This window comes from Rhodobacter capsulatus, from assembly GCF_052363175.1.
Lineage (GTDB): Bacteria > Pseudomonadota > Alphaproteobacteria > Rhodobacterales > Rhodobacteraceae > Rhodobacter > Rhodobacter capsulatus_D.
The window spans coordinates 2428227-2536929 of record NZ_CP198946.1; the positions used below are offsets into that span (position 1 = coordinate 2428227).

The 108703-nt window shown below is 64.7% G+C and carries 120 protein-coding genes, 1 tRNA gene and 2 pseudogenes (2 of these 123 only partly in view); 77 read left to right on the top strand and 46 right to left on the bottom strand.

Going from position 1 to position 108703, the window contains the following annotated elements; genetic code table 11:
- A protein-coding gene (locus tag ACTTAI_RS12780) for a LysR family transcriptional regulator (protein ID WP_444451930.1) crosses the window boundary here: on the top strand, positions 1-747 show its 3' portion. Its footprint begins 183 nt before the window's first position; the window shows 747 of its 930 coding nt (coding positions 184-930); its start codon lies off the left edge, out of view; its stop codon occupies positions 745-747.
- 101 nt (positions 748-848) lie between these two features.
- Entirely contained in the window at positions 849-2495 is a 1647-nt protein-coding gene (locus ACTTAI_RS12785) for an FMN-binding glutamate synthase family protein (RefSeq protein ID WP_444451931.1), read from the top strand.
- Between the two features lie 324 nt (positions 2496-2819).
- On the opposite strand, the gene ACTTAI_RS12790 is transcribed toward ACTTAI_RS12785, so the two are convergent.
- From ACTTAI_RS12790 to arsJ, 10 genes are all read right to left on the bottom strand, one after another.
- A tRNA-Thr gene (locus ACTTAI_RS12790) sits at positions 2820-2896 on the bottom strand.
- A gap of 234 nt (positions 2897-3130) precedes the next feature.
- Positions 3131-4630: an aldehyde dehydrogenase gene (locus ACTTAI_RS12795; RefSeq protein ID WP_444451932.1), complete on the bottom strand. Its 1500-nt coding sequence runs from the start codon at positions 4628-4630 to the stop codon at positions 3131-3133.
- Positions 4631-4646: 16 nt separating this feature from the next.
- Positions 4647-5429 carry an ABC transporter permease gene (locus ACTTAI_RS12800; protein WP_444451933.1) on the bottom strand — a complete coding sequence of 261 codons (783 nt, stop codon included), beginning with the start codon at positions 5427-5429 and terminating at the stop codon, positions 4647-4649.
- Between the two features lie 9 nt (positions 5430-5438).
- Entirely contained in the window at positions 5439-6308 is an 870-nt protein-coding gene (locus tag ACTTAI_RS12805; protein WP_444451934.1) for an ABC transporter permease, read from the bottom strand.
- Complete coding sequence (locus tag ACTTAI_RS12810) at positions 6305-7405, bottom strand: ABC transporter ATP-binding protein (RefSeq protein WP_444451935.1); 1101 nt, start codon at positions 7403-7405, stop codon at positions 6305-6307. The genes ACTTAI_RS12805 and ACTTAI_RS12810 overlap by 4 nt, the downstream gene beginning before the upstream one ends.
- A 90-nt stretch (positions 7406-7495) precedes the next feature.
- On the bottom strand, positions 7496-8548 hold the full coding sequence (locus ACTTAI_RS12815) for an ABC transporter substrate-binding protein (protein WP_444451936.1): 1053 nt from the start codon (positions 8546-8548) through the stop codon (positions 7496-7498).
- Positions 8545-9894, bottom strand: coding sequence for a sigma 54-interacting transcriptional regulator (locus ACTTAI_RS12820; protein ID WP_444451937.1), 1350 nt, complete (start codon positions 9892-9894; stop codon positions 8545-8547). The genes ACTTAI_RS12815 and ACTTAI_RS12820 overlap by 4 nt, the downstream gene beginning before the upstream one ends.
- The gene (locus ACTTAI_RS12825) at positions 9891-11027 is read right to left on the bottom strand and encodes a hypothetical protein (RefSeq protein ID WP_444451938.1); all 1137 of its coding nucleotides are present in this window, start codon (positions 11025-11027) and stop codon (positions 9891-9893) included. Before ACTTAI_RS12825 ends, ACTTAI_RS12820 begins: the two co-directional genes overlap by 4 nt.
- 299 nt (positions 11028-11326) lie before the next feature.
- Entirely contained in the window at positions 11327-12715 is a 1389-nt protein-coding gene (locus ACTTAI_RS12830; protein WP_444451939.1) for an NAD(P)/FAD-dependent oxidoreductase, read from the bottom strand.
- 90 nt (positions 12716-12805) lie between these two features.
- Positions 12806-14005, bottom strand: a complete 1200-nt coding sequence (gene arsJ / locus ACTTAI_RS12835) for an organoarsenical effux MFS transporter ArsJ (RefSeq protein WP_444455761.1) — start codon at positions 14003-14005, stop codon at positions 12806-12808.
- 441 nt (positions 14006-14446) lie between these two features.
- Between arsJ and ACTTAI_RS12840 the strand changes: the two genes are divergently transcribed.
- Together ACTTAI_RS12840 and ACTTAI_RS12845 are read left to right on the top strand one after the other, a co-directional pair.
- Positions 14447-16117: an FAD-binding dehydrogenase gene (locus tag ACTTAI_RS12840; protein ID WP_444451940.1), complete on the top strand. Its 1671-nt coding sequence runs from the start codon at positions 14447-14449 to the stop codon at positions 16115-16117.
- Between the two features lie 86 nt (positions 16118-16203).
- Positions 16204-16629: a bleomycin resistance protein gene (locus ACTTAI_RS12845; protein WP_444451941.1), complete on the top strand. Its 426-nt coding sequence runs from the start codon at positions 16204-16206 to the stop codon at positions 16627-16629.
- A gap of 66 nt (positions 16630-16695) precedes the next feature.
- On the opposite strand, the pseudogene ACTTAI_RS12850 reads toward ACTTAI_RS12845, so the two are convergent.
- From ACTTAI_RS12850 to ACTTAI_RS12865, 4 genes and pseudogenes are all read right to left on the bottom strand, one after another.
- Positions 16696-17088, bottom strand: a pseudogene (locus ACTTAI_RS12850) (methyl-accepting chemotaxis protein); the annotation flags it as partial.
- Complete coding sequence (locus ACTTAI_RS12855; RefSeq protein WP_444451942.1) at positions 17031-18347, bottom strand: PDC sensor domain-containing protein; 1317 nt, start codon at positions 18345-18347, stop codon at positions 17031-17033. The pseudogene ACTTAI_RS12850 and the gene ACTTAI_RS12855, both read right to left, overlap by 58 nt.
- Positions 18229-18813 (bottom strand): hypothetical protein, encoded by a 585-nt coding sequence (locus tag ACTTAI_RS12860; RefSeq protein WP_444451943.1) that lies wholly within the window; start codon positions 18811-18813, stop codon positions 18229-18231. The genes ACTTAI_RS12855 and ACTTAI_RS12860 overlap by 119 nt, the downstream gene beginning before the upstream one ends.
- A gap of 90 nt (positions 18814-18903) precedes the next feature.
- A complete protein-coding gene (locus ACTTAI_RS12865; protein ID WP_444451944.1) occupies positions 18904-20154 on the bottom strand; it encodes a PAS domain-containing protein in 1251 nt (416 codons plus the stop codon).
- Positions 20155-20480: 326 nt separating this feature from the next.
- On the opposite strand from ACTTAI_RS12865, the gene ACTTAI_RS12870 reads away from it, so the two are divergent.
- The 9 genes from ACTTAI_RS12870 (at position 20481) to ACTTAI_RS12910 (ending at position 30895) form a co-directional block, all read left to right on the top strand.
- Complete coding sequence (locus tag ACTTAI_RS12870; RefSeq protein WP_444451945.1) at positions 20481-20792, top strand: hypothetical protein; 312 nt, start codon at positions 20481-20483, stop codon at positions 20790-20792.
- A gap of 148 nt (positions 20793-20940) precedes the next feature.
- Positions 20941-21696 (top strand): hypothetical protein, encoded by a 756-nt coding sequence (locus tag ACTTAI_RS12875; RefSeq protein WP_444451946.1) that lies wholly within the window; start codon positions 20941-20943, stop codon positions 21694-21696.
- Complete coding sequence (locus ACTTAI_RS12880; RefSeq protein ID WP_444451947.1) at positions 21693-23321, top strand: cbb3-type cytochrome c oxidase subunit I; 1629 nt, start codon at positions 21693-21695, stop codon at positions 23319-23321. Before ACTTAI_RS12875 ends, ACTTAI_RS12880 begins: the two co-directional genes overlap by 4 nt.
- Positions 23311-23526, top strand: coding sequence for a hypothetical protein (locus ACTTAI_RS12885; RefSeq protein WP_444451948.1), 216 nt, complete (start codon positions 23311-23313; stop codon positions 23524-23526). The genes ACTTAI_RS12880 and ACTTAI_RS12885 overlap by 11 nt, the downstream gene beginning before the upstream one ends.
- 223 nt (positions 23527-23749) lie before the next feature.
- Positions 23750-24712 (top strand): ABC transporter substrate-binding protein, encoded by a 963-nt coding sequence (locus tag ACTTAI_RS12890; protein ID WP_444451949.1) that lies wholly within the window; start codon positions 23750-23752, stop codon positions 24710-24712.
- Positions 24713-24757: 45 nt separating this feature from the next.
- Complete coding sequence (locus ACTTAI_RS12895; protein ID WP_444451950.1) at positions 24758-25582, top strand: ABC transporter permease; 825 nt, start codon at positions 24758-24760, stop codon at positions 25580-25582.
- Complete coding sequence (locus ACTTAI_RS12900; protein ID WP_444451951.1) at positions 25579-26382, top strand: ABC transporter ATP-binding protein; 804 nt, start codon at positions 25579-25581, stop codon at positions 26380-26382. Before ACTTAI_RS12895 ends, ACTTAI_RS12900 begins: the two co-directional genes overlap by 4 nt.
- 359 nt (positions 26383-26741) lie before the next feature.
- Positions 26742-29381, top strand: coding sequence for a bifunctional lysylphosphatidylglycerol flippase/synthetase MprF (gene mprF, locus ACTTAI_RS12905; protein WP_444451952.1), 2640 nt, complete (start codon positions 26742-26744; stop codon positions 29379-29381).
- Complete coding sequence (locus tag ACTTAI_RS12910) at positions 29378-30895, top strand: AcvB/VirJ family lysyl-phosphatidylglycerol hydrolase (RefSeq protein ID WP_444451953.1); 1518 nt, start codon at positions 29378-29380, stop codon at positions 30893-30895. The genes mprF and ACTTAI_RS12910 overlap by 4 nt, the downstream gene beginning before the upstream one ends.
- A 34-nt stretch (positions 30896-30929) precedes the next feature.
- Here ACTTAI_RS12910 and ACTTAI_RS12915 read toward each other — a convergent pair whose 3' ends face one another.
- From ACTTAI_RS12915 to glpD, 9 genes are all read right to left on the bottom strand, one after another.
- Complete coding sequence (locus tag ACTTAI_RS12915; RefSeq protein WP_444451954.1) at positions 30930-32075, bottom strand: iron-containing alcohol dehydrogenase; 1146 nt, start codon at positions 32073-32075, stop codon at positions 30930-30932.
- Positions 32076-32082: 7 nt separating this feature from the next.
- Positions 32083-33573, bottom strand: a complete 1491-nt coding sequence (gene glpK / locus ACTTAI_RS12920; protein WP_444451955.1) for a glycerol kinase GlpK — start codon at positions 33571-33573, stop codon at positions 32083-32085.
- A 103-nt stretch (positions 33574-33676) separates the two neighbouring features.
- Complete coding sequence (locus tag ACTTAI_RS12925) at positions 33677-35404, bottom strand: ABC transporter substrate-binding protein (RefSeq protein WP_444451956.1); 1728 nt, start codon at positions 35402-35404, stop codon at positions 33677-33679.
- Positions 35405-35450: 46 nt separating this feature from the next.
- Positions 35451-35723 carry a DUF2160 domain-containing protein gene (locus ACTTAI_RS12930; protein WP_444451957.1) on the bottom strand — a complete coding sequence of 91 codons (273 nt, stop codon included), beginning with the start codon at positions 35721-35723 and terminating at the stop codon, positions 35451-35453.
- 10 nt (positions 35724-35733) lie between these two features.
- Positions 35734-36540, bottom strand: coding sequence for a carbohydrate ABC transporter permease (locus ACTTAI_RS12935; RefSeq protein ID WP_444451958.1), 807 nt, complete (start codon positions 36538-36540; stop codon positions 35734-35736).
- Positions 36537-37409, bottom strand: coding sequence for a carbohydrate ABC transporter permease (locus tag ACTTAI_RS12940; protein ID WP_444451959.1), 873 nt, complete (start codon positions 37407-37409; stop codon positions 36537-36539). Before ACTTAI_RS12940 ends, ACTTAI_RS12935 begins: the two co-directional genes overlap by 4 nt.
- Positions 37409-38491 carry an ABC transporter ATP-binding protein gene (locus ACTTAI_RS12945; protein ID WP_444451960.1) on the bottom strand — a complete coding sequence of 361 codons (1083 nt, stop codon included), beginning with the start codon at positions 38489-38491 and terminating at the stop codon, positions 37409-37411. Before ACTTAI_RS12945 ends, ACTTAI_RS12940 begins: the two co-directional genes overlap by 1 nt.
- 10 nt (positions 38492-38501) lie before the next feature.
- On the bottom strand, positions 38502-39593 hold the full coding sequence (locus ACTTAI_RS12950) for an ABC transporter ATP-binding protein (RefSeq protein ID WP_444451961.1): 1092 nt from the start codon (positions 39591-39593) through the stop codon (positions 38502-38504).
- A gap of 85 nt (positions 39594-39678) precedes the next feature.
- Positions 39679-41268, bottom strand: coding sequence for a glycerol-3-phosphate dehydrogenase (gene glpD, locus ACTTAI_RS12955; protein WP_444451962.1), 1590 nt, complete (start codon positions 41266-41268; stop codon positions 39679-39681).
- Between the two features lie 158 nt (positions 41269-41426).
- Between glpD and ACTTAI_RS12960 the strand changes: the two genes are divergently transcribed.
- A complete protein-coding gene (locus ACTTAI_RS12960) occupies positions 41427-42203 on the top strand; it encodes a DeoR/GlpR family DNA-binding transcription regulator (RefSeq protein WP_444451963.1) in 777 nt (258 codons plus the stop codon).
- Positions 42204-42278: 75 nt separating this feature from the next.
- Here ACTTAI_RS12960 and ACTTAI_RS12965 read toward each other — a convergent pair whose 3' ends face one another.
- Entirely contained in the window at positions 42279-42770 is a 492-nt protein-coding gene (locus ACTTAI_RS12965) for a LysR substrate-binding domain-containing protein (RefSeq protein ID WP_444451964.1), read from the bottom strand.
- A 50-nt stretch (positions 42771-42820) separates the two neighbouring features.
- Between ACTTAI_RS12965 and ACTTAI_RS12970 the strand changes: the two genes are divergently transcribed.
- Positions 42821-43048, top strand: a complete 228-nt coding sequence (locus ACTTAI_RS12970) for a hypothetical protein (protein ID WP_444451965.1) — start codon at positions 42821-42823, stop codon at positions 43046-43048.
- 55 nt (positions 43049-43103) lie between these two features.
- Here the strand turns inward: ACTTAI_RS12970 and ACTTAI_RS12975 are convergent, their stop codons facing one another.
- Genes ACTTAI_RS12975 through ACTTAI_RS12990 form a run of 4 tightly spaced genes read right to left on the bottom strand, consistent with a single transcriptional unit; the run spans position 43104 to position 46651 of the window.
- Entirely contained in the window at positions 43104-43883 is a 780-nt protein-coding gene (locus ACTTAI_RS12975; RefSeq protein WP_444451966.1) for an ABC transporter ATP-binding protein, read from the bottom strand.
- Entirely contained in the window at positions 43880-44653 is a 774-nt protein-coding gene (locus ACTTAI_RS12980) for an ABC transporter permease (RefSeq protein ID WP_444451967.1), read from the bottom strand. The genes ACTTAI_RS12975 and ACTTAI_RS12980 overlap by 4 nt, the downstream gene beginning before the upstream one ends.
- A complete protein-coding gene (locus tag ACTTAI_RS12985; RefSeq protein WP_444451968.1) occupies positions 44643-45506 on the bottom strand; it encodes an ABC transporter permease in 864 nt (287 codons plus the stop codon). Before ACTTAI_RS12985 ends, ACTTAI_RS12980 begins: the two co-directional genes overlap by 11 nt.
- A gap of 47 nt (positions 45507-45553) precedes the next feature.
- Positions 45554-46651 (bottom strand): ABC transporter substrate-binding protein, encoded by a 1098-nt coding sequence (locus ACTTAI_RS12990; RefSeq protein ID WP_444451969.1) that lies wholly within the window; start codon positions 46649-46651, stop codon positions 45554-45556.
- Between the two features lie 479 nt (positions 46652-47130).
- Between ACTTAI_RS12990 and ACTTAI_RS12995 the strand changes: the two genes are divergently transcribed.
- Positions 47131-47916 (top strand): DUF1684 domain-containing protein, encoded by a 786-nt coding sequence (locus ACTTAI_RS12995; RefSeq protein WP_444451970.1) that lies wholly within the window; start codon positions 47131-47133, stop codon positions 47914-47916.
- Between the two features lie 138 nt (positions 47917-48054).
- On the opposite strand, the gene ACTTAI_RS13000 is transcribed toward ACTTAI_RS12995, so the two are convergent.
- Positions 48055-48738, bottom strand: a complete 684-nt coding sequence (locus tag ACTTAI_RS13000) for a hypothetical protein (RefSeq protein ID WP_444451971.1) — start codon at positions 48736-48738, stop codon at positions 48055-48057.
- Complete coding sequence (locus tag ACTTAI_RS13005; protein ID WP_444451972.1) at positions 48735-49502, bottom strand: ABC transporter permease; 768 nt, start codon at positions 49500-49502, stop codon at positions 48735-48737. Before ACTTAI_RS13005 ends, ACTTAI_RS13000 begins: the two co-directional genes overlap by 4 nt.
- A 256-nt stretch (positions 49503-49758) precedes the next feature.
- On the opposite strand from ACTTAI_RS13005, the gene ACTTAI_RS13010 reads away from it, so the two are divergent.
- Complete coding sequence (locus ACTTAI_RS13010) at positions 49759-51405, top strand: Na/Pi cotransporter family protein (protein ID WP_444451973.1); 1647 nt, start codon at positions 49759-49761, stop codon at positions 51403-51405.
- A gap of 105 nt (positions 51406-51510) precedes the next feature.
- Here ACTTAI_RS13010 and ACTTAI_RS13015 read toward each other — a convergent pair whose 3' ends face one another.
- The 5 genes from ACTTAI_RS13015 to ACTTAI_RS13035 are packed head-to-tail and all read right to left on the bottom strand — an operon-like array spanning position 51511 to position 56274.
- On the bottom strand, positions 51511-52275 hold the full coding sequence (locus tag ACTTAI_RS13015; protein ID WP_444451974.1) for an SDR family NAD(P)-dependent oxidoreductase: 765 nt from the start codon (positions 52273-52275) through the stop codon (positions 51511-51513).
- A gap of 10 nt (positions 52276-52285) precedes the next feature.
- On the bottom strand, positions 52286-53092 hold the full coding sequence (locus ACTTAI_RS13020) for an ABC transporter permease (protein WP_444451975.1): 807 nt from the start codon (positions 53090-53092) through the stop codon (positions 52286-52288).
- Between the two features lie 7 nt (positions 53093-53099).
- Complete coding sequence (locus tag ACTTAI_RS13025) at positions 53100-53957, bottom strand: ABC transporter permease (protein WP_444451976.1); 858 nt, start codon at positions 53955-53957, stop codon at positions 53100-53102.
- 10 nt (positions 53958-53967) lie between these two features.
- Positions 53968-55122: an ABC transporter substrate-binding protein gene (locus ACTTAI_RS13030; protein WP_444451977.1), complete on the bottom strand. Its 1155-nt coding sequence runs from the start codon at positions 55120-55122 to the stop codon at positions 53968-53970.
- Between the two features lie 24 nt (positions 55123-55146).
- Positions 55147-56274 carry an ABC transporter ATP-binding protein gene (locus ACTTAI_RS13035; protein ID WP_444451978.1) on the bottom strand — a complete coding sequence of 376 codons (1128 nt, stop codon included), beginning with the start codon at positions 56272-56274 and terminating at the stop codon, positions 55147-55149.
- On the opposite strand from ACTTAI_RS13035, the gene ACTTAI_RS13040 reads away from it, so the two are divergent.
- Both ACTTAI_RS13040 and ACTTAI_RS13045 read left to right on the top strand, forming a co-directional pair.
- Positions 56254-57189, top strand: a complete 936-nt coding sequence (locus tag ACTTAI_RS13040) for a helix-turn-helix transcriptional regulator (RefSeq protein ID WP_444455763.1) — start codon at positions 56254-56256, stop codon at positions 57187-57189. The genes ACTTAI_RS13035 and ACTTAI_RS13040 overlap by 21 nt on opposite strands.
- A gap of 171 nt (positions 57190-57360) precedes the next feature.
- Positions 57361-58779, top strand: coding sequence for an amidohydrolase (locus ACTTAI_RS13045; protein ID WP_444451979.1), 1419 nt, complete (start codon positions 57361-57363; stop codon positions 58777-58779).
- Between the two features lie 18 nt (positions 58780-58797).
- Here the strand turns inward: ACTTAI_RS13045 and pdxR are convergent, their stop codons facing one another.
- Complete coding sequence (pdxR, locus tag ACTTAI_RS13050) at positions 58798-60231, bottom strand: MocR-like pyridoxine biosynthesis transcription factor PdxR (RefSeq protein ID WP_444451980.1); 1434 nt, start codon at positions 60229-60231, stop codon at positions 58798-58800.
- A gap of 57 nt (positions 60232-60288) precedes the next feature.
- Between pdxR and ACTTAI_RS13055 the strand changes: the two genes are divergently transcribed.
- Positions 60289-60951, top strand: a complete 663-nt coding sequence (locus ACTTAI_RS13055) for a pyridoxamine 5'-phosphate oxidase family protein (protein ID WP_444451981.1) — start codon at positions 60289-60291, stop codon at positions 60949-60951.
- 51 nt (positions 60952-61002) lie between these two features.
- On the opposite strand, the gene ACTTAI_RS13060 is transcribed toward ACTTAI_RS13055, so the two are convergent.
- From ACTTAI_RS13060 to ACTTAI_RS13080, 5 genes are read right to left on the bottom strand one after another with little or no spacing between them, the layout of a single operon-like run.
- Entirely contained in the window at positions 61003-62478 is a 1476-nt protein-coding gene (locus ACTTAI_RS13060; RefSeq protein WP_444451982.1) for a leucyl aminopeptidase family protein, read from the bottom strand.
- A gap of 42 nt (positions 62479-62520) precedes the next feature.
- Positions 62521-64350, bottom strand: a complete 1830-nt coding sequence (locus tag ACTTAI_RS13065; protein WP_444451983.1) for an ABC transporter ATP-binding protein — start codon at positions 64348-64350, stop codon at positions 62521-62523.
- A complete protein-coding gene (locus ACTTAI_RS13070) occupies positions 64347-65318 on the bottom strand; it encodes an ABC transporter permease (protein ID WP_444451984.1) in 972 nt (323 codons plus the stop codon). The genes ACTTAI_RS13065 and ACTTAI_RS13070 overlap by 4 nt, the downstream gene beginning before the upstream one ends.
- Complete coding sequence (locus tag ACTTAI_RS13075; RefSeq protein WP_444451985.1) at positions 65318-66352, bottom strand: ABC transporter permease; 1035 nt, start codon at positions 66350-66352, stop codon at positions 65318-65320. The genes ACTTAI_RS13070 and ACTTAI_RS13075 overlap by 1 nt, the downstream gene beginning before the upstream one ends.
- Positions 66353-66377: 25 nt before the next feature.
- On the bottom strand, positions 66378-68060 hold the full coding sequence (locus tag ACTTAI_RS13080; protein ID WP_444451986.1) for an ABC transporter substrate-binding protein: 1683 nt from the start codon (positions 68058-68060) through the stop codon (positions 66378-66380).
- Between the two features lie 280 nt (positions 68061-68340).
- Here ACTTAI_RS13080 and ACTTAI_RS13085 point away from each other — a divergent pair, with 280 nt between their 5' ends.
- Positions 68341-69120 (top strand): helix-turn-helix transcriptional regulator, encoded by a 780-nt coding sequence (locus ACTTAI_RS13085; RefSeq protein ID WP_444451987.1) that lies wholly within the window; start codon positions 68341-68343, stop codon positions 69118-69120.
- Positions 69121-69197: 77 nt separating this feature from the next.
- Positions 69198-70118, top strand: a complete 921-nt coding sequence (locus ACTTAI_RS13090; protein WP_444451988.1) for a proline iminopeptidase-family hydrolase — start codon at positions 69198-69200, stop codon at positions 70116-70118.
- An 84-nt stretch (positions 70119-70202) separates the two neighbouring features.
- On the opposite strand, the pseudogene ACTTAI_RS13095 reads toward ACTTAI_RS13090, so the two are convergent.
- Positions 70203-70352, bottom strand: a pseudogene (locus tag ACTTAI_RS13095) (IS3 family transposase); the annotation flags it as partial.
- Between the two features lie 71 nt (positions 70353-70423).
- On the bottom strand, positions 70424-70612 hold the full coding sequence (locus ACTTAI_RS13100) for a hypothetical protein (protein ID WP_444451989.1): 189 nt from the start codon (positions 70610-70612) through the stop codon (positions 70424-70426).
- Positions 70613-70793: 181 nt separating this feature from the next.
- Between ACTTAI_RS13100 and ACTTAI_RS13105 the strand changes: the two genes are divergently transcribed.
- Entirely contained in the window at positions 70794-71528 is a 735-nt protein-coding gene (locus ACTTAI_RS13105; RefSeq protein ID WP_444451990.1) for an ABC transporter permease subunit, read from the top strand.
- Here the strand turns inward: ACTTAI_RS13105 and ACTTAI_RS13110 are convergent.
- Positions 71462-71887: a phage protein GemA/Gp16 family protein gene (locus ACTTAI_RS13110; protein ID WP_444451991.1), complete on the bottom strand. Its 426-nt coding sequence runs from the start codon at positions 71885-71887 to the stop codon at positions 71462-71464. The two genes, ACTTAI_RS13105 and ACTTAI_RS13110, sit on opposite strands and share 67 nt — an antisense overlap.
- Here ACTTAI_RS13110 and ACTTAI_RS13115 point away from each other — a divergent pair.
- From ACTTAI_RS13115 to ACTTAI_RS13135, 5 genes are all read left to right on the top strand, one after another.
- A complete protein-coding gene (locus ACTTAI_RS13115) occupies positions 71865-72491 on the top strand; it encodes a hypothetical protein (RefSeq protein WP_444451992.1) in 627 nt (208 codons plus the stop codon). The two genes, ACTTAI_RS13110 and ACTTAI_RS13115, sit on opposite strands and share 23 nt — an antisense overlap.
- Before the next feature lie 618 nt (positions 72492-73109).
- On the top strand, positions 73110-73661 hold the full coding sequence (locus ACTTAI_RS13120) for a recombinase family protein (protein ID WP_136905549.1): 552 nt from the start codon (positions 73110-73112) through the stop codon (positions 73659-73661).
- A 33-nt stretch (positions 73662-73694) separates the two neighbouring features.
- A complete protein-coding gene (locus ACTTAI_RS13125) occupies positions 73695-74033 on the top strand; it encodes a hypothetical protein (protein ID WP_444451993.1) in 339 nt (112 codons plus the stop codon).
- A 463-nt stretch (positions 74034-74496) separates the two neighbouring features.
- Entirely contained in the window at positions 74497-75228 is a 732-nt protein-coding gene (locus ACTTAI_RS13130) for a hypothetical protein (RefSeq protein WP_444451994.1), read from the top strand.
- A gap of 6 nt (positions 75229-75234) precedes the next feature.
- Positions 75235-76812, top strand: coding sequence for a DUF262 domain-containing protein (locus tag ACTTAI_RS13135; RefSeq protein WP_444451995.1), 1578 nt, complete (start codon positions 75235-75237; stop codon positions 76810-76812).
- A gap of 1098 nt (positions 76813-77910) precedes the next feature.
- Here ACTTAI_RS13135 and ACTTAI_RS13140 read toward each other — a convergent pair.
- Positions 77911-78477: a YbjQ family protein gene (locus tag ACTTAI_RS13140; protein WP_444451996.1), complete on the bottom strand. Its 567-nt coding sequence runs from the start codon at positions 78475-78477 to the stop codon at positions 77911-77913.
- Positions 78449-79117, bottom strand: a complete 669-nt coding sequence (locus ACTTAI_RS13145; RefSeq protein ID WP_444451997.1) for a S24 family peptidase — start codon at positions 79115-79117, stop codon at positions 78449-78451. Before ACTTAI_RS13145 ends, ACTTAI_RS13140 begins: the two co-directional genes overlap by 29 nt.
- Positions 79118-79201: 84 nt before the next feature.
- On the opposite strand from ACTTAI_RS13145, the gene ACTTAI_RS13150 reads away from it, so the two are divergent.
- The 49 genes from ACTTAI_RS13150 to ACTTAI_RS13390 form a co-directional block, all read left to right on the top strand.
- The gene (locus ACTTAI_RS13150; protein WP_444451998.1) at positions 79202-79447 is read left to right on the top strand and encodes a hypothetical protein; all 246 of its coding nucleotides are present in this window, start codon (positions 79202-79204) and stop codon (positions 79445-79447) included.
- Positions 79444-79854 (top strand): hypothetical protein, encoded by a 411-nt coding sequence (locus ACTTAI_RS13155; RefSeq protein WP_444451999.1) that lies wholly within the window; start codon positions 79444-79446, stop codon positions 79852-79854. Before ACTTAI_RS13150 ends, ACTTAI_RS13155 begins: the two co-directional genes overlap by 4 nt.
- Positions 79851-80288 (top strand): hypothetical protein, encoded by a 438-nt coding sequence (locus ACTTAI_RS13160; protein ID WP_444452000.1) that lies wholly within the window; start codon positions 79851-79853, stop codon positions 80286-80288. The genes ACTTAI_RS13155 and ACTTAI_RS13160 overlap by 4 nt, the downstream gene beginning before the upstream one ends.
- A gap of 10 nt (positions 80289-80298) precedes the next feature.
- A complete protein-coding gene (locus ACTTAI_RS13165) occupies positions 80299-80571 on the top strand; it encodes a hypothetical protein (protein WP_444452001.1) in 273 nt (90 codons plus the stop codon).
- Entirely contained in the window at positions 80571-80801 is a 231-nt protein-coding gene (locus ACTTAI_RS13170) for a hypothetical protein (protein ID WP_444452002.1), read from the top strand. Before ACTTAI_RS13165 ends, ACTTAI_RS13170 begins: the two co-directional genes overlap by 1 nt.
- A complete protein-coding gene (locus tag ACTTAI_RS13175) occupies positions 80791-81084 on the top strand; it encodes a hypothetical protein (RefSeq protein WP_444452003.1) in 294 nt (97 codons plus the stop codon). Before ACTTAI_RS13170 ends, ACTTAI_RS13175 begins: the two co-directional genes overlap by 11 nt.
- A 14-nt stretch (positions 81085-81098) precedes the next feature.
- A complete protein-coding gene (locus ACTTAI_RS13180; RefSeq protein ID WP_444452004.1) occupies positions 81099-81419 on the top strand; it encodes a hypothetical protein in 321 nt (106 codons plus the stop codon).
- Complete coding sequence (locus ACTTAI_RS13185) at positions 81419-82288, top strand: ParB/RepB/Spo0J family partition protein (RefSeq protein ID WP_444452005.1); 870 nt, start codon at positions 81419-81421, stop codon at positions 82286-82288. Before ACTTAI_RS13180 ends, ACTTAI_RS13185 begins: the two co-directional genes overlap by 1 nt.
- Complete coding sequence (locus ACTTAI_RS13190) at positions 82285-84405, top strand: transposase domain-containing protein (protein WP_444452006.1); 2121 nt, start codon at positions 82285-82287, stop codon at positions 84403-84405. Before ACTTAI_RS13185 ends, ACTTAI_RS13190 begins: the two co-directional genes overlap by 4 nt.
- Before the next feature lie 44 nt (positions 84406-84449).
- Positions 84450-85205 (top strand): AAA family ATPase, encoded by a 756-nt coding sequence (locus ACTTAI_RS13195; protein ID WP_444452007.1) that lies wholly within the window; start codon positions 84450-84452, stop codon positions 85203-85205.
- The gene (locus tag ACTTAI_RS13200) at positions 85202-85789 is read left to right on the top strand and encodes a helix-turn-helix domain-containing protein (RefSeq protein WP_444452008.1); all 588 of its coding nucleotides are present in this window, start codon (positions 85202-85204) and stop codon (positions 85787-85789) included. Before ACTTAI_RS13195 ends, ACTTAI_RS13200 begins: the two co-directional genes overlap by 4 nt.
- Positions 85786-86157: a hypothetical protein gene (locus ACTTAI_RS13205; RefSeq protein WP_444452009.1), complete on the top strand. Its 372-nt coding sequence runs from the start codon at positions 85786-85788 to the stop codon at positions 86155-86157. The genes ACTTAI_RS13200 and ACTTAI_RS13205 overlap by 4 nt, the downstream gene beginning before the upstream one ends.
- Positions 86154-86636 (top strand): helix-turn-helix domain-containing protein, encoded by a 483-nt coding sequence (locus tag ACTTAI_RS13210; RefSeq protein WP_444452010.1) that lies wholly within the window; start codon positions 86154-86156, stop codon positions 86634-86636. Before ACTTAI_RS13205 ends, ACTTAI_RS13210 begins: the two co-directional genes overlap by 4 nt.
- Positions 86626-86850 carry a hypothetical protein gene (locus ACTTAI_RS13215; RefSeq protein WP_444452011.1) on the top strand — a complete coding sequence of 75 codons (225 nt, stop codon included), beginning with the start codon at positions 86626-86628 and terminating at the stop codon, positions 86848-86850. Before ACTTAI_RS13210 ends, ACTTAI_RS13215 begins: the two co-directional genes overlap by 11 nt.
- 15 nt (positions 86851-86865) lie before the next feature.
- Positions 86866-87483 carry a DUF3164 family protein gene (locus tag ACTTAI_RS13220; RefSeq protein ID WP_444452012.1) on the top strand — a complete coding sequence of 206 codons (618 nt, stop codon included), beginning with the start codon at positions 86866-86868 and terminating at the stop codon, positions 87481-87483.
- A 10-nt stretch (positions 87484-87493) separates the two neighbouring features.
- Positions 87494-87727 carry a hypothetical protein gene (locus tag ACTTAI_RS13225; protein WP_444452013.1) on the top strand — a complete coding sequence of 78 codons (234 nt, stop codon included), beginning with the start codon at positions 87494-87496 and terminating at the stop codon, positions 87725-87727.
- Positions 87724-87993: a hypothetical protein gene (locus ACTTAI_RS13230; protein ID WP_444452014.1), complete on the top strand. Its 270-nt coding sequence runs from the start codon at positions 87724-87726 to the stop codon at positions 87991-87993. Before ACTTAI_RS13225 ends, ACTTAI_RS13230 begins: the two co-directional genes overlap by 4 nt.
- The gene (locus ACTTAI_RS13235) at positions 87990-88217 is read left to right on the top strand and encodes a hypothetical protein (RefSeq protein WP_444452015.1); all 228 of its coding nucleotides are present in this window, start codon (positions 87990-87992) and stop codon (positions 88215-88217) included. Before ACTTAI_RS13230 ends, ACTTAI_RS13235 begins: the two co-directional genes overlap by 4 nt.
- On the top strand, positions 88214-88576 hold the full coding sequence (locus ACTTAI_RS13240; protein ID WP_444452016.1) for a hypothetical protein: 363 nt from the start codon (positions 88214-88216) through the stop codon (positions 88574-88576). The genes ACTTAI_RS13235 and ACTTAI_RS13240 overlap by 4 nt, the downstream gene beginning before the upstream one ends.
- Entirely contained in the window at positions 88560-89033 is a 474-nt protein-coding gene (locus ACTTAI_RS13245; RefSeq protein WP_444452017.1) for a phage protein GemA/Gp16 family protein, read from the top strand. Before ACTTAI_RS13240 ends, ACTTAI_RS13245 begins: the two co-directional genes overlap by 17 nt.
- Entirely contained in the window at positions 89030-89605 is a 576-nt protein-coding gene (locus ACTTAI_RS13250; RefSeq protein WP_444452018.1) for an MT-A70 family methyltransferase, read from the top strand. The genes ACTTAI_RS13245 and ACTTAI_RS13250 overlap by 4 nt, the downstream gene beginning before the upstream one ends.
- Entirely contained in the window at positions 89602-89856 is a 255-nt protein-coding gene (locus tag ACTTAI_RS13255) for a hypothetical protein (RefSeq protein ID WP_444452019.1), read from the top strand. Before ACTTAI_RS13250 ends, ACTTAI_RS13255 begins: the two co-directional genes overlap by 4 nt.
- Positions 89849-90241 (top strand): helix-turn-helix domain-containing protein, encoded by a 393-nt coding sequence (locus ACTTAI_RS13260; RefSeq protein WP_444452020.1) that lies wholly within the window; start codon positions 89849-89851, stop codon positions 90239-90241. Before ACTTAI_RS13255 ends, ACTTAI_RS13260 begins: the two co-directional genes overlap by 8 nt.
- A 90-nt stretch (positions 90242-90331) precedes the next feature.
- The gene (locus tag ACTTAI_RS13265; RefSeq protein WP_444452021.1) at positions 90332-91216 is read left to right on the top strand and encodes an N-acetylmuramoyl-L-alanine amidase; all 885 of its coding nucleotides are present in this window, start codon (positions 90332-90334) and stop codon (positions 91214-91216) included.
- Position 91217: 1 nt separating this feature from the next.
- The gene (locus tag ACTTAI_RS13270) at positions 91218-91589 is read left to right on the top strand and encodes a hypothetical protein (protein ID WP_444452022.1); all 372 of its coding nucleotides are present in this window, start codon (positions 91218-91220) and stop codon (positions 91587-91589) included.
- Positions 91586-91951, top strand: a complete 366-nt coding sequence (locus ACTTAI_RS13275) for a DUF2730 family protein (protein ID WP_444452023.1) — start codon at positions 91586-91588, stop codon at positions 91949-91951. The genes ACTTAI_RS13270 and ACTTAI_RS13275 overlap by 4 nt, the downstream gene beginning before the upstream one ends.
- Positions 91948-92247: a VpaChn25_0724 family phage protein gene (locus ACTTAI_RS13280; RefSeq protein WP_444452024.1), complete on the top strand. Its 300-nt coding sequence runs from the start codon at positions 91948-91950 to the stop codon at positions 92245-92247. The genes ACTTAI_RS13275 and ACTTAI_RS13280 overlap by 4 nt, the downstream gene beginning before the upstream one ends.
- A 1-nt stretch (position 92248) precedes the next feature.
- Positions 92249-92788, top strand: coding sequence for a phage protein Gp27 family protein (locus ACTTAI_RS13285; protein WP_444452025.1), 540 nt, complete (start codon positions 92249-92251; stop codon positions 92786-92788).
- On the top strand, positions 92785-93012 hold the full coding sequence (locus tag ACTTAI_RS13290; protein ID WP_444452026.1) for a hypothetical protein: 228 nt from the start codon (positions 92785-92787) through the stop codon (positions 93010-93012). Before ACTTAI_RS13285 ends, ACTTAI_RS13290 begins: the two co-directional genes overlap by 4 nt.
- A 94-nt stretch (positions 93013-93106) precedes the next feature.
- Positions 93107-93445, top strand: coding sequence for a DUF6527 family protein (locus ACTTAI_RS13295; RefSeq protein WP_444452027.1), 339 nt, complete (start codon positions 93107-93109; stop codon positions 93443-93445).
- On the top strand, positions 93442-94866 hold the full coding sequence (locus ACTTAI_RS13300) for a terminase large subunit domain-containing protein (protein WP_444452028.1): 1425 nt from the start codon (positions 93442-93444) through the stop codon (positions 94864-94866). The genes ACTTAI_RS13295 and ACTTAI_RS13300 overlap by 4 nt, the downstream gene beginning before the upstream one ends.
- Positions 94867-94881: 15 nt before the next feature.
- Positions 94882-96510 carry a DUF935 domain-containing protein gene (locus ACTTAI_RS13305; RefSeq protein ID WP_444452029.1) on the top strand — a complete coding sequence of 543 codons (1629 nt, stop codon included), beginning with the start codon at positions 94882-94884 and terminating at the stop codon, positions 96508-96510.
- On the top strand, positions 96503-97954 hold the full coding sequence (locus tag ACTTAI_RS13310) for a phage minor head protein (protein WP_444452030.1): 1452 nt from the start codon (positions 96503-96505) through the stop codon (positions 97952-97954). Before ACTTAI_RS13305 ends, ACTTAI_RS13310 begins: the two co-directional genes overlap by 8 nt.
- The gene (locus ACTTAI_RS13315; RefSeq protein ID WP_444452031.1) at positions 97951-98136 is read left to right on the top strand and encodes a hypothetical protein; all 186 of its coding nucleotides are present in this window, start codon (positions 97951-97953) and stop codon (positions 98134-98136) included. The genes ACTTAI_RS13310 and ACTTAI_RS13315 overlap by 4 nt, the downstream gene beginning before the upstream one ends.
- Positions 98133-98588, top strand: coding sequence for a phage virion morphogenesis protein (locus tag ACTTAI_RS13320; protein WP_444452032.1), 456 nt, complete (start codon positions 98133-98135; stop codon positions 98586-98588). The genes ACTTAI_RS13315 and ACTTAI_RS13320 overlap by 4 nt, the downstream gene beginning before the upstream one ends.
- A gap of 105 nt (positions 98589-98693) precedes the next feature.
- Positions 98694-99794, top strand: coding sequence for a phage protease (locus tag ACTTAI_RS13325; RefSeq protein WP_444452033.1), 1101 nt, complete (start codon positions 98694-98696; stop codon positions 99792-99794).
- Complete coding sequence (locus ACTTAI_RS13330; protein WP_444452034.1) at positions 99791-100174, top strand: hypothetical protein; 384 nt, start codon at positions 99791-99793, stop codon at positions 100172-100174. The genes ACTTAI_RS13325 and ACTTAI_RS13330 overlap by 4 nt, the downstream gene beginning before the upstream one ends.
- A gap of 24 nt (positions 100175-100198) precedes the next feature.
- Positions 100199-101173 (top strand): major capsid protein, encoded by a 975-nt coding sequence (locus tag ACTTAI_RS13335; protein ID WP_444452035.1) that lies wholly within the window; start codon positions 100199-100201, stop codon positions 101171-101173.
- A gap of 67 nt (positions 101174-101240) precedes the next feature.
- The gene (locus ACTTAI_RS13340; RefSeq protein ID WP_444452036.1) at positions 101241-101444 is read left to right on the top strand and encodes a hypothetical protein; all 204 of its coding nucleotides are present in this window, start codon (positions 101241-101243) and stop codon (positions 101442-101444) included.
- A 120-nt stretch (positions 101445-101564) separates the two neighbouring features.
- On the top strand, positions 101565-101996 hold the full coding sequence (locus ACTTAI_RS13345; RefSeq protein ID WP_444452037.1) for a gp436 family protein: 432 nt from the start codon (positions 101565-101567) through the stop codon (positions 101994-101996).
- On the top strand, positions 101996-102436 hold the full coding sequence (locus ACTTAI_RS13350; protein WP_444452038.1) for a phage tail terminator protein: 441 nt from the start codon (positions 101996-101998) through the stop codon (positions 102434-102436). Before ACTTAI_RS13345 ends, ACTTAI_RS13350 begins: the two co-directional genes overlap by 1 nt.
- Positions 102437-102623: 187 nt before the next feature.
- Positions 102624-103589 (top strand): phage tail tube protein, encoded by a 966-nt coding sequence (locus ACTTAI_RS13355; RefSeq protein ID WP_444452039.1) that lies wholly within the window; start codon positions 102624-102626, stop codon positions 103587-103589.
- 2 nt (positions 103590-103591) lie between these two features.
- Positions 103592-104029, top strand: coding sequence for a hypothetical protein (locus ACTTAI_RS13360; protein WP_444452040.1), 438 nt, complete (start codon positions 103592-103594; stop codon positions 104027-104029).
- 23 nt (positions 104030-104052) lie between these two features.
- Positions 104053-104190: a hypothetical protein gene (locus ACTTAI_RS13365; protein ID WP_444452041.1), complete on the top strand. Its 138-nt coding sequence runs from the start codon at positions 104053-104055 to the stop codon at positions 104188-104190.
- Between the two features lie 7 nt (positions 104191-104197).
- On the top strand, positions 104198-106507 hold the full coding sequence (locus ACTTAI_RS13370; protein ID WP_444452042.1) for a hypothetical protein: 2310 nt from the start codon (positions 104198-104200) through the stop codon (positions 106505-106507).
- A gap of 122 nt (positions 106508-106629) precedes the next feature.
- Positions 106630-107409 (top strand): hypothetical protein, encoded by a 780-nt coding sequence (locus ACTTAI_RS13375; protein ID WP_444452043.1) that lies wholly within the window; start codon positions 106630-106632, stop codon positions 107407-107409.
- Positions 107402-107929, top strand: a complete 528-nt coding sequence (locus ACTTAI_RS13380) for a DUF1833 family protein (RefSeq protein WP_444452044.1) — start codon at positions 107402-107404, stop codon at positions 107927-107929. The genes ACTTAI_RS13375 and ACTTAI_RS13380 overlap by 8 nt, the downstream gene beginning before the upstream one ends.
- Positions 107926-108312 carry an NlpC/P60 family protein gene (locus ACTTAI_RS13385; RefSeq protein ID WP_444452045.1) on the top strand — a complete coding sequence of 129 codons (387 nt, stop codon included), beginning with the start codon at positions 107926-107928 and terminating at the stop codon, positions 108310-108312. The genes ACTTAI_RS13380 and ACTTAI_RS13385 overlap by 4 nt, the downstream gene beginning before the upstream one ends.
- Positions 108309-108703: the 5' end (the start) of a host specificity factor TipJ family phage tail protein gene (locus tag ACTTAI_RS13390; RefSeq protein ID WP_444452046.1), read on the top strand. It continues 2668 nt past the right edge of the window; only the first 395 of its 3063 coding nucleotides appear in the window; it begins with the start codon at positions 108309-108311; the stop codon falls past the right edge of the window. Before ACTTAI_RS13385 ends, ACTTAI_RS13390 begins: the two co-directional genes overlap by 4 nt.

The following is a 108703-nucleotide window of genomic DNA, read 5'->3' on the forward strand; positions in this document are numbered from 1 at the left end:
ACGATCCGGCTGACGCAAGGCGGTGCGGCCTATGCGCGGGAAATCCGGGCAGCGCTGCAGAAGATCTCGACCGCCTCGCTCAATCTGCGCGCCAATCCGGGCGGTGGCACGTTGACGCTGGCGATCCTGCCCACTTTCGGGACGCGCTGGCTGGCGCCGCGGCTGCCCGAATTTCTCGGCGCGCATCCGGGGATCACGCTGAACCTTGTCACCCGGCTGACGCAGTTCGATTTCGCCGCCGAGGCCGTCGATGCCGCGATCCATTTCGGCGCGCCGGACTGGCCGGGGGCGGAGTGCACCTGGCTGCGCGGCGAACATGTCGTGCCCGCCTGCGCCCCCGATCTGGCGGCAGAGCGCGCGTTCAAGACGCTCGAAGACCTGCGGGCGGCGCCGCTTCTGCATCTGACCTCGCGCCCGGATGCCTGGGAAAAATTCTTCGAACGCGCAGGGATGGCGCCGCAACCGCTGCACGGGATGCTGTTTGACCAATTCGCCACCGTGGCGCAGGCGGCGATGGTCGGGCTGGGCGTCGCGCTTTTGCCCGAGTTCCTGATCGAGGATGACATCACCGCGGGGCGGCTCGTGGTGCCGCTTCATGCGCGGATGCGCTCGGACGAGGCCTATTATCTGTGCGCCCCGCGCGGGCGCGGCCCGCATCGCCCGCTCGAGGCGTTCCGCGACTGGCTGTGCCAGGTCGCACAGGCGGCCGAAGCCGCGGAAGCCGCCCGGCGCGACGGGTCGCGCTGAGTTAAGATCAAACACGCGCACATCTTTACGCAGCGCGTGCTTGTTTTGTGCCCGGGGCCGTGCTTTCAAATTGGGCAACGCCCCTTGCTCCAGAGCCCGCCATGCCCAAGCTGCGCCTCACTATCCGTTATGTCCCCTTCCTCGCGGCCCTGCTTTTGACACTGATCTTTGGCATCGTGCTGCTGATCGTGCCCACGCTTTGGGTGCTGGCCGTCTTCCTGATCGCGGCGGGGCTCAGCGCGGTGGGCGTTTACGACCTGAACCAGCGCCGCCACGCGATCTTGCGCAACTATCCGGTCATCGGCCACCTGCGCTACATGATCGAAAGCGTCGGCCCCGAATTCCGGCAATATTTCTTTGAATCCGACTTCGACGAGGTGCCCTTCAGCCGGCAGACCCGCGTCCTCGTCTATCAGCGCGCCAAGGGGGTCGAGGACAAGCGCCCCTTCGGCACGGTCGAATCCGTCTATGCCTCGGGCTTCAACTGGCTGACGCATTCGATCGTGCCGAAGACGATCAAGGACACCGATTTCCGCGTCCGCGTCGGCGGGCCGGACTGCAAGCAGCCCTATGACGCCTCGGTCTACAACATCTCGGCCATGAGCTTCGGGGCGCTGTCGGCCAATGCGATCTCGGCGCTGAACCGGGGCGCGAAGATCGGCGGCTTTGCCCATGACACCGGCGAGGGCGGGATCAGCCGCTATCACCGCGAGGGCGGTGGCGATCTGGTCTATCAGATCGCCTCGGGCTATTTCGGCTGCCGCAACGACGATGGCAGCTTCTCGCCCGAGAAATTCGCCGTTCAAGCCCGCGATCCGCAGATCAAGATGATCGAGATCAAGCTGAGCCAGGGGGCGAAACCGGGGCATGGGGGGATGCTGCCCGCCTCGAAAATCTCGCCCGAGATCGCCGAGGCGCGGGGGAATCCGATGGGGCGCGATTGCGTCTCGCCCGCGGCGCATCCGGCGTTTTCGACGCCCTTGGAATTCATGGCCTTCATCCGGCAATTGCGGGAATTGTCCGGCGGCAAGCCCGTGGGCTTCAAGCTCTGCATCGGGCATCGGCGCGAATTCATGTGTCTGGTCAAGGCGATGATCGAGACCGGCACGACACCCGATTTCATCGTCGTCGACGGCAAGGAGGGCGGCACCGGGGCGGCACCCTTGGAGTTCGTCAACCGCGTCGGCATGCCGATGCTCGAAGGGCTGCATTTCGTCCACAACCTGCTTCGCGGGGCCGGGCTGCGTGATCGCATCCGCATCGGCGCGGCGGGCAAGATCGTTTCGGCCTATGACATCGCGCGGGCGATGGCGCTGGGGGCGGACTGGTGCAACTCGGCGCGCGGCTACATGTTCGCGATCGGCTGCATTCAGGCGCAATCCTGCCACACCAACCGCTGCCCCGCGGGCATCGCGACGCAAGACCCGCGGCGAATGAAGGCGCTGGATGTCGGCGACAAGACCCAGCGCGTCGCGCGGTTTCACAAGAACACGCTGCATGCGCTGGGCGAGCTGGTGGGCGCTGCGGGGCTCTCGCATCCGTCCGAATTCCTGCCCTATCACTTCATGTTCCGCGAAAAGGACAATGCGTTTCAGGACGGCAACGAGGTCTTCGAGGATCTGCCCGAAGGCTTCCTGATCAATGGCTCGAACCATCCCGATCTGCAGGCCTGGCTGGACCGCTGGAACCGCGCCTCGGCCGAGACCTTCGTGCCGCTGCGGATGCCGAAAAGCCGGTTTGCGAGCTAAGGGGCCACGCAGGGCCGCAAGCGCAGCAATGGCGGGACAGAAACCGATTTGCCCGGTCTGCCCGGCCCCGCGCGAGCAGGGTCCGGGCAGACCGAGGATCATGTCGGCCGCGCAAGGTCTGCGCGGTTCGAGAGATCTGCTTTAGAAAGGCTGGACCATGCCCCGGCCTGAGCACGGAGATATCAGCCGACGTCGTTTGCGCGGCAGATGCTTTCGGAAAGACGACTGCCGGAACGCGTTCTGTTGAGGGCGTTGACAGGATGCAGATGCCACCCGGAGATCGCAGACCCCTTGTTCCGGCCAATCCGGCGGAAACGGTTGCGATGGTGCCGACTGAGGGGAGTCGAACCCCCGACCCCCTGATTACAAATCAGACGCTCTACCAACTGAGCTAAGCCGGCCACAGGGGCTAGCTATACGCAACTGAACGCCGTTTCAAGCGGAATGAGGACATTTGAACGTAATCCGAGCAGCAACCCCCCCCCTGCGAGAGGGCCGCGCGGGGGCTGCTGGCGCTCTCCCCCCTGCCCCGCATAAAGTTGCGGCAAGCGTTTCCGCCCCTTGCGACACGGCCGCACTTGCCTTCACAACCAAGGCCCGCCCCGCCAATGCGGGACGGGCCGCGTCGCGCGACCTCAGCCGAGGTTCACCCAGACCGATTTCGTCTGGGTATATTGCGACAGCGCCTCGAAGCACTTGTCGCGGCCGTTGCCGGTCTGCTTGAAGCCGCCCCAAAGCGAGGTCATGTCGCCATGATCGAAGCAGTTCACCCAGCACACGCCCGCTTCCATGTCGCGCCCGAAGGTATGCGCCTTGGTCAGATCGCGGGTCCAGATCGAAGCGGCCAGACCATAGGGCGAGTCATTGGCGATCTCGAGCCCGTCTTCGAGCCCATCGATCGGGATGATCGTGCCGACCGGGCCAAAGATTTCCTCGCGCGCGATGGTCATCGAGTTGTTGACCCCGGTAAAGAGCGTCGGCTCGACATAGGCGCCGTTCGAGAGCGCCGCGGGCGTGCTGCCGCCCAGCGCCAGCGTCGCCCCCTCGGCGCAGCCGGTGCGGATATAGCCCAGAACGCGGGCCTGCTGTTCGGTGGTGACGAGCGGCCCCATCGTCGTCGACGGATCGAGCGGGTTGCCGACGACGAAGTTCTGTTTCGCGGTGGCGATGAACTTTTCGACAAAGGCGTCGTGCAGGTCCTTGGCCACAAGGATGCGCGAGCCCGCGTTGCAGACCTCGCCCTGGTTGCCGTAGATGCCGTTCACCGCATAGGTGGCGGCGGTGTCGAGATCGTCCCAGTCGCCCAGAATGATCTGCGGGGTCTTGCCGCCGCATTCGGTGGTGACGCGCTTCATGTTCGACTGACCGGCGTAGATCATCAACAGCTTGCCGACCTCGGTCGAGCCGGTGAAGGCGATCTTGTCGACATCCATGTGCAGCGCGAGCGCCTTGCCCACTTCCTCGCCCAGCCCCTGCACGACGTTCAGCACGCCGGGCGGACCACCCGCCTCGATGAACAACTCGGCCAGCAGACAGGCCGAGAGTGGCGATTGCTCGGCCGGTTTCAGCACGACCGAGTTGCCGGTGGCAAGCGCCGGGCCGATCTTCCAGGCCGCCATCATCAGCGGATAGTTCCAGGGCGTGATGATACCGACGACGCCGAGCGGCTGGTTCAGGATGTAATGCAGCGCGCTCGTTGCCGTGGCCGTCACCTGCCCGTGGAACTTGTCGATCGATTCCCCGAAGAACTTGATCGTCGTGGCCGAGAAGGGCACGTCGATGTTCATCATGTCCATCACCGGCTTGCCCATGTCGAGGCTGTCGAGCACGGCGAATTCCTCGCCATGCGCCTCGATCAGCGATGCGAATTTCTCCATCACCGCCATGCGGGCGCGCGGCTCCATCTTTGACCAGACGCCGGACCGAAAGACCTTGCGGCCGACGGAAACAGCCCTGTCGATCTCGGCCTGACCGCCGCGGGCGACCTCGGCCAGGACGGCGCCATTGGCCGGGTTGATCGTCTGGAAGGTGCGGCCATCGGCCGAGGGCACATGTTCGCCGCCGATGAAGTGGCGGGTGCGCAGTGTCACCTTTTCGGCAAGCCCCTGCCAATAGGCCAAGGTAGTATCGGTCATTTTTCTCTCCCTGTGGTTATTTGCGGTCGCGCAGCAGGCCGACCGAGAGGACGATGAGCAGAAGCGAGACCAGAACGATCATCGAGCCAATGGCGTTGATCTCGGGGGTGATGCCACGGCGCAGCGTGGAATAGATGTAGATGGGCAGGGTGATGTCGCGCCCGGTGAGGAAATAGGTCACCGGGATCTCGTCGAAGCTCAGCGTGAAGCTCAGCAGCCCCGCGCCAAGGATCGCCGGCCGGATCGAGGGCAGCGTGACCCGAAAGAAGGTCTCGACCGGCCCGGCGCCCAGATCGGCCGAGGCTTCCAGAAGCCGGTGATCGGTCTTTGCCAGCCGCGCCATCACCTGACTGACCACCACGCCCAGAAGCGCCGTCGCATGGCCGATGATCACCGCGGTCAGGCTTTGGGGAATGCCGATCTGCTTGTAGAAGTTCAGCATCGCGATCCCGGTCACAAGGCCCGGCAGGCTGAGCGGCAGTAAGATCGCATTGCGGAAAAGCCCCTTGCCCGGGAAGTCGTGCCGGTCGAGCACCAGCGCCGCCAGCGTGCCGATGGTCAGCGTGAGCGCGGTGGCGCAGACGGCCACGATCAGGCTGTTTTTCAGCGCCGTCAGCATCTGCGCATTGGCGAAGACCGCCTGATACCAGTGCCAGGTGAAGCCCGCGAGCGGGAAGGAGGTCACCTTGCTGTCGTTGAAGGAAAACACGATCAGCACGACGATCGGCAGGTACAGGAACGCCAGCACCCCGAAGACGAAGCCGACCATCCCCTTTTGCCACCACAAAAGCTGTTTCATCGCCGCCCCCTATCGCAGATTGCGCGCCGAGGCGCGTTCGGCCCAGCCGGTGACCGCAAGGATCGCCAGCACCATGATCAGCACGAGCGTGGCGAGCGCCGAACCCAGCGGCCAGTTCAGCGCCGCACCGAATTGGGTTTGCAGCAGGTTCGCCACCATCGTGCCATCGGGGCCGCCGACCAGCACCGGGGCGACGAAATCGCCAAAGCTCAGGCAAAAGGTCATCATCGCCCCCGCCACCACGCCGCCCAGCGACAGGGGCGCAATCACATGGCGGAACGTGCCCAGAGGCCCGATGCCAAGGTCTTCCGACGCCTCGATCAGCCCCTTGGGGATGTTTTCCAGCACCGCATAGATCGGCATCACCATGAAGGGCACGAAGATATAGGTGAGCGTGATCACCATCGCGGTCTGGTTATAAAGGAACGCATCGAGCGGCGTGTCGATCAGGCCAAGCCACATCAGCGCAGAATTGAGCGCGCCATCGGTGCCCAGAATGATCTTCCAGGTATAGGCGCGCAGCAGGTAGCTGACCCACAAGGGCACGATCACCGCCATGTAGACGAGATTGCGCAGCTTGTCGGAGCGGATGGTGAAGACGAGGAAATAGGCGAGCGGATAGCCAAGGATCAACGCGCAGCCCGTCACCATCGCGGCGATCTTCAGCGTGCGCAGGATCACCGTCGTATATTGCGGGTCCGAAAACAGCTGCAGGTAGTTGCCGAACTGGAAATCGGGCACGAAGAGCGGGAATTGCCGGGTCCAGAAGCCCACGGCGATCATCAGGATATAGGGCACGATCAGAAGCAACAGCGCCCAGCCGAGCGGCAGCGAGAAAAGCCCCGCCGTCATCAGCATCGAGGAGGACGGGCGTCTCATGCGGCCCCCCTCGGAAACAGCATCACATCCTCGGGCGCGACGGCAAAGCGGATCGGCTGACCCGGCATCAGCGCATCCGCCGTAAGCGACGAGCCGCGGGCGAGCTGGGCAAAGGCCGGTTGCGTCGCGCCATCGGGCAGGAATTCGAGCCTTATGCTGTCGCCGTGAAAGAGCGTGTCGACCACCCTGCCCTGCACGAGATTTTCGCCCACGGCCGGGCTCAGATGTTCGGGGCGGATGCCGATCAGCACCTCGCTGCCCGGATGAAAACCGCCATTGCCCGAGGCCTTGCGGCGCAGCTTCGCGCCCCCCGGCAGGGTGATCACCTCGAAATCGGCCTCGCGCCCCTCGTAACGGGCCTCGATCAGGTTCGTCGCGCCGATGAAATCGGCGACATAGGGCGTCGCCGGGCGGTCATAAAGATCGTTCGGCGTGCCGATCTGACGGATGCGCCCGGCCTCCATCACCACGATCCGGTTCGACAGCGCCAAAGCCTCGGTCTGATCATGCGTGACCATGAGGAAAGTGATGCCCAATTCGCGGTGCAGCCGTTTCAGCTCCACCTGCATCACCTCGCGCAGTTTCACATCAAGCGCCGAGAGCGGTTCGTCGAGAAGCAGCACCCGCGGCTTGCGAATGAGCGCGCGCGCCATCGCCACGCGCTGTTTCTGCCCGCCCGACAGCGCGCCGGGACGCTTGCCGCCCATATGGCTCAGCCCGACCATCTCGAGCACCTCGCCCACCTGACGGGGGATATCGGAGCGCGCCACGGTCGAGCCGCGCACGGTCAGCCCGTAGGCGACGTTTTCCGCCACCGTCATGTGCGGAAACAGCGCGTAATCCTGAAACACCGTGTTCACCGGGCGGCGATAGGGCGGATTGTGCGTCACATCCTGTCCGGCAATGCCGATCTTGCCGGTGGTGGGCAGCTCGAAGCCGCCGATCAGGCGCAGCGTCGTCGTCTTGCCGCAGCCCGAGGGGCCAAGCAGGGTGACGAATTCACCCTCGCCAATGGAAAAACTTGTTTCGTGCAGTGCCTTGAAACTGCCGAAGGATTTGGTGACGCCGTCGAGCGTCACGATCGGGCGTGAGGACATGGGCCAATCCTGTGCGATGCGGAAGGGGGCGACCCCGGGGCATGTCCGGGGCCGCAGATCAGGCGTTCAGGACGCTGCGGGGGGTGCGGCTCAGGGCGCCGCCTTCACCGCGTTCCAGACCTCGAGATACTTGTCGAGCCGCACCGGCTGCTGCCACATCACCAGGCTTTTCACGAAGTCGATGTTGTCGACCTTGCGCTCTTCCTTCATCGCCGCGTCCATGCAGCTCGACACGGCGCCCGGGTTCACCGGGAAATAGCCGGTCGATTTGGCGATGCCACACTGGCCTTCGGGCGACTGCATGTAGGACATGAACTTCACCGCGCATTCCTGGTTCGGCGTGCCTTTGACGAGCATCATCGAATCCATCCAGCCCTCGGCCTTTTCCTTGGGCGAGAACTCGGCCACGGTGAAGCCCTTGCCGAGCGCGTTCACGTCCTTGCTGGTGAGCCCGGTCCAGGCGTTCGAGACCCAGACCTCGTTGTTCGCCATCAGATCCGTCAGCTCGCCCGCGCTCGACCAGTATTTGCGGATCAGCGGTTTTTGCTCGATCAGCTTCGCCTTGACCGCCTCCAGCTCTGCATCACTCAGATCGAAGACATTGGGGAAGCCGAGATAGCGCGCCGTCCAGTAGATCGCCGATTTGTCGTCCCAAAGCGAGATCTTGCCCTTGTAGGCCGGGTCGAACAGCACGCCGATCGAATCCGGCGTGCCGGTGACCTTGTCGGGGCGGTAGATCACCGAGACCGAACCCCAGATCAGCGGCACGGCCCAGGTTTCGCCGTCCACCACGATCTCGGAATGTTTCGAGAATTCGGGATAGACACCGTCGGCTCCCGTCACGGCCGCGGTGTCGATCGGATCGACGAAGCCCGCGAGCCGCATCATCCCCACCGTGTCGAGCGAGGGGGTAATCACGTCATAGACCCCGCCGCCCGCCGCCAGTTTGGCCGCGAAATCGTCGTTCGAGCCGACATAGGTGGCGCTGACGGTGCAGCCCGAGGCCTCCTCGAAGGGTTTGATGAAGGACGGGTCGGCATAGCCTTCCCAGGTGAGGATGTTCAATTCGCCCGCCGCTGCCGCAAGCGGCAGGGTGGCAAGGGCGAATGCGGTCAGGGCCCGCGCAGTCCGTCTCCGAGTCATGGGGTTTCACTCCTTGTTGGTTGCGTGTCGCGTGACCTGTTCATCTTGCGGATCAGGGTCGCGACATCGATGCCGAGCGCCTTTGCGGCGCTTCGCTTGCTTCCGTGGTCGGCCACGGAATTTTCGATGGTCCGGATTTCAAACTCCCGGACCAGATCCTTGAGCGGCAGCCCCGCCAGATCGGGCGCCAGCGCCGCCGCCGCGGCGGCGGTCTCCTGCGCCGGGGGCAGATGCGCAGGCTCGGCCGTGGTCTCGGCCAGAAGCGCGGCGCGACGCAACAGCGCGATCACTTCGCGGATGTTGCCGGGCAGCGTCCGGGCCGCCAGCGCCTTGACGAACCGCGCCGAAAGCGTCAGCGGCCGCGGCCGGGCGCGGTTGATCTCGGCGAGCCAAGCCTCCAGCAACGGCGGCAGAAACGCGGGCTCGTCGCAAAGCGGCGGCAGGGTCAGGGTCATGCCGCAAAGCCGGAAATAGAGCGCCTCGGGCAGCGTACCCGCGGTGCAAAGCGGCCAGAGCGGGCGGGTTGCGGTCGAGACGATCCGGGTGCCGCCGCTCTCGATCACCGCATCCAGCGCCGCAAGCAACCGCCCGGCGAGCGCGGGGTTGAGCAGATCGACCGCCTCGAGAACGAGCGTGCCGCCCGCCGCCGCCTCGATCCGGCCGATGCGCCCGGGATCGGCGCTGCCCGTGCCGAAAAGCTCGGCCTCGAAAGTCGCGGCATCAAGCGCGGCACAGGGGATCGTCACCACCGGCGCCCCCTGCCCGGCCAAGAGCCGGGTCAAGAGCGTCGTCTTGCCGGTGCCGCTCGCCCCCAACAGATGCACCGCCAGCCCCTGCGCCAGCGCGCCCTCAAGCTGCTGCGCCAGCGCGTGGCGCACCGGGCTGGTGACAAAGGGCGCCTGCGGGGTCAGATCGCGGGCGAGCCGGAACTGCCCGCGCGCGGGGCTTGCCACCGGATGCGCGCCAAGCTCGCGCAGCGTCAGAAGCGCCGCATAGGGGTCGTCGTCCTGCCGCAGGATCGAGAGTTGCGCACTGACCGCCCGCCCCGAAGGCAGCGTGCCCGTGACCTCTGTCCGTCGCAGCCGGATCAGCCCCTCGGAAAGATCGGCCGCCAACCGCCCAGTGCCGCGCAGATGCCGCGCCAGATCGGCGCCCAGCAGATCGGCCCGGGTGGCGCGCAAAAGCCGCTCCATCGGCGCATTCACCAGCCGGATCCGGCCGTCGAGTTCAACCAAGGCAGCTCCGTCCGTCAAACCGTTGAGGAAGCTCGGAAAACCCGGATCATCCATGAAGCCCGGACGACGACGCCCCAAACCCGCCTGCGGCTCGCTGCGATAGAACCTCATGCCAGATCCCCCGCAGAAAGCCGCCGACGCGCGGTCTTGCGACGGCCGCGCAGCACGTAACGCGGCGGCCCCTCCGGCATCAGCGTGACGCGGAAAAGCCAGGCCGCCCGCGGTTGATCGGGCTCGCGCAGCGCCAGTTCGGTTTCCTCTTCGCTATCCTCAAGCGCCACACTGCACAGCCGCTCGAAGGCGTGCCGCGTCGCGGCGAGGCTGTCGAAAGGCTCGCCCAGCAGCACCAACCCCCCCAGTGCGCGGTCGGCGGCGGCATTCGTCGCCAGAATGGTCCCGGTTTCGGACAGAACAAAAATCGGATCGGGCACAGCGCCCAGAATGTCGCGCATCACCTCGGCCTCGGCACTGATCGCGCGCTCGCGCTCGCGGCTCGGGCCGATGTCGCGCGTGGTGCCCCAGAGCCGGATCAGCTGATCGTCGCGGATCAGGGCGCGGAAATCGTTTTCCACCAGCATCGGCGTGCCGTCGTGCCGCTGGTCGATCGCCTGCGCGCCATCCAGCCGATAGCCCGTGCGCACCAGATCGCGGATCATCGCGCGGTTGACCGGGGTTTCGGGAAAGTAGCGGCTCACCGGCTGGGTGTTGAAATCCTGATCCGCGGGCACGGCATAAAGCGCGGCCATCGCATCGTTGCAGGCCCGCCAGCGCGAGCGGTTGCGAAACACCTGATCGACGATTTCCTCTTCGGAGCAGCGCAGATCGACCGGGTCGAGAAAATCGATGCACCAGCAGGCGTCGCGGGCGGCATCGATCATCTGCGACAAGATCTCAAGGCGGTCGAGCTGATCGGCAAAGGCCACGGGCATCGCCTCGCTCAGACGCATCACGAAGAGCCAAAGCCCGCCTCCGGCCCGGGGGGCACATTGCAGCACGGCGGGGTGATCCTCGCCCAGAACCCGGACGGGAAAGGCCTGCGGCTCCCAATCGGCCCCCGCGAAGATCGCCTCCAGACGCTCGGCGCCGGGTTCGGGGAACAGATCGGTCAGCCGTCCCCCGGCTGCCATGCCACGCTCTGCCAGCCAGAGCGCGGCTGGCGTATTGGCGGCCTGCGCGGTGCCGGGCGCGGAAAGCTCCAGCACCGGCATGGGCAGATCGGCAAAGGCGGAAGCAAGCTGGGTCATGAGGCCGTCGGTCAGGGTTTATTTACCCTGAGGATGCGACGTCCCGCCGCACCGGCAATCGAAAATGCGGGACATGTGCGGATTTCGGCAATTACGCTGCGTTATTGCGCATCACTTGCTGCGATATTGCAAATTCACGCAGAAAAAAGACGGGATAAGGCCCGAAATTCCATCATGCGGGGGAAGCGCGGCCGGATTGCACCCCTGCGGCGGCGCAGAAACAGCAGGCAGCGACCAAGCTGCAACGCGGCGTGCGCCCGGGGGATTCGTGTTGCAGGCCCAAGCCCAGCCCGGCGCATTCAGCGGCCGGTCAGCCGGTTCGCAAGCGTCGCCAAGCGCGCGGTCTGCGGGCTGGGGCTTTCGGCCTCCTGCCGGTCGGCAAGGCCATAAAGCCGATACATCCCGTGCACCCCCAGCCAGCGCAGCGGTTCGGGCTCCCATCTGCGCGGGCGGCGGTTGACCCAGGGCAGCACGGTGCGCTCGGTCGCGCGGTCAAGCACCAGATCGGCCAGCGTCCGTCCGGCCAGATTAGAGGTCGAGACCCCCAGCCCGACATAGCCTCCCGCCCAGCCGATCCCGGTCGCGGGATCCAGCCCGACCGTGGCGCACCAATCCCGCGGCACGCCAAGCACCCCGCACCAGGCATGATCGAGCCGCAGTCCCCGCACCTGTGGCAGCATGCGATACAGGATCTCGGTCAGTTTTATGATCGTCTCGGGCTGGGTCTGGCCGTCCTGATCGATGCGCGAGCCGAAGCGATAGGGCACGCCGCGCCCGCCCATCGCGATGCGGCCTTCACGGGTGCGCTGCGCATAGCAATAGGCATGCGAGGCATCGCCGAAAAGCTCGGCGCCCGCCCAGCCGATTTCGTCCCAGAGCGCGGCGGGCAAGGGCTCGGTCACCACGATGGCGCTGTTGAGCGGGATCCATTCGCGTTCCTGCCCGGCGATGCCATGGGTGAAGCCCTCGGTCGCGCGCAGGATCCGCGGTGCCCGCACCGTGCCACGCGCGGTCGTCACCCGGCCTGGGGCAAGGCCGGTCACACAAGTGTCTTCATAGATCCGCACCCCCAGCCGCTCCACCGCCACCGCCAGACCGCGCACCAGTTTCGCAGGCTGCACCCGAGCGACGCCATGCGTCACCAGCGCCCCGAGCGCCCCCGGCACCCGGACCCGTTCCGCGGCAGCCCCGGCGTCCAGCAGATCCACCCGGTCGGGCCCGATCTCCCAGGCGCGTTCCTCGGCCAGAGTATCGCGCAGCCGCTGCATCTGCGCCGGATTGCGGGCATAGAGCAGGCAATCGGTTTCGTGCTGATCGGCCTCGATCCCTTCGGCCGCGCAGATGCGCAAAATCTCGGACACGGTGCCGCGCAGATGCCGTTCAAAGGCGATCACACCGGCGCGGCCGCCCTTCGCCAGATATCGCTTGCGGCTCCAGCCGAATTCGCCCGAACACCAGCCGCCGTTGCGGCCAGAGGCGCCAAAGCCCGCAAAGTTCTTCTCGATCACCGCAATCGAAAGCGCGGGTGCCAGCTGCTTGAGGTAATAGGCGCTCCAGAGCCCGGTGAAGCCCGCCCCGATGATGCAGACATCGACCGAGAGATCGCCGGGCAAGGGCGCGCGACGCGGCGGCAGCCCGCCGATGTCGGAAAACCAGAACGAGACCTGTCCATTCGTCGTCACATCCATCGCTTTCCCCTTGGCCGCGTTCCAGCGCATCCCCGCGAGTGTTCCGCCGAAAGCGCCGCGATGCAAGGTGGTTCGCCGGAACGCAGCCGATCAAGGCGCGACGCAAGGCCCGATCAGGCGCCGGGCGGCGCGCCAGCTGGCAAAAGCCATCACGCCTGCGGTGGCCAGGCAGAGCGGCAGTCCGCCCAGCTGATAACTCACCCCCGACAACAGCGTGCCGATCAACCGCCCCGCCGCATTGGCCATGTAATAAAAGCCGACATCGCGGGTGATCCGCCCGGCGGATCCGAAGGCGAGGATCAGGTAGGAATGGACCGAGGAATTCACCGCGAAAAGAAAGCCGAAGACCAGAAGCCCTGCAACCAGCAGGATCGTGAGCCAGAGGGTTTCCGTGCCCGCCCCCCAGGCCGCCAGCGCCAGAACGAAGGGCACCGGCACCAGAAGCCCCGCCCAGAGCACCGCCTTGCGCACCGTCTCCGCCTCCCCCAGCCCCTTGCGCCCCAGCAGCCGCGGCGCGACCCCCTGCACCACGCCATAGGCGATGATCCAGAGCGCCATGAAGCCACCGACAAGAAAGAAGGCCTCGCGCCGCCCCTCGGCAGAGCCATCCGACAGCACCGCCTGAAAATAGACCGGGATTCCGACGACGAACCACACATCGCGCGCCCCAAACAGGAACAGGCGTGCCAGCGACAGCCGGTTGATGCGGCTGTCCGTCGAGCGCCAGCCGGACAGGCTTTCTTCCGGCTTCATCCGCCCGGGCAGACCCGCGGGCAAAAACAGCACGACCGCGATCAGGATCCCCGCCAGCGCAACCGCCATGCCCCAGACGGCCGCCTTGAACCCCGCAAGGCCAAGCAGCGCCGCCCCCAGAAAGAAGCCGAGCCCCTTCACCGCATTCTTCGAGCCGGTCAGCACCGCCACCCAGCGGAAAAGCCCCCCGTCCTCGGCGGGAGCAAGCAGCTTCACCGCGGATTTCGAGGACATCTTGGCCAGATCCTTGGCCACGCCCGACAGGCCTTGCACCACCATGACGAAAGCGACAGAGGCAGCGACGGACCAGGCCGGATCAAGCTGCGCCAGCGCAAGCAGCGCCCCGATTTGCAGCGCCAGCCCGCCAATGAGCGTCGCCGCCAGCCCGAACCGTGCCGCAAGCCAGCCCGCCGCCAGATTGGTCCCGATGCCCGCAACCTCGTAGATCAGGAACAGCCACGCCAGCTGCACGGGCGAAAACCCCAAGGCGTTGAAGTGCAGCAGCACGAGCATCCGCAGCGCGCCATCCGTCAGCATGAAGGCCCAGTAGGCCGCCGTCACCGCCGCATAGGCGCGCAAGGGATCGGGCGACGGCCGCGGGCGATCCTGTGCCCTATCCCCCGGAGCCGTCGCGGCCTCTTCGGCGCCGCCGATCGGCGCCCTGGGGGCGACGCAGGTTCCAATCCGGCCAGAACCATGGGGCGCGATACGGGGCATGGGGCAATCTTTCCTTCGGGATCGGCGCCAATTCATTTCATCATTCCGGAATATCGGAAATATCTGCGCGCTCCAGTGAAGATTTGATGACAGCGCCATGACAGGCCAGCCAAGATGATCAGGATCACAGCGGCGATCCCCGCTTCTGCCCCCCGGTCCCGGTGACGCGGGGTTCTGCTTGACTTGCCCCGGACCTTGACCCGCCATTTCGGAAGAACGCGCAAGGGCACGGGTCGGAGATGCCGCGCGGGGGAGGAAATCATGGGACAGGATGCGGATGTCATCATCATCGGGGCGGGGCTGGCCGGGCTTGTCGCCGCGACCGAAGCGGTCGAGGCCGGCGCGCGGGTGATCGTGCTGGATCAGGAAAGCCCCGCCAATCTGGGCGCGCAGGCGTTCTGGAGTCTGGGCGGGCTCTTCATGGTCGACACGCCCGAGCAGCGCCGCCTCGGGGTCAGGGACAGCGTCGATCTGGCCTGGGCGGATTGGCAGGGCGCCGCGGGCTTCGACCGGGAGGAAGACCACTGGCCGCGGCAGTGGGCGCGCGCCTATGTCGAGTTCGCCGCGGGCGAAAAGCGGGCCTGGCTGCGTGCGATGGGGCATCGGATCTTTCCGGTCGTGGGCTGGGCCGAGCGCGGCGGCATCGATGCCGGGCATCACGGCAATTCGGTGCCACGCTTTCACCTCACCTGGGGGACCGGCCCGGGCGTGGTGGAGATCTTCGCCAAGCGCGCCCGCGCCCAGGAAGCGACGGGCCGTCTGCGCCTTGCCTTTCGCCATCGCGTGGACGGGCTGATCATCGAGGGCGGCGCCTGTGTCGGCGTGACTGGCGCGCGGCTGGCCGACGACCCGGCGCCGCGCGGCCAAAGCACCAACCGCACCGAAATCGGCGCCTTCGCGCTGCGTGCCGCGGCGGTGATCGTTTGCTCTGGCGGGATCGGCGGCAATCTGGATCTGGTGCGGCGCAACTGGCCCGCGCGGCTGGGCCCGGCCCCCGCGCAGATGGTCCGGGGCGTGCCCGCCCATGTGGACGGCCGGATGATCGGCATTTCCGAAGCCGCCGGGGCCAACACGATCAACACCGACCGGATGTGGCATTACACCGAGGGCCTGCGCAACTGGAACCCGATCTGGCCCGGACACGGCATCCGCATCCTGCCGGGGCCGTCCTCGATGTGGTTCGACGCCCGCGGCCAGCGCCTGCCTGCGCCGAATTACCCCGGTTACGACAGTCTCGGCACGCTGCGCCACATCCTGTCGACGGGCCATGACTACAGCTGGTTCATCCTGACCCAGAGCATCATCAAGAAGGAATTCGCGCTTTCGGGATCGGAGCAGAACCCCGACCTGACCGGGCGGAACTGGCGGCTGATCGCCCAGCGCGCCTTTGGCCGCAAGGCCACCGCCCCGGTCGAGGCCTTCAAGGAGAAAGGCGCCGATTTCGCCGTGGCGAACAGCCTGCCCGAGCTGGTGGCAAAGATGAATGCGATCGCGGGCAACGATCTGCTGCAGCTCGCCCCGATCGAGGCGCAGATCAAGGACCGCGACCGGCAGCTGCAGAACGGTTTCACCAAGGATCAGCAGGTGATGGGCATTCACAATTTCCGCCGTTATCTGGGCGACCGGCTGATCCGCACCGCGAAACCGCATGCGATCCTTGACCCGGCGCAGGGGCCGCTGATCGCGGTCAAGCTCAACATCCTGACCCGCAAGACCCTTGGCGGGCTCGAAACCGATCTCGGCGGGCGTTGTTTCCGGCACGCCGAGGGTCCGGGGCAAGAGGTCATGCCCGGGCTTTATGCAGCAGGCGAGGTGGCGGGCTTTGGCGGCGGCGGGCTGCATGGCTATCGCGCGCTTGAAGGCACCTTCCTTGGCGGCTGCCTGTTCTCGGGCCTGGCGGCGGGGCGCTGTGCGGCGCGCGACGTCCTGTAGCGCGGGGCAGAACCGGGGCAGCCCTGCCCATTGCGGGCGCCGGTCTTCCGGCGCAAAATGGCCCGGCACAACCCGAAGGCCCCCCTGTGAGCAACGCCCTCGTTCCGGAATTTGCCGTCTCCGACTGGCGGAAATCGAAGTCCTTCTATTGCGACCTGCTGGGGTTCGACTGCCTTTATGAGCGGGCCGAGGAAGGGTTCTGTTACCTCCGGCTGGGTGGGGCAGAACTGATGATCGACCAGATCGGGCTTGGCCGCAGCTTCGATGCGGGGCATCTGCCCAACACCTATCCCTTTGGCAGGGGGGTGAATTTGCAGATCCGCGTGGCTGCGGTCGCGCCCCTGCTTGCGGCGCTTGCCGGGGCCGGGCATTCGCTCTTCCTGCCGGTCGAGGACAAGTGGTATCGCGTCGGCACCGAAGAGAGCGGGCAAAGGCAATTCATCGTCGCCGACCCGGACGGCTATCTGCTGCGGTTCTGTCAGGAACTTGGATCGCGGCCCGTGCAGGGCTGAGAGGCGGCAGACGCCGATCCGGCCCCCTGCCAAACTGCCAGACCGGGCTCCTCCCCGCGCCTTGAATCAGGCGGCGCGCTCTGCCATGACCTGCGCGCCCGCCGCGGCCTTCAGCTGGAATTGCCCCAGCAAGTGTTCCAGCGTCAGCGCCTGATCATTCAGCGTCATGCAGGCGGCCGCGGTTTCCTCGAACCCCGCCGCATTGTGCTGCTGGGTGCGGTCAAGCTGGTGGATCGCCGTGTTGATTTCGGCGATGCCCGAGGCCTGTTCCTCTGCCGAGGCGGCAATTTCCGAGATATGGCCCGAAATCGTCGCGATCGCCGCGATGATCGCTTGCAGCGCCTCGCCCGCCCGCGCCACCAGATCGGCCCCGACATCAACCTGCCGACCGGAATCCGCGATCAGGCCATTGATCTCACGCGCAGCATCCGAGGCGCGTTGCGCCAATGCGCGCACCTCCGAGGCAACGACGGCAAAACCGCGCCCCGCCTCGCCCGCGCGCGCGGCCTCGACCCCTGCGCCGCCGTCTGAACCGAGGCGGTGATCTCGTTCAGCGCCGCCGCAGTTTCCTCCAGCGTCGCCGCAGTGGTTTCCGTCTGCCGCGACAGATCCGTCGTCGCCCCGGTGATCTCCCGCACGCCGCTGACGATGCCCTGCGTCGTGGCATCAATCGAAGCGATCAGGTCGGACAACCGCGCCACCGTTTCGTTGAAATCCAATCGCAACTGCTCGTAATCGCCCGCAAAACGCGTGCCGATCTCGACATCGAGCTGGCCCGCGGCAAGCCCGCGCAAACCGGCCGCCAGATGATCGACCACCGCCGCCTGCTCTGCCGAGCGCGCCGCCCGTTCGGCCTCGGCGCGTCGGCGGGCCTCTTCCTCGGCCAGCGCCGCCTGACGCTCGCGTTCCAGATCGGCAAGCCGCCGCGCCGCGCGTTCCTCGCGCAAGCGGGCGTCTTCGGCTTCACGCCGCACCCGTTCCTGCTCCGCCTCGGCGCGCAGACGCGCCTGTGCGGCTTCCAGTCGGCGCTTGTCGATCAGACCAAGACGCAGAGTTTCCACCGAGCGCGCCATCGCCCCCATCTCGTCGCGCCGTTCTGCGCCCGAAACGGCAGTGTCATAATGACCCGCAGCCAGACCATCGACGCCGTCAAGCATGCGCGCCAGCGGTCGGCGCACGACCAAAGTCGAGACGGTAAAGACCGCCGCCAGCGCCAAAGCAAGGATCAGCCCACCCTTCACGATCGAGATCAGCGTTTCATGCCGCACCGGCGCGACGAAGACCGCCTCGGGCAGATCGAGAACCGTGGCCCAGTTCTCCTCCATGCCCGCGGTCCTGAACGGATAGACCAGCCGCCGCGCACCATCGGCCAGGCCGGTGATGAGCCGGGGCTTGCCGTCCTTCAGCGCAGCCCGCAGATCCTCGGCGCCGGTCTCGTCATAGGTCTGGGTGAGGCGCTTCGGATCGGGGTTCACGATCCATTTGCCGCCGCCATCGACCAGCATCATGTGGCTGCCCTCGAAGGTCTCCATCGCCGACAGGGTCGCGGTCATTTCCGCCAGCGTGATATCGACCCCGGCAATGCCGACAATCTTGCCGTCAAGCCGGATCGGCACCGCCACCGAGGTCACCAGATAGCCTTCCGTCGTCAGATAAGGTTCTGTGGTGACCGGCTTGCCCTGCGTGACGGGCACGGAATACCAGGTCTGATCGGGCATGATCGGGCATGATCGGGAAGGTCTGAAACAGCAGACCGCCGCCGTCCTGCTTGGTCCAGTAAGGAGTGAAGACGCCCGCCTCGTTGCGCCCGTCGGTGCCGGTGATCAGCGCATCGGTCGAGCCGTCGGGCAACCCCGCCATCCACGAGGAAAACAGCGATTTGTATTGGTTCGGAACCGCTTCGAGCATGGTCACGATGTCCGATGTTCGGGCGGAACCGGTCTTGAGATAGCCCGAAAGCATGCCGCTGAGGCCCGAGGCGGCCGCGCGGGCCTCGACGATCTGCTCCGAGACTTCCGAGGCGGCGGCGCGGGCCTTGTCCGTCGCCGTGCCCATGACATCCGCATTGACCTTTTGCGCCGTGCGCCAACCGTCATAGGCGGTCGCACAGAGCAGGATAAGGGAGATCATCACCCCGGCGGCCAGCCCCATTTTACCGGAAACGGTTGCGAACGGACTTTTCATCGTCAGGACTCCTTTGCGGCAGGACGTCGAATTACGGGGAAACACCCTCCCGAACCTCTTACGCACCTGCGGGCCCCTGCCCGATGGCGCCTATCCGGCGACGGCGCGAACCTGTTCTTCGCGCAAGAAGCGATTCATCGCAGTGCCGATGTCCTCCGACAGCCGCATGATCGACTCGAGCCGCGATTTGATGTCGTCGTGGAAGACATCGAGCTGATCGATGGTCGAGGACAGCCCGCCGCTGGCATCACGCATGCGGCCACATTCCACCCGTCCAAGCACCCGGATCGTGTCGAGGCCCAGCATCATGCGGCGAATTTCGGCGCTGGAGCGGAACAGTTCCTCGGCATTGGCGACCGCCTGTCCCATCGCCTTGCCTGCATCGGAATGGGTGCTTTGCTCAAGGCGGCGCAACAGCAGCCGTTCTTCGGCCCAGTCGATCCCGGGCACCGGTTCGGCCTCGGCGAAAACGGCGTTCATTTCGGACAGAACGCGGTTCGACCCGATCAGGAACAGCGCCCGCGCCGCCTGCCGCGAAACCCGGTCACAGAGATTGTCGCGTCCAGCCACAAAGCTGCGCAGCCGTTCAGAGATCACCAGCGACGAGGCGCGATAGTTTTCCGAAATCGCCGACACCGGCCCGCCCGAAGGCTCCATCCGCGAGGCAACGATCCGCATGTTGTTCGGGATCGACTGCAACGCCTCGAAACTGCGCAGAAGTTTCTTCTGTTCCTCGGTGACGCGCTCAAGCGCCCGGTTCATTTCGATCAACCGCTCGGTGCGCGGATCGACCGGGCGACCAAGCTTGGCATCGCGCGCGGCGAGTTCCAGACCCAGCGCGAAGGCCATGAAACTCGTGTAGCTGGAAAATCCCTCGGCCTGCGCCATGGCCCGCATGCGGGCGGCGCTTTCCTCCGGATCGATCCGTTGCGCCTTCTCCTGGGCGGCCATCGCACCGCAGCGGCTGCGCATCTTTTCGAACAGCGGGGCCGAAGGTTTGATCCGCACCGACAAGAACCCATCGGCAATGGGCAGCATGACCGCGAAGACCCAGTAATAATTGCCGTCGCGGGCGCGGTTCTTCACATAGGCGCCCATCGGATGGCCGTTGCCCAAGGCGTCCCAGATGATCCGGAACAGGCCGCGGGGCGTGTCGGGGTGGCGCACGATCTTGTGCGGTGCCCCAAGAATCTCGGACCAGGAAAAGCCCGAGACCCGCCGAAACACTTCGTTACCAGCAAGGATCACCCCGCGCTTGTCGGTTCGCGAATAGAACAATTCGTCGAAACCGAAGGGAGCTTCCCCCTCCAGCGCTTGCGAAAAGTCGGGCAGTTGAGTCATTCAGGCCTCTCGATCAGATGATCCATTGGTACACGGCAAGACTTACGGACAAATTCATAAGGAACTCTGATTTAGTACGAATCCAGAAATCCACAGCCGGTTTCCAGCCGCTCCGGCTTGCAACGACGTGTTTTTTTCGTGGCAAGGACGGCGCATCGGGCCAAGCGGTGCCGCGGGCCATCGCAGATGATCGACATCCCTGCCCCGGCCATGATATCCTTATCCCTGCGCATGTTCGGAGTTCGCAGGCCTTGAGCATCTTCGCAACAGGATGGACCCGGTTGGGGCGGTCCCGGGGCCGCCTTTTGGGCTTGCTGCGGCCTGTGATGATGGCGCTGGTGCTGATCCTTGCGCTGGTGCAACCCGCCCATGTCGGACAGGCGTGCAGCGCGGATCAGATCCGTCTGCAAACGGCGGCACCGATGCAGGCTGCGGAGGATTGTCACCACGGGCAAACGGGGCGGCTGCAAACCGGCCCCTCCTGCTTTGCCCATGCGGCCTGTCTTTTCGTTCCGGTCATCCGCGCCGAAGCGATCCGGCCTCCGGTGAAGATCGTCACGGCCGAGCCCCTGATCGAGCAGGGCCTGCCCGCAGGGCGAACGCCACAGCCCGACCGGCGCCCCCCGAAAACCGTCTGATCCGGGCGGTCGATCCGGCTTGTGCCGAAGATCGGCCCTGCGCAGCAGCGCCCGCGTCCCAAGGGCCGTCGGGTGCAGACAGCATAACCGTCCAGGGTGCTTCCCCGCTTGCGGGCAGATAAGGCCTTGGCGCGACAGGATCACAGTCATGACGACGAAAACACACGTCACCACGCGACGGGGCTTCATTGCCACTGCCGGGTTCGGTGGCACCGCCCTTTACGGGCTTTGGGCCTTTTACGGGGTCGTCCCCGGCCCGAAAGACCTTTTCGCCCCCGCGGACGCCCCGCAAAACCCGCCCGGCCATGGCGATCACGCCGGGCAAGAGCACGCCGGGCACGGCGGCGCTGCCATGGGTGAAGGCCCCGCACAACCCGATATCGCCGCCTTCGAAGCCGAGGTGGAGGACTTCATCACCCGCTTCGCGCAGCCCGATGGCAGCGTCTACCCAAAGGGTGATACGGCGCAAACCACAGCGGTTCATGGCGGTCACGACATGGCGCATATGGATCACGACATGTCGGGCATGTCGATGATGCCGGGCATGTCCATGGCGGGGATGGAGATGGCCCCGCCCCCCGAGGCCGCGCCCATGCCCCGGACCGAGTCTGCCATCGTCGTGCCGCTGCTGGCAGCGCGCTGGTATTACGCGCCCGACCACCTGCGGCTTGAGGCCGGGCAGCGCTATCGCTTCCGCATGATGGCGACCGATGTGGCGCATGGCGCCTCGATCCAGTTCGGCACCGGTGCCAAAATGATCCGGCTGCGGCCGGGGCAGCTTCTGGAACAGGAGATGGTGTTCGACGCGCCGGGCGAACTGCTCGTCACCTGCAGTTTCTATTGCGGGGCGGGGCATGACGGAATGAAGGCGCGGATTTCCGTCATGGAAGGAGCGCGGACATGACCGGATCGCTCTCGCATCGTCTCTCGACCCTCTCGCCCGGGGCACGCGGCTTGCTGCTGACCATGGCCGCGGCGGCGCTGCTGGCGCTGCTTGCGGGCATTGCGGGCGGCGCACTGACGGCGCTGATCCGCGGCGGCCTTGTGCATCTGCCCTCGGACGACGCCTATCGCGTGCTGACCTTCCATGGCATCAGTGCCTTCTTCTACTGGCTCTATCTGGTGCAGGCGGTGCTGCTTCTGGCTTTCGCGGCCGCCGAGCACGGCCGCGGTCTGGACTGGAGCCCGCTTGGCTGGGCGGGCTTCGCCCTGCTTCTGGCCGGGTTCGCGCTGTCGGCCATCGCCGCGACGGGCACCCCGTTTCTTTACGACGGCAACCCCGACCTTGCCCGCGATGCCCCCGAAGAGATGGTCCCCTTTGCCGCCGGATATCTGCTGCTCGGGCTGGCGCTGCTGGTCTTGCCGCTTCCGGCGCTGCGCAGCCTGACCCGGCCCGGAGTGGCACTGTCGGCCACCGGCTTTGCGCTCTTTGTCTGGGCGGGCTTCCTGATGGTCAGCGGTTTTGCCGCGATCTATGCCTTCTTGCCGGAATTCCTCTGGGCGCTGGGGCGCGCGGACTTTCCCGCCGGGCAGAGCACGAACTGGCATATCCTGTTTCACAACATGCACTATCTGCCGCTGATGGGCACTGTCATCGTCTGGTATGTGCTGATGCAGGAACTGACCGGCGTCACCTCGATCTTCGGCGCGCGGTTTTCGAAACTGGTCTTTGCGATGTATCTGGTCTTCGTGCCGCCGACCTCGCTCTACCACATGTTTCTGGAACCCGACCTGCCGCAACCGGTCCGCATCCTTGGCTCGATGCTGTCGCTTTTCGTCAGCGTGCCGACCCTGACCGCCTTCCTGATCATCGTCGCCTCGCTTGAGGTTCACGCCCGCGCAAAAGGTGGACGCGGGCTCTTTGGCTGGATCCGGATGCTGCCCTGGCAAAATCCGGCAATGGCGGCGGCGGGGTTTGCCGTGCTGAACATGGGCCTTGGGCTCGTCTTCGCCTTCGTACTGATCCAGGCCGATCTGGCGCCGCTTTTGTCGGACAGCTTCTTCGTGCCGGGCTATTTCCACTTCTTCACCCTCGGCACGGTGACGCTGAGCTTTCTGGCCGCGCTCGCCGTGCTGCTGCCGGCTCTGACCGGGCGGGCACTCGCCGCGCCCGGGCTCGCCCGGCGGATGCCCGGGCTGGCCAGCCTTGGCCTTGCGGTCTTCGGGGCATGCGGGATCGCGGCGGGCTATCTCGGCGTGCCGCGGCGCGTGCTGGACACAAGCTATGGCGGCGAGGCTCCGACGCTCTGGGCGCCGCTGATGCTGGGCGTGGCCACGGGCGGCACGGTGATGGCTGCCGCCGTCGCCGGGCTGGCGCTGTGCCTTGCGGCCTGCCTGCTGCCCCGGCAGGCAAGACCGGTGCTTGCCCCGCTCGACTGGTCCGGACCTGTCCGGCCGGGCGCTGCGGCGCTCGTCGGGCCGCTCAGCGTGCTGATGATCGTTCTGGCCATGGCTGGCTTCACCGCGCTCGGCTTCGAACTGATGCGCGCCCTTCCGCTTGAAACCACAGGAGGCGGCCATGCCCACTGACCCGAAAGCCCCTGCGATGCGCTTCGACATCGGACTTTTGCTTGCCGTCGTGGTGACCTGGGCTGCGCTGGCCGTGGCTTATGCGCTGGCTCCCTGGGGCGACATGATCGGCTATGCCTGGGTCTGGGGCTTCGGCGCGCTGCTGTTCCTGTGCCTGACCCTCGTTCTGGCACGCACGACACGCCGCTCCGTCAAGCACGGCTGAGAAGCGCCCCGATCCCTCTTGCGAATGGGCCTGCCGCGGCGCGATCCGCGGCAGGCCACGGATCGTCCGGGCATTTCCGCAGATCGGGCGGCGCCGCCACAAAACCCGACCCGTTCTTTCCCTTGTGGCAGCGGGCGCTCTGGGCGTATCACGGTCGGGATGCGGCTGCCCGGTTTTGGGCCAGACGCACGCCGTGGGACGTTTCCGAAAGACAGGATCACAGATGCTGAAGAACACGACACTCGCCGCAGCGCTTTTCGCGGGCAGCCTGACCGGCGCCTTCGCCGATCCGGTGAAGATCGGCCTGCAACCCTGGCTGGGCTATGGCCCGCTCTGGGTCGCGCAGGAAAAGGGGTTCTTCGCCGCACATGGCGTCGATGTCGAGCTGTCGAGCTTCAACTGGGATCAGGACATGACCGCGGCGCTGGCCTCGGGCAATCTGGATGTGGTGGCCGCCGCGACCAACACCGCGATTGCGAGCTTCAACCATGGCGTTGATCAGAAAGCCTTTCTGGTGATGGATGTGTCCACCACCGCCGACGCGATCCTGGCGGGTGAAGGCATCGCCGATGTCGCCGGGCTGAAGGGCAAGAAGGTCGCCTTTGAAAGCGGCGCGACCTCGGATCTGCTGATGAATTATGCGCTCAAGGTCAACGGCATGAGCCTTGCCGATATCGAGCATGTGCCGATGGGCGCCTCGGAAGCCGGGCTGGCGCTGCTGTCCGGTCAGGTCGAGGCCGCAGTGACCTATGAGCCCTATATCTCGGCCGCGCTCGGCAAGGATGCGTCTTACAAGGTGATCTATGACGCCGCCGAAAAGCCCGGCCTGATCTCCGACGTGCTGACGGCGCGGGGCGACTGGATCGCCGCCCATCCCGAGCAGGTCGAGGGGATGATCAAGGCCTGGGACGATGCCATCGTCTTCATCCGCGAACACCCCGAGGAAGGCGGCGCGATGATCGCCAAGGCCGTGGGCAGCCCGATGGAGGAATTCACCCCCGCCTTCAAGGGCGTGAAGCTTTACGACGCGGCCGAGAATGCGGCGCTTGTCACCGGCGATTTCCCGGCGACGCTGCGCGAGATTGCCGAAATCATGAAAACCTCGAACCCCGACGAGATCACCAAGATCCCGGCGATCGAGGATGTGATGGCGACCGCTCCCGTGCTGAAAGTCGCGGGCAAGTAACCTCTCAGGGCCTGCCGCGCGCAGGCCCGCAATTCCGACGGACAGATGCAGACCCCCAAGACACCCGCCGCAGGACCGGGCCGCTATCTGCGGCTGCGCAAGGACATTCCCCATTGGCTCTTCACCTCGGCAGGCGTGGTTTTCCCCGCCCTTCTGCTTTTGCTGTGGTGGCTGGTGACCGAATTCGGGCTGGTGAAGCCGCTCTTCCTGCCCGGCCCCGGCGATGTGCTGGCCGAAGGCGTGCGGCAGGCGCGCGAGGGCATTCTGTGGGCCGATGCCTCGGTCAGCTTTTATCGCATCTGCGCGGGCTGGCTGGCGGCAACGGTGCTGGCAGTGCCGGTCGGCATCCTGATGGGCAACTTCCGGCTGATCGAGGGGGCGCTGGAGCCCTTCGTCTCGACGATCCGCTACATGCCGGTGGTGGCGCTCATTCCGCTGTCGATCCTCTGGGCGGGGATCGGCGACGGGCAAAAGATCCTGATCCTGTTTCTGGGCACCTTCTTTCAGCAAGTGCTGATGGTGATGGACAACGTCAAGACCATCGACATGAACCTGATCCGGGCCGGGCAGACCCTGGGCTTTTCGAACCGCGAGATCCTGATGCGGATCATCCTGCCCGCCGCCGCGCCGGGCATCTGGGACACGCTGCGCATCACTATCGGCTGGACCTGGACCTATCTGGTCGTCGCCGAACTGGTCGCGGCGAACGAAGGGCTGGGTCGGCGGATCATGGATGCGCAGCGCTACCTTGCGACCGAGACGATCCTGTTTGGCACGCTTTTCATCGGCTTTCTGGGGTTCCTGACCGACGTGATCTTCAAACGCACCGGGCGGGTTCTGTTCGCTTGGCATCAGCAGAGGACGAGATGAGCGCACTTCTGACCCTTGAAGGCGTGGGCAAGACCTTCACCGTTGACAGAAAGCCGGTGGTGGCGGTCGAGGAGGTCAGCCTCTCGATCGCCGCGAATGAATTCGTCTCGATCGTCGGCAGCTCCGGTTGCGGGAAATCGACACTTCTGAACATTGTCGGCGGGCTTGAGGAAGCCAGCCGCGGCGTGGTGCGCATTGGCGGGCAGCCGGTCACCGGACCGGGGCGCGACCGCGGCTTCGTGTTTCAGGGCTACAGCCTGTTCGAATGGCAGACGGTGGCGGGCAACATCCGCTTCGCGCTGGAAAAAAGCCGCCTCACCCGCGCCGAAAAGGACGAACGCGTGGCGCATTTCATCGATGCGGTGGGGCTGCGCGGGTTTGAAAACGCCTATCCGGGGCAGCTTTCGGGGGGCATGCGGCAGCGCGTGGCGATTGCGCGCGCACTGGTTTACCGGCCGCAGATCCTTCTGATGGACGAGCCCTTCGGCGCGCTGGACGCGCAGACCCGCGGGATGATGCAGGAGCTGCTGTTGCGGGTCTGGGAAGATCACAAGGTCACGGTGCTCTTCGTCACCCATGACGTCGACGAGGCGGTCTATCTGGCCGATCGCGTCGTGGTTCTGGCCAGCCGCCCCGGCCGGATCAAGCGCGAAATCCGGGTGCCCCTCGCCCGTCCACGTGATTATGACATTGTGGCGGATCCGGACTTCGCCGCGATCAAGCGCGAGATCCTCGCCGATATCCGCGAGGAAACGCTGAAGACCATGCCCCCGCTGCCTGAGGCGATGCCCCCGCGCTGACGGGTGCCTGTCTCGCGATCGGGCCGCGGGGCGCGCGCACAAGCCGTCGCGCGGCCTTGCGGGTTTGCGGGGCATCCCCCGGTCTGACGCCGCCGTGAAGACGGAGCAGACCGGACATTGCATCCTGCAAGATGCGGAAATCATCATTCTTATCATATTGTTAAGCGCCCCTCTTGACGTGCGCAAAAGACCATCTGCCCACCGTTTCGAACACGCGTCACGCGCAGCAAGTTGACCTGATGTCAAAATCTGTTGGCTGGACGTGATGGGGGCGCCCGGAGGAATTTCGACGGCAGCGCTTTTCCGCCTCCGGCATCCGACGCAGGCCCCGATCTTGCCCCGTGACAAGGTGATCAGACATGTCCTCCTCTGCAACCTCAGCCAGCCAGACCGATGATCTGGATTTGCCTGCACCACCGGCGGACAGCGCGGAGGCCCCTCATCCGCTCTGGGGCCGCATCGCCCGGTTTCAGGGCGTGCTGGCCGCGCTCGGCATGCTGGCCATCTTTGCGCTGGTGGTCTGGGCCATTCTGGGCCTGACCGCCGAAGTGCGCTACGACGATGTGGTGGCGCAGCTGCAGACCCTGAGCCCCGGATCGGTCGGGCTTGCCCTGCTCTTCACCGCAGTAAGCTTTGTGGCGCTTGCGGTCTATGACGCGAATGCGCTCGACTATATCGGCAAGCGCCTGCCTTTGCCGGTGGTGGGGCTGACCTCGTTCCTCGCCTATGCGATCGGCAATACGATCGGCTTCGGCGCGCTCAGCGGCGGGGCGATCCGGTTCCGCGCCTATTCGAAACTCGGCCTCTCCCCCGGCGAGGTGGCGCAGGTCATCGCCTTCGTCACACTGGCTTTCGGCATGGGGCTGCTGTTGATGGCGGGCATCGCCACGCTGATCGTGGCGCCGCAGATCGCCCATGTCATCGGCTGGGATCCGCTCTGGCTGCGGGCTCTGGCGGTTGCCGCGCTGGCGGGGCTTGCCGTGTTGCAACTGTTCGGCGGGCGGGCGAAAGGCCTGCGGCTCTTCGGCATCACGCTGCACCTGCCCGATACACGGACGTCCTCGCGGCAGCTGCTGGTTTCGGCGCTCGACATGGCGGCCTCGGCCTCGGTGCTGTACGTGCTGATGCCGGGACTGCATGTGTCCTGGCCGAGCTTCTTCGCGATCTATTGCGTGGCCGTGGGCGTGGGGCTGATCAGCCATGTGCCCGCGGGTCTTGGCGTTTTCGAAACGGTGATGATCGCGGGCCTGCGGCAGAGCGCGGGCGTGGACAGCCTTCTTGGCGCACTGATCGTTTACCGGGTGATCTATCATGCGCTGCCGCTGACGATGGCGCTCGTGCTGCTTGTCGTGACCGAGGTGCGGCGCTTCCAGAAGACCACGCTGGCGATGGAGCTGGGGCAATCCATGTCCCGACTTGCCCCGTCGATCCTCTCGGCTTTCGCGCTGATCGTGGCGGTGATGCTGGTGTTCTCGGGCGCGACCCCGATCAGCGAGGGCGCGCTTGATTACCTCTCCGCCCGCCTGCCGCTGCCGATCATCGAGGCGGCGCATTTCCTGTCCAGCCTGCTCGGCCTTGTCCTTTTCGTGGCGGCGCGCGGCCTTGGCCAGCGGCTTGACGGGGCCTGGCTGGTGGCCGTGGTGGCCTCGGCTCTGGCGCTTGTGCTGTCGGTGCCGAAATCGCTGGCGCTTGCCCAGGCGACCTTGCTGGCGCTCTTCCTCGTCGCGCTCTTGATGAACCGGCGTGCCTTCACCCGCCATGCCTCGCTGATGCGGCAGGTTCTGGGGCTGAACTGGCTTGCGGCGATGACGGTGCTGATCGGTTCTGCGGTGGCGATCATGGTCTTTGTCTATCGCGACACCGAATACAGCCATGCCCTGTGGTGGCAGTTCGAAGTCGAACAGGATGTTCCGCGCAGCCTGCGCGCCCTGCTGGGCCTGATGATCGTGGCGCTGGTCGTTGCGGTGAAAAGCCTCCTGCGCCCGGTGAGCTATCGCCCCACCGCGCCGACCGCAGAAGACATTGCCCGGGCGGTGACGATCGTGGCCGGGCAGGATGTGGCCGATGCCAATCTGGTGCGCATGGGCGACAAGCATCTGATGTTCTCGGCCAGCGGCAAATCCTTTGTCATGTATGGCGTGCAGGGACGGTCCTGGATCGCGCTTCTTGATCCGGTGGGTGAGGCGCAGGAATTCCCCGAACTGGTCTGGCGCTTCATCGAGACGGCCGCCGCCTCGGGCGGGCGGGCGGTGTTCTATCAGATTTCGCCCGCACTTCTGCCCTCTTGCGCCGATGCGGGACTGCGCGCCTTCAAGATGGGCGAGCTGGCCCTGATCGACCTGCCGAATTTCACCCTGTCAGGGCGGCGCAACGCGGGCCATCGGGCCGCCGTCAACCGCGGCCAGCGCGAGGGGCTCGATTTCGCGCTGATCCCGGTAGAGGACGTGCCCGCGGTGATCGCGGATCTGCAACGGATTTCGGACGGTTGGCTGGCCGAACATGCGGCGCGCGAAAAGCGGTTCTCGCTCGGGGCGTTCGACCCCGCCTATGTGGCATCGCAGCCCGTCGCGGTGTTGCGCAAAGCGGGCGAGATCATCGCCTTTGCCACGGTGGCAGTGACCGACACCCATGCCGAAGCCACGGTCGATCTGATGCGCTTTGCCCCCGATGCGCCGGGCGGCACGATGGACTATCTGTTCCTGTGCCTGATGGAACATCTGCGCGACGCGGGCTTTCGGGAATTCAACCTCGGCATGGCGCCGCTGGCCGGGCTCAAGCGGCACGAAATGGCTCCGGTCTGGGATCATGTCGGCGCCACACTCTTCGAACATGGCGAGCGGTTTTACAACTTCCGCGGGCTGCGCGCCTTCAAGGCCAAGTTTCATCCCAGATGGGAGCCGCGCTATCTGGCTGTGACCGGCACGGCGGGCGCGGCCATGGCGCTGATGGATGCGGCGCTGCTGATCGGCGGCGGAATGCGTGGGGTGATCGGAAAATGATGAAGACCTTTGTGACGATGGTTTCCCTTTGGGCCCTTGCGCTGGCCCAGCCCGTCTGGGCCGAGACCGCGCCAGCCCCGGCCCCCGCGCCCGGACCGGCACAAACGACGGCGGCGCCGGGCATGGCGCAGACCGCCGCCTCCCCCTCGGCCACGGCGCCTGCCAAGGTGGAACCGGCCGATCCGCTGGTCGCCCTGCCCGGCGATCCCGAGGGACCACGCTTCGATCTGGGCATGATCCCGCCCGATCACATCCTGCGCCCGGAGGGGGCGCCAAAGGCGATGGTGGTTCTGATTTCGGACAATACCGGATGGCAGGACACCGACGAGCAGGTGGCGCAAACCCTGCGCGAAGACGGGGCTGCGGTGATCGGCATCGATCTGCAAAGCTATCGCAAGACGCTTGATGCCGATGACGGCGAATGCATCTACATGGTCTCGGACATCGAAAGTCTGGCCCATCAGCTGCAGCGCGCGGGCGGCGGGCAGGTTTATGCGACACCGATCGTGGCGGGGGTTGGTGCGGGGGGGACGCTCGCGCTTGACATGATCGCGCAAAGCCCGCTGGTCACGATCGATTCCGGTCTTGCTGTCGATCCGGGCGCGGGTCTTGTGCTGAAGAACGAGCTTTGCACCGATGCGCCGCGGCAGACAGAGCGCGCAAACACGGTCTACGGTCTCGCCCCCGGCGATCTGCCCGCGGCGGTGGAGGCGATTTTCACGCCCGCCGCCCTGCCCGATGGACGCGCCCATGTCGCGGATCTGCAGCGCCTGCATCCCGATGTGGTCGCGCGCGACGTGACCGATGCCGCCCATGACGCCTTGCTCTCGGCGATCCGCGACCGGATCGCGATGCAGACCGGGGCGGACAGCCCGCTTGGGCTGCCGCTGACGATTTATGACGCCAAGCCCAAGCAGGACACGATGGTGGTCTTCTATTCCGGCGACGGCGGCTGGCGTGACATCGACCTGCAGGTCGGCGCCGCGCTGCAAGCGCGCGGCGTTCCCGTCGTCGGTGTGGATTCGCTGCGTTATTTCTGGTCCAACCGCAGCGCGCAGGAAACCGCCGAGGATCTGGTGCGCATCATCGAGGCCTACCGCAGCAAATGGCATGTGCATCATGTCGTGCTGGCTGGCTTTTCCTTCGGGGCGGATATTCTGCCGGCGACCTACAACCTTCTGCCCAAGGCAGAACGCGCCAAGGTGGCGCAGATCACCCTGATGTCGCTTTCGCATCAGGTCGATTATCAGGTCTCGGTCGATGGCTGGCTGGGGATCGAACAGGCCGGGGCGGCGGGCGATCCGCTCGATGACATCGCCCGGATGGATCGTCCGAGTCTCGTGCAATGCTTCTACGGCACCGATGACGAGGATGACGCCTGCCATGCCAGCAAGACACCGGGGGTGCAGCTGATCCCCGTCGATGGCGGGCACCATTTTGACGGCAATTACGAGGCGCTTGCCGCGCAAATCCTGTCCGATCTGGCGACCCGTCTGGCGGGACGAAAACCCTGAGCCCGCGCTCTGGCAGGGCCCGACCCGCGTGGCGCTAGGCCGCGCGGGCCAGCAGGGCGACCAAATGAGCCGTCGACAGGTCGACAGGGTTCGCCTTCATCGAAGAGCTGGATTTCGCCGCCTCGGCAAGCGCTTCAAAGCTGTCGGGCGTCAGGCCGAAGCGGCCCAGCCGCGGCAGGCCCCAGGTCTCGATGCGCGCTTCGAGGGTGTCAAAGGCCTCGGCCTCCGGACCCCCCAGCGCCGCCGCGATCCAGCCCGCCACCGCGTCGAAACGGGCGGTATCGCGCCCAAGCCGCCGCAGTTCCTGCCGGTTCGCCTGCAAGACGCCCGGCAGCAGTTGGCCGCAGATCGTGCCATGCGGCGCGGCCGAGGCCCCGCCCACAACGCCCGCCAGCCCGTGCACCGCGCCAAGACCGGCATTGGCCAGCGCCATGCCGCCGAAGAGGCTCGTCTGCGCCAGCGCATCACGGGCGCGCGGGTCTTCGCCGTCCATCAGCGTGACCAGCGCGCTCAGGCCCGAAAAGATCGCCTCGCGGCACAGCGCGTCGGTCAACGGATTGGCCCGCGCGCACAGATAGGGTTCGATCACCTGCGTCACCGCATCAAGCCCCGAGGCCAGCGTGACCGGACGCGGACAATCGTCGGTCAGGGCGGGATCGACGATCGCAAGCGCGGCCATCATCCGGTCGTCGCGCAGGCTCACCTTGCGCTGATGCTCGGGGATCGCGATGACGGCGTTCTTGGTGGCTTCGGCGCCGGTGCCCGCGGTGGTGGGAAGCGCGATGTAAGGCAGGGGCGCGGCCTCCAGAGGGGCGCCCGAGCCGACGATCTCGAAATGGCGCAGGATGTCGCCGCGGGCGGGCAGCAGCGCGGCGAGCGCCTTGCCCAGATCCAGCGCGGAGCCGCCACCCAGCCCCACTACGGCCTCGGCGTGAAATCCCGCCAGTTCCGCGCGCGCCGACAAAAGCTGCGGCAGGCTGGGCTCGCCTTCGGGGTGGATCACCTGCACCTCGGCCCCTTCGGCCGCAAGCGCAGCAATCAGCGCATGGCGCCAACCCACCGAGCGGCTGGCGACCAGAACGATCCTTGTGCCCAGCGCACGGATGGCGCGCGGCGCATCGGCACGCACGCCACGGCCGAACAGGATGCGGGTCGGGCACAGGAAACTGAAGGGCGTCATGGCGGGGTCAGGCAAGGGCAATGGTGGCGGCGACCGCCTTTTTCCAGCGCGCATGGCGGCCTTCGCGGTCCTCTTGCACCATCTGCGGGGTGAAGGTGCGTTCAAGCGCCCAGCTGCGGGCAAAGCGGGCGGGCTCGGGACAGATCCCGGCGCGATAGCCCGCAAGCCATGCAACGCCCAGCGCGGTGGTCTCCAGCACCTGCGGGCGATCGACCGGCGCGCCAATGATATCGGCCAGAAACTGCATCGCCCAATCCGAAGCGGTCATGCCGCCATCCACCCGCAAGGTGGCCTGCGCGGCCTCGCAGGCCCAATCCATGCGCATGGCATCAAGCAGATCGCGGGTCTGGTGGCCGACGCTTTCAAGGGCTGCGCGGGCGATCTCGGCCGGGCCGGTGGCGCGGGTCAGGCCAAACATCGCACCGCGACATTCGGCGTTCCAGTAAGGCGCCCCAAGCCCGGTGAAGGCGGGCACGAGGATCACCTGCTGGGCACTGTCGGCGCTGTCGGCCAGCGGCTGGGTTTCCTTCGCCTCGCGGATGATCTTGAGCCCGTCGCGCAGCCATTGCACCACCGCGCCCGCAATGAAGATCGAGCCTTCAAGCGCATAGGTGGGCTTGCCGTCAAGCTGATAGGCGATGGTGGTCAGCATCCGGTTGCGCGAGCGCACCATCTGCGCGCCGGTGTTCAGAAGCGCGAAGCAGCCGGTGCCATAGGTGGCCTTCATCATCCCGGGCTCGAAACAGGCCTGCCCCACGGTCGCCGCCTGCTGATCGCCCGCGACACCCAGGATCGGGATTTCGTGACCGAAAAGATCCGCCCGCGTCATGCCGAAATCGGCGGCGCAATCGCGCACCTCGGGCAGCATGGTCATCGGAATGCCGAAGCGCGCGCAGATCGTGCGCGACCAGCCCCCCTTGGCGATGTCGTAAAGCATGGTCCGCGCCGCATTGGTGGCGTCGGTGGCATGGACGCGCCCGCCGGTCAGCTTCCAGATCAGCCAGCTGTCCACGGTGCCAAACAGCAGATCGCCCGCCTCGGCCCTCGCCCGCGCACCCTCGACATTTTCAAGGATCCAGCGCAGCTTGGTGCCGGAAAAATAGGGGTCCGCCAGCAGGCCGGTCTTGGTGGTGATCACCTCCTCGAACCCTTCCGCGCGCAGTTCGGCGCAGAAATCGGCGGTGCGGCGATCTTGCCAGACGATCGCATTGCAGACCGGCTGGCCGGAATGGCGGTCCCAGACGAGCGTGGTTTCGCGCTGGTTGGTGATCCCGATCGCCACCACCTCATGCGCGTCGATCCCCGCACGCTCAAGCGCCGCGCGCGAGGTGGCGGCAACGGTCGACCACAGATCGGAAGGATCATGTTCGACCCAGCCAGAGCGCGGGAAAAGCTGCGGAAATTCCTCCTGCGCGACGGCGACAGGTCGCAGATCGGCATCGAACAGGATCGCCCGCGACGAGGTGGTGCCCTGATCGATGGCAAGAATATGGGTCATCGGTGTCTCCCGGCCGTGTCTCTGTGCGGCGATGGCCCGGTTTGCGGGCCATGGCGGCAAAGAGCAAGGGGGCAGGCACGCCCGCCCCCCCGGATCGCTCAGATCATTTCCACGAGGCGACGAGTTCGTCGTAGCTCACGGTGATCGGCTTGTCCTTTTCCTCGGCAAGCTTCAGCTGCGGCGCAAGCGAGCCATGTTCCTTCGAATAGGCGTTCCACCAGTCGAGATCATGCTCTTCGGCGAGTTTCGGCCCCATATCGCCCTGCATGCCGGAGCGTTCCAGACGGCCGAGCACCTGCTCTTGCGCGGCGCAAAGCGCATCCATCGCCTCCTGCACCGACTTCGCCCCCGAGGAAGCATCGCCGATGTTCTGCCACCAGAGCTGCGCGAGCTTCGGATAGTCGGGGACGTTGGTGCCGGTCGGCGTCCACTGCACGCGCGCGGGCGAGCGGTAGAATTCGATCAGCCCGCCCAGCTCCGGCGCGCGTTTGGTGAAGCTCTCGTGACGGATCGTGCTTTCGCGGATGAAGGTCAGACCGACATGGGCTTTCTTCACGTCCACGGTCTTGCTGTCGACGAACTGGGCATAGAGCCAGGCCGCCTTGGCGCGGTCGACCGGGGTCGATTTCATCAAGGTCCAGGCGCCCACGTCCTGATAACCAAGCTTCATCCCCTCCTGCCAGTAAGCACCATGCGGGCTGGGCGCCATGCGCCATTTCGGCGTGCCGTCCGCGTTCACCACCGGCAGGCCGGGCTTCACCATGTCGGCGGTGAAGGCGGTATACCAGAACGCCTGTTGCGCGATCTCGCCCTGCGCGGGCACCGGACCGGCCTCGCCGAAGGTCATGCCCTCTGCCGCGGGCGGGGCATAATTCTTCAGCCAGTCGACATATTTCGAGACCGCATAGACGGCCGCCGGGCCGTTGGTATCGCCACCACGCGCCACGCAAGACCCGACCGGACGGGAATTCTCGTCAACGCGGATGCCCCATTCATCGACCGGCTTGCCGTTCGGCAGGCCCTTGTCGCCGTTCCCGGCCATCGAGAGCCACGCATCGGTGAAGCGCCAGCCCAGCGAGGGGTCCTTCTTGCCGTAATCCATGTTGCCATAGACTTTGGACGGCCCGCCGATATAGCTCATGTCGCGACCGGTGAAGAACTTGGCGATGTCCTCATAGGCCGACCAGTTCACCGGCACGCCAAGATCGTAGCCATATTCGGCCTTGAAATCAGCCTTGGTCTTTTCGTCGTTGAACCAGTCGTAGCGGAACCAGTAGAGGTTGGCGAATTGCTGGTCGGGCAGCTGGTAAAGCTTGCCATCGGGCGCGGTGGTGAAGGACAGGCCGACGAAATCCTGCAGATCAAGCCCCGGGTTCGTGACATCCTTGCCTTCGTTCGCCATCCAGTCGGTCAGATCGCGGACCTGACCATAGCGCCAATGCGTGCCGATGAAGTCGCTGTCGTTGATATAGGCGTCATAGATGTTTTCGCCCGTCTGCATCTGGGTCTGGATCTTCTCGACCACATCGCCTTCCTGAATCAGGTCGTGAACAACCTTGATGCCGGTGATCGCGGTGAAAGCGGGCGCCAGCGTCTTCGATTCATAGGCATGGGTGGTCAGCGATTCCGACACGACGTGGATTTCCATGCCCGCAAAGGGCTTGGCCGCGTCGATGAACCATTGCATCTCCTTTTCCTGGTCTGCGCGCGAAAGCGACGACAGATCGCCGATCTCGCTGTCAAGGAAGGCCTTGGCTTCGTCGATGCCGGCAAAGGCCGGCGATGTGACGAGCAAGGCCAATCCGATGGCCGTGGTCAGGTGCAGTTTCATGTTCTCCTCCCTATTGAGATACGTGAAGCTTTGCTTGGTGCGGGCGTCACACCCAGCGGAAGACCGCTGCGGCGTAAACGAGGCACAGGGCGAGAGCCCACCACAGGGTGGGGCCGACGAAGGCGAGCCAGATCAGGTTGATGAAGGCCGAGCCGAGAAGCGTGATGAAAAGCCGGTCGCCGCGGGTGGTCTCGATCCGCAAAACGCCGACGCGCGGGGTTTCGGGAAAGCGGATCGCCAGCACGGTGAAGGTCACAAGCAGGCAGGCGATCACACCGAAGAAGATCGCGGTGGGCAGGGTCCATGCCATCCAGGCCATGACGGTCTCCTTACACGCGGCCCAGGGCAAAGCCCTTGGCGATGTAGTTGCGAACGAAGTAGATCACGAGCGCGCCGGGGATGATGGTCAGCACCCCCGCCGCGGCGAGCACGCCCCAATCCATCCCCGAGGCCGAGACCGTGCGCGTCATCGCGGCGGCGATCGGTTTGGCATTGACCGAGGTCAGCGTGCGGCTGAGCAGCAGTTCCACCCAGGAAAACATGAAGCAGAAGAAGGCCGCGACACCGATGCCGCTGGCGATCAGCGGCATGAAGATCCGCACGAAGAACCGCCCGAAGGAATAGCCGTCGATATAGGCGGTCTCGTCGATTTCCTTGGGCACGCCGCGCATGAAGCCCTCGAGGATCCAGACCGCAAGCGGCACGTTGAACAGGCAATGCGCCAGCGCCACCGCAATATGGGTGTCAAACAGCCCGACCGAGGAATAGAGCTGGAAGAAGGGCAGCGCGAAAACCGCGGGCGGCGCCATCCGATTGGTGAGCAGCCAGAAGAACAGATGCTTGTCGCCCATGAAGCGATAGCGCGAGAAAGCATAGGCCGCAGGCAGCGCCACCGCGATCGAGATGACCATGTTTTCAACTACATAGATCATGGAGTTGACATAGCCCATATACCAGCTCGGATCGGTCAGGATGGTGCGGTAATTGGCCAGCGTCAGATCGCGCGGCCAAAGCGAGAAGGTGCCGAGGATCTCGGTATTGGTCTTCAGGCTCATGTTCACGAGCCAGTAGATCGGCACCATCAGGAACAGGATGTAGAGCGTCATCACCAACGCCTGTTTCGGGCTTTTCATCATTTGCCCTCCGCCTTGTCGAGATTGACCATCACTGTGTAGAACACCCAGGAAATCGCGAGGATGACGAGGAAATACATCAGCGAGAACGCCGCCGCCGGGCCAAGGTCGAACTGGCCGACCGCCATCTTGACGAGGTCGATCGACAGGAAGGTGGTCGAGTTGCCGGGGCCGCCCCCGGTGAGCACGAAAGGCTCGGTATAGATCATGAAACTGTCCATGAAGCGCAGCAGCACCGCGATCAGCAGCACGCCCTGCATCTTCGGCAGTTCGATGTAGCGAAACACCGACCAGCGGCTGGCCTGATCGATCTTGGCGGCCTGATAATAGGCCTCGGGGATCGATTGCAGACCGGCATAGGCCAGCAGCGCCACCAGCGAGGTCCAGTGCCAGACATCCATCACCACCACCGTCACCCAGGCGTCGATGGCATTGGCGGTGTAGTTGTAATCGATGCCGAGCTGCGCCAGCGTGTAGCCAAGCAGGCCGATGTCGACGCGCCCGAAGATCTGCCAGATCGTGCCGACGACGTTGAACGGGATCAGCAGCGGCAAAGCCATCAGCACCAGACAGACCGAAGCCCAGAAGCCCTTTTTCGGCATGTTCAGGGCGACGAAGATGCCCAGCGGCACCTCGATCGCCAGGATGATCGCCGAAAAGATCGCCTGCCGTCCAAGCGCGGCCCACATCCGCTCCGAATGCAGCATCTCATCGAACCATTCGAGACCGGCCCAGAAGAACTGGTTGTTGCCGAAGGTGTCCTGCACCGAGTAATTCACCACCGTCATCAGCGGCACCACCGCCGAAAAGGCGACCAGCACCAGAACCGGCGCCACCAGGAACCAAGCCTTGTTGTTGAGCGTCTTGTCCATCAGCGCCCCTCCCCGAGCGGTGCGACACGCCAGCCATCGGCATAGACGTTGATTTTTTCCGGTGCGAACAGGATGCGGGTCGCATCCGCCGCAATCTCCGTCCCCTCGGGGGCGGTGATGTTGACGGGCGCGCCCATGACCTCGCCGCGGATGATCCGGTGCCGTCCCACATCCTCGATCCGGCGCACCCGGAACGGCAGCCCGACATCACGGTCGAGCCCGCAGAATTCGGGGCGGATGCCGATCTGGGTGCGGCCCGTCATCGGCCCGTAAGAGGCGCCCAGCGCCACCTCGACCCCGCCGATCACGGCCCGCGATCCAGAGATTTCGGCATCGAACAGGTTCATCCCCGGCGAGCCGATGAAATAGCCGACGAAAGTATGGGCCGGACGCTCGAACAGCTCTTCGGGCGTGCCCATCTGCAGCACCCGCCCATCATGCATCACCACCACCTTGTCGGCGAAGGTCAGCGCCTCGGTCTGGTCATGCGTGACATAGATCATCGTATGGCCGAACTCGCGGTGCAGCGACTTGAGCTGCGTGCGCAGCTCGAATTTCATGTGCGGATCGATCACCGTCAGCGGCTCGTCGAACAGGATCGCGTTCACATCCTCGCGCACCATCCCGCGCCCGAGCGAGATCTTCTGCTTGGCATCGGCGGTCAACCCGCGCGCCTTGTGCGACAGCTCGGCCTCCATCCCGATCATCGCCGCGATCTGATCGACCCGCGCCTTGATGTAGCCCGCGTCCATGCCGCGGTTGCGCAGCGGAAAGGCCAGGTTCTCGCGCACGGTCATCGTGTCGTAGACGACCGGGAACTGAAACACCTGGGCAATGTTGCGCGCGGCGGTGGGGGCGTCGGTGACATCGGTGTCGCCAAACAGGATCCGCCCGTGCGAGGGCCGGAGCAGCCCCGAGATGATGTTGAGAAGCGTCGATTTCCCACAGCCGGAAGCGCCAAGCAGCGCATAGGCCCCGCCGTCCTCCCAGACATGGTTCAATTCTTTCAGCGCGTAATCGGCCTCCGAGCCGGGGTTCGGCTGGTAGCTGTGCGCAAGATTTCGCAGCGTGATCTGTGCCATGATGCCCCCCTCAGGCCGCGAAGGCATAAGAGGCCGGCGCGGCAAGCTGCCCGTCCTCGGTGAAGAGGTAAAGGAAGCTCGGATCGACGGCGACGGTCTGGCGCGAGCCCGGCGCAAGCTGATGCACGCCATGCACCAGACCGACCCATTTCTGCCCTTCATGGTGCAGATGCAGGAAGGTCTCGGAGCCGGTGATCTCGGTCCCGCTCAGCTCGCAGTCGAATTCGACCGCAGTGCCGCGATGCGTCCCGGCCAGCGCGACATGGTTCGGACGGAAACCGGCCAGATAGCGCCCGTCCGCAAGCCCCGCCAGTGCCCCGTCGGCCGGAAGGTTGGCCCCATGCCCGAAGCTGAGCCGGTGGCCGCGCTTCTCGACCCGGATGAAATTCATCGGCGGATCCGAGAACACACGCGCCGTGGTGATGTCGGCGGGCTGGCGATAGACTTCGGGGGTGGGGCCGAACTGGGTGACGCGGCCTTCCCAGAGGCTCGCGGTGTTGCCCCCAAGCAAGAGCGCCTCCTCCGGTTCGGTGGTCGCATAGACGAAAATCGCCCCCGAGGCCTCGAAGATCTTCGGGATCTCGACGCGCAATTCCTCGCGCAGCTTGTAATCAAGGTTCGCAAGCGGCTCGTCGAGCAGCACGAGCCCGGCGCGCTTGACCAAAGCCCGCGCCAGCGCGCAGCGTTGCTGCTGTCCGCCCGAAAGCTCCAGCGGCTTGCGCCCGAGCATCGGCACCAGCTGCATCATCTCGGCGGTTTCACGCACCCGCCGGTCGATCTCGGACCGGTCGAGCCCGATCAGCCGCAGCGGCGAGGCGATATTGTCGTAAACGCTCATCGCCGGGTAATTGATGAACTGCTGATAGACCATCGACACGCGGCGGTCCTGCACGCGCTGCCCGGTCACATCGGCGCCCTCCCAGAACAGCCGCCCGGTCGTCGGCTGATCAAGCCCCGCCATCAGCCGCATCAGCGAGGTTTTGCCGGACAATGTCGGTCCGAGCAGCACATTCATCGTGCCCTTTTGCAGCGTCAGATCCGTGGCGTGGATATGCACCCGCCCGCCAACGGACCTGGAGACGCCTTTCAGCTCCAGTGTCATTCTCTCTCCCTCGTTCCGCGGCCAAGCCTTTTCCGCGCGGCGTCTCCTCACGCCGCTGCAGTCCTTGTCTTGGCGCGGTGTCTCCTCACCGCGCGGCCATGAACTCCTCCAGTGCCGCAACCTCTTCGGCGCTCAGGCGCAGACCAAGCTTGGTCCGTCGCCAGATCACATCCTGCGCCGTGCGAGCCCATTCCCTGTCCATCAGCCAGACCACTTCGGCTTCGGTCAGCGTTGCCCCGAAGTCCCGCCCCAAGTCGTCGGCGCAGGCAGCATGACCCAGAATCGCGCGCGCGTCCAAGCCGTAATGGCGCACCAGACGCAGGGCCCAGTCCGGGCCCAGAAACGGATAGTCGCGCTGCAGATCCGCAATCACCCGGCCGGTGTCCTGCGGGGAAAAATCACCCCCCGGCAACGCGACCCGCGCCGTCCAGGGCCCGGGCATCGCCGCAAAAAAGGGCTGCAGCTTCTCAAGCGCGCTTTCGGCCAGCTTGCGATAGGTAGTGATCTTGCCGCCGAAAACGCTCAGCACCGGCGCGCCCTCGCTGGCATCGACCGACAGCACATAGTCGCGCGTTGCCGCCGTCGCCGAACTGGCGCCATCGTTGTAAAGCGGGCGCACCCCCGAATAGGTCCAGACGATATCGGCGCGCGTCACCGGCTTGCGGAAGTATTGCGAGGCGAAGGCGCACAGATACTCCTGTTCGGCCTCGGTGCAGCGGGCGGTGTCGGGCGGGCCCAGATGGTCCTGATCGGTGGTGCCGATCAGGGTGAACTCGCCCTCATAGGGGATCGCGAAGATGATCCGCCCGTCCTCGCCCTGCAGGAAATAGCAGCGATCATGGTCGTAAAGCCTGCGGGTGACGATATGGCTGCCCCGCACGAGGCGGATCGAAGCCGGGCTCTCAAGCCCGATCGTGTTGCGCACCACCTGCTCGACCCAGGGCCCCCCGGCATTGACAAGCGCGCGGGCCAGATGCGTGCGACGGCCCTCGGGGCCTTCGGTGACGATGCGCCAGAGCCCGCCTTCGCGTGCGGCCGAGACCACGCGCGTCCGCACGAGGATCTGTGCCCCGCGCGCGGCGGCATCGCGCGCATTCAGCACGACAAGCCGCGCATCCTGCACCCAGCAGTCGGAATATTCATAAGCGCGGCGGAACCTCTGCTGCAGCGCCGCCCCGGCCGGGTCGCGCGCAAGGTCAAGCGCGCGGGTGCCGGGCAGAATTTCGCGCCCGCCCAGATGATCGTAAAGAAACAGCCCCAGCCGCAGCAGCCAGTCGGGGCGGCGCCCCTTCATCCAGGGCATCAGCAGCGAGAGCAGCCGCGAGGTGGGCGTGTCGCTTTCGAACCGCATCCCCGGATGCAACGGCAGCACGAAGCGCATCGGCCAGCTGATATGCGGCATCGCCGCAAGCAGGATTTCGCGTTCGCGCAGCGATTCACGCACGAGTCGGAATTCGAAGAACTCAAGATAGCGCAGACCGCCGTGAAACAGCTTGGTCGAAGCCGAAGAGGTCGCCTGCGCAAGATCACCCATTTCAGCCAGCGTGACCGACAGGCCGCGCCCGGCTGCGTCGCGGGCGATGCCGCAGCCATTGATGCCGCCACCGATGACAAACACATCGACCGGCCCGATATCGGCTGAATCCGCAGTCACTCTGTCCCCTCCCTTGGGCATGATCGCAGGAGGCGCGAGAATCGCTCGAATGTCAAATATTTGTTTTCGTTTTTGCGCGAAGCGAACATTGTCGCGCTTTGACGATGACATTCGGGCGCATTGATCTAGACTAACATGACACTCATGTGACGTAGAGGCAGCAAGGGTCAGGAGGCAAGATGGCGCTCAATCTCAGGCAAAACGAGATCCTCGAGATCGCGCGCACCGAAGGGCGCGTGGTGGTCGAAGACCTTGCCGAACGGCTCAATGTCTCGGTGCAGACGATCCGGCGCGACCTTTCGGACCTGTCGGAAGCGGGGCTGATGGATCGCGTGCACGGCGGCGCGGTGATCCGGATCGGGGTGGCCAACTTCGCCTATGAAGAACGGCGCCGGATGCACGAGGCGGCAAAGACCGCGATCGGCCGGGCCTGCGCGCAGATGATCCCCGACAATTGCTCGATCATCCTCAACCTCGGCACCACCACCGAGGCGGTCGCGCGCGAATTGCGCAACCATCGCAACATCACCGTGGTGACGAACAACATCAATGTTGCCAATATCCTGCTGGCCAATGAGAGCTGCGAGATCATGGTCGCGGGGGGCACGCTGCGGCGTTCCGACGGGGGGCTCGTGGGGGATCTGACGGCGGATTTCATGAGCCAGTTCAAGGTGGATTATGCGATCATCGGCGTCTCGGCGCTGGATGAAGAAGGCGATCTTCTGGATTTTGACCTGGCCGAGATCCGCGTCAGTCGGACCATCCTGCAACAAGCCCGCAAACGGATTCTGGTGACCGACGCCTCGAAACTGTCGCGCTCGGCGCCAGTGCGGCTTGCCTCGCTGCAGACGCTGGATGCGCTTTTCATCGACCAGCCGCTGCCCGAAGCGCTGGCGCAGCGCTGCGCCGACTGGGGCACCGAGGTGCATGTGGCAAACGCGGACCATCGTGCGTGATCCGATCTGCGGCGCAGCGGGCTGACGGCGCAAGCCGCGGTGCCGGGCGTCAGATTTCCGGGGAGCCCGGTGCGCTCACCCCTCTCCGAGCGCGCGCAGGAGTTGCTGCGCCGCTGCGCGCAGGGGCGTGTCGCGGCGGTAGAAGGCGCGCAGCGGCAGGCTCGGCACGCGCTCGATCGGGCGGGTGACCAGCCCCGTCGTCAGCAGGCTGTCCGCGGTCATCGCGTCGATGATGCCGATGCCGCCGCAGGCGCTGATCATGTGACAGACGGTCGAGCTGTAGGGCACCTGACAGGCCAGCTGATAGGTCAACCCCTCGGCCCGGAACGCGCGGCGGATCACCGCCCCCATCGGCGACCAGTCCGGATCAAACCCAACGAGCGGCTGATCGCGGAAATCGGGGATGACCAGCACGGGACGCGCGGCCAGCGGGTGATCGGGCGGCATCACCGCCACCAGCGCCACATCGCAGAGCGTCTCCTCGGCCAGATCGGGCCGCGGCGGCACGGCCAGTTGCATGCCGATATCGGCGCGGCCGCGGCTCACATCGTCTTCGGGCTCGCCCACCCACAGCCGCCACTCCGAACGATCAGCTCTCGGAATATCTGGGCGGGCAAATGCCTGCGGGGGTGCGCATCTGGTCGAAGGCCGGGCACAATCTCTGGACCGGCGATCCGAAGGCCTCGTGGTTCAAGCATGACATGATCCGGCTCGCAGCGCCGGGGCAGAAACCGCTGATCTTCGTTCTGATGACGCAGGGCGAGCGGCTGGCAAACGAGGTGCCCGACGCCTTCCCGCGCATCGGCCGGTTCCTGTTCGACGCCCTGAGCGGGGAGAGCGCATGAGACGGGCCCTGCGGCCGGTCTTTCCCGAGATCCTGCCGCTTCTGGCGATCTGCCCTCAAACGGCCGGCGTTTCAGCCGCTCCGACGCCCAGAAGCGCCAGAATTCGGTCGCGCAGCGCCACGAAAGCCGGGCTCGAACGATCCGCTCGCGCCGCGGGCGGAACCTGCAGAATGGTGGCGATCCGCCCCGGATGCGGCTGCATCACCACCACCCGATGGCCGAGATACACCGCTTCGTCGACATCATGCGTGACCAGAAGCGCCGTCGCCCCCTCATGCGCCACGATGCGCTTGAGCTCCTCCTGCATCCTGAGCCGGGTCAGCGCGTCAAGCGCCCCGAGCGGCTCGTCAAGCAGCAAAAACCGTGGCCGCCCGACCAGCGCGCGGGCAATCGCCACCCGCTGCGCCATGCCGCCCGAGAGCTGCCGCGGCCAGGCCTTGGCGAATTTCGCAAGCCCCACAAGATCAAGGTGATCGCGCACCTCCCTTGCCCGGGTCTCGGCATCAAGCGGGCTGTTCAAAAGCGCCGCCGCCACATTCGCCTCGGCGGTGAGCCAGGGCAGCAACCGATGATCCTGAAACACGATGGCCCGATCGGCCGCAGGGCCGGTGACCGGCACGCCATCAACGCGGATCTCGCCGCGGAAATCGCGATCAAGCCCGAGGATCAGCCGCAACAGCGTGGACTTGCCGCAACCGGAGGCGCCAACGATGGTGACGAACTCCCCCGCCTCGACGGTCAGGGTGATGTCGCGCAGCACCTCAAGCGCCCCTTCACGCAGGGCGAAGCTCTTGCTGAGGGCGCGGATCTGCAACGCGGGGGACGGCGTGGTCATGCCCGGTGTCCTTTCAGAACTCTGGCTTCAAGCGCCTCGGCAAGGCTGTTGTAAACCAGCCCGACGGCGCCAAAGATCGCGATGGCGAGAAACAGCAGGTCCATGTCGAACATCTGGCTGCCCTCGCTCAGACGCCCGCCAAGGCCCGGGGTGATGTTCATGAACAACTCGGCGCCGACAGTGGCAAGCCAGGCGTAGATCAGCGCCGTATGCAGGCCGGTGAAGATCTGCGGGGCCGCGGCGGGCAGCGCGACATGGCGCAGATATTGCACCCGCGAAAACCGCAGGCTGGCGGACAATTCGCGCAAGGGCTCAGGCACAAGGGCGATGCCGCGCCAGGTGTTGATGACCGTCGGCTGAAAGGCGGCCAAGGCGATGAAGGCGATCTTGCCGCTGTCACCACCGCCAAACCACATCGCCAGCAGCGGCACCCAGGCGAAAAGCGCGGTCTGGCGCTGCGCCACCACGGTTGGGCCGATGATCTGAACGACAAGCCGCGAGGCCCCCAGAACCGCGCCAAGGCTGACCCCCGCCGCGGCCCCGATCAGAAAGCCGATCAGGTTGCGCCGCAGCGTTTCGGCCAGATCGCCAAGGATGGTGCCGCTGCGCAGCTCGGTCATCAGGCGGGCCACGATGTCGAGCGGCGCGGGCAGAAACCGCGGATCGACCAGGGCGAAGCGATGCGCCAGATCCCACAGCGCCAGCACCAGAACAAAGGAGAGAAAAGGCCGCAGATCGCGGCCCCGCGGCGCGGAAAGCTCAGAGGCCATGTCCGCCCCCCGTCTGCCAGGGTTGCAACCAGCGTTCAACCCCGCGCAGAGCCAGATCAAAGGTGAAGCCCAGAACCGCGATCACCGCCATCGCGACCAGAACAAGATCGAGCTGGAACAGTTGCCGCCCCCAGGTCATCAGGTAGCCGAGCCCCTCGAACGAGGCGAAAAGCTCCACGATCACAAGACTTTGCCAAGCGTTGGCCAAACCCTCGCGCAGCCCCGTCGCGATCTGGGGAAGCGCCTGCGGCACCACGATCAGCCGCAGCCGCTGGCGCCGCGTCAGGTGCAGGGCCACCCCCAGTTCGCGCAGCGCGGCAGGCACGTCCCCCACCGCACGCGCCGTAGCCAGGATCACCGGGATCGACACCGACCAGCCGATCACCACCACTTTCAGCGCCTCGTCGATGCCGAGAAACAGCGTCAGAAGCGGCATCCAGGCCAGCGCATTCACCCGCGTCGCCGCCTGCACCGGCGGCCAGACCCAAGCCCGAAACGCCGGCACCAGCCCCACCGCCGTCCCGAAGACCAGACCGACCGAAGCCCCCAGCGCGAAGCCCTCGGCGACGCGGATCAGGCTGGCCTTGGTGTGTGCCGCAAGGCTGCCATCGGCGCACAGGTCAAGGAAGCTTTGCCAGACCACGGCAGGCGCGGGCAGGATCTGCGGCGGCACCCAGCCCTGCGCCGCGCCGAGCGACCAGAGCGCCAGCAGCGCCAGCGGAAAGGACAGCCCGAGCAGGATCTGCCGCGAGATGGCGCGAAGCGGCGCAAGGCTGGGTGCCAGCCCGCGTGCAAGACGCGGCAGAGCGGGAAGCGGAGCGGGAGAACTTTGGATCAGGGTCATCGTCGTCATCGGCCTCTTGGGAAAAGCCGGTCCGGACAGCCCGGACCGGCGAGGGCTCAGCCACCGGTGCCGGGCGTCGCGTCATTGCTGCCGATCTCCACGGGCTCACCATCGGCGCCACGTGTCGACCAGAAATGCTCGAGCTTCAGATCCTTCAGCGCGGTGTCGAGATAGCTGTGATCGAACCAGGTCGCGATCTGCGGATCCCCCTTGAGCAGCCCGTAACTCTTCGCCGCCTCGGCCTGCTCGGTGTAGCGCGCGACCACATAATCATCGATCAGCGGGTTCAGGATCTGCGACAGCCGCACGCCCTCGAAATTCGCCTCGAAGGTGGATTTCGGGAAGCCCGAGGCGGTCCAGGCGTCAAAAACCTCGGCGCGGTTTTCGTCTTTCGTCACGAAGGCGGTGGTGGCGATGAGCGAGGTCACCACCTTTTGCGTCAGCTTCGGGTTTTCCGTCGCGAAAGCCTCGGTCACCAGAAACGAGGTGTTGCGCCCCAGCGTCGGATCATCGCCCTTCGTCGTGTAGGGAATGCTCACCACGCCCTTTTGCGCCAGCGCCAGATATTCCTGCCCGCCAAAAACCGCATCGACATTGCCCGAGGTGAGCGCCGCCACCGCGGAATTGGCATCAAGGTTGATGAACTTCACGTCCTTCTCGCGCAGCCCGTGGCGTTCCAGGATGCGGTCGGTGGCGTTTTGCAGGTTGGTGCCCTTGAACAGCGCCACCTTGTGCCCCTTCACATCCTCGACGGTCTTGATGTCGCTGCCGGGCGCGACCGCCAGATAGATCGGGTCGTTGCGGCCCGTCGCAAAGAGGAACTTGTGGTGAAGACCGTTCGCCCGCCCGACGATGGCGGGCAGATCGCCGAGCAGGAAGAAATCAAGCTGCCCCGCCGCCACCGCCTCGTTCAGCGCGGGCCCCGCGCCGCGAAAGAAGGTCCATTCGATCTTGATGCCATCCTTGGCGAAATCCTTTTCCAGCGTTTCGCGGGTGCGGGCATAGGCGATCGCGGTGGAATGGCTGTAGGGGCGATTGTCGGCGCCCACACCGGGGAAGCCGAAGCGGATCACCTTGGCATCATCTTCGGCCTGGGCGGCCGTCGTGGTCAGCACGGCCAGGGCAAGCGTGGCCAGAAATTTGGGAAGGCTCATGGTCGGTCCTTGAAATGGGCAGCGGCCGGGCTGCGGGGAAGGTTTGCGGCCAGACAGCCGCGGGAAAGAAACTCGTGGAGCGGCGCAGGCCCTTCAGCCGAGCAGGCCCCGCCTCGGGACAGCCTTGCCTTGACCGGACACGCCCGGTGCGGCAGGGGCAGTTCAGCGCCGTTCCGAAAACAGAATACGAAAAATCACGACAAGATCAGTAGAATATATTCAGCGATCTTTGCACCAATTTCGAAAACCGCAATTTCCCCGCAGGGTTGCACGAAGAAAACCGACGATCACCGCCTTTGACAAAGCCACCGTGAGTCGCGCCCAGAGCCTGTGGCGGTCTGGCGCGTTCGGCTGAGCGGCAGGTCCGGGGCTGATCGGGTGCATTGGCTTTCGACTTGCGTTCAGGCTGCGGGCCGTCTCTCTTGGGCAAACGCCGCAGCCGCAGGCTTTCGCAAACCTGCCCCACCCAGGACGAAGAGATGACCAACCACGCAAACGAAATCGCCCGCTGGCATGCCGCGCGGCTTGTGGCGCTGCAAGCGGCCGATGGCTGGCTGAACCTGACCGACCGGGTGGACCTTGTGCCGGGGCGACATCTCGTCGGGCAAGACGAGACCTGCGATCTGCGGCTCTCTGTCGGCCCCGCGCGGCTCGGCGTGCTGGAGCTGGCCGAAGACGGCGCCGCGACGCTTGACACCGGCGCGGGGCCGCGGCCCTTCGTGCCGGTGCCCGATGCGCCGCCACGACTGCGCACGGGCGATCTGCTGCTCGAAATCACCGATCTTGCCGGAAGCCGCGCCCTGCGCGTGCGCGATCTGGCCTCGCCCGAACCGGCGCGGTTTGCCGGGATCGAGCGCTTTCCCGTCGATCCGGCATGGCGGATCGTGGCGCAGTGGGAGGTGCTCGACACCCCCGAAGCCCGGGAGATCGACACCGTGGTGGGCATCCCCACCGAAGTGCGGCTCACCCATCGCGCCCGGTTCACCCATGACGGCCGCGAGGTGACACTGATCCCGACGCATTGGAAGGCGGGCAAGCCGATGTTCGTGATCCGCGATGCCACCGCGGCCAGCGAAACCTATGCGGCGGGGCGGTTCCTGATTGGCGAGGTGGAACAGGGCGGGCCCGAGGGCCGGGTGGTGCTGGATTTCAACAAGGCCTTCAACCCGCCCTGTGCCTTCACCGATCTGGCCGCCTGCCCGCTGCCGCCGCCCGAAAACCGCCTGCCCTTCGCCATCCGCGCGGGCGAGCGTCGCCCCGCCTGACGTTCTTTCCCGCGTGCCCCCGTCGTATCCGTGGTGGGGGCGATTACCCGTCCCGAAAGCACAGAGATCTGAACTGGTTGAAATTCGCCAGACATCCAGCTGAAAAATCTGGAAAATCTCAACGCGCCATGCAAGGGATCAAGGGCGTCCTTCCCGGGGGCCAGTCCTTTCAGACGAACGCCGAGACTGTGCAGGCATTCCACCCTCGGGCTGCGCGGCCCGCCATCTCTTGCGCTTTTCACGCTCGGCTTCCAGCTCGGCCTCATCCCAGTAGCCAATCAGGATGCCCGGATCGAGCAGCGGATCAAAGGCCTCGGCCGCTTCATCTCCGCCGCTGAACCAACCGTCGCTGACAGTGATGCGGTTTGCGGCAGCCCGATACCAGTCAAGCAGCGCCGCCGTCAGCCGGGCGACCGTCTCTGCCTGAGCCGGGTCGGCGCCGAGATCGGTCAGCTCGCCCGGGTCGGCGTCCAGATCGAACAGGATCGGACGGAACCCCGGCGCGGTGATCAGCTTGAACCGGCCATCGGTGATCATCACCAATCGGCAATCGCGCGGCTCGCCCACGAAGGCCAGCCCGCGGAGGCGCCCCATCGCAAGGCCCAGCGGGATCATCGTCAGCGCGGCCAGCGCAAAGCCCGCAACAGCGCGGCGCAGGGTGTGGCCGATTTCGCGGATCAGCCGCGGACCATCTTCCCAAAGCGCCCCTGCCACATCCAGCGGACCGGGGAACAGCGGCGTGGTCTTGACCAGGGCCACGATCTGCCATGCGCAGAGCGCAACCAGAAGAACGGCGGCGGGATGGAGCAGAAAACGTTTCATGCCGCCCTGCCCCGCTGCGCCAGATGCCAGCCCGCGACAAGACGATAGACCGAGCTGACGGTGAGGCCCATAAGGCTACCCAGCAGTCCGACCGCGAACATCAGCGCGAACACCTCGGGGATGCGGATGGCGAAGGCCTTTTGAAACAAAAGAAATCCGATGCCATCGCGGCCGGTGATCATCTCGGAGACGATCACCGCAATCAGCGCGATGGTGGTGGCATAGCGCACCCCCGCCAGAATCTCGGGCATCGCGGCGGGCAGGCGGATGTGCCAAAGCAGGCCCAGCGGGCCAAAGCCCGCCATCCGCCCCACCGAGAGCAGCACCGGGTTCGTCGCGGCCAGTGCCGAGACCGTGGCCAGATAGGGCGGCCAGATCGTCACCAGCACCACGACGAAGGCGTAAAGCTTCCAGCCAAGGCCCAGCGCAAAGACCGCCATCGGCACGACGGCGGCAGGCGGCACGGGTTGCAAGATCGCGGCCACCGTATCGAGGATGCGCCGCAGGCTCGGGGCGCCCGTGGCGGCAAGCCCCAGACCGATGCCGATCAGATTGACCGCGATGGCGCCCAGAACGGCAAGCGATCCGGTGTCGAACAGCGCCTGCTGCATCTGGCCGCGGGCGATCATCGCAAGGCCCGCCTGCACCACGGTGGCAATCGGCGGGAAATAGCGTTCGGGCACGACCGCGGCCCAGACCACCGCCTGCCAAAGCGCCGCCAGAAGCGCGAGCGCAAGCGCCGGGCGCAGGAGCGCGATCAGCAAAGACTGGCGGGGAAACGAAGGCCCGCTGCCGAATGCGCCACAGGAAAGAGAATTTTCTTCTGTCTCGCGCTGTGGTTGCAGACCGCGTGCCAGCCCGATGAGTCGGGATTTGCCGGCGAGGATACGGCCCCGCACCGTCCTCCGTGCCGCCCCGGAAACAGAACCGCCGCAACGATCCGAAAATCGCAGGCGCAGGGTTGGCGCGAGATCGTTTCGCTTTAGGTGTTGAAGATCGGGCAAGGCGGAGGGCCAAGCGATGCTGTTGTTCTTTCTGAACGTGGCGGGGGCGGCGGCGCTGCTCATCTATGCGGTACGCATGGTGCGCACGGGCGTCGAGCGGGCCTTTGCGCCGCAGCTGCGCCGGTGGCTGCGGGTCTCGGCGCGCAACCGTCTTGTGGCGGCGGGAAGTGGTGCCACGGTGGCGCTTCTGATGCAAAGCTCGACAGCCGTCGCCGTGCTGGCGGCAGGTTTCGTCACCGCCGGAACGATTTCGGCGGGGGTCGGGCTGGCCATGCATCTGGGCGCCGACATCGGTTCGGCGCTGGTGGTGCAGGCGCTGGTGCTGCGCCCCGTCTGGCTGGCGCCGCTGCTGCTTTTGATCGGTGTCGCAAGCTTTCTGCGCACACAGGAAAAGCCCGGGCGGCAGATCGGGCGCATCCTGATCGGGCTGGCCCTGACCTTTGTCGCGCTCGACATGATTGCCCATGCCAGTGCGCCAATCCGCGATCTGGCCGGGCTGCCTTCGGTCGCGGGCTTTCTGCAGCAGGATCTGGTTTCGACCTTCGCTCTGGGCGCTGCTCTTGCCTGGGTCATCCATTCCTCGGTCGCGGCGGTGCTGATGGTGATGGTCTTCGCGACGCAGGGGCTGCTGACGATCCCGGTCGCGGCGGCGCTGGTGCTGGGCGCAAACCTCGGCGGCAGCTTCATTGCCGTGATGCTCACGCTTGGCGCGGCGACCGGAGCGCGCCAGATGGTCTGGGCGAATGCGCTGGTGCGCGGCGGTGGCGCAGCGGCCTGCCTTGCCGTGCTGAACCTTGCGCCGCACGACTGGTCCTGGCTTGGCGCCGACCCCGGGCAACAGGTGATCAACCTGCATCTGATCTTCAACCTCGGCGTGGCGGTGATCGGGCTGGCGCTGATCCCGGCGCTGCTGTTCGTGCTGGCGCGGGCGATCCCGCAGCGCCCCGATCCGGCACTGTCGCAAGATCTCCCCGGCGCGCTTGATCCGGCCGCCCTGGCCGAGCCCGAACGTGCACTCGCCTGCGCCGCGCGCGAGGTGCTGCACATGGGCGAAACCGCCGAAGCGATGCTGCGTCTGGTGATGCCACTTTTCACCCGCTGGAACAGGACAGAGTCAGCCGCCATCGCCGAGGCCGAGCTGCGGCTCGACCGGATGCATGCCGCGACCAAGGCCTATCTGGCGCGGCTTGACACGCCGACCGAAGACCCGGAGCTGGCGCGTCGGGCGGCCGAACTTGTAGAACAGGCGGCGCATTTCGAAGCGGCAGGCGATGCGGTGGCGCGGATGAGCTTCGGCCTGGCCCGCAAACTTGGGGCCGAGGGGCTGACCTTCGCCCCCGACGACCGGCGGGAGCTGCAGGATTTCCACGATTCCGTGCTGACGACGGCGCAAACGGCTCTGCAGGTGCAGATGACGCGCAACCCGGCAGCCGCCCGCGATCTGGTCGCGCAAAAAGAAAGCGTGCGGCGACAAGAACAGGCGCTGCAACAGGCCCACATGGCCCGCCTGCGGCAGGCCAATCCCGAGAGCACGGCGACCTCAAACATCCATCAGGAGCTGCTGCGCGAACTCAAGCAGATCAACACCTGTTTTGCGATGGTGGCCTATCCGATCCTGACGGAAAGCGGAGATCTGCTGGATACCCGCCTGCGCCGCGCCTGACGCCTGCGTGCGACCAGAGCGATGCCGTCGCTTTCCCTTCCGGGCCTGGACCGCAATATCAGCGCTGGACGGACACGCCTGCGGAAGGCGGCAGGACAGAGCGGGTCACAGGATCTCGCCGCCATCGATCACCAGCGCCAGCCCGGTCACGAAGGAGGAACGTTCCGAGGCAAGATAGACGATGCCCTCGGCAATCTCTGCGGTGCTGGCCCAGCGCCCCATCGGGATCGTCTCGGCCACATAGGCTTCAAGCGCCGCGCGCCCGCCCATCTGGGTTTCGAACCCGGCATTGAAGGGCGTGTCGACAAAGCCCGGGCAAAGCGCGTTGAAGCGGATGTTTTCGCGCGCATAATCGGCCGCCATCTGGCGCACCATCGCCACCGCGGCATGTTTCGTCGTGGCATAGGAAATCATGCCGCGATCATATTGGCAGCCGGAATTCGAGGCGGTGACGATCACCGAGCCGCCGCCCTGCGCCCGCATCGGCGCCACCACCGCCTGCGCCAGCACGAAATGCGCTCGCACGTTCAGCGCCCAGGCCAGATCCATCTGCGCCGCGCTGACCTCTTCAAGCTTGCCGGGGATCTGGATCCCGGCATGCGAATGCAGCACGTCAAGGCGCCCGTGCCGCGCCAGCACCCCCGCAACCGTCGCCGCGATCGCCGCATCGTCGCGCGCATCGAGCCCGGCACTTTCCGCTTGACCGCCCGCGGCACGGATCGCCTCGGCGGTGGCGGCGGCAAGGCTGGCGTCCAGATCGGTCACCATCAGCCGCGCCCCCTCTGCCGCCATCGCGATGGCGCCCGCGCGGCCAATCCCCGACCCTGCGGCGGTCACCAGCGCGACCCGCCCGTCCAAGCATCCGGTCATTTCCTGTCTCCTATTGAGGGTTGGGCTTCTCGCCGCGGCGCAGGGTGATCTGCGCGATCACCAGCATCAGAAGGGACGCCGCCATCACCATCGTGCCGATGGCGTTGATTTCGGGCGTCACGCCGCGGCGGATCGACGAGAAGATGTAGATCGGCAGTGTCGTTTCCGACCCTGCGACGAAGAAGGCGATGATGAAATCATCGAAACTGAAGGTGAAGCTGAGCAGGAACCCCGCCAGGATCCCCGGGGCCAGAAGCGGCAGCGTCACCTGCCGGAAGGTGGCAAGCGGTCCCGCCCCCAGATCCGAGGAGGCCTCCAGAAGCGCGCGGTCCATCCCCTCGATCCGCGCCCGGACGAGGATGATCACCAGCGACATGGTGAACAGCCCATGCGCCGCGATCAGCGAGCCCGCCCCCATCGACAGTCGCCAGCCCGTCGCGCCTTCAAGCCAAGGGTTGACCGCGTCGAAAACGGTGACAAGGGCGATCAGCGTGGCAATGCCGATGACGATGCCCGGGATCATCACCGCGATATAGATCAACGCATCGAAGAGCGTGCGCAAACGCCCCTTCATCCCGCTCAGCGCCAGCGCGGCCAGCGTGCCGACGATGCTGGCCAGCACCGCCGAGGAGAGCGCGATCAGCGCCGAGGTCTGCAGCGCATCGAGCACGAAAGGGTTCGACAGCGCCCGTCCATACCATTCGGTCGAAAATCCCTGCATCTGGCTTGCGTTGCGTCCGGCCGAAAAGCTGAACAGCGCGATGATGCCGATCGGCAGGTAAAGGAAGGCATAGACGACGAAAGCGTAAAGTCTCATGGCGCCCTCACATCAGACCGACATCGTCGCGCGCCGCGCCGATGCGTTTGAGAAACCGCATGTAAAGCGTCACCGTGACCAGCATGATCGCCACCAGCGTCACGGCCAGCGCCGAGCCGAAGGCCCAGTTGCGCGATTGCAGGAACAGATCGACCAAGGCATTGCCGACGAAGAAGACCTTGCCGCCGCCCAGCATCTGCGGGATCAGATATTCCCCCATCAAGAGGATGAAGACGAGCATCGAGCCGGTCGCCACCCCGGGCAGCGACAAGGGCAGCGTGATCTGCAGGAAGCTGCGCCAGGGCGGCGCCCCCAGATCTCCGGACGCCTCCAACAGCCGCTTGTCGAGCTTTTCCAGACTTACATAGATCGGAAACACCATCAGCGGCAGATAGCCGTAGACGATGCCAACCAGAACCGCGAAAGGCGTGTTGATCAGGCGCAGATCGCCCAGCCCCAGATCAGACAGAAGCTGCGGAATGCCGCGCCCGCCCAGAAGAAAGATCCACGCATAGCTGCGGATCAGGATCGAGGTCCAGAACGGCACGATCACCAGCACCAGAAGCGTCGTGCGCCAGCGCGTCGAGACCCGCAAGGCCAGGAAATAGGCCAGCGGATAGGCGATCAGAAGCGCCGCCAGCGTTCCCGTCGGCGCCAGGATCAGCGTGTTCTGAAACGCCGTCCAGCGCGCACCGAGATTGGCATATTGCGCCAGGGTGAAGGCCGGGGCGTAGCCGCCCGCAGCCCCCCTTTCGCCGAAGGAATAGACCAGGACGACGACCAGCGGCAGCACCAGCAGCACCGCATACCAGAGCCCTGCCGGGCCAAGCAGGATCGCGCGCGCCATTCGTTGCGAGATCGCCATCTTTCCACCCTCAGGCCGATTTGAAGCGCGCCATCAGCTCGGCGCGGTTCGGGTCGGTCAGCGTCGCCGCTGCACCGAATTCGAGCGCATTGAGCAGATCGGCCGCCGGGTGCAGGATCGGATCATTCAGCAGCTCCGCCGGCAGCAGCGCATTGACGCGGGCATCGGCCACCGGGAAACCATGCGCCAGCGCCTCGCGCGCGTTCACTTGCGGATCGATCAGGAAATTCAGCAACGCATAGGCGGCGTCGCGATGCGGCGCGTTCTTCGGGATCGCATAGTAATCCGACCAGATCTCGCCGCCTTCCTTGCCCAGCGCAAACTGGATTTCGGGCAGGTCGCGGTTCATCTGCTTGCCTTCGCCGGTCCAGCACATCGTCAGCCAGGCATCGCCATTGCGCATCGGCGGCTGATAATCCGAGGTGATGGCGAACAGATGCGGTTTCACCTCGATCAGCAGCTTCTCGGCCTCGGCCAGTTCCTTCGGATCGACCGAGTTGAAGGAATAACCGAAATATTTCAGCGCATTGCCGATCGTCGTCAGCTGGTAGTCATGCACGATCGTGCGCCCCGAGAAATCGGTGCGGGTGACATCGAAGAACTCTTTCCAGCTGGTGAAGGGCGCCTTCGCCTTGCCCGAATCCCAAGCCATGCCGGTCGTGCCCCAGTTCTTCGGCACGGCATACAGCTTGCCATTGACGGTGCCTGCCTCGGCAAAGCGCGCCTCGAAGGCCGCCGCGTCGTAATTGGGCAGCTTCGTCAGATCGAGCGGCTCGATCAGGTCGGCCTCGACATAGGTGGTGATGGTGTAATTCGTCGGCACGAACAGATCCCAGCCCGAGCCGCCCGCTTGCAGCTTGGCCAGCATTTCCTCGTTCGAGCCGAAGACATTGACCTGCACCGCGGCGCCGGTCTGATCGCGGAAGATGTCGAAATTCGCCGGATCATGATAATTCGGCCAGGTGGCCAGAATGACGCGGTCGCCGATGTCGTCGGCAAAGGCGCGGCCGGGGCGCAGCATCGGCAGCGCGCCGCCCAGAACCGCCATGGCGGTGCCAAGGCCCGTCACGCCCAGAAAGTGGCGGCGGGTGACCGATCCCTTGCGGTAACGGTGCAATTCTTCCATGAACTTCTGCCGGGTGATCGGCGTGTCGTCAGTCTTCATGTGTCGGATCCCTTGTTGGAGAGGTCAGTCCTGGCCCAGGATCAGGCCGGAGCCCGGATCCCAGAGAACGTGGAGCACCGTGCCCACGCCTGCGCCCGGCAGTGCTCTTTCGGCCTGTCTGGGCAGCATGACCTGCAACGCCCCGAGAACCGGATGCGCCAGCAGATATTCGATATGTTCGCCAAAGAAGGTCATGTGCGTGACCGTCGCGGCGATCGCGGGCACGCCCGGCTCGGGCGCCAGTGCCAGCCGCAACGCCTCCGGGCGGACTGCCACCTCGACCGTCGCACCCGGAGTGGGGACGAAAGGCGCGGCAACCTCGACGGTCAGTCCGCCCGACAACTCGACCTGCGCCCGTCCTGCGGTTGTCGCGCGAATCCGCGCGGGCAGGATGTTGGCGCGGCCGACGAAATCGGCGACGTAGCGGTTTGCGGGCGTGTCATAAAGCTCGCGCGGGGTGCCGATCTGCATGATCCGGCCTTTGCCCATGATGCAGATCCGGTCCGACATCGACAGCGCCTCCTGCTGGTCATGGGTGACCAGAATGAAGGTGATGCCAAGGCTGCGCTGCAAGCTGAGCAGTTCCATCTGCATCTCGGCGCGCAGCTTGGCATCCAGCGCGGCCATTGGCTCGTCCAGAAGCAGGATCTTCGGTTCGTTGACGATGGCGCGGGCGAGCGCCACGCGCTGTTGTTGCCCCCCCGACATCTGCCAGATCCGGCGCGGACCGAAATCGCCCAGCCGCACCGTCTCGAGCGCCTTTGCGACACGCCGCGCGATCTCGTCGCGGGGCATTTTCGGGCGGCGCTGGCGCAACCCGTAGGCCACGTTGTCGGCCACCGTCATATGCGGGAACAGCGCGTAATGCTGAAACACCATGTTGACCGGGCGGCGATGCGCAGGCTCGGCGGCCAGTTCGCGCCCATCGATCAGGATCGTGCCCTCGGTTGGCGTCTCGAAACCCGCCAGCATCCGCAGCGCCGTCGTCTTGCCACAGCCCGAAGGGCCAAGAAACGACAGGAACTCGCCCTTTTCGATCCGCAAATTCAGATTGTCGGCCGCCAGAACGTCGCCGTAGCGCTTGGTCGTATTGACGAATTCGGCAATAGCCGCACCAGCGCTGACGGCGTGATGACCCGTCGCATAAATCATTCGTTCGTCTTTCCCTGTTGGTCAGCCCTTTTGGCAGGCTATCCCGTGTTTTGGAAAAATCTTACGCAACGACGGCTTTGCTGTATATATCACAAAAAGCATATCGGCAGCACAGGATCAGGAATGCAGGGGGAATGGATCACCGCGAGCGCGCGCGTTGTCGAAACTCTCGGCTCTCCCGATTTCGCCCCGGCGCTGATTGCAGCGCTGCGCACCATCGCCCCCTTCGAGCACAGCGTAACCTTCGCCTATTTCAAGGATTTCCGGCCGATTGCGCTGCATGACGAATTTCCGGACTGGAAGCGTCAGGTGATGGTTGCCGATTATCAGGCCGGGCCCTACTTGCTTGATCCGTTCTACCTGCACTCGCTTGCGCCGGTCACCCCGCGGCTGGTGCGCTTGCGCGATCTGGCGCCGGACCGGTTCTATCAGGGTGAGTATTTCCGCAACTATTACGTTCAGACAGAACTGGCCGAAGAGATCGGCTTCATGGTCGATGCGAAGGATGGCGTCAGCATCGTGATTTCTGCGATGCGCGCAACGCGCGTGTTTTCCGCGCGGGAATTCAGGGCGTTGCAGGACGTCTTGCCATTCGTCGCGGCCGCCGCGAGACGCAATTGGGAAGGACTGTCGCACCGCTTCGCCGAGCAGCAATCGCCGTTGCAGGGGCCACGGCTTGCCGATCTGATCGAACGCGCCTTCCAGAATGTCGGCCGCAACCTGCTGACTTTGCGGGAACGTGAGATCGTCGAATTCGCGCTCAAGGGCTATTCCGCCGAGGCCACCGGACAAGCCCTCGGAATCTCGCCGGGAACGGTCCGAATTCACAAGCGCAACATCTACAGCAAGCTGCGCATCAGCTCGCAAGGCGAGTTGTTTTCCCATTTCATCAAGGCGCTGTCAGATCTGGAATGATCCTGGGCCGGGCCCGGCAGGGCAACCTGCACGCAGGGGCAGCGGCGAGACTGCGCATCTCGACGCCCCCCTCTCTCTTCGCCTCCGCCAGATTGTGACCGACACAACGCCATGCCTTGTCGCGGCCTGTCCGCAGGACCAGTTTGGCCGCAAAGGCGCCCGGAGGTCCACATGCGAAACACCCATCCCATCCTTGATGCCATCGAGCTGCACCGCGACGATCTGACGGCGCTCGCGGACCGCGTCTGGGGCACGCCGGAGCTGCTTTACGGCGAGTTTGCCTCCTGCGCGGCACATGCCGAGGTGCTGCGCGCCAAGGGCTTTCGCGTCACCGAAAACGTCACCGGAATTCCCACCGCGGTGATGGGCGAGGCGGGCGACGGCGGGCCGGTGATCGCGATCCTTGGCGAATATGACGCCCTGCCCGGCCTGAGCCAGGTGGCTGGCATCGCCGAACCGAAGCCGGTGGTCGAGGGCGGCAACGGCCACGGCTGCGGCCATAACCTGCTGGGCGCGGCCTCGCTTCTGGCGGCCTGCGCGCTGAAGGACTGGCTCGCCGCCACCGGCACGCCGGGCCGGGTACGCTATTACGGCTGCCCCGCCGAGGAGGGCGGCGCCGCAAAGGCTTTCATGGTGCGCGACGGCGCCTTTGCGGGGGTCGATGCCGCGATCACCTGGCATCCCGATGGCATGACCCGCGTCGATGACCCCGAAAGCCTTGCCAATACCCGGATGGATTTCAGCTTCACCGGCCGCGCCAGCCATGCCGCCGCGACGCCCCATCTTGGCCGCTCGGCGCTGGATGCGGTCGAACTGATGTCGGTCGGCGTGAACTACCTGCGCGAGCACATGGTGAATGGCGCGCGCATCCATTACGCCTACATGGACGCGGGCGGCACCGCGCCGAATGTGGTGCAGGCCCGCGCCAGGGTGCGCTATTCGATCCGCGCGCTGGAGCTGGCCGACATGCTGGCGCTGGTCGAGCGTGTGAAGGACGTGGCCCGGGGCGCGGCGCTGATGACGGGCACTTCGGTCGACTTTCAGGTGATCTCGGCGGTGTCGAACAACCTGGTGAACGAGGTGATGGACCGCGCCATGCAGCAGGTGCTGGAAGATCTGGGCGGCGTGCCCTTTGATGCCGCCGACCGCGCCTATGCCGAGGCGATCCGCGCGACGCTGAGCCCGACCGACCTCGAGGCGCCCTGGCGCGTCGTGGCGCAGGAGCCCGCCGCGGCGCCCTTGTGCGACTGGATCGTGCCGCTGCGGCCGGGCGGGGACAAGATGATCGGCTCGACCGATGTCTCTGACGTGACCTGGGCAGTGCCCACGACTGAGGTTCTGGTGGCCTGCCATGCGATCGGCACGCCGGGGCATAGCTGGCAGCTGACCGCGCAGGGCAAATCCGGAGCGGCGCACAAGGGCATGACGCATGCGGCCCGGGCGATGGCGCTTCTGGCCGAGCGGCTTTTGACCGATGCGGAGCTTCTGGCGGCGGCGAAGGCCGAACATGCCCGCCGTCTGGCGCGCACGCCCTATACTAGCCCCCTGCCCGCCGATCTTGCCCCGCCGCTGGTGCCGCGCCCCGTCTGAGCCCCGGTCTGAACGGCGTCAGGCGACGATCTCGCACAGCAGATCGCAGAGCCGCGCGGCCGCGGTGCGGATCTGCGCCTCGTCAAAGGCGGTATAGCCAAGCACGAGGCCCTGCGGCGGATCGGGCAGCTGCGCAAACTCCGACAGCGCCTTCAGCGTCAACCCGCGGTCGGCCCCGCGCAAGACGATCTCCGCATCGGAGCTGCGCGCGCGCAGCGGGGCGGCAAGCGGCGCCACCAGATGCATGCCGGAGGCATCGGGGCGCAACTCCAGCAGCCCGGCCACCGGCTGCAAGGCCTCGATCAGCACCGCCTGCCGCGCCGCATAAAGTCGGCGCATCCGCCGCAGATGGGTGGCAAATTCGCCGCTCGCCATGAAGGCCGCAAGCGCGGGTTGCGGCAGCAGCGACGCGCGCGGCCCGCCCTGCGCCAGATGGCTCCGCACCTTGCCCACAAGCGCTTCGGGCACCACCAGATAGCCGATCCGGAGCCCCGGGCTCAGCAGCTTCGAGAACGAGCCGGAATAGAGCGTCGCGCGCAGACCGTCGAGCCCGGCAAGGCTTGGCAGCGGTTGGCCGCGATAGCGAAACTCGCCATCGTAATCGTCCTCGACAATCAACCCGCCCGTCGCGCGCGCCCAGCCCAGCAGGGCAAGACGCTGGGGCAGCGCCATCGCCACGCCGGTCGGATAATGCCGCGAGGGGGTGACGATCACCGCCTGCGTGCCTTGCGGAATCGCTGCCGGATCAAGCCCTTCGCCGCCGATGCGCAGCGGAAGCGGCCGCGCCCCGAGGCGGCCCAGAAGCGCCTGCACCACCGGCCAGCCGGGGTCTTCCAGCGCCACCAGAGCGTCCGGCGGCAAAAGCGCATGGCACAGGATCTCGGTCACGTCGCGCGCGCCCGAAGTGATCACCACCTGCTCGGGCGCACAGACAAGGCCGCGCCAGACCCCCAGATGATCGGCAATCGAGGCGCGCAGCGGATACCAGCCGAAGGGATCGGCCCGGTCCAGCAACGCAGCCGCGGGCGCCCGCCAGACCCGTTCGAGATGCCGTGCCCAGAGCCGGTGCGGAAACAGCCGCTGATCGGGCAAACCGGGCAGGAACGGCAAGACTGGCTCGGTGTGCCGCGCGACCGGCGGCACGTTCGGCGGTGGCGAGGCGAGATGCGGCAGATCCTCGGCCACGAAGGTGCCCGCGCCCGGGCGCGTCTGCAGATAGCCCTCGGCGATGAGCTGGTCATAGGCGGTGGTCACGGTGAGCCGCGAAATCGACAGCTCGCCCGCCAGCGCCCGGCTCGACGGCAGCCGCCGCCCGGCAGCACCGCCGCGCAGGATCAGCGCCCGCAAGGCATCGGTCAGCTGCAGATGCAACGGCCCGCCGCCGCGGGAAAGCGTCAGCCCGAACAGCGCAGCCTCGAAAGTGGATCTGTCTTTTTTATCCGGATTGGCCATGTTCCCATATCCACTATCGCGTTAGGCCCGATACAGCAACGAATTTGGGAGACACCGATGAGCGAGAGCCTTGCCCTGACCGAACGCAGCCGCCTGCGCCGCCTGCACGACCGTGGCGCCCATGACCGCGCCACCATTGATGCCATCCTCGATGCGCAACCGCTGTGCTCGGTGGGCTATGTGATGGAGGGCAAACCCTATGTGACGCCCACGCTGCAGTGGCGCGAGGGCGATCATGTCTACTGGCATGGCTCCTCGGCCAGCCGCGCGCTGCGGGCGGGCAAGGCCGCCGAGGTCTGCCTCTCGGTCTCGATCCTTGATGGCTTCGTGCTGGCGCGCTCGGGGTTTCATCACACGGTCAATTCGCGCTCGGTGACGCTGTTTGGCACTGCCTTCGTGGTCGAGGATCCGGCCGAGAAACTGGCCCGACTTGCGGCTTTCGTGAACCATCTTTTCCCCGGCCGCTACGAGGGGCTGCGCCCCGATCATCCGCAGGATCTGAAGGGCACGATGGTGCTTGGCCTGCCGATCACGGAAGGCTCGGCCAAGCTGCGCAGCGGCGGGCCGAATGACGAGCCGGAAGATTATGCCTTGCCGATCTGGGCCGGTGTGGTGCCGGTGTCGCTGCAGATCGGCGAGCCGATCCCCCGATCCGCGCAACCTGCCGGGCGTTTCCGTGCCCGATCACGCCCGCAAGCCGCGGATCGGCTGACCCTGTAGCCGATTGGTCTTTCGTGCCCGGCTTGCGACGCAGCCGGGCACGCATGCTTTTTACGCCTGCGCGACCTCGGTGATCCACGTCTCAAGCAGCCGAACCCCGAAGCCGGTGCCGCCGCGACGGGCGAGCGGCAGGTCTTTCTCGGCGAGTTCCTTGCCCGCGATATCAAGATGCGCCCAGCGACAGCCGCAGGTGAACTGGCGCAGAAAGGCCGCCGCATGGGGCGCGTCGCCATCGTGCAGATCGGCGGCATGCTGGCGCAGATCGGCCAAGGGCGTGCGGAGTTCAACCTCGTAGGCCGGATCGAGCGGAAGCCGCCAGAACCGCTCGCCCACGCGCTCCCCCGCCGCCAGAAGCTCTGCCGCCAGGTCATCATCGGTGGCGAAAAGCCCGGCGAAGACATGGCCAAGCCCCTGCATCACCGAATAGGTCAGCGTCGCCAGATCGACGATCACCCGCGGCGCGTGACGGCTGGCCGCAAGATAAAGGATGTCAGCCAGAACCATCCGGCCTTCGCAGTCGGTGTCATAAACCTCGACCGTCTTGCCCGACATCGTGGTGACGATATCGCCGGACTTGTAGGAGCTGCCCGAGAGCATGTTCTCGGCAATGCCCAGAACCCCCACGACATGGTCCTTGCTGCCCTGCCGGGCCAGCGCCAGCATCGCGCCGATGACGGCCGCGGCGCCGCTCATGTCGGCGCGCATGCCGAACATCTGCGGCCCGGTCTTGATGCAGAGCCCGCCCGCATCGAAACAGATCCCCTTGCCGACCAGCGCGACGGGCGCCTCGGGGCTGCCCTCGGGGCGATAACGCAGGGTGATCACCCGCGGCTTGCGCGCCGAGCCCATGCCGACGGCGAGCACCGCGTTCATCCCCTGACGCGCCAGCTCGTCGGCGTCCATCACCTCGATCGCGATCCCGGCCGCGGCAAGCGGGCCAAGGTGATCGGCGAAATTGTCGGGATGCAGGTGGCTTGCCGGGAAGTTCACCAGATCGCGGGCGAGCGTCACCCCCTCGGCCACCGCATCCATGCGGGCGAGCGCGGCATCGGCCTCAAGATCGGTGGCAAGGGCAAGCTGCAGCGTGAAGGGCTGATCGGCGCGGCCCATCAGGGGGGAACGATAATTGCCAAGCCGCACCCCGTGGACGAGCGCGGCAAGATGCGTGGCGGCCTCGGGGCCCTCGCCATCCTGCACCAGCGTCGCGGCGTCTTCGCCCAGGGCCTCAAGATGGCGCGCAAGGGCCACCCCGGCCCGGTTCGCCGCAAGGGGCGTCAGCGCCTCGGGGGCGCCAAGGCCCAGCACGATGATGCGCGCGCAGGCGAGACCCTGCGGCGCGAGAATGTCGAGGCAGGCCCCCTCGGCGGCCTTGAACCGCGCCGCGTCCAGCGCCCGGCGGATCGCGCCGTTCGAGGCTTCATCCAGCGCCGCGGCCCGCGGGCCAAGGGCGAGCGACGCGGTCAGCGGCAGGATGACGACGCGGGTATCGGGCATCGGGCCGGTGGAGCGGGAAACGGTGACGGGCATGGCGACCTCTGACGGTTGAAGGGGATGACGGGCCGGAAAGGCTCAGTCCTCGCGCACGAAATGGCCGGGCGAGGCTTCGCGGTAGCGCCGTTTCGGTGGCACGAAGCCCAGATCGCGGATCGGGTTCATCAGCTCCGACGGCGGCTGGCTGCGGCGCAGATGGCGACGCGCCGGATCGGGGATCGCCACCGCGTCGATCAACCGGCGCGTATAGGGATGCAGCGGGTTTTCCATCACCGCCGCGCGCGGCCCGATTTCGACGATCTCGCCTTGATACATCACCGCGATGCGGTGGCTGATCCGTTCCACCACGGCAATATCATGCGAGATGAAGAGAAAGGCGATGCCGGTGCGTTCCTGAATGTCGAGCAGCAGATTGACCACCTGCGCCTTCACCGACACATCCAGCGCCGAGACCGATTCATCGGCGATGATCACCTTCGGATCGAGCATCAGCGCGCGGGCAATGCAGAGCCGCTGCCGCTGCCCGCCGGAAAATTCATGCGGGAAGCGTTCCAGCATCGCCGGATCAAGCCCAACCTGCCCCATCAGCCGCGCCGCCTTGGCACGCGCCTCAGGGGCGCTGCCCATGCGGTGTTCGAGGAACGGCTCGACCAGCGCCTCGCCGATCGTCATGCGCGGATTGAGGCTGGCCAGCGGGTCTTGCGGGATCATCTGGATCTCGCGCCGTTGCAGCCGCAACCGCCCGGCATCCAGCCCGAAGAGCTCGGTCTCGCCCAGCCGCACCGAGCCCGAGGACTGCCCGGCCGCAAGGCGAATGATCGCCCGCCCGGTGGTCGATTTCCCGCAGCCGGATTCGCCCACCAGCGCCAGCGTCTCGGCCGGGTGGATCGCGAAGGACAGGTTTTCGACCGCATGCACGCGGGCCACCTTGCGCCGCAACAGCCCGCCGCGCACATCGAACCGCGTCACCAGATCGCGTACTTCCAAGAGCGGGGCCGTGAGGTCGGGCTGACGGGTCAGCGGCGTGCCCGGCGTGGCTTGCCCGGTGGCAATGTCGATCACCGGAAAGCGCAGCGGCACCGGCTCGCCCGCCATCGAACCAAGCGCCGGAACCGAGGCGAGAAGCGCGCGCGTATAAGGCTGGCGCGGGGCGCGGAACACCTGCTCGGTCGGGCCGTCCTCGACCACGTCGCCGCGCAGCATCACCACGGTGCGATCGGCCATTTCCGCGACCACCCCCATGTCATGCGTGACGAACAGCATCGCCATGCCAAATTCGGCCTGCAACTCCTTGAGAAGCGACAGGATTTCGCCCTGCACGGTGACATCGAGCGCGGTTGTCGGTTCATCGGCGATCAGCAGTTTCGGCCGCGAGGCCAGCGCCATCGCAATCATCACCCGCTGCCGCATGCCCCCCGAAAACGCATGCGGATAATCGCCCAGCCGGCGCGCCGCATCGGGGATGCGCACCCGTTCCATCAGCGCCACCGCCGCCTTGCGCGCCTCAGCCAGCGGCATCGGCCGGTGGCAGGTCAGCGCCTCGATCAGCTGATCGCCCACGGTGTAGATCGGGTGCAGGCTGGTCATCGGCTCCTGAAAGATCATCGCGGCGCGCTGGCCGCGGATCTTCGCCACCATCTCGGCCTCGGAAAGTGCCAGCACATCATGGCCGTCGAGCGTGATGCGGCCCTCGATCCGGCTGTTCGCGGGATCGAGCAGACGCATCAGCGCAAGCGAGGTGACGCTTTTGCCCGAGCCGGATTCGCCCACAAGCGCCACGGTTTCCCCCGCCGCCACATCAAGCGAGAGGCCGTTCACCACCCGGGTCCAGCTTTTGCGCGCGCCCGCAAAGGAGACGCGCAGATCGCGCACGCTCAGGATCGGCGCGGATTGGAAAGAGGCTGTCATTTGCGCCGCATCCTCGGATCAATCAGAATGCACAGAAGGTCGACGACGGCATTGGCCAGCACCACGAAGAACGAGGCGTACAGCACCGAGGCCATGATCATCGGCAGATCCAGCGCCTTGAGCGCCTGATAGGTCAGCCGCCCCACGCCGTTGAGGCCGAAGACGACTTCGGTCAGCACGGCCGCCCCGCCGACCAGCACGCCGAAATCCATGCCGAACATGATGACGACGGGAATGATCGCGCTGCGGGTGGCGTGCTTGAGCAGAACTTGCCGCGCCGTCAGCCCCTTGGCGCGGGCGGTGCGGATGTAATCTTCCTGATAGGTCTCAAGAATGCCGGTGCGCAGCATCCGCCCGTAAAGCCCGATGTAAAGGAACGCCAGCGTGAGCCACGGAAAGAACAGCGCCAGAGCCCAGCGCAGCGGGCTTCCGGTGAAGGGCACGTAGCCCAAGGGCGGCACCCAGGAAAAGGCCCAGGTGTCGTGAAACCGGCTCTGGGTGATCAGGTTGACCATCTCGCCGACCCAGAAGACGGGCATGGCGACGGCCATCATCGAGACGCCCATCAGGATCTTGTCGGGCCACCGGTCCTTGGTGGCCGCGGCGAGGATGCCGGTGACGGCGCCGAGCGCCATCCAGAGCACGGCCGCCCCCGCCACGAGCGACAGCGTCACCGGGGCGGCGGCGCGCAGCGCGGGGACGATCTTTTCGCCGCGATTGACGAAGGAGGTCAGATCGCCGGTGATGAACATCTTGCGCATCATCACCCCGTATTGCACCCAGATCGGCCGATCGAGGCCGAAATCATGGCGCACGGCGATCACCGTTTCGGGCGCCGCATTGCGGCCCGCAATGCGGGCGGCCGGATCGGCGCCGGGGGTGGCGAAGAAGATCAGGAAGGTCAGGATGCTGATCCCCACCATCACCACCGTCATCCGCGCAAGCCGCGCCAGAACTGCCGCCAGCATCAGCGCCCCCGCACGGATTTCGGATCAAGGATGTCGCGCAGCACGTCCCCGAAGAGGTTGAGCAACATCACCGTCACCATGATCGCGATCCCCGGCGCCATCGAGACGACGGGGCGGGAATAGAGCAGCGCCTGCCCGTCCTGCAGGATCGTGCCCCAGCTGGCATTCGGCGCCTGCACGCCGACCGACAGGAAGGACAAGGAGCTTTCGGTGACGATGTTGAGCGCCATCAGCATCGGCGCGAAGACGATCAGCGTGGTGGCGACATTGGGCAGGATGTGACGCCAGAGAATGCGCGAGGGCCGGATGCCAAGGCCGCGCGCGGCGAGCACGAATTCGCTGTTGGTGATGGCGATCACCCGGCCGCGGACGGGCCGTGCGACATAGGGCACATAGACGAGCCCGATGATCACGATCGGCACGATCAGGCTCGATGACGACAGGTGGATCGGCCCGAAATCAAAGGTTTTTCCGAGCATCACGATCGAAAGCGAGATCGCCAGCAGATAGACCGGAAAGGCCCAGATCATGTCGATCAGGTTCGACAGAACCGTATCGACCACCCCCCCGGCATAGCCCGCGACGATGCCGACAAGCGCCGCGCAGACGAGGCACAGAAGCGTCGAGGCCCCGGCGATGAAGAGCGAATTCTGCCCGCCATACAGAAACCGCGCCGCCACGTCGCGGCCCTGGTTGTCGGCGCCAAGGAAATATTGCGGCCCCCATGTCGGGCCGATCGGGGTGACGCCAAGGCCCAGCCCCTCGGTCGAGCGCACCATCACCGGCGAGCGCTTGCCGTCGATCAGGATCTTCGCGCTCAGCCCCGAGCGGAACGGGTCAGTCTTGGCGACATATTTCGCATAGACCGGCGCAAGCGCCATCGCGAGAACGATGAACAGGATGCCCAGCCCCGACAGCACTGCCGTGGGGCTGGAGGCAAGGCCGGTGAGCGCACGCCGCCACGGGCCCGCGGGAGGGGGCAGATCGCCCCCGGCCGATGCGGCCGGAGGCGGGGTGGTGAGATCAGCTGTCATATCCGGGGGATCACCGTCATGGGTCTCATTGCACCCAGGCATTCGCGATCAGCCAGTGGTGCAGGCTCGAAAACTGGTAGTTCCCCACCCGCGTGCTGAGCAGATCCACCTGTTGCGGCGTGAAAAGCGGCAGCGCGGGCGATTTCTCCATCACCGCACGGTCGATCTTTGCCCAGTCCTTGTCGGCCGCGGCCGGATCGGTGGCGCCAAGCGCAATCGCCGCCTTCATCTGCGCGTCGATGTCCTTGTCGCACATCCCCGAAATGTTGATCGAGGCATCGGTGCCGGGGTGGAACGAGTCACAGCCGAAGAGCACGTTGAGGAAGTTCGAGGCGGCCGGATAATCGGCATACCATTGCGAGATCGAGAGCTGCACCTTGTTGTTGGTGTTCTGGATATAGGTGAACTGGATGTCGCCCGAGATCGTCTGCACGGCGGCATCATAGCCCAGATCCGAAAGCACCGATTGCAGATAGGTGCCAATCCCGCGCGAGGCGGCGTTGTCCTCGGTCACCACGGTGACCTTCTGCCCCTTGGTGCCGCTTTCCTCGACCAGCTGCAGCGCCTTGTCCATGTCCGGCGCGGTCCATTCGGTGCCGGGATCAAGGGTGTAAAGACATTGATCCTCGTGGCCGGGGAATTCCGGCGGCAGCACCTGACAGACGGGCTTCGCGAGCGCCGGGCCGCCAAAGACCGAGACCAGCGCATCGCGGTCGATCGCATAGTTCAGCGCCTGACGGGCCTTCTCGTTGTCGAAGGGCGGCAGGTTGACGTTCATCGGCGCATACCACCAGGCCGAAAGCGGCGAGAGATGGATCTGCCCGGGGGCCGAGGTGGAAAGTTCCGCCAGACGATCCGCGGGCGGCGTGTCGAACATCCAGTCGGCCTGCCCGTTCATGATCGCGTTCACCGCCGCCTCTTCGGTGCCGCCAAAGGCATAGTCGATCTCGTCGACATAGCCATCGGGCTGGGCGTCCTTGCTCCATTCCTTGAAGGCCGGGTTGCGCACGATCACCATGGAATTGTTGGCGTCGTAGCTTTTCACCACATAGGCGCCGGTGCCCGGAATGGGCGTGTTGCCATTGTCCTTGGCCGTGGTTTCCGAGGGCAGGATCGCGGCATGCGGCACGGAAAGCTTGAAGAGCAGTTCCGGATCGGCAGCTGTCAGGTTGATCGTCACCGTGCCAGCCGCCTCGTCACCGATCACGCCCCCCTCGAGCGTGCAGGTTGCCGGATCGGCAAGGCATTTGTCGGCACCGACGATGCCGTTGTAGAACGTGCCCGCGGTCGGGCCGAGCACCTTGAAGATGCGCTGGAACGAGGCCACCACATCCGTCGCCGTCATGTCGGAGCCATCGGCGAACTTGATCCCCTTGCGCAGGGTGAAGGTGTAGGTCTTGCCGTCGTTCGAGATCACCGGCATCGCCTCGGCCAGATCGGGGACGATGTCCTTGCTCTCGGCGCCACCCACCTTCTTGAAGCCGACAAGCCCGTCATACAGGAAGGCGTAAAGCTGCCAGAACTGCGAGGTGTAGTTGATATGCGGATCAAGCGTGCCTTGTGAGGACACCGAGACGAGCCGCAGCGTGCCGCCGCGGTGCGCGTCCTCGGCCTGCGCCAGCGTCGGGCCGAGCGCCGCCATGAGCGCGAGCGTCGCAACGGTTCCGGCCCGGGGCGCCGTCCTTGCGGGGGTAAGCTTGGGGATCATGGTCTACTCCTTGCTGGATTGCTGGATGTCCGGGCGCGGGCGCCCCGGCTCGGCAGAACGGGAAGTCGAATCGAGTCTCTCGGTGCCACTGTGCCAGAGCCGCCGCAAAAGGGGGCGGGGCGCAGCGGCAGATTGCTCGATTTTCGGGCTTTTCTTCACGCCTCGGCATCGTTTCTCTGATTTCGGGCGCATCGGTGCCTTCCCATCGGCCGATATTGTGGCAAGGTCCCGTCCTGCGTAACCTATCAAGATTGATAGTGGGCCGCTGGGGAGGAAGCACATGGCATCATCTGCCGCGCATCACGCGACACCCCGTCCCGGCCCGGAGGCCGCCGGGGCTTCCGGGCTCGGGCGGGAGGTGGACCGCTTCTTCGAGATCGCCCGCGGCTTTGGCGCTTCGGCGCTGATCTACGATTACACCCCCCGGCATCGGGAAACCGATGGCACGGTGACGGCGCCCGCGGTGATGATGGTGCGCAACCTCGATCCGGGGATGATCGACTACTGGTGCGGCCGCGGCTATGCCCATGTCGATCCGGTGCAGGCGGTGGCGGTGCAGTCGGTCGCGCCCTTCGTCTGGAGCTATGACGCCGAGGCGGGCGATCTGAGCGCAAACTTCCTGACCCGCAACTCGCGCCCGGTGGTCGAGTTCATCTCGGCGAGCGGCTTCGTCAATGGCATCACCGTGCCGATCCATCTGCCCGGCGGCGGCTATGTCACGGTGAACGGGCTCTGGAACGGCCCTGGACGCGCCTTCGCGGCCGTTGCGGCGCAGGTTCTGCCGGGCTTCGCGCTGATGGCACAGGCGTTCCAGAACGACATCGGCGCCCCCGCGCCCGCCGAGACCGCGCCGCCCCAGACCCGGCCCCCGGCGCTGAGCGCGCGCGAACGCGAATGTCTCGACCATGCCGCACAGGGCCGGTCTGCCAAGGAAACATCGCGGCTCATCGAACGCTCCGTGCCGACGGTGGTGATGCATCTCAACGCGGCGGTGCGCAAACTGGGTGCGCGCAACCGCAGCCATGCGGTGGCCGAAGCGGTCCGGCGCGGGCTGATCTGACGCCTCCTCTCATTCTTGATAGCTGCCCCGGGTCGCAGGCCTTCGCTAGGCTTGACCGGGCAGCACGGGAGGATGAGATGCAGGGACCGGACGGGACGGACATTCCGACGCGCGAAGGCAAGGCCGCCTTTGGCGACTGGCAGACGTGGTATCGCGTCACCGGCGATCTGACGAATGGCAAGCTGCCGCTTGTCATCGCGCATGGCGGGCCGGGCTGCACGCATGATTACGTCGACAGCTTCAAGGGCATCACCGCGCTCGATGGCCGCGCGGTGATCCATTACGACCAGCTTGGCAACGGCAACTCAACGCATCTGCCCGAGAAAGGCCCCGCGTTCTGGACGGTGAAGCTGTTCCTGGCCGAACTCGACAACCTCCTTGCCCATCTCGGCATCGCTGATCGTTACGCGCTGCTTGGCCAGTCCTGGGGGGGCATGCTGGGCGGCGAACATGCCGTGCGCCGCCCGAAGGGGCTCAAGGCGATCATCTTCGCCAATTCGCTCGCCTCTATGCCCACCTGGGTGGCCGAGGCAAACCGGCTGCGCCGCGAATTGCCGCCCGAAGTGCAGGAAACGCTCCTGCGCCACGAACGCGCCGGAACGCTGAGTGATCCCGAATATCTGGCGGCCTCGCGGGTGTTCTACATGCGCCATGTCTGCCGCGTCGATCCCTGGCCGCCCGAGGTGACGCGCACCTTCGAGCTGATGGAGCTCGACAGCACCGTCTACAACGCGATGAACGGGCCGACGGAATTCCATGTCATCGGCACGATGAAGGATTGGACGATCGAGGACCGCCTGCCCCTGATCAACGTGCCCGCCCTGGTGATCTCGGGCAAATACGACGAGGCGACACCGCTGGTGACGAAGCCGCTTTTCGAAAACATCCCGAACGTCCGCTGGGTGCTTTTCGAGCAGTCCTCGCACATGCCGCATGTCGAGGAGAAGGATCTCTGTCTCGCCACGGTTTCGGACTTCCTGAAACTCCATGACGCCTGAACCGCGGCCCAGCTGGATGTGAACCGCGGCGGGTTTGGCGGAGGTCGAACCGCCCCGGGTTTGCCGGAGGCTGATTTGTGTTAGCTACGCGGCCATGGCTTCAGTTTCCAGAGCTGCGCAGAAATTGGCCTCGGCGGGCGGAATATTCCCGATCGGCTCGTGCAGGCGGCGGTTGTTGAACTGGTCGACCCATTCCAGTGTTGCGCATTCGACGGCCTCGACGCTGCGCCAAGGGTCACCGATCATACCGGATCCATGGCATGTGGCGCGGGCACGCAAAGCTGGTTCCGACGTCTGATTAAGCCTCAGATCAGCTGCGCATAGGGCGCGATCGCATCTTCGACTTCCTCGCGCAAGAATGGGCCGGTGAACTTGCCCGGGCGACCATCGCAGGTCAGGACAACCCCGAATTCCGCGCCCCGCCAGAGCAGGAAGGTGACGTTTCCATATTTAGACACCACAGGCGGTTGCGTGGTGATTTGCGAAAGCTGCATGACGATTCCCCAATCGATGGCCCTCCGAGCTTCGCGGATCGAGGTTAACCGAAGGTCAATCGCAGATCGAAATCTGCAAAATCACGTCTCTTTACCGGATCGTCTTCTTCGTCTGGTGCGACATGTGCGGACTTGCCCGAAAAATGTGGAGAGCACCGGCTGAGGAACCAGGAGGTGTTCTATGGGCAACGCGAACAGACCTCCGCCGGAATTTCGGCGTGAAGCGGTACCACTGGCGCTGACCGTTGGCCAGACGCGGCGAGAGATCGCCGAGGATCTGGGCATTGGCCTTTCGACGCTGACGCGGTGGCTGGGTCAAGAGCGCGATGCCAGCGAGCCGAGTGAGGCATCGGTCGATCTGGGCGCAAAACCCTGGCAGACCTTCCTCAAGGTGATCTTCCCGATGACCCTCCCCGGGGTCGTCGCCGGATCGGTGATCGTCTTCATCCCGGCGGTGGGCAATTTCATCGTTCCCAACATTCTGGGCGGCGCCAAGGGGCTGATGACCGGCAACCTGATCGAGCAGCAATTCCTCTCTTCGCGCAACTGGCCCTTTGGCTCGGCGCTCGCCATGGTGGTGATGGCGGTGGTGCTCGGTGCGCTGACGATCTTCGCAACGCGGGCGAAAAAGGCGGGGGTGCGGCATGAAACGCCCGTTCCTGACACTTTTCGCGCTTGGCTTCTTTGCCTTCCTCTACGTGCCGCTTTTCGTCATCATCGGCTATTCCTTCAACGCCAACCCGGTCAACATGCTGATTTGGGACGGATTTACGCTCGACTGGTATCGCGGACTCCTGGGCCTTGGCACGCCCGGCCTCGGCCGCAGCGCATGGAAGGTGTGCAGCATGGTCATTTGATCACCACGTTGGCGCGCTCGCACATGTCCTTCAGCGCGCGGATCACGTCGTTGATCTGACCGGCGTCGCGCAGGGCATCGACATCGATCGGCACCGACTGCCACTTGCCCTCGAACCGCGACCGGATAAAGGCGTTCAGCCCGTCACGGCCCGGCTTCTTCGCCGCACCGGCCTCGCCAAGCTTGCGCCAGAGCACATGCACAAAGCGCAGATCGGCCCGCGCTGCGGCGGGTTTCACGGCCGCCTTCACGCCGCTTTTACGGCCTTTGAACGCGGCCTTGCCGAAGGGCTGAAACCCGCGGGCTTTCAGCGCATCGACGACGCGGACAAGATCCGCCTCGGTCATCTCGGCCATGCTGGCCTTGCCGGTCACGACAAGCTGCAGATCGTGCCGCGTGTCCTCGTCCAACTTCCACAACTTCGACTTCAACATGGGCGGAAGGCTCTATTGCTGTTCCGAGGATGATTGGCAGCAGAGGTCGAAAGAAGACCGCGCCCTGATCACCTGCCGGGGTGAGCCCACAGTCGAGCTTGACGTTCGGTCAAGCCATTTCTTCATCCTCTACGCCCTGCACGATCTGGAGTTGGACACCGACGACGACCCCTATTTCCTGGCTGGTGTCGAGCGGGAGGTGGTGAAGGGGCTCTTTGCGGCGATGACGGGGAAAGGATCGAAACCGACCCGCTTCCCGAAGAAGCTAAGCGAGGACTACATGAAGCGCACAGGCCGGAAAATCAGCACCGTCTACAAGCTCGGAAAGGTTCTTGACGCCCTGATCGCCAAGCATCCGATCCTGAACAAGCTCAAGAAGGGCTCGATGGATTGGGCTCGGCTGCAATATGAGGAATCCGAGTGCTTCATGGAGTGCCTGACCCGTCTTGGGCATGATCACGGTGTCGCTGCCTTGCCCGTCTTTGACAGCTTGATCGTCGCCAAACAGCATCAGGACTTGGCCCTCACCTGTCTGGTGGAAGCTTACGGGCATCGCTTCGGCTGCCTGCCTGAGGTCAGATGCAAATAAGTCCCCCCCCTCGGCTGCCCCTTGGCCCTCCAAGGTCGATCCTTGGGCGGTAGCCTTGGATGATCCAAGGTAGGTATCTAAGGTAATATACCCCTATCATCAGATACTTGGTATGCCTTGGAGGCTAAGGTTCTCTCAGGACGACCTGGGCATTACTTGGAAACGTAAGAGCCATAATTTACTTGGAAACGTAAGTGTTCCCCAAGGGTTTCCCTTTCGGTCAGAGGTGGGGGCTCAGCGCCAAGAAGAACAATAAGAGTAATAATATAACTCCTCTTTTTGAAGTCGCTTCCCAAACCCCCCACCCCCCCTCTGACGGGTTGAAAAGCGCCACGGCCCAGGACCTCGCCAGAGTCCCTGGGAGGGCCGTGGAGTCGCCTCTTGCCGTCCCGAGTCTCACCCACGGGAAAGCCCAGGAAGGCCATTCTGCGGCCCTCTCCGAGTCTCCCAGGGCCATCCCAGGTCCAGACCCCAGCTGATCCCCTCTGCCACTGAAGCTTGCCCCAGAGGCAGGGTCATCTGTGGCGGAATAGCCCCGTCATGGAAGTGGGTTCGGAGTTTTGGCAGACGCCTCTCCCCCCACCTCTTTGACCCTATTGGCAGACTAAGGAGGATCACATTCTGATCGGTTATGCCCGCACCTCGACCCTGGACCAGATTGCGGGCTTTGTGGCCCAGAGGAAGGCCCTGCAGGCCCTCGGGTGCGAGAAGCTGTTTGAGGAGCAGGTGAGTTCCGTGGGGCAGCGAGACGCCCTCTCTGCGGCGCTGGAGTTCGTTCGGGAAGGCGACACTCTGGTGGTGACCAAGCTCGACCGTCTGGCCCGCTCGGTGCGTCACCTGGGCGAGATCGTGGAGGCCCTAGAGCGCAAGAAGGTGGGGCTGAGGGTGCTCGACCTAGGGCTGGATACGGCCAATGCCACCGGCAAGCTGATGCTGAATGTGCTCGGGGCCGTGGCGCAGTTCGAGCGGGAGATGATGCTGGAGCGGCAACGGGAAGGCATCGCCAAGGCCAAGGCCGATGGGAAGTACAAGGGCCGCAAGCCCACGGCGCAGTTCAAGCAGGCCGAAGCTCTGGCCTTGCTGGCGGCAGGGACACCGAAGCGGGAGATCGCCCGCAAGCTCGGCATCTCTGAGCGCTCGGTCTACCGCGTCCTCTCGGCTGCGGCCTGAGCATCCCCCAAGATCACGACACAGGAGAGCATCATGCTTCGCAAACTGATCACCCTTTACCGCATCGTCTTCTTCGCCTGGTGCGGGGTGTTCCTGGCCCTGGCCCTGATCGTGGGGCTTGGCTTCTTCATCGCTGGGGACACGCCCAAGGCCCGAGAGACGGGGCTGATGACGCCCCTGGGAGGGCTGTTCTGCAGCATCGTCTTTGCCGGGAACATGGCCCTGGCCCTGGAGAACCATGAGCTTCTGAAGCGCATCGCCGAGGGCCAGGGAGGGGGTGAGGTTGACGGGGGAGAAGCCCCAAGACCGCAGTCCAGACGCCCTGGGAGTAGGCTCAAGCCCGCTCCTGGGCTGTTTAGGTTTGGAACTTAGAGCGCCCTTCGGGTGAAGTGATTAATGGTAGCTTTTGCAAGCGATGAGGCCGTGTCGTCGCTCCTAATACTTGAAGGGAGAGCGTTACCCCCCAGAAGGCCCTTGCCCCTAGTACTCCGAGTGGCACGGCTCCAAACTGCGGCACCAGGAGGCAGGCTGCGACTTCGTTATTTCAGCGCCGCGGTCGGAGAGGCGCCAGTACAGTCGCCACGCAGACTACTTCGCGCTTGAAGCGCACCTAGATATTGCAAGTCCACGATGCACCCTTTCGAAAAACCCATACATACATACTCAAGAAGAATCCAGTCAGAGCTGAGCGCGACTAAATACTTGAAGCAGAATAAGTTCAGGCGTATGCTCCCCCCATGATTTCCTGATCAGATTGAGGATGACTTTGACAGAAGAGCCAAAGCCGACCTGCGAGGAGTACTGCGAACAGCTCTTAAATGGCTGCGAGGAAAAGATGTATAAAAACGAAAGCTATTACGAGACATACTTGAATGGATTAACCAGCGAACTAAAAACAAAAGAATTTAATGAAATCCTTCGCGCCCTATCGAGTTTTCAAAATAAATACATCCAGTCAGATATGCTTTTCTTGACGGACCCATCGTCGGCAACTCTTAGCCACAAGCCACTCAAGAGCGTATTAAATAAGATATATAGAGTGAACTGTGTGTATCGCCGAAAAAAAGACTTTGTCGAACTGACATTGAAGAATTTCCACGAGCATATCGATGATCTTTTCAGAACTAGATTCATCTGCAAGTATATGGATGGACCAGAATTTGTCTGTCGCAGGCTGAGCGCGGAATGTGCTTCACTAGGGATTGAAAGCTCATATCGCGATGTCACCACCGGATTAGGTTATCATGCCTGGCACTTTTACTACAAGCAGCCAATTACAGACTTTGTCGGAGCAGGACCGGCAAAAGTCTCCATAGAACTTCAGTTTACTACCCAATTGGCAGAAGTAATAGGCTCTCTCACACATATTCAATACGAAGCTGCGCGTCTCGGTGAGCAGCAGACCCCTGGATGGCGCTGGAATGTAAACTCCAAAGAGTTTCGCCCCTACTATATAAGTCACGGCCTCCACCTACTTGAGGGGGTGATCTTAGAATTCCGCGACTCTATTTTGCAACCCAATAATATTCCTGCTAAAGAAGAGAAACAAGCCGACAAGGATAAATAGAACAAGATGTCCAATAGAATCAGCGCGCCTCAGCCTTCCGTTGTTCACCTGGTCACACTGTTCCGCCAGATTGCCAACGGCGAGCTAAAGATTCCAGCTTTTCAGAGGGAGTATGTTTGGACCGAGAAGCAGATTTTGGGTTTGCTGGATAGCGTCTATGAAAGCTATCCTATAGGAAGCTTGCTTCTCTGGCGCGTAGACAGGAAAGTGCTTGACGTGGCGCCTGGCACATTTACTGCATTTCCAGATGTCCCTGAAATTTTCCCGCTGAGCTATGTCCTAGACGGCATGCAGCGCCTAACAACTCTTTTTGGGGCATTTAACTACTCCAAAGGAAATTCCATTGAGAAGCTGAATGTGGGATATGATCTCAGGGAAATGAAGTTCCATCATTTGGAGTCAAGTCAACAAAAAGAACATATCTCAGTACCGCTTTCCAGCTTGTTTGTCCCCAAGAAACTACTCGATCTGCAGTCTGAGTTAGCCTTGGAACCCGACGGTGACATCCTGCTCGATACCGTGCTAAAGCTCCAAGCAGCCTTTCAAGAGTACATGATACCCACCGTTACCATACAGAGCACTGACGTTGACAGAGTCGTGGGTATTTTTGAGCGCGTTAATTCTACTGGAACAAGGCTCAATTCTGTTGACTTCATGCGCGCCATTACTTGGTCAAGCACATTCGATTTATCCGAGAAACTTAACGAAGCCACCGCAGCGCTCAATGAATTTAATTGGCCCCTAGATAGTGATACTATTGTGAAGTGCGTTGCGATTATGATGAACCTAAATATATCTTCCGAGTCGCTAGTACAACTTCGCAATCAGGATGAAGCAAAACTCCACAAGGCATTTGACGCGCTGCCCGATGTCGTTAAGGCGACGGCTGATTTTCTGCATAGTCATTTTGGCATAAGGTCTCCCGAGGTGGTCTCTTACCAAGGGCAGATTCTTCTAGCCTTCTCGCTGATGCACCAAGGAAAGCTTGAGAAACTAAGTGAGCAGTTCGAAAGATGGTTCTGGGCGTGCGGTCTGAATGAGCAACTTCAAGGCAAGCCAGATACTTACGTCTCAAGATTGCTTGCAGATTGGTCAAACTTACGGCAAAGTAGTTATATTTCTGCACCCGCACAAGTTTCATTTAGCGAGAGAGATTTTCTTGTGAGGCCGGTACGGAGTGGTGCGGCGCTTACAAATTCGTTCCGCATGCTTCTTGCCAGAAATAAAGCAAAGGATCTCAAAACAGGGGCGGAGATTCCCAGTTTCGAGTATCTATCGAGCAACTCGACGTCTCAATTTATAAGCGCCTTAAGCAAAGCGGAAGTATATGATGTGCTAAAGCATCCAGTTACCTCGTCAAAGCTATTTAGTAATTCCGTTCTAACTAGCCTTGACCACGAGGCTTCAGATTTGCATGCAAAGAATTTGATCGTTGATGCGCTTGAGGCCGGCCGCTTAGAAGCTTTGGCGAGTCAGTTTATTTCTAGGGATGCTGCCGCAGCGCTCGCGAGTGACGATCATTTGTCGTTCTTGTCCAAGAGATCGGCAAGCATTTTTGAATATTGTCAGGGAGTTCTTGGATGAATTTTTGCTTGGTGTCGAATTAGCCGTAGGAAGAGGCGCATTACCTGCCGGGCATTAGCACGCTGAGCCAGGCGACAAAACGGCAGTGAGAACCGCTTATAGCCAGGTTATTGAATGTTCATTGGGTGTCGTTGAAAGATCTTAGAGACCGCACACAGTCGGATGCAACGTTCGCGAGAGCGCGTCCTCCGGTCGTAATGCCCTAATACTGAGCATTGCCGAGCTTCTCTTACTAGTCCATAGTTTCTCGCTCGCCATTTGCTGAGACCGCCGCGCCATATCCTTATGGACTACCCCCCATTGCAATCGATCATCAGCCGACAGTGCTGCGCAGATGTGTACCAATCGTCCCCGTAATATTGGGCGTAGAAGACGCAACGTGAGGCGGCGAGTGCCGTAATGGACAGCGGCATATTTTGTGGATTCATCAAGCTGCAAGACGAAATATAGATTGCCCAGTTTCACTTTCATGAGGACTCAGGGTGGTTTCACAAAGTTCGCCACGCAGTGATCACTTGCGCCCGAGAGCTCTGCAAGGCATTGACTTATAAGCGACAAGTGAAGCTTCGGAAACCACCTTGGGCTCACCCTGTCGGCAGATAGTTCGGTTATACTCTGTGCTTATCGTCCAAAAGACGCTTCAGCCCGAGCATGACGACTGCCCCGATCACTACAGATCACTCAAGGACTATCCTCGCATTCATGCGCCGATGCCGATTCGACGCTCAAACCAGGTGTTGTTTGACACGACATTCTGCAGGAAGCCGGAAGAGGCCGTCTGAAGGCGGAAGACCTTGGAAGGGTCAATAAAACAAGGGGCTTGCGTACATCGGGGGCAGTCGAGAAGCGCCCTGCACCATGTCATGCAGTAACGCAGAAAAGCGCCATTCGCGGGCGATCCAGAGATGATCGAGGACCTGCCGTCGCCAAGGCGATGAGCGCCGAGAACGTCAATAAAAACAGGCGTTCAAACTGTCTTTGAAGGGTGGATTGCACGCCAAGACCAAGTGCGGAACTGGGATGATTGATACCCAGTTCGTTCAAAACATCCCAGTTCTAGTTAAGTAGCTGGAAATAAAGAGAATAGTTGCCATGCACTTATAGTGCTCTTGTGGTACGAACTGGGATGACATTTTCACCTTGGGCGTCCGACAAGGTTACTGCGGTGCCGGTGGCCACGAGGAAGAGCATTGATTTACCACCGCCGCTCACTTCGCTGTAGTTCAAGGCTGTAGCGACGACAGCGTTCGCGCCAAGCGCATGTGCCTCCTGACGCAACTCCTGCAGCGCCTGATCCTTCGCCTTGCGCAGATTGTCTTGCAGGGTCTTGCTTCGCCCACCGAAAACATCCCGGAACGAACTTGCGATGTCCTCGAACAGGTTCATTCCGATCACGACCTCGGCGCTAACAATGCCGAGGCGTTGCCGAATAGCCAAGCCGGGCGCGGTTTCGGTCGTCAGGATGATTGCGGCCAGTTCTTTAGGACCAGCGGCGCGAAGTGTGGCGGCGCTTTGGGCTTCGGGAAGCTTCGCGCATTCGAAGCAAAGCCCCGTAGCAGGATCGACGTAAGTATTTGCCTTGCAACGTGAACACTGGGCCATGACTTCAATCCCTTCGGTTAAGTCTCCGGCGTCGCTATCCCCAAGAATGACCAGACCATACAACCTGGCCGATAATCTGCAACCTGTTGGCGTCGTCGCAGGGGCGAAACTCGGCCGGATATGACGGGGCGTCTGAGCGCAGAATGAGACCGTTCGGCAGCAGGTCGATGCGCTTCACCCTGGTCGAGCCGTCGGTGTCGGTCAGGGCGTAGACGTTGCCGTTGCGCACCTTGTTGCGGCGGCGGTCGATCAGGGCCAGATCGCCATCGTGCAGCCCTGGCGTCATGCTATCGCCCGAGACCTGGACGAGCACGGCTTGCGTTGGATCTACTCCCATGCGGTCCAACCAGTCGCGGCGGAATGCCAGCTTCTCGATCACCTGCACGTCGCCGTTTTCCGCCCCCGGCCCCGCGGACATCCGGGCGTCGAGGCGCGGAATCGGGGCGAAGTCTTCGTTGCCGAGAACCACCGTCTCGACGGGGGAAGTCGATCTCCGTGGACCGATGTAAATATCCAAGTCGAGCGCTTCACATATTTCCTGAACCCTAGAGAGCGTCGGCCCGGCCCGCTTCTCACTTCGGATAACATTCCGAATCGCGTCGGCGGGCAGGCCAAATGCCTTCTCAACAGCAAAAGCGTTTGTATCCAGCGCCTTTAGGCGCTGAGCAACGATGTCCCCGAACTGTTTACCAAGGTCTTCCATCTGTCGGTATTATTACCGAACACGTTCGGCTTGACTATCGGTAACGTTACCTTTTATTGTGTCGGTAACGATACCGGAGAAACTATGAGCACCGAGCACATCATCCGACTGGCAGAGGCCTACGGGCGCCATTGCGCGCTCGAGCTCTCGACCGTGTCCACCTATGCAGAAAATGACGGAAAATGGCTCCCCGGCCTCAAGGCTGGATCAAGCTGCACGCTGCGCCGAGCGGAGCGTGTGACGCGCTGGTTTTCAACGAATTGGCCCGCGGACCTCGAATGGCCGCGCGACATTCCCCGCCCCCCGAAAAGCAAGAAGGAGGCCGCATGATGGCGCAAACGTTGATGTTTGGTTCGGTCTTTGAGCCGGAAAAATGGCCGCCGATTTTCGATGCCTTGGGCAACGAAGGCGGGATCGAGGGGGTGGATATCTGGCGTTGCGCGTTGCCCGGGCATCCGGCCCTCCGCGTGCCGATGATTTCCATCTGCACCATCGAAGACGACGAGATCGACCGCCGCGCCGATGCGGGCGCAAACCCCACGGAGGTGATGGAGAACCACACCACCTGGATCTGGTTCACGACGCGCGAGGCCTGGACCTTCGCCTGGCGCCAGGCGCGATGCCTGAAGCGCGGGCTGCTGTTCGAGCTCGCTCTGCCGCCCCGCCAACTGAGTGAGTTGCTGGAAGGGGCTCTCTGGGTCGATCCCGCAGCGCCGCACGTTACGGAGGCCGCATGATGCGCTCCCTTGACCGCCTGCGCCGCAGCGTGGCGCTGATGATCTGCCCGGAATTGGCCGCGCTTCACGACGGGGGCACCGTCCAAGGTGCGCTCAGCCTCCCGGTGGGAGCCAATGCGACGGAAGAGGCCGCCAAGGCCTTGTGCGTTGTCCCGGCGCCGAAGTGGACCGGCGCGCCGGTGCCCAAGCCTGCACGGAAAGACGGGTTCGTCGGTCGTGCGGCGGAGCGCGCCCGCCGCCAAAAAGACATGGCCGAAATGTTCGCGGTAACGCCGGAAGAATTAGCGATCCGGCGGGATCGCCGCATCGAACGCGCGAAGAAGATCCTGCAGATCGTTCAGCATGTTCAGCTGCATGGACTTCCGGGCGAGAGAGATCCCGCTTTCGAGGCTGTCGCGCAGGATCTGGAGATCCTCCTCTTCGGCAAGGCGTGAGATCACTGCCATGAGAAAACTCTGCTGCAACTCAAATCTTGCTGACAGCACCTCGTTCTCGGTTTCGAGCGCTGCCAGCCGTTCTTCCAGTTCTTCCATCCCTTCCTCCCGTTCGTTGATTGGCGTTGCGGATGGTGAGGGCGGTCCCGCCCTGGCGCAAGCACATAGTGTGCCGGGGCGGGAGTTGCCGAACGGGTGGTGGATCATCCCCGCGATCGTGCTTGTCGCCGCCATGTGGACGGGCGTTGCGCTTGCCATCAGCGATGTTGCGGGGTGGCTGTGATGACCGATTTTCCCACCGAATACCGTGCCCCCGAAGCCACCACCCCGAAGGACGGGCACGGCGGGCGCCGGAGCTTCCTCCCCACCCTGCTCCGGCGCCTCAAATCCTTCAGCGATTGGCTCGACGGCTGTTGGGTCGGCGACGTGCTCGGCGCGGCGACGATCCTGCTCTTCATGCTGATCATCCCCGTCTTTCTTCCCCTGATCTTTGAGGTGTTCCATGCAAACTGACGTTCTCAACGACGAAACCAGACCCGTCGACATGCCGCCGCGGGCGCGGATGGCGGTGATCCGGCGGCTGACGAAGGCCGCGAATGAGGCTGCTGTCAGCGCCGGACGCATCCACGCGGATGCCGACCAGAAGCAGCCGGATGACCCGCGCATGTGGGCTGCGCTCGATCAGGCCGATGCTCTGTGGACCAAGCATGATCAGCTGGTCACCGAGTTGCTGGAGTGCCTGCATCAGGCCGAGACGGCCGGTGATCTGGCGGTCTGTGAAGCGGCGCTGGGGTGACGCAGATGGTTGGCATGGCAGACTATGCCCGCCCTGGCAGTTATCAGGTGCAGCATCTGTCCGGCATCGGCTATGTGGTGCTGGCTCCCAGCGGACAGGTGATCCGCGACAGCCAGACCCCCTTCAAGGTTCGGGCCGAACAGCAGCGCGACGTGCTGCAGCGTGAGGCGGACCAGAAGGCGAAGCGGATCGATCGACCCTGCCTGTGCTGCCAGCGGGTTTTCGCGTCGGCGGGCATCCATAACAGGATGTGCGATGCTTGCCGTCGGCTGAGCAATGCCCTGGCGGACGAGGTGCGCCCGTCGCTGCCGCGTGCCCGCGGCGGGAGGTCGTGATGGCCCGTTTGACGCAGATCGACAGCGTGCCGGTGGCGGAGGTGATCGTGCGCGACCGCCTGCGTCCGGTGACCGAAGCCGGGGTGCAGAGCCTTCTTGCCTCGATCGCCGAGACCGGGGTGATGAAGGACGCGATCCATGTGCGCAAGAAGAAGGACGGCAGCCTACATCTGATTGCGGGCGGGCACCGGCTGGAGGCGGCGCGGCGGCTCGACTGGACGATGATTGAGTCCAAGGTCTGGACCGACGTCACCGACGACTGGGCGCGGTTGATGGAGATCGACGACAACCTTGCGGGTGCGGAGATGAACGCGCTCGATACGGCGGTCTTTCTGGCCACCCGCAAGGAGGTTTACGAGCGGCTGCATCCGGAGACGAAGCGGGGCGTGGCCGGTGGTCTGGCGCGGCAAGGTTCAGCAAGTGAACTGAGTTCGTTTGCTGACGCCACTGCCCAAAAGTTCGGAATGACCGCCCGCCAGGTGCAGAAGATCGTCGCCGCCGGGACCAAGCTCGGCCCCGACGAGGTGGCGCGGTTGCGCATTGCGCCGCGGCCGGTGACGCTGAAGGACCTTACCGAGATTGCGAAGATCGGTCCGGCGCCGGAGCGGTATGACGTGGTGGCCCGTCTGGCCGAAGGCCTGTCGAAATCGGCGGCGGATGCGCGCCGCGCGCTGCGCCTTGAACGGGAGGGTGAAGCTCCCGTTCAAGACCCGTCAGATCAGCAGTTCAAGGCGCTGCAGGCCGCATGGAACCGGGCCGGGGCGAAGGCTCGCACCAAGTTCGTCGATGTCAACGGCATCCGTCTGATCGAGATGCTGGGCCTGCAGCTTGGCGTCGAACTGCCAGCGCGCCAGGAGGCCGCAGAATGAAATCAGCCACCCCCGCACGCGAATGGTGGACGACCGAGGCCCTTGCGGCCGCGGGCCTGCCCGATGTGCCGACGACAAAGCGCAACGTCAATGCGATGGCGGCGCGTCTCGATTGGAGGGCGCATCCGACCTATGCCCGCCGTCGCACTGGCCGCGGGGGTGGCTGGGAATATCACTGGAAGCTGTTGCCGGTACGGGCGCAGGCGGCGCTGCTGAAAGCCGCGACCGCGCCTCATCATGCCCCGGCGCCGCAGCGGGCGCGGGGCGAGGTCTGGTCCTGGTATGACGGGCTGCCGGAGGTGGTGAAGGCTTCGGCCGCGGCGCGGCTGGCGGTGATCCAAAAGGTGGAGGCGCTGGAGGCGCCGATGGGCAAGGCGTTGGCGGTCGATACGGTGGCGGCCGAGGCCGATGTGGCGGCGCGCACGGTCTGGAACTGGTTCGAGATGATCGAGGGCGTCGATCCGGCGGACCGGCTGGCCTATCTGGCGCCCCGCCATCGTGCCGCCGAGGCGAAGCGCGAGCGGGCGGAGTGCAGTCAGGAGTTCCTGGACTGGCTCAAGGCGGATTACCTGCGGGTGGATGGCGGCAGTTTCAAGGCCTGCTACGACCGGGTGAAGAAGCTTTGCAAGACGCGGGGCCTCAAGGTGCTGGCCGATCGCACGGCGCGGCGCTGGATGGATGCGAATGTGCCGCGCGTGACGCAGGTCTATGCCCGTGAGGGGCTGAAGGGGCTTGAAAAATGCTTCCCGCCGCAGATCCGTGACCGCTCGACGATGGTCGCGCTCGAAGGCGTCAATGCTGACTGCCACAAGATCGACGTCTTCGTGCAATGGCCCGGCATCGACAAGCCGGTGCGTCCGCAAATCGTCGCGTTTCAGGATCTATATTCGAACAAGATCCTGTCCTGGCGCGTCGATCTGGACCCCAACAAGGTGGCAGTCATGTCTGCCTTTGGCGAGCTGATCGAGACCTGGGGCATTCCGCGGCACTGTCTTTTCGACAATGGCCACGAGTTCGCGAACAAATGGCTGACCGGCGGCACGCCGACCCGGTTCCGTTTCACGGTTCGGGATGATGACGCGCTTGGAGTGCTGCCGCAAATGGGCATCCAGGTGCATTGGGCCACCCCTGCGCATGGACAGGCCAAGCCGATCGAGCGGGCGTTCCGCGATATCGCCGATCGTCTGGCGCGGCATCCCGCCTTTGCCGGGGCCTATGTCGGCAACAAACCCACGGCGAAGCCCGAAAACTATGGGTCGCGCGCAATCCCGCTGGCTGATTTTCTGGCGATCACCGCGCAGGAGATCGCGGACCACAACGCCCGGCCTGGGCGCCTCACGCCCAATGCGAAGGGCCGCAGCTTCGACGACACCTTCGCGGAGAGCTATGGTGCCGCGCCGATCCGCAAGGCGACCCCGGAACAGCACCGGCTGTGGCTGATGGGACAGGAAGTCTGCACGTTGCATCGCACCCATGGGGCGCTGGCGCTGTTCAAGAACAGCTACTGGGCGGACTGGATGAACGAATTCGCCGGTCAGAAGGTGGTGGCGCGGTTCGACCCGGAGAATCTGCATGCTGGCCTCTGGATCTACACGCTGGCCGGAGAATTCTTGGGAGAAGCGGAGTGCCGCGAGAAGGTCGGTTTCTTCGATCTGGTCGGCGCGCGCCTGCATGCGAAAGCGAAAGCGCAACGCCGTCGTATCGAGAAAGAACTGCTGAAAGCGCAGCTGCCGGTGTCGGTCGAAGCTTTGGTGGCCGAGCTGGCGACGGTGCCCGCGCCCGAAACCCCGCTGATCGAGGCCAAGGTGGTGGATATCGCCCCCGTCCGACACCGCAAGGTGATGACGATGGAGCGCAGCCTGCCTGTTCCGGACACGTCGCGCGACGATGAACTGAGGGTGTTGCAGGTCGATTTCGCGGTGTCTCGCCCCGTGGTGGAACCGGAAGAAACCGACGTCACCAGGTTCTGGCGGGTGATCGACATCGAGCGGCGGTCCGAGGCTGGAGAGCCGATCTCGGCCGAGGACGCAGAATTCTACGAGCGCATGCAGCGCCATCCGATCTACCGCGCCCAGAGGGCGATGTTTGATCGGGATGGAGATGTGGCGATCGGATGACGAATGCCGCTGTTGGCACGGCGGTTGGAAGATGAGGAGAGAGCATGTTGGACGACATCAAGAAGGCCAAGACCATCGCGAATGTGGCACCCCTGCGCAACGTCATGCTGTTGGGGGCGGCCATCCAGCAGCTGCGGGATCGCGACCCTGACTTGCCGGGGATGGGCTGCTTCCACGGGTTTTCGGGCTACGGAAAATCCAGCGCGGCCATCTACAACGCGCAGGTCTATAACGCTTGCTGGGTCGAGGTTAAATCGGTCTGGACGCGCAAAGTGCTGGTGACGAAGATCGTCAAGGCGCTTGGCATGGAGCCGAGTGGGCAGATCAGCGACATGGTTGAGCAGATCGGCGAGGAGCTGGCAAAGTCCGGCCGCCCGCTGCTGATCGACGAGGCTCACAAACTTTGCCGTGATGACATGATGGGCGTGATCCACGACATCTACATCAGCTCGCTTGGCAGCGCGATGATCCTGATCGGGGAAGAGGTCCTGCCCCAGCGGCTGCGCCGTTGGGAGCGTGTCCACAACAGGATCGGCGCCTGGCCCGCGGCGCAACCCGCCGATCTGCGCGAGACCAGGGTGCTGGCTCAACTTAAGCAACCGCAGCTGACCCTGCCGGATGATGTGCTGCAAGTCGTGCTCGAAAAGTCCGCCGCGAACTTTCGGCGCGTCGTGGCCAACCTGAACCAGGTCAATCTGTATTCGCTGACCTCTGGTCGGTCCGAAATCACCATGGCTGATGTGCCCAAGATCGAATTCTTCCTCGGCGAAGCGCCGACTCCGCGGAGGGGCATGGCATGACGCGCGCGTCGTTCACGGGGCGGCGCCCGGCCGATCAAGTTGGTGCCGGTCGGCAGGAGATGTGGCTGGCGATGAAAGCCAACCCGAAGGCGATTACGACCAAGGCCATCGTTGAAGCCACCGGGCTCGGAAAATCCTCGGTACTGCGGTATCTGAAAGCGTTGACCACTGCCGGTTACCTGAAGGCCCGGGAAACCGAAAATGGGCAACAGGGGTGCTGGGAGCTGATCCTTGACACCGGCTATCATGCTCCGCGGCTGCGGTCTGATGGCAGCAAGGTCACCCACGGCGAGAATTACGAGCAGCTGTGGCGCGGCATGTACATGCTCAAGACGTTCAGCGCGCGCGACCTGATCCAGCACGCCAGCGTCGAAATCCCCGAGTCGACCGCGCGCGACTACTGCAAGCGGCTTTTGGCGGCGGGCTATCTGCAGGTCAAGACCAAGGCCGATCCGCACCGGGCGCAGCTCGCCAGCTATCGGTTGATCCGCAACCGCGGCCCCAAGGCGCCGCAGATCCAGCGTGTGCAACAGGTGTTTGACCCCAACTCGCGCGAAACTTTTGCGCTTGGGGGTGGCAAATGACCGGTCCGATAGAGACGGCGCGCGAGCATTGGGGCGCGGATATGCCGGATTGGGTGTCCCTGCTGGCTGCTCAATGCGCGGAATCGAGCCAGAACAAAGTCGCGAAGCGCCTTAACCGCTCGGCGGCTCTGGTGTCGGCCGTGCTGCGCAACCGCTACGAGGGCGACATGGGCGCCGTCGAGGAGGTCGTGCGCGGCGTCTTCGAGCTGGCCACGGTCAGCTGCCCGGCGCGGGGCGAGCTGCAGACGAACATCTGCCGCGACTGGCAGCTGGCGGCGCGCAAGTACTCGGACATCAACAGCGAGATGATCCGGATGTATCGCGCCTGCAATCGCTGCCCGCGCTATCGCGCCGAGGGCACGAAATGAACGAGCACATCGTCATGCGGGCCGTCTGCGCCTACCACAAGGTCACGCCCGCCGCCCTGCTGGAGCGCACCAAGGTGGCCTCGATCGTCTGGCTGCGCCACGAGCTGATCTATCTGCTGCGGTCACACACCAATCTCGGGTGGCTGCTGATCGGCAAGTTTGTCGGCGGCCGAGACCAGGCGACCGTCAAGAACTCTGTCGAGCAGGTGACGGAACGCATCCTGAGCGATCCGACCTATGCCGCCCATGTCGAGAACCTGTCGCGCTTTGTGCAGCAATTCGCCCAGGCCAGCCCGGAGCCTGCCCTTGCGCTGGCACGGCGGATGATCGGGGCCGATGCGCTTGGCCGCGAGGATGCAGAACGGGCGGGCATGTGCCTGCTCACCGCGGCCTCGATCCTGGGCAACACCGACCTGTCCGACGCCGAGGCGCGGCAGGCGGCGCTGGTCGTGCTGGGGAGCCTCGCCAATGTCGCGTGATCCCGCCGCGCCGATGGACGATCGTCAGATGATCGAAATGGCCGCCCGCGCCATCGGGCGCATCGACCGGGACGGGCTGCGCGGCGTGACGCTGGTCTCGACCGAGCAGATCTGGGCCATGGCGCTGACGCTGGTGCGCCTTGGACTTGTGGCCGTGCCGCCCGGGGAGCCGACTCCGGATGTGCTGATCGTGCCGCCCCCGACCAATCCCTGAACCAAGGAGAGCAAGATGGAAGACCGCATGTGGATCAATTCCGAAGGGCACCATGTCCCCGATGGTCTGGTCAGTGACGCCGACAAGATGAAGGACGAGCTGGTGCGCAGGCTCCACGCCAAGTCCGACAGCGTTCGGGACCTGATGGTCGCGCTGAAGGCCGAGTGCTTTGCCGAAGTGCAGGCGGCGCGCGAGCTGCTGTTCGAGAAGTATGGCGCCAAGATCGGCGGGGCCAAGGGCAACTTCAGCCTGACCAGCTTCGACGGCAAGCTGTCGATCGAGGTCAAGGTCACCGACCGGATCAGCTTCGGCGCCGAACTGCAGGCGGCAAAGGCGCTGATCGACGAGTTCATCGAATTGAACGCCGCCGATGCCAACGACAACATCCGCGCCCTGGTCGAGCATGCGTTCCAAGTGAACAAGGCCGGGCGGCTCGACACCGGGCGCATTCTCAGCCTGCGAAAGCTGCAGATGAAGGACCGCGACGGCAATCCGGACGCGAAATGGGCGGCTGCGATGCAAGCCATCTCGGACGCGGTGCAGGTGCATGGCTCGGCCACCTATCTGCTGTTCAAGGAGCAGGACAAGCGCGGCGCCCTGGTCACCAAGACGCTCGATTTCGCGGCGCTTTGAGGGGGCGGTTATGATCGAGCTGAAGCCGATTTCCACGGCACCAAAGACCGGCACAAACTGGATCGCCTATGCGTTCTTGGGCTGGTGCCCCCACGAAACCGCCGTCGATGGCGGAGACTGGCGTGTCTGCTGGTGGGAACCGGCGATCAAAGGCGGCTGCTGGTGGGGGGATCGAGACCTTCCCGAAAACCCGACCCTTTGGACCGAGTTGCCCCCGGTACCGAGCAACGGGGGGCGGAAATGATGTTCCTGCTCACCGCCGAGGACGAAAACATGCGCCTCAAATCCTATTCTGCCACCATCAAAGGCAAGATTTCGGTGATGAAAATCGAGATCGAATACTCCGGCCATGATGAGTTCAACTGGGCGCTCCACAACCTTAGACAGATAGAAGCTGCGCAGAAGGCGGCGAAGCCAGCGAAGGAGAAATCCCTCAAAGCCCCGGTCCAACGGTTGGCGCTGCCTGCCCCGGCCAAGGCGCTGCCGCCCCCGAAAGGCGGTGAAGCATGAGCGGGGTGGAGCGTCAATTCTGGGAGAGCTTCGAAGGCTGGGCGCGGCGGCGCATAGCGCAGCGGTTGGAGATGGTTGCGGTTCTGCGCCAATATCATGCGCTCTACCCGGTGCGGCGGGCGCATCTTAAGGCGGCGCATGGGCAGATCGAGGGCGCGCGCGAGGTTCGCCTTGGGCTTTCCGCCTCGGTGGCGCGCGGTTCGGCGCAGGGCTTGCCAAGATGAGCGCGAAATGGCGCTGCCAGTTGTGCTGGGGCAATCCCTACACCTCGCCGCCGCCCGGCGTGTCGCGCATTGCCATGTCTGTTCTATGTGACCGGCCCCACCCGATCCCGGACGAGATCGAGCAGATGTCAGGGCTGGGCACGGAATACGGCCCTGGCAGCGGCTGGACCATCCGCTGGGAAATGATCGAGCAGCGCCCCGTCCGCCGGTGGAGCCAAGAGGCGCGGGCCAAGGTCCGCAAGAACAACCTTCGCAAGCGCATGGAGGCGAAGTTCCCCCTGTTTGCCGAGGATTTCATCGCGGCCGAGATCGCGCGCCGCCCCAGCTATTTCGATGGTTCCTATGACATCCGCCCTTAATCTTCAGCGCATGATCCATGTCGGCTGCAAGCAGCTCGGGCTGGACGAGGACACGCGGCACGATCTGCAGCTTGTCGTGACCGGCAAGGCCAGCATGGCCGAGATGACCGAGGCGGATCTTGTCCGCGTCGTCGACGCGCTGAAGGCGCGCGGGTTTCAGCCCTTCGGCAAGGCCACGTTCAAGGGTCGTAAAAGCGGCGTGAAAGGTGCCGTGAAACCCGCCGCGAGCCGGGCCGATCTGCGCTTCGTGCATGTGCTCTGGCGCAAGCTTGGCGAGGCCGGTGCGGCGAAGAAGCCGGGCCGTGACGGGCTGAACGCCTTCATCCGCTCGCGGTTCGAGGGCAAGTGGCAGTCGGTGCCGATCGATGTCGATGCCCTGCGCGACGCCGCGCAGATCAACGACGTGATCCGCGCGCTGAAGGACATGTGCAAGCGCGCCAACGTGGTGATCAAATGACCATGCTGCACACCTTCCATGCGCTGCGGCCGGTCGGTGGGTTCGAGCTGATCATGGCTGATCCGCCTTGGAACTACGAGATGTGGTCCGAAAATGGCGAAGAGAAAAGCCCCCAGGCTCATTACCGCACGATGTCGATCGACGCCATCAAGGCGCTGCCGGTTGAGGCGCTGGCGGCGCGCAATTGCCTGCTGTGGCTCTGGGCGGTCGGGCCGCTGCTGCCCGAGGCGCTGGAGGTGATCACCGCCTGGGGCTTTCGCTACAAGACGCAAGGCGAATGGGCGAAGCTGACCAAGAACGGCAAGCAGACGTTTGGCACCGGATACATCCTGCGCAATGCCGGAGAGCCGTTTCTGATCGCGACGCGCGGTGCCCCAAAGACCACGAAGTCGGTGCGAAACGTGATCTTTGGCGTGGCGCGAGAGCATAGCCGCAAGCCGGTCGAGGCCTTTGTCGAAGCTGAAAAGCTGATGCCGCACGCACAGCGGCTCGAGCTTTTCAGCCGGGAGGTCAGACAGGGCTGGACCAGCTGGGGCGACGAAGTCGGTAAGTTCGAGGGAGTGATGGCATGAAACGGGTTCGGGTGTCTGATCATGCGGTGCTGCGCTACCTGGAGCGCCATGGCGGCTTCGAAATCGAGAAGCTGCGCCGGTCGATGGAACTGCGGTTGACGCCGCTGGCGCAGACGGGCGCGGCGCGTATCAAACTGGATGGCCTGGTGTTTGTCCTGCGCCGGAGCGCAGACGGCGGCAAGACGGTGGCGTCAGTCCTTGACCCCCAAAACGCCATCCCGCGGATCGAGCGAGACGACCCCCATGACTGATCGCGCGGCCCCGGCCGCTCCGGCCCATGTCGAGCCCTTCGTGCGTGTCCTCGGCGAGGCCGAGGCGATCCGCTTCCTTCTGACCTTCGGCGGAGCGGAACTCTATTTGGCGAACTCGCCCAAGGGCCGCTCGCGCCTGGCCGAGGAATTCGGCGTCGAGCGCGCGACAGAGATCGCCCGTGCCGCCGAGCATCTGCCGCGCCGGGTGCCGCTGGCCAAAGAGTGGATTGCCGCCGTCTGGTCCAATCAGGGTTTGACGGATGCCGAAATTGCCCGCAGATTGCACGTGACCGATGTGACCGTGCGCGCGTGGCGGGCCAAGAAGCCATGGCGTGGCCTGCGCAAGGCAAAGTCAGCAGATCCCCGACAGCTTCCCCTGCTCTGACCCCCGCAAGGTCTTGCGGATGTATTGAGCGCCCCCGTCGCCCGATAACGGACATGGGGCGCGTGGCCCCATGTTTTGTGGGGATCATCCATGCGTATCAAGGCGCACAAGCTGGACGGCGTCGAGTACCGGGCCGCGGCGAATATCGGCTCCGAAATCGTGCCGACGATCGTCGTGCTGCATGACACCGCAGGGCCGCTGACCAAAGGCAGTTCGGCGTCCTATCTCGCCTCGAAAAACACCGCAGGCGTCAGCGTGCATTTCGTGGTCGAGACCGACGGCACCATCACGCAGCTTGTGCCCGTGAACCGCCGCGCCAACCATGCAGGGGCTTCGATCTACCACGGCCGCGAATACTGCAACGCATTTTCGATCGGCATCGAGATCATCAACCCGGGCCGGATGGAGCCGGTCGAAGCCCGCGATGGCATCGTGCGCGGGCGTGCCTGGTGGGGACAGCTGTTCGAGGACCCGGTTGGGATCCTTGGCCTTGTGCGCAAGGCGACGCCGCAGCATGGCGACGGTGTCTGGATGCCCTATCCGCAGGCGCAACTGGAGTCCGTCGTGGCGCTTTTGTCGGCGCTGTTCGATAAAATCCTGACCCTCGAAGCCATCACGACGCACTGGTACGTCAGCCCCGGCCGGAAGGTTGACGTTAACCCGCTGTTCCCGCTCGACCAGGTGCGCGCGCGAGTGCTGGGCGATCATCACCCCGAAGACGCTGACGCCATCGAGGCCTCGGAGCCCGCCCCGGCGCAGCAAGAGGTTCAGGTGGCAGCTGCGGGCGGTCTGAATCTGCGGTCCTGGCCGAGCTGGAACCCGAACGTCATCACCTCGATCCCCGACTGCACAGTCCTACCCGTGCTGCGCTCCGGCACCTTCAATGGGCGGCTGTGGCATCGCGTGATCTACGGCGGCCGCGAAGGCTGGATCCTCGCCTCCTACACCAAACCCATGTCGAACAAAGAGGCCTGACATGAATGATCTGCTACCCCAACTGCAATCCGAGATCCTGCCGCTGGTGCTGCAGGTGATTTCCGCCATTGTCGGCCTGATCGTCGCGTGGGCCGCGGCCACCGCGAAGCAGCGCTGGGGGATCGAGATCGAGGGCCGCCACCGGGAGGCGCTGCACAGCGCCATCATGTCCGGGGTCCGCGGCGCCCTCCTGGCCCGGCTGCCGCGCGCGGCCGTGATCTCGGCCGCGCTGGACTACACGCGGGCCAGCGTGCCCGATGCGCTCAAGGCCCTGCAGCCGAATGATGCGGTGCTGATCGGTCTTGCCGAGGCGAAGCTGAATGAGGTGCTCGATCAGGGCGCTGGCGGGCCGGTGGTCGGGGGCGGCGCATGAGTGGCGAGGTGCTGAACATCTCGCCCATCGTGGTCTGGGCCGTCGCGCTGTCGCAACTGCTGACCTTTGGCCTGACGGTCTGGAACCTGATGGCATCGGGCAGCCGCGCCAATGCCAAGCGCCTTGCCGAGCAGGCGGCGGTGCTTGACGCCCACAACCTGCGCATCACCGGCCTTGAAACCGGCCGCTCCCAGCTGCCGTCGAACAAGGATCTGCACGAGCTCGAAATCGCGATGGAGCAGCTGCGCGGCGAAATGAAGGCGATGACGGCGGCAATGGCCGGTCAGGCCGGGATCATGGAGCGCCTTGAGCAGATCGTGGCGCGGCACGAGCAACACCTTTTGGACGGGGGCAAGCGATGAGCGATTACCTCAAGACCATCAATCGGCACCGCCGGTTGGCGATCCTGCGGCATCTGGAGGCGATTCCGGAATACACCGGCAATGCCTCGATCCTGCAGGATGTTCTGCGGGGGCTTGGCCTCACCTCGTCGCGCGACCAGATCGTGACCGAACTGGCGTGGCTGCGCGAACAGGGCTTCGTCTCCTTCGATCCGGCGGCGGATTTCGTGGTGGTGACGGCGACGGCGCGCGGTGTCGATATCGCGCGCGGGCTTGCCACCCACCCCGAGATCCAGCGGCCCAGCCCGAAGGTCTGACATGCCGCCGCCCCGCAAGATCGATCTGTTGCCGCAGGAGCTGCGCGCGTGGCTGCAAGAAGAGCTGCGCGCCCGGGGCTTCGGTCAGTACGAGGAGCTGGCCGAGGCGCTGAACTTCCGGCTGGAAGAGGCCGGGCTTGACCTGCGGATCCGCAAGTCGGCCATCCATGCCTGGGGCACCGAATATCAGGAGTTCGTCCGGCTGCAGGAGCAGGCGTCCGACTGGGCCAAGGAATGGCTGGGCGACATGGGGATGGAAGATCAGGCGCAGCGCCAGAACGTGCTGTTCCAGATGCTGACCACGCTCGCGTTCAAGGTGATGCAGGCCGAGGTGTCCAAAGAGGGCGCCGAGATCAGCCCGCAGAACCTGCACTTCCTCGCCCGGATGATGAAGGACGTCATGTCGTCGTCGGGCATCGTCCAGGCGATGCAGGAGAAAGAGAAGAAGGCGCAGGCGGCCAAGCTGGATGCCGCCGTCAACACGGGCGACATCGATGCCGAGGCGGCCGAGAAGGCCCGCCGCATTCTGGGGTTCGCGTGATGGCGGGGCTCACGACGATCGCTGAGGTGCGTCGCCGGATGCAAGCCCGGGTGGTGCCCTCCCATCCGCTGGATGTGCTCGAACCGGTGCAGATCACCTCGGAACTGCTGAACGTCGGCTACTCGCCCCGCACCGCCGCAAATGCGGCAGAGATCGCATATTCCGTCGCGGCGTCGCTGCGCACAGGGCGCGCTGTGCCGCCGCGCTGGGGGTGGGGTGACTGATGACTGACATTGGCGTCGCCTTGGGAGACCTCCGTGGGCCGTATCTTCATTGCACCGAATGCGGGGAGCCGGTGCGCTGGAAAAGGAAAGTCTGATGGGTGCGCTGGGATCGAAGTTGCGGACACTCGAAGGTGGTGGACTGATGTTTCGTTGCCCGGGCTGCGGCGAAACGCATGCAGTGCGGGTCGGCGAAGGGTCCGGCCCGCGCTGGGGCTGGAACGGCTCCGGTGATGCCCCGACGTTTACGCCTTCGATCCTTGTGACGTGGAGTGAGCCGAGCGATGTTCCGGAGGAATTTGACGACACATCGAAGGACATCAAGCGCATCTGCCATTCGTTCGTGACCGATGGCCGCATCCAGTTCCTGAGCGATTGCACCCACGCACTCTCCGGACAAACGGTTGATCTGCCGAACTGGACGGAAGGCACATGAGCGCCGTCAACCCGATCTCTCCCGTCGTGCAGTTCCTGCCCTATCAGCGGGCATGGATCGCCGACGACAGCCGCTTCAAGATCGGCATGTTCAGCCGCCAGACCGGCAAGACCTTCAGCACCTGCGGCGAGTGCGTCGATGATTGCTTCACCGCCTGGAAGGACGATCGCAAGACGCGCTGGGTGATCCTGTCGCGCGGCGAGCGGCAGGCGGCCGAGGCGATGACCGAGGTGATCAAGCCGTTCACGAAGGCCTTTTACGAGGTCTACAATACCCTCGTGAAAGGGGGTGAACCCCGCTTTGAAGAGGGCGAGTTTCGCGCGCCCCAGGAGCGGGGACCGGACGCGGTCTACAAGGCGCTCGAAGTCGCCTTCCCGAACGGCTCGCGCATCACGGCACTGCCCGCGAACCCCGACACCGCCCGCGGCTTTTCCGCAAACGTGATCCTCGACGAATTTGCTTTCCACGCCAAATCGCGCGAGATCTGGGCCGCGCTCTTCCCGGTGATTTCGAAGGGGCGGCAGAAGCTGCGGGTGATTTCGACCCCGAACGGCAAGGGCAACAAGTTCTACGAGCTGATGACGGCCGAGGGCTCGGTCTGGTCGCGCCACATCGTCGATATCTACGAGGCTGTGCGGCAAGGCCTTGACCGTGACATCGACATGCTGCGCGCGGGGATGGCAGACGAGGATGCCTGGGCGCAGGAATACGAACTGAAGTGGCTCGACGAGGCCAGCGCCTGGCTCGATTACGACCTGATCTCGTCCTGCGAACACCCCGACGCTGGCATCCCAGAGCTTTACATGGGCGGGCCGTGCTTCGTCGGCGTCGATATCGCCGCGCGCAACGACCTCTTCGTGATCTGGGTGCTGGAGCTGGTCGGCGATGTGCTGGTGACCCGTGAGGTGATCGCCCGCCGCCGGATCTCGTTCTTCGAACAAGACGCGCTGCTCGATGACGTGATGGCCCGCTATCGCGTGGTGCGGGTCCGGATGGACCAGACCGGCATGGGCGAAAAGCCGGTCGAAGATGCCAAGCGCCGTCACGGGCAGCTGCGCGTCGAAGGCATCCTGTTCTCAAGCGCGGCCAAGCTCGACATGGCGACGGCGCTCAAGGAGAGCATGCAGGATCGCAAGACCCGCCTCCCGGCAGGCGACCCGGTGCTGCGCGCCGATCTGCATTCGGTCAAGAGCCAGGTGGGGATCAGCGGCACGCGACGGCTGGTGGCGGATGGCGAGAGCGATGGCCACGCGGACCGGTTCTGGGCGGCGGCGCTGGCCTGTTCGGCAGCGCAGGGGGGCACGCCGACTTACAGCTACCGTCCGGTCAAGCAGGCTGAAGACGCTGGGAAAGGGCTTGGCTTTGGCAGCGCCGAAGGGTGGCGCCGCCCGCTCGGGGCGCGTCTGCGCGGCCGGTTGTGATGAAGGGAGAAAACCATGGCGCGTCTTCTGGGGCCTGACGGACAACCCGTCGATCCGGTGAAGCTGAAATCCGAAATCGCCGGAGCAAAGATCGCGACGGTGCGATCGCCGCTCTCGTCCTATCCGGCGGATGGGCTGGAGCCGGTGCGGCTGGCCAATATCCTGCGCGAGGCGGATGCGGGGCATCCGGTGCGCCAGCTGGAGCTTTACGAGGCGATCGAGGAGCGCGACCCGCATTACATCGGTGTGCTCGGCACCCGGCGCCGGTCGGTCAGCCAGATCCCGATCACGATCGAGGCGGCCTCGGACAGCCCCGAAGACGAAGCCCGGGCGCAGATGGTGCGCGATTGGCTTGCCCGGGACGAGCTGACCGAGGAGGTCTTCGACATCCTGGACTGCATCGGCAAGGGTTACAGCTTTACCGAGATCATCTGGGACACCTCCGAGGGGCAATGGATGCCCGCAAAGCTCGAATGGCGCGACCCGCGCTGGTTCCGCTTCGATCGGCTGGCGCTCAAGACGCCGATGCTGATCACCGGATCTCTGGCCGAAGAGCCGCTGCCCTGGGGCAAGTTCATCTTTGCGAAGATCGCCGCCAAGTCCGGTCTGACGCTGCGCTCCGGCCTGACCCGCGTCGCGGCGTGGGGCTACATGTACAAGATGTTCACCCAGAAGGACTGGGCCATCTTCACGCAGAACTATGGCCAGCCCATCCGCGTCGGGCGGTTTTCGCCGCAGGCCACCGAGGAGCAGCAAGACACGCTTTATCGGGCGGTCGCGCAGATCGCCGGGGATTGCGGTGCGATCATCCCCGAAGACATGCGGATCGACTTCATCGAGTCGGGCAACCTTGGGGCCGCGGCTGGGCTCTACAAGGAGCGCGCCGACTGGCTCGATCAGCAGATCTCGAAAGCCGTGCTCGGTCAGACCGCAACCACGGATGCGGTGGTCGGCGGGCTCGGATCTGGCAAGGAACATCGCGCCGTTCAAAAGGATATCGAAACGGCGGATGCAAAGGCTTTGGCCGCGATCCTGAACCGCGATCTGATCCGGCCGTGGATGCAGCTCAACTTCGGCCCGCTGAAGCGCTACCCGCGCCTGAAGATCGAGCAGCCGGAACAGGAAGACCTGAAGGCGATGTCCGAGGCTATCGTGCCGCTGATCGACCGAGGGCTGGAAATCGATCAGGCGACGATCATGGGCAAGTTCGGCCTGCCCGAACCGAAACCGGGGGCAAAACTGCTGCGACCGCAGTCTGGGGCGCCGGTCGCACCGGTCGAAAGCCCGCTGGCCGCGCCGTTGAACGGTCAAAGCGCGGTTTTTGAACGGTCTGCGCCATCGGCGGGGATCACGACAGCCCTGCAGGCGGAAGGCGCGTCTGCGGCGAAGCCACGCGATGGGTCGAATGACGCCGCCCCGGCGCTTGGCGACCGGGCCGCGATCGAGGCACAAGCACCGATGGAAGCGATGCTGGGCCAGATCGAGGCGATGCTGCAGACCGCGGGCAGTCTGGAGGAGTTCCGGACGATGTTGCTGGCCGCGTTCCCGAAGCTCGACAGTGGACCGCTGGCCGGTGTGCTGGCGCAGGCGCTGACCGTGGCGAATGCGACAGGCCGCGCTGATGTCGAGGCCGAGAATGGCTGAGGTCGGCGCCAGCTTCGGCAAGCCCTTCGATCTGCAGCTGGCGGCACTGCGGCTGCGACTGGCAAATCAGGTCGGCACCGCCGCCTGGGACGATCTGGTCAAGGCGCAACATGATCGCGCCTTTGTTGTCGCCGGGGCGATGAAGGCGGACTTGCTGGCGGATCTGGCGACGGCGGTCGAGAAGTCGATTGCCCAGGGCACGACGCTGGAGGAGTTCCGGCGCGACTTCCGCGGCCTGGTCGCGAAGCATGGCTGGCACGGCTGGACCGGCGAGGGCAGTGCCAAGGGCGAGGCTTGGCGGACCAAGGTGATCTACCGCACCAACATGGCGACCAGCTATGCCGCCGGGCGGTGGGCGCAGCTGATGTCGATGCCCTATCTGATCTATCACCACGGCAACGCCCGCGAACCGCGGTTGGAGCATCTCGCCTGGGACGGTCTGGTGCTGCCGCGCGATCATGCTTTCTGGCAGACCCATGCCCCCGTCAACGATTGGGGCTGCACTTGTTACCTCTCGGGTGCCAGATCCTTGGAGGCCGCGCGGCGGCGCGGTGGTGATCCGGACAAGGCTTTGCCCGCCGGATGGGATGCGATCGATCCGCGGACCGGGGCGCCGAAAGGGATTGGCAAGGGATGGGATTATGCGCCCGGGGCGTCGGTCTCTGACCTTGTGCCCCAGATGGAGCAAAAGGCCGCAAAAATGCCGGAACCCCTGGCGCAGGATTTTCGCGAGCATCTTGCAAAGCTTCCGCTCTCCAGCGGCGGGGCGGCGATGGTTTATCGCACCATGGAGCCGACCTCTGACACAGAAGCCATCAGCGCGCGCGCCAAAGAGGCGCGCATGGCGATCAAGACCGGGCATGACGGTGTCTCGCCTGAGGGATATTTCGGCATGACGCGAGCGGGGATCGAGGCCGTGGAGCGGTTCGCGCTGCCGCCGCTGAGATATTTCGGGGTGACCGAGAGCTATCCCTATGCGATCAGGGGCAATGTGCCAAAGCACCTTGCCCTGTTTCATGAGCCAATGCGGTCGATCACCTTCCCCGCCGCCACGACGGAACTTTTGACCATCGCGGACACGCCTTCAGCTGACAGGGTCACCGGTTGGGCGGGGCGGCTTGGGGCGGTTTCCGCCGAGGTGCGCGCACTGTCCAGCGGTACTTATCCCGGGTGGTCAGTCTACAAGAACCCTGCCGACATAGCCGCCCACGAGTTTGGGCATTATACGCATGCGCACTACCAGAGCGAGATCGACGCGCTCATCGAGCGACATCGCATGTTCGACGATGGCTGGGCCTATCTGCTTTCGGACTATGCAACCACGGATCGGTTCGAGTTTTTCGCGGAAGCATTCACCTTGTATCTGCGCTACACTTCGGGCCACTCTCGTCTCCATCCTGCCCTGCTGGACTATTTCCGGCGTCGCGATAGGTCGCTGAAATGACAACCTCGATTGGCAAAGCTCAGGAACTGATCCGATCCGTCGCCGATCACGCTGATCCTGTTGCCGAGTTGCAGCGCATCATTGACGAGGCTCCTCCCGAAGATGTGCCATTCCTGAACCAGATGGGGGAGGCGCTCTGGAATGCGATGAACCGCCTGGCCGCTGAACGAGGCCGGAAGTGATCACCATCGAATTCCGTGACGGCGAGATCCTGGCGGGCATCGACCGGCTGCAGGATCAGCTGGGCGACATGACCAGTTTCATGGATGACCTCGGCGAATTGCTGGTAGCTTCGACGAAGGCGCGATTTCCTGCAGGTACGGCGCCAGATGGCATTGCCTGGGTGCCGAACTCACCGGCCACGCTCGCCCGCAAGTCCGACAGCCGCCCGCTTTTTGGCACCTCTGGCAGCTTGAACAGTCAGATCTTCGCGACGACCGGTCCTGATTTCGTGCGGGTCGGTTCGAACCGCGTGCAGGCCGCGATGATGCAGTTCGGCGGCTCGAAGTCGGTCTATGCCCACCTTTGGGGCGACATCCCGGCGCGGCCCTATCTGGGCCTTTCGGACGAGGACAAGGAAAACATCCTGGCCGAAACCAACGATTGGCTATCGGGCGCGTTTTCCGGCGATTGACAGACGCCCCATTGCCCGCGCAGGCTGCGCGGGACAGGCATAATCTGACCACCCCGCAAGGTGTTGCGGATTATTTGCCCGCCGCGCAGCCGTCATGGTGGTCCCATGACGCACAAACCCTCCACCTCCCTCGCGCTCTGCGCTGCCCAGCCGCTCCCCGAAGGGGATGCGCCGGAATGGGTGCATCTGCTGCCCTCGGCTGGCGGAACGATCGGCACCCACGATGGCCGCGGCCCGTATCGGGTCACTGACCCGGCCGCGATCATAGCCGCATCGCTGCAGGCCGATGCGCGTGACGCTGGCGGGCTGATCGTCGACGAAAACCATGCGGCAGATCTGGCCGCCCCCCTTGGTCTGCCGTCGCCCGCCCGCGGGCGCATCGTCGCCATGGAAGCCCGCCCCGACGGTGTCTGGGGTCAGGTCGAGTGGAACCAGACCGGGGCCGCGCTGCTTGCTGAGCGGGCGTATCGCGGGATCTCGCCCGTCATCATCTATGCCGCGGACGGCACGGTGCGCCGGATCGCCCGAGCCTCCCTGGTCAATTACCCCAACCTGCGCGGCCTCGTCGCGCTCAACTCGGAGTCCGACATGGATCTGACGAAACTGGCGCGTGCGCTCGGCCTGGCCGAGACCGCGACGCTCGAAGAAATCATCGCCGCGGTCGAAGCCCTGACCGGGGCGAAAGGTGAGGGCGAAGGCGACATCGCCTTGCAGTCCGAGCTGGGCACGATCCTGGGCGTCGATGGCAACCGCGAGGCGCTGATCGCTGCCGCGCGCTTGGCGGTCTCGGGCAAGGACACGCTGATCGCGCTGCAGGCGCAGGTGACGGCGCAGGCGGCCGAACTGAAAGGCATCCGCGAAGCGGCGACCCGCTCGGCGTCCGAGGCCTTCGTGGATGGTGAAATCGCCCGTAAGCGGGTCGGTCTGAACGCCGCGAACCGGGCCGAGTTCATCGCGCTGCACATGTCGCAGCCCGAGACGGCGCGCAAACTGATCGAAGGCATGCCGGTGGCGGGCGAGACCCACACCGCGCAGCTGCCGAGCGCGATCAAGACCGGCGGCGAGTTCCTGTCGCTGAACGCCGAACAGCAGGGGCGCGTGCTGCATGACAAGGCGAAAGCCTTCCAGACCGAACAGGCCGGGAAAGGCCTTTCGGTGAGCATGATCGACGCCATCCAGCATGTGAAAAAGGAGATGCGGCTGTGATCCCCACCTTGATCCGGGCCTATGAGGCCAGCGCCGCGATCGGCGCGTACAAGATCGCCAAGTTTTCCGACGCGGCGGCCAGCACCAAGATCGGCCCGGCCGCTGCCAATACCGATCCGGTGCTGGGCGTGACCGGCCAGTTCGGCGGTGCGGCGGGCGACATGGTCGATGTCACGCAAAGCGGTATCGGTCAGGTCACGCTCGGCGGCACCGTCACCGCGGGCGCCGAGCTGACCGCGGATGCCAACAGCAACGCCATCGCCGCCGTGCCCACCGCCGGTGTCTTCATGTCCGTTGTCGGCAAGGCGCTCGCCCCCGGCGTTGCGGGCGACGTCATCGAAATTCTGGTCGGTCCGCGCGCGTTCTACCGCGGCGCCTGATCCCCCAACAGTCAAGAGGTTCCCATGGCCACCAGCCGCCCGTTCGTCGTCGATGCCACGCTTACCGCCGTGGCGATCGGCTTCAAGAATGGCTCCGCGATGCGGATTGCCGACAAGGTTCTGCCGCGCCTGCCGGTGTCGAACGAAAAGTTCAAATACACGGTCTACCCGATCAGCGAGGCCTTCAACACGCCCGACGCGCGTGTCGGGCGCAAGGGCGCGGTCAAGCAGCTCGAGTTCAGCGGCACCGAGGTGACCTCGGACGTGGTTGATTACGGTCTCGACAGTCCGATTCCGCAATCGGACATCGACGCTGCGAATGCCGCCAGGGCCGAGGGCCGCACGATCTATGACCCCGAGGCCCACGCGGCCGAGATGCTGACCGAGACCATCGAAAACATCCGCGAAGCGCGGGCGGCGAACATGGTCTTCAACGCGGCCTCCTATGCCGCGAGCCGCCGGATCACGCTGTCGGGCACGTCGCAGTTTTCGGACTATGCGAACTCCGACCCGATCGGTGTCATCGCGGCGGGGATGGATGCGACGCTGGTTTATCGGCCCAACACCGTTGTGATGGGGCGCGCGGTCTGGTCGAAGCTGTCCTCGCACCCGAAGATCGTCAACGCCGTCAAGGGCAACGTGTCGAACCAGGGCCGCATCTCGATCGATCAGCTCAAGGAGCTCCTGGCGGGCGACGGGATCACCGAGGTCTTGGTCGGCGATGCCTGGGCGAACACGGCCAAGCCGGGCCAGAACCCGGCGCTCGCGCGCACCTGGGGCAACCACTTGGCGCTCCTGCACATCAACCCGTTGGCGAGCGTCGAGCAGGGTGGCATCACCTTCGGCTTCACCGCGCAGTTCGGCGACCGGCTGGCCGGGCGGATCGAGGATCCGGATATCGGCCTTCAGGGCGGTTTCCGCATCCGCGTCGGCGAGCGGGTGCGCGAGCTGATCTCGGCGCAGGACGTCGGCTACTTCATCCAGAACGCCATCGCCTGATTGGCCTGATGTGAACACGGCGCGGCGCCCCTCGCGCCGTGCCCCCACCCACCCAGAGGACTTGAAGATGGCCAAGAAGCCCGAACCCGCCGCCGAAACCGGCACCGTCACCGCCAAAGTCATCGACGCGCTCGCCCACGACGGCGAGACCTATGGCCCCGGCGATACCGTCGAACTGCCCACCGCCGAAGCGTTCAAGCTGCGCAGCCTTGGCGTGGTGGCCTTCGACGATGAAGCGACGGCCCCCGCGCCGCCCACCACGGCGACCTGAGATTTCAGGCAGCGAGCAAACGTCCTTTCCTCAGCGTGAGGCCGCAAGGCCAAGCAACAGCGCAAAAACACGGGCGTGACAGCCGGGAGAGACCGGCACCAACCTTCAGGATCGGCACCCATGACCTATGCGACGCAACAGCAGATGATCGACCGGTACGGCACCTCGGCGCTGGTGATGCTGACCGACCGCGCCGAATTTGCCACCGGCGTGATCGATGCCGCGATGATCGATCGGGCGCTGGCCGATGCCGATGCCATGATCGACGGCTATCTGCGGGGGCGCTATGACACGGTGCCATTGGACCCTGTCCCGCCCCAGTTGCCGCCGATTGCGCAGGCCCTGGCCTATTGGTCGCTGCATCTGACCGAGCCCGACGGCAAGACCAAGGCCGATTACGACACCGCCCTGCGCATGCTCAAGGACATCGCCGATGGCCGCTTGAAGCTGGCCGTGGCAGGCGCCGAACCTCAGACCACGGCGGCGAGCGGTGTGCGGATGACCGATCGTTCCCGGCCACTGTCGGCTGATGCCATGAAGGGCTTCATCTGATGGCCGATGTGGAAGACATTATCTCCCGGCTCAAGGATCGCGTGGATGGCTTGGGCGGCCGCGTCTGGGGGGCCGCCGAATTCGGCGCGCTGACCGCAACCGGGCAGCTGCCCCAGGTTACCCCCGCAGCCCATGTCATCCCGACCGGCATCAAGGGCGGCTCGCAGGCGGCACGCACCGGCGCCTACGTCCAGCCGATCGAGCGCCTCTATTCCGTGGTCCTGACCGTCAAGGCCGGGGATGCCTCGGGCGCCCGGGCGCTGCCGGCGATTGGCGAGCTGATTGACGCCATCATCGCCGCGTTGGCGGGCTGGGATTGGTGCGGTCGCGTAGGGGTGATGACGTTCCGCAACTGCACTCTGAGCCGCGCCGCCGCGGGCGCCTTTGCCTACGACATTTCGTTTTCGATCACCGATCAGCTGAGGTTCATCCCGACATGAGCAAGACCAAAACCGCTGCCGCGCGGCCCGCACAGCCCTATCCGGACCGCGGCGGATCGTTCCTTCTGGACGAGGTTGCAGGGACCCTCACGCCTGTCTTGTCACCTGCCGAAACGGCGGATGAAGCCCCCGTTCAAGACCCCGTTGAAATCGTGGCTGAGCCCACCCCCGAACAGGAGCCGCGCTGATGTCGGACCGTCTGACCCGCCGCACCGCCATCATGGCAAAACTGGAGTCGGTTTACGGCACCGCCGAAACGACCTTCGCAGCGACCGATGCAATCTTGCTTGTCGATCAGCCTGATTTCCAGATCGAGCCGGACACCGTACCGCGCAACCTCGTGCTGCCGTGGCTCGGCAGCTCCGAAGAACTTCCCGGGCCGCGCCGCGCACGGTTGAAGTTCAAGGTGGAACTGGTCGGCTCGGGTGCTGCGGGCACCCCGCCCGCGTGGGGCAAGCTGTTGCGCGGCTGCGGGTTCGCCGAAACCATCGTGGCTGGCTCCCGAGTCGAATATACGCCCGTCAATGCGGGTTTCGAAGGGCTGACCTTCCGGTTTTTCCGCGATGGCGTGCGCTATGTGGCGCGCGCGGGGCGGGGCACGGTCAAGCTCAATCTGGCCGCCTTCACCGTGCCCACGGCCGAGTTCGACTTCATGGCCCTCGATGTCGATACGGTTGCGGCCAGCGTCCCGGCCATTGATCTGTCGGCGTTCATCGGCCCGGAGGTGGTGTCAGACGTCGCTGCCGGTGTCCTTTCGATGGGTTCGACAATGGCCCTGGGCGTTGTGTCAGGGGGCACGGTCCTGGCATCGAAAGGCCTCTCGATCGACGTGGGCAACAAGCTGGCTCATTCCAAGCTCCTCGGGGGCGAGTCGATCAAGATCACCGGCCGCGCGGTTTCTGGGCAGCTGTCTGCCGATCTGGACGCCGCTGCCGAGATCGCGTGGCGCACAGACGTGAACGCCAACACCCTGGCCTCGATCGGCTTTCAGCATGGGTCTGCGGCGGGAAAACGCATCGGTGTGTTCGGTGGGCGGGTGCAGCGTACCACGCCCCAAGCGATCGATGCCGATGGTAGCGTGATGATCCAGACCGATCTGCGCTTCCTGCCGGGCCTGACCGGAGCCCCTGAAATCACCATCGTGGCGAGGTAAGCATGTCCAATTCCGAAGATCTGGAAGCACTGTTCCCGCTCGCTCGCGAAACGATGATCGCAGGCGTATCGGTCGCGCTCGGCCCGCTGAAAGTGCGCCAGTTCGGTGCGTTTACGAAAGTGGCGGAGCCCTTCGCCGGGCACGTCATCTCCGGCGATTACCTTGCGGCGGTCGTGCAGCATCCCGATGCGGTCATCGCGGCGCTGGAGATTGCCACCGGCCAACCCGCAGCCGTGTTCGACGACATGCTGCCGGACGAAATCATGTCGGTGCTGGCCGAGGTTATGGAGATCAACCTGCGTTTTTTCGGCCAGCGCCTGCTTCCGATGCGGGACCAGCTGCGCGAGCGGATGCGGGCGATCGCCGAAGCCTCGACTGGGCAACCGCCGTCGCCCGTCTCGTCCGCTGGGGACACGACCTCGCCGCCGTCGGAGAGCTGACGGTCGATCAAATCGATGTCCTGATGCGCGGCCATGCTGCGGTCGATGAGATCGAGCACCGCAATCTGATCGCGGCGATCCACGCCGCGGTTGCCGACACCCCGCCGCTCGCGGCGCCACCGCCGGGGGCACCCATCGACGGCGATATCCGCTTCCTCTGAGGTCCCCATGAACGACATGGTCGCAGCATTCGAGATCCGGGCCAGGGCCGATCAGGCCAAGGCCGAGATCTCGCAATTGCGGGGAGAACTCGACAAGACCGGCGCCGCTGCCGAGCAGGCAAGCACCAAAGGCAAGCAGCTCGGCCCGGCGCTGGTCGAGCCGTTGCGCAACCTCAGCCCGGCGCTGGCTCCCGTGGCGCCGGGGATCCGCAAGATCGGCGAGGAGCTCGACAATCTGCCGCCCAAGGTGGTGCCGCTGCAGCAAGAGTTCAGCAACCTTGGCGCGGCCGCCGGAACGGCTGGAACGAATGTCAGCTACATGGCGCGACAGCTGGCGTTCCAGTTCAACCAGATGATGCAGATGGGGGCGGTGACCGGCAATTACATGCAGGCCATCGCAATCCAGATCCCCGACATCGCGTCGGGATTCGGGTTCTGGGGCACGGTCATCGGCGGCATTGCCGGGGTCTCGCTGCCGCTATTGGTCAACATGCTCACCGGAACGTCGAATGGTGCCAAGGAGCTGGATAAAACCATCGCCGCAACCAATGAGTCCTTCGACGCTTACGCGAAATACGCTGAAATTGCGGCGATGAAAACGCTGGAGCTGAATGAGAAGTTCCACGGTTTTGCGAGCGAGGTTCAAGGCTTTGCCGGATACATGAAGAGCCTTGAAACCAGCAAGGCCCTCGATGGGTTGAGCGCGTCGATTGATCCTCTGAAGGGAAAACTGCTCGGCATCCAGCAAACATTCACCGCGCTCGCAGATGCGCAGTCGGCGCTCGCAGATGCGCAAAACAACCCCATGGCGAGTTCGGAGCAAGTTCTCCTTTACGCGGACAACGTACGGATGCTGCAGGAGGAAGCTGACGCGGCAGCTGCCAAACTCGGCATGTCCGCGGAGGAGGCGCGAAAACTGGCGGAGGCCATGGATAACGTCGGGGCCTCGACGTCTTTTGTCGACATGGCCGCGTCGGCGGGTGCCGCTTTGGATATCATCCAGAAGATCTACCCGTCCGCCAAAGATGTACCTGTGCCGCTGCGCAATGCCGTCGAGGCCCTCGCCGAGATGCAGCAGCGTGCAGCTGAAGCCTCTGACAGCATGACGGTGGCGCAGACGATGGGCAGCGCCCTTATGACGGCACTGGGAGAAGCGGCCGATGCGGCAGCGCTGCTCGGGGCGAGTGTTCCAAGTGCCAATTGGCTTGACGGGGCGATCTCGGGCGCGTCGCGTCTTGCATCGCAGCTCTGGGATGCTGCCAAGGCCCGGGCGGCCGCCACCTCTACCTCTGATCCGACCGGGTTGACGACGATGGATGATGAGCGCGGATCGCAGCGCCCGCAGGTCCACAGCGGCGTGGGATATACCCGGGACCGGCTGCGTGCGGAGGCGCGTCGTGGATCTGCAGGAGGTGGCGGCGGCAAAGTTGATCGCGAGAGCTTCGACGCAGTGACCAAGGCCGCAGAAGATGCATTGGCGGCCATGGATGCCGCGATTGCGGCGATCCACGAAAAGGTGGCGCTGGGTCTGATGTCGGTGTCCGACGGCGAAGATGCTGTCTCGCGCGCCAAGGATCGCGCGGCGACATCGATCGCCGAGCTGATCCCGAAGATGCAGGCGGCCAATGACGTGTCGGGAGACCAAGCTGCCAAGGCCGTCGAAAAGTGGCGACTGGAAGTGCGGGGGCTCGCGGACGACTACGGAGATGTGAACGAAAAGATCGCGGATTCCGCGAAGAATGCAGCGCAGTCCAGCTTCGCCGATTGGCTGCGGGGAGCAAAGTCGGGCAAGGATGCGATCGACGATTTCGGGCAGCATGTGCTCGACACGCTCGCCAAGATCGCGGCGCAGCGGTTCGCCGATGCCATTTTCAACCCGTTCATCGACAGCCTGGTTGGATCGATTTTCGGCCCAACGACGGTCGCCGCGAACGCGAATGGCGGTGTCTATTCCGGTCGCGGGATCGGCGCTTACAGCGGCACGATCGTCGATCGTCCGACGCTTTTCGCCTTTGCCAAGGGAACTGGGCTGATGGGCGAAGCAGGGCCAGAGGCCATTCTTCCGCTTGATCGGGATTCGAGTGGCAAGTTGGGCGTACGGGCATCCGGGGGGAGCGCTCAGGTGACGGTCAATGTGCACAACAACACGCCAGGCGCCAAGGCAACGGCCACCGAGCGGCAAGAAGGCGGCGAACGGATCATCGACGTGATGATCGATCAGGTGCGCAGCATGATCGCCGAGGATATCGCCAACGGCCGCGGTCCAGTGCCGGGAGTTCTGGCCGGGACCTATGGCTTGAACCGGGTGGGGAGATGACGATGCGCCGTTGGCCCGATGTGCTGCCCACACCCAGCTTTCCAGGCTTTGGCCTGACACCCTACGATGCGGTTATCCGGACCGACTTTGAGGTCGGAGCTGCGCGTGTGCGGCGCAAAACCATGGCCCGAGCCGACAAGATCAGCTGCGCATGGCTGTTCTCCGACACCGAGATGGCCGCGTTCCGCAGCTGGTTCGATGATCTGCCGGTGTCGCTCTCGGGCGACAGTGACGATCTGCGCAGCTGGGACGCCGCCGCCGCGACACTGACGATTGCCCCGCTGACCGGTCCCGATGGCTGCCTCGCAACCCGGATCTTGCAGACCGGCGCCGTGGCATCGCATGCGGCGAGCAAAGCCTTCCCGGCCCTTGCTCGCAATTCCGTCGGCGCGGTGGTCTGGCTCAGCATTGCCTCGGCCAGCACCGGCTTCGCGCGGATCAGATGGACCGATCGGGCGGGTGTGTCGAGCGACGTCACCATCAACCTGTCCACCGGCGCCGTCACCGATGCGGGCGCTGTCGTCGGATCCGTGACAGACCGGGGTGCGGGCTATTGGCGGCTGCGGCTCGATCTGTCCACCGGCATCGGCGGAGCTGATCCGCGGCTCACCCTCATTGTGATGGCTGGCGCCGACACCGAACAGTTCGGCGGGGCGGGGCGCAGTATCGACGTGTGCGAAGTGATGGTGCGAGAGCGGACAGGCTTTGACCTCTTCGTGCGCTCTGGCTCGGACGGCTGCGCCTCCGGTGCCGCGGGCGGATCCGCTTGGGTCGAAATGCCGATCGCTACCGGGGGCGGCTTTTCTTTCGTCGAAACCCGCTTCGTTGGTCCCTGGAGCGCGCAGGGCGGCGCCGGGCTCGAATGGTCCGTCACTGCCACAGTGGAGAGCCGCAATGCCTGATCCAGCCATGAGCGCCGCAATTCGCGAAGCCTATGCCTCGGCCCCTGTGGGGCAGGTGATTTGGGAGACGCTGGAGATCTGGCATCCGAGCTGGACAGTGCCGATCCGCGTCGTGCGCGACCGGGTATCGCTTGATGCCCGGATCGAAGCGACGGCCGCGCGTAACCCGGGCGAGATCGTGACCTTCGTGCCTTGGGCCTTCGACTTCGTGGCACCCGACCTTTCGCGCGCGGCGCCGCCGCAGGCCCGGCTGGAGATCGACAATGTCTCGCGCGAGATCGGGCGGCAGCTTGATGCAGCAGTCATGGCGGGCGACGTGACCCTGGTGATCTGGCGCACTTATCTTTCAGGACACCAGCTCGACGGTCCAGAGCATCTGCCGCCGGTGCAGATGGAACTCAAATCCGTGACCATGGGGCCGCTGCGTGTGATCGCGACGATCGGCTTCAGAGACCTGTTGAACGCATCGTTTCCGGCCCTTGAATACGAGGATGAAGCCTTCCCGGGGTTGGTGCCATGAAGCATTGGGCCGCGGATTACATCGGTTTTTCGGCGCCGGACTGCTGGGCCTTTGCGCGCCAGGTATGGGCCGAACGGTTCGGACTGCAGGTGCCGACGATGCCCTATGATCCAAACGATCCCCGCCTTGTGCGCCGGGCTTTCGAGGATGCGACGCACTATGGCTGGGATCGTGTCGAGACACCGCGGGAGGGCGATGCGGTGATGATGAGCAAGGGCGTGCGGCCCTGTCATATCGGCATCTGGATCGAGGCGGAGAGCCGGGGCTGTCTGCACTGGATCGAGATGACGGGCGTCGTTTTCACGACCCGGGCAATGCTGCGCGATCTGGGATACGGCATCTGCGGATATTGGCGCCACCCGGCCTTGGGAGGCCGCGCATGAGGGCCGTCTGCGTCATCGTCCGCAATCCGCTCGATCCGCTGCGCTCGCGCGAGATAGCGATCCTGCGTCGCCGCGTGCGGATTCGGGCGCTGGCACCGCGGGATGTGCCGGTGGTGGCGATCCTCAACGGGCGCCCGGTGCTGCGCGCCGAATGGCGTCGCAAGCTGGCCGAGGGTGATCAGCTTGTTTTCGCAGTCCTGCCCGCGGGAGGAGGCGGATCGAACCCGCTGCGCACGCTGATGATGATTGCGTTGGCGGCGTTCGCGCAACCGTTGGCGGGGATGCTCTTCAGCGGGATCGGTGGCGCGGCTGGCGTATTTGCAACCCGGCTCGGCGCGATGGGGATCATGCTGCTGGGGGCCGTGGCGATCAATGCGCTGTTCCCGATCCC

Excerpts from the sequence above, each read along its gene's own strand:
- ACTTAI_RS13365 (WP_444452041.1), top strand. The coding sequence starts at position 104,053 with ATGCGCGGCCATGCTGCGGTCGATGAGATCGAGCACCGCAATCTGATC.
- ACTTAI_RS13235 (WP_444452015.1), top strand. The coding sequence starts at position 87,990 with ATGAGCGGGGTGGAGCGTCAATTCTGGGAGAGCTTCGAAGGCTGGGCG.
- ACTTAI_RS13015 (WP_444451974.1), bottom strand. The coding sequence starts at position 52,275 with ATGACCGGATGCTTGGACGGGCGGGTCGCGCTGGTGACCGCCGCAGGG.
- ACTTAI_RS13260 (WP_444452020.1), top strand. The coding sequence starts at position 89,849 with ATGACTGATCGCGCGGCCCCGGCCGCTCCGGCCCATGTCGAGCCCTTC.
- ACTTAI_RS12880 (WP_444451947.1), top strand. The coding sequence starts at position 21,693 with ATGACCGGATCGCTCTCGCATCGTCTCTCGACCCTCTCGCCCGGGGCA.
- ACTTAI_RS12925 (WP_444451956.1), bottom strand. The coding sequence starts at position 35,404 with ATGAAACTGCACCTGACCACGGCCATCGGATTGGCCTTGCTCGTCACA.
- ACTTAI_RS13085 (WP_444451987.1), top strand. The coding sequence starts at position 68,341 with ATGGCATCATCTGCCGCGCATCACGCGACACCCCGTCCCGGCCCGGAG.
- ACTTAI_RS13205 (WP_444452009.1), top strand. The coding sequence starts at position 85,786 with ATGACCGGTCCGATAGAGACGGCGCGCGAGCATTGGGGCGCGGATATG.
- ACTTAI_RS13190 (WP_444452006.1), top strand. The coding sequence starts at position 82,285 with ATGAAATCAGCCACCCCCGCACGCGAATGGTGGACGACCGAGGCCCTT.
- ACTTAI_RS12895 (WP_444451950.1), top strand. The coding sequence starts at position 24,758 with ATGCAGACCCCCAAGACACCCGCCGCAGGACCGGGCCGCTATCTGCGG.
- ACTTAI_RS13275 (WP_444452023.1), top strand. The coding sequence starts at position 91,586 with ATGAGTGGCGAGGTGCTGAACATCTCGCCCATCGTGGTCTGGGCCGTC.
- ACTTAI_RS13135 (WP_444451995.1), top strand. The coding sequence starts at position 75,235 with ATGTCCAATAGAATCAGCGCGCCTCAGCCTTCCGTTGTTCACCTGGTC.
- ACTTAI_RS13340 (WP_444452036.1), top strand. The coding sequence starts at position 101,241 with ATGGCCAAGAAGCCCGAACCCGCCGCCGAAACCGGCACCGTCACCGCC.
- ACTTAI_RS13150 (WP_444451998.1), top strand. The coding sequence starts at position 79,202 with ATGAGCACCGAGCACATCATCCGACTGGCAGAGGCCTACGGGCGCCAT.
- ACTTAI_RS13100 (WP_444451989.1), bottom strand. The coding sequence starts at position 70,612 with ATGCAGCTTTCGCAAATCACCACGCAACCGCCTGTGGTGTCTAAATAT.
- ACTTAI_RS13375 (WP_444452043.1), top strand. The coding sequence starts at position 106,630 with ATGGCCCGAGCCGACAAGATCAGCTGCGCATGGCTGTTCTCCGACACC.
- pdxR (WP_444451980.1), bottom strand. The coding sequence starts at position 60,231 with ATGGCCAATCCGGATAAAAAAGACAGATCCACTTTCGAGGCTGCGCTG.
- ACTTAI_RS12855 (WP_444451942.1), bottom strand. The coding sequence starts at position 18,347 with ATGCCCGATCAGACCTGGTATTCCGTGCCCGTCACGCAGGGCAAGCCG.
- ACTTAI_RS12825 (WP_444451938.1), bottom strand. The coding sequence starts at position 11,027 with ATGACCCAGCTTGCTTCCGCCTTTGCCGATCTGCCCATGCCGGTGCTG.
- glpK (WP_444451955.1), bottom strand. The coding sequence starts at position 33,573 with ATGACCCATATTCTTGCCATCGATCAGGGCACCACCTCGTCGCGGGCG.
- ACTTAI_RS13185 (WP_444452005.1), top strand. The coding sequence starts at position 81,419 with ATGGCCCGTTTGACGCAGATCGACAGCGTGCCGGTGGCGGAGGTGATC.
- ACTTAI_RS13300 (WP_444452028.1), top strand. The coding sequence starts at position 93,442 with ATGAGCGCCGTCAACCCGATCTCTCCCGTCGTGCAGTTCCTGCCCTAT.
- ACTTAI_RS13335 (WP_444452035.1), top strand. The coding sequence starts at position 100,199 with ATGGCCACCAGCCGCCCGTTCGTCGTCGATGCCACGCTTACCGCCGTG.
- ACTTAI_RS13325 (WP_444452033.1), top strand. The coding sequence starts at position 98,694 with ATGACGCACAAACCCTCCACCTCCCTCGCGCTCTGCGCTGCCCAGCCG.
- ACTTAI_RS13165 (WP_444452001.1), top strand. The coding sequence starts at position 80,299 with ATGAGAAAACTCTGCTGCAACTCAAATCTTGCTGACAGCACCTCGTTC.
- ACTTAI_RS13035 (WP_444451978.1), bottom strand. The coding sequence starts at position 56,274 with ATGATTTATGCGACGGGTCATCACGCCGTCAGCGCTGGTGCGGCTATT.
- ACTTAI_RS13315 (WP_444452031.1), top strand. The coding sequence starts at position 97,951 with ATGACAACCTCGATTGGCAAAGCTCAGGAACTGATCCGATCCGTCGCC.
- ACTTAI_RS13240 (WP_444452016.1), top strand. The coding sequence starts at position 88,214 with ATGAGCGCGAAATGGCGCTGCCAGTTGTGCTGGGGCAATCCCTACACC.
- ACTTAI_RS13225 (WP_444452013.1), top strand. The coding sequence starts at position 87,494 with ATGATCGAGCTGAAGCCGATTTCCACGGCACCAAAGACCGGCACAAAC.
- ACTTAI_RS13270 (WP_444452022.1), top strand. The coding sequence starts at position 91,218 with ATGAATGATCTGCTACCCCAACTGCAATCCGAGATCCTGCCGCTGGTG.
- ACTTAI_RS13385 (WP_444452045.1), top strand. The coding sequence starts at position 107,926 with ATGAAGCATTGGGCCGCGGATTACATCGGTTTTTCGGCGCCGGACTGC.
- ACTTAI_RS13360 (WP_444452040.1), top strand. The coding sequence starts at position 103,592 with ATGTCCAATTCCGAAGATCTGGAAGCACTGTTCCCGCTCGCTCGCGAA.
- ACTTAI_RS13105 (WP_444451990.1), top strand. The coding sequence starts at position 70,794 with ATGGGCAACGCGAACAGACCTCCGCCGGAATTTCGGCGTGAAGCGGTA.
- ACTTAI_RS13280 (WP_444452024.1), top strand. The coding sequence starts at position 91,948 with ATGAGCGATTACCTCAAGACCATCAATCGGCACCGCCGGTTGGCGATC.
- ACTTAI_RS13025 (WP_444451976.1), bottom strand. The coding sequence starts at position 53,957 with ATGGCGATCTCGCAACGAATGGCGCGCGCGATCCTGCTTGGCCCGGCA.
- ACTTAI_RS13310 (WP_444452030.1), top strand. The coding sequence starts at position 96,503 with ATGGCTGAGGTCGGCGCCAGCTTCGGCAAGCCCTTCGATCTGCAGCTG.
- ACTTAI_RS12990 (WP_444451969.1), bottom strand. The coding sequence starts at position 46,651 with ATGAGCCTTCCCAAATTTCTGGCCACGCTTGCCCTGGCCGTGCTGACC.
- ACTTAI_RS13245 (WP_444452017.1), top strand. The coding sequence starts at position 88,560 with ATGACATCCGCCCTTAATCTTCAGCGCATGATCCATGTCGGCTGCAAG.
- ACTTAI_RS13070 (WP_444451984.1), bottom strand. The coding sequence starts at position 65,318 with ATGCTGGCGGCAGTTCTGGCGCGGCTTGCGCGGATGACGGTGGTGATG.
- ACTTAI_RS13080 (WP_444451986.1), bottom strand. The coding sequence starts at position 68,060 with ATGATCCCCAAGCTTACCCCCGCAAGGACGGCGCCCCGGGCCGGAACC.
- ACTTAI_RS13040 (WP_444455763.1), top strand. The coding sequence starts at position 56,254 with ATGACCCGTCGCATAAATCATTCGTTCGTCTTTCCCTGTTGGTCAGCC.
- ACTTAI_RS12930 (WP_444451957.1), bottom strand. The coding sequence starts at position 35,723 with ATGGCCTGGATGGCATGGACCCTGCCCACCGCGATCTTCTTCGGTGTG.
- ACTTAI_RS13230 (WP_444452014.1), top strand. The coding sequence starts at position 87,724 with ATGATGTTCCTGCTCACCGCCGAGGACGAAAACATGCGCCTCAAATCC.
- ACTTAI_RS13160 (WP_444452000.1), top strand. The coding sequence starts at position 79,851 with ATGATGCGCTCCCTTGACCGCCTGCGCCGCAGCGTGGCGCTGATGATC.
- ACTTAI_RS13250 (WP_444452018.1), top strand. The coding sequence starts at position 89,030 with ATGACCATGCTGCACACCTTCCATGCGCTGCGGCCGGTCGGTGGGTTC.
- ACTTAI_RS13175 (WP_444452003.1), top strand. The coding sequence starts at position 80,791 with ATGCAAACTGACGTTCTCAACGACGAAACCAGACCCGTCGACATGCCG.
- ACTTAI_RS13210 (WP_444452010.1), top strand. The coding sequence starts at position 86,154 with ATGAACGAGCACATCGTCATGCGGGCCGTCTGCGCCTACCACAAGGTC.
- ACTTAI_RS12975 (WP_444451966.1), bottom strand. The coding sequence starts at position 43,883 with ATGACCACGCCGTCCCCCGCGTTGCAGATCCGCGCCCTCAGCAAGAGC.
- ACTTAI_RS13200 (WP_444452008.1), top strand. The coding sequence starts at position 85,202 with ATGACGCGCGCGTCGTTCACGGGGCGGCGCCCGGCCGATCAAGTTGGT.
- ACTTAI_RS13305 (WP_444452029.1), top strand. The coding sequence starts at position 94,882 with ATGGCGCGTCTTCTGGGGCCTGACGGACAACCCGTCGATCCGGTGAAG.
- ACTTAI_RS12860 (WP_444451943.1), bottom strand. The coding sequence starts at position 18,813 with ATGAAAAGTCCGTTCGCAACCGTTTCCGGTAAAATGGGGCTGGCCGCC.
- ACTTAI_RS13220 (WP_444452012.1), top strand. The coding sequence starts at position 86,866 with ATGGAAGACCGCATGTGGATCAATTCCGAAGGGCACCATGTCCCCGAT.
- ACTTAI_RS13145 (WP_444451997.1), bottom strand. The coding sequence starts at position 79,117 with ATGGAAGACCTTGGTAAACAGTTCGGGGACATCGTTGCTCAGCGCCTA.
- ACTTAI_RS13090 (WP_444451988.1), top strand. The coding sequence starts at position 69,198 with ATGCAGGGACCGGACGGGACGGACATTCCGACGCGCGAAGGCAAGGCC.
- ACTTAI_RS12885 (WP_444451948.1), top strand. The coding sequence starts at position 23,311 with ATGCCCACTGACCCGAAAGCCCCTGCGATGCGCTTCGACATCGGACTT.
- ACTTAI_RS12940 (WP_444451959.1), bottom strand. The coding sequence starts at position 37,409 with ATGGACAAGACGCTCAACAACAAGGCTTGGTTCCTGGTGGCGCCGGTT.
- ACTTAI_RS13345 (WP_444452037.1), top strand. The coding sequence starts at position 101,565 with ATGACCTATGCGACGCAACAGCAGATGATCGACCGGTACGGCACCTCG.
- ACTTAI_RS13155 (WP_444451999.1), top strand. The coding sequence starts at position 79,444 with ATGATGGCGCAAACGTTGATGTTTGGTTCGGTCTTTGAGCCGGAAAAA.
- ACTTAI_RS12795 (WP_444451932.1), bottom strand. The coding sequence starts at position 4,630 with ATGACCGATACTACCTTGGCCTATTGGCAGGGGCTTGCCGAAAAGGTG.
- ACTTAI_RS13285 (WP_444452025.1), top strand. The coding sequence starts at position 92,249 with ATGCCGCCGCCCCGCAAGATCGATCTGTTGCCGCAGGAGCTGCGCGCG.
- ACTTAI_RS12950 (WP_444451961.1), bottom strand. The coding sequence starts at position 39,593 with ATGACACTGGAGCTGAAAGGCGTCTCCAGGTCCGTTGGCGGGCGGGTG.
- ACTTAI_RS12985 (WP_444451968.1), bottom strand. The coding sequence starts at position 45,506 with ATGACGACGATGACCCTGATCCAAAGTTCTCCCGCTCCGCTTCCCGCT.
- ACTTAI_RS13020 (WP_444451975.1), bottom strand. The coding sequence starts at position 53,092 with ATGAGACTTTACGCTTTCGTCGTCTATGCCTTCCTTTACCTGCCGATC.
- ACTTAI_RS13215 (WP_444452011.1), top strand. The coding sequence starts at position 86,626 with ATGTCGCGTGATCCCGCCGCGCCGATGGACGATCGTCAGATGATCGAA.
- ACTTAI_RS12865 (WP_444451944.1), bottom strand. The coding sequence starts at position 20,154 with ATGACTCAACTGCCCGACTTTTCGCAAGCGCTGGAGGGGGAAGCTCCC.
- ACTTAI_RS12870 (WP_444451945.1), top strand. The coding sequence starts at position 20,481 with ATGATGGCGCTGGTGCTGATCCTTGCGCTGGTGCAACCCGCCCATGTC.
- ACTTAI_RS13060 (WP_444451982.1), bottom strand. The coding sequence starts at position 62,478 with ATGCCCGTCACCGTTTCCCGCTCCACCGGCCCGATGCCCGATACCCGC.
- ACTTAI_RS12915 (WP_444451954.1), bottom strand. The coding sequence starts at position 32,075 with ATGACGCCCTTCAGTTTCCTGTGCCCGACCCGCATCCTGTTCGGCCGT.
- ACTTAI_RS13195 (WP_444452007.1), top strand. The coding sequence starts at position 84,450 with ATGTTGGACGACATCAAGAAGGCCAAGACCATCGCGAATGTGGCACCC.
- ACTTAI_RS13030 (WP_444451977.1), bottom strand. The coding sequence starts at position 55,122 with ATGAAGACTGACGACACGCCGATCACCCGGCAGAAGTTCATGGAAGAA.
- ACTTAI_RS12810 (WP_444451935.1), bottom strand. The coding sequence starts at position 7,405 with ATGTCCTCACGCCCGATCGTGACGCTCGACGGCGTCACCAAATCCTTC.
- ACTTAI_RS13000 (WP_444451971.1), bottom strand. The coding sequence starts at position 48,738 with ATGAAACGTTTTCTGCTCCATCCCGCCGCCGTTCTTCTGGTTGCGCTC.
- ACTTAI_RS12910 (WP_444451953.1), top strand. The coding sequence starts at position 29,378 with ATGATGAAGACCTTTGTGACGATGGTTTCCCTTTGGGCCCTTGCGCTG.
- ACTTAI_RS13295 (WP_444452027.1), top strand. The coding sequence starts at position 93,107 with ATGGGTGCGCTGGGATCGAAGTTGCGGACACTCGAAGGTGGTGGACTG.
- ACTTAI_RS12800 (WP_444451933.1), bottom strand. The coding sequence starts at position 5,429 with ATGAAACAGCTTTTGTGGTGGCAAAAGGGGATGGTCGGCTTCGTCTTC.
- ACTTAI_RS12960 (WP_444451963.1), top strand. The coding sequence starts at position 41,427 with ATGGCGCTCAATCTCAGGCAAAACGAGATCCTCGAGATCGCGCGCACC.
- ACTTAI_RS13180 (WP_444452004.1), top strand. The coding sequence starts at position 81,099 with ATGGCAGACTATGCCCGCCCTGGCAGTTATCAGGTGCAGCATCTGTCC.
- ACTTAI_RS13125 (WP_444451993.1), top strand. The coding sequence starts at position 73,695 with ATGCTTCGCAAACTGATCACCCTTTACCGCATCGTCTTCTTCGCCTGG.
- ACTTAI_RS12815 (WP_444451936.1), bottom strand. The coding sequence starts at position 8,548 with ATGACTCGGAGACGGACTGCGCGGGCCCTGACCGCATTCGCCCTTGCC.
- ACTTAI_RS12890 (WP_444451949.1), top strand. The coding sequence starts at position 23,750 with ATGCTGAAGAACACGACACTCGCCGCAGCGCTTTTCGCGGGCAGCCTG.
- ACTTAI_RS13255 (WP_444452019.1), top strand. The coding sequence starts at position 89,602 with ATGAAACGGGTTCGGGTGTCTGATCATGCGGTGCTGCGCTACCTGGAG.
- ACTTAI_RS13350 (WP_444452038.1), top strand. The coding sequence starts at position 101,996 with ATGGCCGATGTGGAAGACATTATCTCCCGGCTCAAGGATCGCGTGGAT.
- ACTTAI_RS12830 (WP_444451939.1), bottom strand. The coding sequence starts at position 12,715 with ATGGATGTGACGACGAATGGACAGGTCTCGTTCTGGTTTTCCGACATC.
- arsJ (WP_444455761.1), bottom strand. The coding sequence starts at position 14,005 with ATGCTGACGGATGGCGCGCTGCGGATGCTCGTGCTGCTGCACTTCAAC.
- ACTTAI_RS13045 (WP_444451979.1), top strand. The coding sequence starts at position 57,361 with ATGCGAAACACCCATCCCATCCTTGATGCCATCGAGCTGCACCGCGAC.
- ACTTAI_RS12805 (WP_444451934.1), bottom strand. The coding sequence starts at position 6,308 with ATGAGACGCCCGTCCTCCTCGATGCTGATGACGGCGGGGCTTTTCTCG.
- ACTTAI_RS12970 (WP_444451965.1), top strand. The coding sequence starts at position 42,821 with ATGCCTGCGGGGGTGCGCATCTGGTCGAAGGCCGGGCACAATCTCTGG.
- ACTTAI_RS13370 (WP_444452042.1), top strand. The coding sequence starts at position 104,198 with ATGAACGACATGGTCGCAGCATTCGAGATCCGGGCCAGGGCCGATCAG.
- ACTTAI_RS13265 (WP_444452021.1), top strand. The coding sequence starts at position 90,332 with ATGCGTATCAAGGCGCACAAGCTGGACGGCGTCGAGTACCGGGCCGCG.
- ACTTAI_RS13065 (WP_444451983.1), bottom strand. The coding sequence starts at position 64,350 with ATGACAGCCTCTTTCCAATCCGCGCCGATCCTGAGCGTGCGCGATCTG.
- ACTTAI_RS13055 (WP_444451981.1), top strand. The coding sequence starts at position 60,289 with ATGAGCGAGAGCCTTGCCCTGACCGAACGCAGCCGCCTGCGCCGCCTG.
- ACTTAI_RS12875 (WP_444451946.1), top strand. The coding sequence starts at position 20,941 with ATGACGACGAAAACACACGTCACCACGCGACGGGGCTTCATTGCCACT.
- ACTTAI_RS12785 (WP_444451931.1), top strand. The coding sequence starts at position 849 with ATGCCCAAGCTGCGCCTCACTATCCGTTATGTCCCCTTCCTCGCGGCC.
- ACTTAI_RS12820 (WP_444451937.1), bottom strand. The coding sequence starts at position 9,894 with ATGAGGTTCTATCGCAGCGAGCCGCAGGCGGGTTTGGGGCGTCGTCGT.
- ACTTAI_RS12935 (WP_444451958.1), bottom strand. The coding sequence starts at position 36,540 with ATGATGAAAAGCCCGAAACAGGCGTTGGTGATGACGCTCTACATCCTG.
- ACTTAI_RS12995 (WP_444451970.1), top strand. The coding sequence starts at position 47,131 with ATGACCAACCACGCAAACGAAATCGCCCGCTGGCATGCCGCGCGGCTT.
- ACTTAI_RS13355 (WP_444452039.1), top strand. The coding sequence starts at position 102,624 with ATGTCGGACCGTCTGACCCGCCGCACCGCCATCATGGCAAAACTGGAG.
- ACTTAI_RS12840 (WP_444451940.1), top strand. The coding sequence starts at position 14,447 with ATGGGACAGGATGCGGATGTCATCATCATCGGGGCGGGGCTGGCCGGG.
- ACTTAI_RS13380 (WP_444452044.1), top strand. The coding sequence starts at position 107,402 with ATGCCTGATCCAGCCATGAGCGCCGCAATTCGCGAAGCCTATGCCTCG.
- ACTTAI_RS12900 (WP_444451951.1), top strand. The coding sequence starts at position 25,579 with ATGAGCGCACTTCTGACCCTTGAAGGCGTGGGCAAGACCTTCACCGTT.
- ACTTAI_RS13075 (WP_444451985.1), bottom strand. The coding sequence starts at position 66,352 with ATGACAGCTGATCTCACCACCCCGCCTCCGGCCGCATCGGCCGGGGGC.
- ACTTAI_RS13010 (WP_444451973.1), top strand. The coding sequence starts at position 49,759 with ATGCTGTTGTTCTTTCTGAACGTGGCGGGGGCGGCGGCGCTGCTCATC.
- ACTTAI_RS13130 (WP_444451994.1), top strand. The coding sequence starts at position 74,497 with ATGTATAAAAACGAAAGCTATTACGAGACATACTTGAATGGATTAACC.
- ACTTAI_RS12980 (WP_444451967.1), bottom strand. The coding sequence starts at position 44,653 with ATGGCCTCTGAGCTTTCCGCGCCGCGGGGCCGCGATCTGCGGCCTTTT.
- ACTTAI_RS13170 (WP_444452002.1), top strand. The coding sequence starts at position 80,571 with ATGACCGATTTTCCCACCGAATACCGTGCCCCCGAAGCCACCACCCCG.
- ACTTAI_RS12945 (WP_444451960.1), bottom strand. The coding sequence starts at position 38,491 with ATGGCACAGATCACGCTGCGAAATCTTGCGCACAGCTACCAGCCGAAC.
- glpD (WP_444451962.1), bottom strand. The coding sequence starts at position 41,268 with ATGCCCAAGGGAGGGGACAGAGTGACTGCGGATTCAGCCGATATCGGG.
- mprF (WP_444451952.1), top strand. The coding sequence starts at position 26,742 with ATGTCCTCCTCTGCAACCTCAGCCAGCCAGACCGATGATCTGGATTTG.